This is a genomic window from Citrobacter sp. T1.2D-1 (assembly GCF_950098555.1).
GTDB lineage: Bacteria > Pseudomonadota > Gammaproteobacteria > Enterobacterales > Enterobacteriaceae > Citrobacter_A > Citrobacter_A telavivensis.
Window position 1 is genome coordinate 112040 of record NZ_CATNHH010000077.1, and the last position, 115343, is coordinate 227382.

At 55.3% G+C, this 115343-nt stretch carries 98 protein-coding genes and 2 pseudogenes (2 of these 100 running past the window's edge); 36 read left to right on the forward strand and 64 right to left on the reverse strand.

The genetic code is table 11. From position 1 onward, the window contains the following. From QQZ17_RS24490 to maeB, 9 genes are all read right to left on the reverse strand, one after another. A protein-coding gene (locus QQZ17_RS24490) for an aldehyde dehydrogenase family protein (protein WP_152403038.1) crosses the window boundary here: on the reverse strand, positions 1–281 show its 5' portion. It extends 1123 nt beyond the left edge of the window; the window shows 281 of its 1404 coding nt (coding positions 1–281); the start codon lies at positions 279–281; the stop codon falls past the left edge of the window. 11 nt (positions 282–292) lie between these two features. Continuing rightward, positions 293–580 carry an ethanolamine utilization microcompartment protein EutN gene (gene eutN / locus QQZ17_RS24495; RefSeq protein WP_042317652.1) on the reverse strand — a complete coding sequence of 96 codons (288 nt, stop codon included), beginning with the start codon at positions 578–580 and terminating at the stop codon, positions 293–295. 76 nt (positions 581–656) lie between these two features. Next, complete coding sequence (eutM, locus tag QQZ17_RS24500; RefSeq protein ID WP_000387720.1) at positions 657–947, reverse strand: ethanolamine utilization microcompartment protein EutM; 291 nt, start codon at positions 945–947, stop codon at positions 657–659. A 36-nt stretch (positions 948–983) separates the two neighbouring features. Beyond that, positions 984–2000, reverse strand: coding sequence for a phosphate acetyltransferase (gene pta / locus QQZ17_RS24505; RefSeq protein WP_152403036.1), 1017 nt, complete (start codon positions 1998–2000; stop codon positions 984–986). Then, positions 1997–2800 (reverse strand): ethanolamine utilization cob(I)yrinic acid a,c-diamide adenosyltransferase EutT, encoded by an 804-nt coding sequence (eutT, locus tag QQZ17_RS24510; RefSeq protein ID WP_152403034.1) that lies wholly within the window; start codon positions 2798–2800, stop codon positions 1997–1999. The genes pta and eutT overlap by 4 nt, the downstream gene beginning before the upstream one ends. Beyond that, a complete protein-coding gene (gene eutQ / locus QQZ17_RS24515) occupies positions 2797–3489 on the reverse strand; it encodes an ethanolamine utilization acetate kinase EutQ (protein WP_152403032.1) in 693 nt (230 codons plus the stop codon). Before eutQ ends, eutT begins: the two co-directional genes overlap by 4 nt. After that, the gene (gene eutP / locus QQZ17_RS24520; protein WP_152403029.1) at positions 3467–3946 is read right to left on the reverse strand and encodes an ethanolamine utilization acetate kinase EutP; all 480 of its coding nucleotides are present in this window, start codon (positions 3944–3946) and stop codon (positions 3467–3469) included. The genes eutQ and eutP overlap by 23 nt, the downstream gene beginning before the upstream one ends. Positions 3947–3959: 13 nt before the next feature. Beyond that, a complete protein-coding gene (gene eutS / locus QQZ17_RS24525; RefSeq protein WP_042317647.1) occupies positions 3960–4295 on the reverse strand; it encodes an ethanolamine utilization microcompartment protein EutS in 336 nt (111 codons plus the stop codon). A gap of 159 nt (positions 4296–4454) precedes the next feature. After that, positions 4455–6734, reverse strand: coding sequence for an NADP-dependent oxaloacetate-decarboxylating malate dehydrogenase (maeB, locus tag QQZ17_RS24530; protein WP_152403027.1), 2280 nt, complete (start codon positions 6732–6734; stop codon positions 4455–4457). A gap of 274 nt (positions 6735–7008) precedes the next feature. Here maeB and tal point away from each other — a divergent pair, with 274 nt between their 5' ends. Then, positions 7009–7959 (forward strand): transaldolase, encoded by a 951-nt coding sequence (tal, locus tag QQZ17_RS24535; RefSeq protein ID WP_152403025.1) that lies wholly within the window; start codon positions 7009–7011, stop codon positions 7957–7959. Positions 7960–7979: 20 nt separating this feature from the next. After that, positions 7980–9974: a transketolase gene (gene tkt / locus QQZ17_RS24540; protein ID WP_152403023.1), complete on the forward strand. Its 1995-nt coding sequence runs from the start codon at positions 7980–7982 to the stop codon at positions 9972–9974. A gap of 113 nt (positions 9975–10087) precedes the next feature. Here the strand turns inward: tkt and QQZ17_RS24545 are convergent, their stop codons facing one another. The 3 genes from QQZ17_RS24545 to aegA form a co-directional block, all read right to left on the reverse strand. Next, the gene (locus tag QQZ17_RS24545; RefSeq protein WP_152403021.1) at positions 10088–11128 is read right to left on the reverse strand and encodes a DUF1176 domain-containing protein; all 1041 of its coding nucleotides are present in this window, start codon (positions 11126–11128) and stop codon (positions 10088–10090) included. A gap of 125 nt (positions 11129–11253) precedes the next feature. After that, complete coding sequence (gene nudK / locus QQZ17_RS24550) at positions 11254–11829, reverse strand: GDP-mannose pyrophosphatase NudK (RefSeq protein ID WP_152403019.1); 576 nt, start codon at positions 11827–11829, stop codon at positions 11254–11256. A 55-nt stretch (positions 11830–11884) separates the two neighbouring features. Then, on the reverse strand, positions 11885–13864 hold the full coding sequence (gene aegA, locus QQZ17_RS24555) for a formate-dependent uric acid utilization protein AegA (RefSeq protein ID WP_152403016.1): 1980 nt from the start codon (positions 13862–13864) through the stop codon (positions 11885–11887). Positions 13865–14077: 213 nt separating this feature from the next. Between aegA and narQ the strand changes: the two genes are divergently transcribed. Next, entirely contained in the window at positions 14078–15784 is a 1707-nt protein-coding gene (gene narQ, locus QQZ17_RS24560; protein ID WP_152403014.1) for a nitrate/nitrite two-component system sensor histidine kinase NarQ, read from the forward strand. Between the two features lie 168 nt (positions 15785–15952). Next, entirely contained in the window at positions 15953–19066 is a 3114-nt protein-coding gene (acrD, locus tag QQZ17_RS24565; protein WP_284554207.1) for a multidrug efflux RND transporter permease AcrD, read from the forward strand. Between the two features lie 93 nt (positions 19067–19159). On the opposite strand, the gene ypfM is transcribed toward acrD, so the two are convergent. Continuing rightward, positions 19160–19219 (reverse strand): protein YpfM, encoded by a 60-nt coding sequence (gene ypfM / locus QQZ17_RS24570; protein WP_001386977.1) that lies wholly within the window; start codon positions 19217–19219, stop codon positions 19160–19162. A gap of 389 nt (positions 19220–19608) precedes the next feature. Here ypfM and QQZ17_RS24575 point away from each other — a divergent pair, with 389 nt between their 5' ends. From QQZ17_RS24575 to QQZ17_RS24585, 3 genes are read left to right on the forward strand one after another with little or no spacing between them, the layout of a single operon-like run. After that, entirely contained in the window at positions 19609–19965 is a 357-nt protein-coding gene (locus tag QQZ17_RS24575; RefSeq protein ID WP_061074938.1) for an ArsC family reductase, read from the forward strand. A 3-nt stretch (positions 19966–19968) separates the two neighbouring features. Further along, positions 19969–21096 carry a succinyl-diaminopimelate desuccinylase gene (gene dapE / locus QQZ17_RS24580; RefSeq protein ID WP_152403009.1) on the forward strand — a complete coding sequence of 376 codons (1128 nt, stop codon included), beginning with the start codon at positions 19969–19971 and terminating at the stop codon, positions 21094–21096. 26 nt (positions 21097–21122) lie between these two features. Then, positions 21123–21323 (forward strand): YpfN family protein, encoded by a 201-nt coding sequence (locus QQZ17_RS24585; RefSeq protein ID WP_012906607.1) that lies wholly within the window; start codon positions 21123–21125, stop codon positions 21321–21323. Between the two features lie 36 nt (positions 21324–21359). Here the strand turns inward: QQZ17_RS24585 and ypfH are convergent, their stop codons facing one another. From ypfH to dapA, 6 genes are all read right to left on the reverse strand, one after another. Then, on the reverse strand, positions 21360–22058 hold the full coding sequence (gene ypfH / locus QQZ17_RS24590) for an esterase (protein ID WP_152403007.1): 699 nt from the start codon (positions 22056–22058) through the stop codon (positions 21360–21362). 73 nt (positions 22059–22131) lie between these two features. After that, the gene (locus QQZ17_RS24595) at positions 22132–24141 is read right to left on the reverse strand and encodes a tRNA(Met) cytidine acetyltransferase TmcA (RefSeq protein WP_152403005.1); all 2010 of its coding nucleotides are present in this window, start codon (positions 24139–24141) and stop codon (positions 22132–22134) included. 14 nt (positions 24142–24155) lie between these two features. Beyond that, a complete protein-coding gene (gene ypfJ / locus QQZ17_RS24600; RefSeq protein ID WP_152403003.1) occupies positions 24156–25022 on the reverse strand; it encodes a KPN_02809 family neutral zinc metallopeptidase in 867 nt (288 codons plus the stop codon). A 125-nt stretch (positions 25023–25147) separates the two neighbouring features. Beyond that, a complete protein-coding gene (gene purC / locus QQZ17_RS24605; protein WP_152403001.1) occupies positions 25148–25861 on the reverse strand; it encodes a phosphoribosylaminoimidazolesuccinocarboxamide synthase in 714 nt (237 codons plus the stop codon). A gap of 112 nt (positions 25862–25973) precedes the next feature. Next, positions 25974–27008: an outer membrane protein assembly factor BamC gene (gene bamC, locus QQZ17_RS24610; protein ID WP_042317632.1), complete on the reverse strand. Its 1035-nt coding sequence runs from the start codon at positions 27006–27008 to the stop codon at positions 25974–25976. 16 nt (positions 27009–27024) lie between these two features. Then, positions 27025–27903, reverse strand: coding sequence for a 4-hydroxy-tetrahydrodipicolinate synthase (gene dapA / locus QQZ17_RS24615; protein ID WP_042317631.1), 879 nt, complete (start codon positions 27901–27903; stop codon positions 27025–27027). A 145-nt stretch (positions 27904–28048) separates the two neighbouring features. Here dapA and QQZ17_RS24620 point away from each other — a divergent pair, with 145 nt between their 5' ends. Both QQZ17_RS24620 and bcp read left to right on the forward strand, forming a co-directional pair. After that, the gene (locus QQZ17_RS24620) at positions 28049–28621 is read left to right on the forward strand and encodes a glycine cleavage system transcriptional repressor (RefSeq protein ID WP_199800599.1); all 573 of its coding nucleotides are present in this window, start codon (positions 28049–28051) and stop codon (positions 28619–28621) included. Further along, positions 28621–29091, forward strand: a complete 471-nt coding sequence (bcp, locus tag QQZ17_RS24625) for a thioredoxin-dependent thiol peroxidase (protein WP_046484951.1) — start codon at positions 28621–28623, stop codon at positions 29089–29091. Before QQZ17_RS24620 ends, bcp begins: the two co-directional genes overlap by 1 nt. Before the next feature lie 139 nt (positions 29092–29230). On the opposite strand, the gene QQZ17_RS24630 is transcribed toward bcp, so the two are convergent. After that, positions 29231–30295 (reverse strand): AI-2E family transporter, encoded by a 1065-nt coding sequence (locus QQZ17_RS24630; protein WP_152402997.1) that lies wholly within the window; start codon positions 30293–30295, stop codon positions 29231–29233. Between the two features lie 222 nt (positions 30296–30517). Between QQZ17_RS24630 and bepA the strand changes: the two genes are divergently transcribed. After that, a complete protein-coding gene (bepA, locus tag QQZ17_RS24635) occupies positions 30518–31981 on the forward strand; it encodes a beta-barrel assembly-enhancing protease (RefSeq protein ID WP_152402995.1) in 1464 nt (487 codons plus the stop codon). 12 nt (positions 31982–31993) lie between these two features. Beyond that, entirely contained in the window at positions 31994–32353 is a 360-nt protein-coding gene (gene arsC / locus QQZ17_RS24640; RefSeq protein ID WP_094465615.1) for an arsenate reductase (glutaredoxin), read from the forward strand. On the opposite strand, the gene QQZ17_RS24645 is transcribed toward arsC, so the two are convergent. Then, a complete protein-coding gene (locus tag QQZ17_RS24645; protein WP_152402993.1) occupies positions 32350–33195 on the reverse strand; it encodes a helix-turn-helix domain-containing protein in 846 nt (281 codons plus the stop codon). The two genes, arsC and QQZ17_RS24645, sit on opposite strands and share 4 nt — an antisense overlap. Before the next feature lie 156 nt (positions 33196–33351). Here QQZ17_RS24645 and celB point away from each other — a divergent pair, with 156 nt between their 5' ends. The 3 genes from celB to QQZ17_RS24660 are packed head-to-tail and all read left to right on the forward strand — an operon-like array spanning position 33352 to position 37064. Further along, positions 33352–34671, forward strand: a complete 1320-nt coding sequence (gene celB / locus QQZ17_RS24650) for a PTS cellobiose transporter subunit IIC (protein WP_152402991.1) — start codon at positions 33352–33354, stop codon at positions 34669–34671. Positions 34672–34674: 3 nt separating this feature from the next. Next, positions 34675–35631, forward strand: a complete 957-nt coding sequence (locus QQZ17_RS24655) for a N(4)-(beta-N-acetylglucosaminyl)-L-asparaginase (protein WP_152402988.1) — start codon at positions 34675–34677, stop codon at positions 35629–35631. Then, entirely contained in the window at positions 35631–37064 is a 1434-nt protein-coding gene (locus QQZ17_RS24660) for a leucyl aminopeptidase family protein (RefSeq protein WP_152402986.1), read from the forward strand. Before QQZ17_RS24655 ends, QQZ17_RS24660 begins: the two co-directional genes overlap by 1 nt. Before the next feature lie 89 nt (positions 37065–37153). Here the strand turns inward: QQZ17_RS24660 and QQZ17_RS24665 are convergent, their stop codons facing one another. The 4 genes from QQZ17_RS24665 to QQZ17_RS24680 form a co-directional block, all read right to left on the reverse strand. Then, positions 37154–37855, reverse strand: coding sequence for a DnaA inactivator Hda (locus tag QQZ17_RS24665; protein ID WP_216631413.1), 702 nt, complete (start codon positions 37853–37855; stop codon positions 37154–37156). A gap of 94 nt (positions 37856–37949) precedes the next feature. Then, on the reverse strand, positions 37950–39239 hold the full coding sequence (gene uraA, locus QQZ17_RS24670) for a uracil permease (RefSeq protein WP_046484976.1): 1290 nt from the start codon (positions 39237–39239) through the stop codon (positions 37950–37952). Positions 39240–39334: 95 nt separating this feature from the next. Continuing rightward, the gene (gene upp, locus QQZ17_RS24675; protein ID WP_103775515.1) at positions 39335–39961 is read right to left on the reverse strand and encodes a uracil phosphoribosyltransferase; all 627 of its coding nucleotides are present in this window, start codon (positions 39959–39961) and stop codon (positions 39335–39337) included. Between the two features lie 181 nt (positions 39962–40142). Continuing rightward, on the reverse strand, positions 40143–41573 hold the full coding sequence (locus tag QQZ17_RS24680) for a 6-phospho-beta-glucosidase (protein ID WP_152402981.1): 1431 nt from the start codon (positions 41571–41573) through the stop codon (positions 40143–40145). Positions 41574–41835: 262 nt separating this feature from the next. On the opposite strand from QQZ17_RS24680, the gene purM reads away from it, so the two are divergent. The 4 genes from purM to ppx all read left to right on the forward strand — a co-directional run bounded on the left by purM (position 41836) and on the right by ppx (position 47311). Beyond that, positions 41836–42873: a phosphoribosylformylglycinamidine cyclo-ligase gene (purM, locus tag QQZ17_RS24685; protein WP_152402977.1), complete on the forward strand. Its 1038-nt coding sequence runs from the start codon at positions 41836–41838 to the stop codon at positions 42871–42873. After that, the gene (purN, locus tag QQZ17_RS24690; protein WP_152402975.1) at positions 42873–43511 is read left to right on the forward strand and encodes a phosphoribosylglycinamide formyltransferase; all 639 of its coding nucleotides are present in this window, start codon (positions 42873–42875) and stop codon (positions 43509–43511) included. The genes purM and purN overlap by 1 nt, the downstream gene beginning before the upstream one ends. Positions 43512–43698: 187 nt before the next feature. After that, the gene (ppk1, locus tag QQZ17_RS24695) at positions 43699–45765 is read left to right on the forward strand and encodes a polyphosphate kinase 1 (RefSeq protein ID WP_152402973.1); all 2067 of its coding nucleotides are present in this window, start codon (positions 43699–43701) and stop codon (positions 45763–45765) included. 4 nt (positions 45766–45769) lie between these two features. Beyond that, positions 45770–47311: an exopolyphosphatase gene (gene ppx / locus QQZ17_RS24700; protein ID WP_152402971.1), complete on the forward strand. Its 1542-nt coding sequence runs from the start codon at positions 45770–45772 to the stop codon at positions 47309–47311. A gap of 7 nt (positions 47312–47318) precedes the next feature. On the opposite strand, the gene QQZ17_RS24705 is transcribed toward ppx, so the two are convergent. Both QQZ17_RS24705 and QQZ17_RS24710 read right to left on the reverse strand, forming a co-directional pair. Beyond that, positions 47319–49559: a bifunctional diguanylate cyclase/phosphodiesterase gene (locus tag QQZ17_RS24705; protein WP_152402969.1), complete on the reverse strand. Its 2241-nt coding sequence runs from the start codon at positions 49557–49559 to the stop codon at positions 47319–47321. A 162-nt stretch (positions 49560–49721) separates the two neighbouring features. Continuing rightward, positions 49722–49868: pseudogene (locus QQZ17_RS24710) on the reverse strand (hypothetical protein). Positions 49869–49908: 40 nt separating this feature from the next. On the opposite strand from QQZ17_RS24710, the gene QQZ17_RS24715 reads away from it, so the two are divergent. Continuing rightward, entirely contained in the window at positions 49909–50100 is a 192-nt protein-coding gene (locus tag QQZ17_RS24715) for a YfgG family protein (RefSeq protein ID WP_012906630.1), read from the forward strand. 114 nt (positions 50101–50214) lie between these two features. Here the strand turns inward: QQZ17_RS24715 and guaA are convergent, their stop codons facing one another. Then, positions 50215–51792: a glutamine-hydrolyzing GMP synthase gene (gene guaA, locus QQZ17_RS24720; RefSeq protein WP_061074957.1), complete on the reverse strand. Its 1578-nt coding sequence runs from the start codon at positions 51790–51792 to the stop codon at positions 50215–50217. 68 nt (positions 51793–51860) lie between these two features. Continuing rightward, positions 51861–53327 carry an IMP dehydrogenase gene (guaB, locus tag QQZ17_RS24725; RefSeq protein WP_046485000.1) on the reverse strand — a complete coding sequence of 489 codons (1467 nt, stop codon included), beginning with the start codon at positions 53325–53327 and terminating at the stop codon, positions 51861–51863. A 161-nt stretch (positions 53328–53488) separates the two neighbouring features. Between guaB and xseA the strand changes: the two genes are divergently transcribed. Continuing rightward, positions 53489–54853 carry an exodeoxyribonuclease VII large subunit gene (gene xseA / locus QQZ17_RS24730; protein WP_152402967.1) on the forward strand — a complete coding sequence of 455 codons (1365 nt, stop codon included), beginning with the start codon at positions 53489–53491 and terminating at the stop codon, positions 54851–54853. 35 nt (positions 54854–54888) lie between these two features. On the opposite strand, the gene QQZ17_RS24735 is transcribed toward xseA, so the two are convergent. From QQZ17_RS24735 to QQZ17_RS24790, 12 genes are all read right to left on the reverse strand, one after another. Next, positions 54889–55110, reverse strand: a complete 222-nt coding sequence (locus QQZ17_RS24735) for a zinc ribbon domain-containing protein (protein ID WP_152402965.1) — start codon at positions 55108–55110, stop codon at positions 54889–54891. Positions 55111–55148: 38 nt separating this feature from the next. Continuing rightward, on the reverse strand, positions 55149–55301 hold the full coding sequence (locus tag QQZ17_RS24740; protein ID WP_187696657.1) for a hypothetical protein: 153 nt from the start codon (positions 55299–55301) through the stop codon (positions 55149–55151). A gap of 132 nt (positions 55302–55433) precedes the next feature. Further along, positions 55434–56906 carry a ribosome biogenesis GTPase Der gene (gene der / locus QQZ17_RS24745; protein ID WP_152402963.1) on the reverse strand — a complete coding sequence of 491 codons (1473 nt, stop codon included), beginning with the start codon at positions 56904–56906 and terminating at the stop codon, positions 55434–55436. Positions 56907–57024: 118 nt separating this feature from the next. After that, entirely contained in the window at positions 57025–58203 is a 1179-nt protein-coding gene (gene bamB / locus QQZ17_RS24750; protein WP_152402961.1) for an outer membrane protein assembly factor BamB, read from the reverse strand. A 10-nt stretch (positions 58204–58213) separates the two neighbouring features. Then, complete coding sequence (locus QQZ17_RS24755) at positions 58214–58834, reverse strand: YfgM family protein (protein WP_152402959.1); 621 nt, start codon at positions 58832–58834, stop codon at positions 58214–58216. Between the two features lie 13 nt (positions 58835–58847). After that, on the reverse strand, positions 58848–60122 hold the full coding sequence (gene hisS / locus QQZ17_RS24760; RefSeq protein ID WP_152402956.1) for a histidine--tRNA ligase: 1275 nt from the start codon (positions 60120–60122) through the stop codon (positions 58848–58850). A 110-nt stretch (positions 60123–60232) separates the two neighbouring features. Beyond that, positions 60233–61351: a flavodoxin-dependent (E)-4-hydroxy-3-methylbut-2-enyl-diphosphate synthase gene (gene ispG, locus QQZ17_RS24765; protein ID WP_042999832.1), complete on the reverse strand. Its 1119-nt coding sequence runs from the start codon at positions 61349–61351 to the stop codon at positions 60233–60235. Positions 61352–61377: 26 nt separating this feature from the next. Continuing rightward, the gene (rodZ, locus tag QQZ17_RS24770) at positions 61378–62370 is read right to left on the reverse strand and encodes a cytoskeleton protein RodZ (RefSeq protein WP_152402954.1); all 993 of its coding nucleotides are present in this window, start codon (positions 62368–62370) and stop codon (positions 61378–61380) included. Positions 62371–62657: 287 nt separating this feature from the next. After that, entirely contained in the window at positions 62658–63824 is a 1167-nt protein-coding gene (locus QQZ17_RS24775; protein ID WP_152402952.1) for a bifunctional tRNA (adenosine(37)-C2)-methyltransferase TrmG/ribosomal RNA large subunit methyltransferase RlmN, read from the reverse strand. A 209-nt stretch (positions 63825–64033) separates the two neighbouring features. Continuing rightward, positions 64034–64465 (reverse strand): nucleoside-diphosphate kinase, encoded by a 432-nt coding sequence (gene ndk, locus QQZ17_RS24780; protein WP_046485030.1) that lies wholly within the window; start codon positions 64463–64465, stop codon positions 64034–64036. Between the two features lie 135 nt (positions 64466–64600). Beyond that, a complete protein-coding gene (gene pbpC, locus QQZ17_RS24785; RefSeq protein ID WP_152402949.1) occupies positions 64601–66913 on the reverse strand; it encodes a peptidoglycan glycosyltransferase PbpC in 2313 nt (770 codons plus the stop codon). Then, on the reverse strand, positions 66914–71857 hold the full coding sequence (locus tag QQZ17_RS24790) for an alpha-2-macroglobulin family protein (protein ID WP_152402948.1): 4944 nt from the start codon (positions 71855–71857) through the stop codon (positions 66914–66916). Between the two features lie 207 nt (positions 71858–72064). Between QQZ17_RS24790 and sseA the strand changes: the two genes are divergently transcribed. Further along, a complete protein-coding gene (gene sseA / locus QQZ17_RS24795) occupies positions 72065–72913 on the forward strand; it encodes a 3-mercaptopyruvate sulfurtransferase (RefSeq protein WP_152402946.1) in 849 nt (282 codons plus the stop codon). A gap of 360 nt (positions 72914–73273) precedes the next feature. Further along, positions 73274–73390 carry a small toxic inner membrane protein TimP gene (gene timP, locus QQZ17_RS26535; protein ID WP_354655407.1) on the forward strand — a complete coding sequence of 39 codons (117 nt, stop codon included), beginning with the start codon at positions 73274–73276 and terminating at the stop codon, positions 73388–73390. Positions 73391–73426: 36 nt separating this feature from the next. Here the strand turns inward: timP and sseB are convergent, their stop codons facing one another. The 11 genes from sseB to trmJ form a co-directional block, all read right to left on the reverse strand. Beyond that, complete coding sequence (sseB, locus tag QQZ17_RS24800) at positions 73427–74203, reverse strand: enhanced serine sensitivity protein SseB (protein ID WP_152402943.1); 777 nt, start codon at positions 74201–74203, stop codon at positions 73427–73429. A gap of 109 nt (positions 74204–74312) precedes the next feature. Next, positions 74313–75596 (reverse strand): aminopeptidase PepB, encoded by a 1284-nt coding sequence (gene pepB / locus QQZ17_RS24805; RefSeq protein WP_152402941.1) that lies wholly within the window; start codon positions 75594–75596, stop codon positions 74313–74315. 177 nt (positions 75597–75773) lie between these two features. Next, positions 75774–75974, reverse strand: coding sequence for a Fe-S cluster assembly protein IscX (gene iscX / locus QQZ17_RS24810; protein WP_152402939.1), 201 nt, complete (start codon positions 75972–75974; stop codon positions 75774–75776). Between the two features lie 11 nt (positions 75975–75985). After that, a complete protein-coding gene (gene fdx / locus QQZ17_RS24815) occupies positions 75986–76321 on the reverse strand; it encodes an ISC system 2Fe-2S type ferredoxin (protein ID WP_042317595.1) in 336 nt (111 codons plus the stop codon). Between the two features lies 1 nt (position 76322). Next, the gene (gene hscA / locus QQZ17_RS24820; protein WP_152402938.1) at positions 76323–78173 is read right to left on the reverse strand and encodes a Fe-S protein assembly chaperone HscA; all 1851 of its coding nucleotides are present in this window, start codon (positions 78171–78173) and stop codon (positions 76323–76325) included. Positions 78174–78188: 15 nt separating this feature from the next. Continuing rightward, positions 78189–78704, reverse strand: coding sequence for a co-chaperone HscB (hscB, locus tag QQZ17_RS24825; RefSeq protein ID WP_042317593.1), 516 nt, complete (start codon positions 78702–78704; stop codon positions 78189–78191). 76 nt (positions 78705–78780) lie between these two features. Beyond that, positions 78781–79104, reverse strand: a complete 324-nt coding sequence (gene iscA, locus QQZ17_RS24830) for an iron-sulfur cluster assembly protein IscA (protein WP_003037681.1) — start codon at positions 79102–79104, stop codon at positions 78781–78783. Between the two features lie 19 nt (positions 79105–79123). Continuing rightward, the gene (iscU, locus tag QQZ17_RS24835; protein ID WP_002913991.1) at positions 79124–79510 is read right to left on the reverse strand and encodes a Fe-S cluster assembly scaffold IscU; all 387 of its coding nucleotides are present in this window, start codon (positions 79508–79510) and stop codon (positions 79124–79126) included. Positions 79511–79535: 25 nt separating this feature from the next. Beyond that, positions 79536–80750 (reverse strand): cysteine desulfurase, encoded by a 1215-nt coding sequence (iscS, locus tag QQZ17_RS24840; RefSeq protein ID WP_152402936.1) that lies wholly within the window; start codon positions 80748–80750, stop codon positions 79536–79538. Between the two features lie 241 nt (positions 80751–80991). Next, positions 80992–81483: a Fe-S cluster assembly transcriptional regulator IscR gene (gene iscR / locus QQZ17_RS24845; RefSeq protein WP_042317591.1), complete on the reverse strand. Its 492-nt coding sequence runs from the start codon at positions 81481–81483 to the stop codon at positions 80992–80994. 241 nt (positions 81484–81724) lie between these two features. Continuing rightward, positions 81725–82456 (reverse strand): tRNA (cytosine(32)/uridine(32)-2'-O)-methyltransferase TrmJ, encoded by a 732-nt coding sequence (gene trmJ, locus QQZ17_RS24850; protein ID WP_152402934.1) that lies wholly within the window; start codon positions 82454–82456, stop codon positions 81725–81727. 118 nt (positions 82457–82574) lie between these two features. Here trmJ and suhB point away from each other — a divergent pair, with 118 nt between their 5' ends. After that, a complete protein-coding gene (gene suhB, locus QQZ17_RS24855) occupies positions 82575–83378 on the forward strand; it encodes an inositol-1-monophosphatase (RefSeq protein ID WP_152402932.1) in 804 nt (267 codons plus the stop codon). A 106-nt stretch (positions 83379–83484) separates the two neighbouring features. Here the strand turns inward: suhB and QQZ17_RS24860 are convergent, their stop codons facing one another. Next, entirely contained in the window at positions 83485–84465 is a 981-nt protein-coding gene (locus tag QQZ17_RS24860) for a nickel/cobalt transporter (RefSeq protein ID WP_152402930.1), read from the reverse strand. Further along, positions 84456–85085, reverse strand: coding sequence for a DUF1007 family protein (locus QQZ17_RS24865; RefSeq protein WP_152402924.1), 630 nt, complete (start codon positions 85083–85085; stop codon positions 84456–84458). Before QQZ17_RS24865 ends, QQZ17_RS24860 begins: the two co-directional genes overlap by 10 nt. Before the next feature lie 427 nt (positions 85086–85512). Between QQZ17_RS24865 and QQZ17_RS24870 the strand changes: the two genes are divergently transcribed. The 8 genes from QQZ17_RS24870 to csiE all read left to right on the forward strand — a co-directional run bounded on the left by QQZ17_RS24870 (position 85513) and on the right by csiE (position 94522). Further along, on the forward strand, positions 85513–86496 hold the full coding sequence (locus tag QQZ17_RS24870; RefSeq protein WP_152402922.1) for an autoinducer 2 ABC transporter substrate-binding protein: 984 nt from the start codon (positions 85513–85515) through the stop codon (positions 86494–86496). A gap of 103 nt (positions 86497–86599) precedes the next feature. Continuing rightward, positions 86600–88108, forward strand: coding sequence for a sugar ABC transporter ATP-binding protein (locus tag QQZ17_RS24875; protein ID WP_284554208.1), 1509 nt, complete (start codon positions 86600–86602; stop codon positions 88106–88108). Continuing rightward, positions 88101–89090, forward strand: coding sequence for an ABC transporter permease (locus QQZ17_RS24880; protein ID WP_152402917.1), 990 nt, complete (start codon positions 88101–88103; stop codon positions 89088–89090). The genes QQZ17_RS24875 and QQZ17_RS24880 overlap by 8 nt, the downstream gene beginning before the upstream one ends. A 1-nt stretch (position 89091) precedes the next feature. Beyond that, positions 89092–90045, forward strand: coding sequence for an ABC transporter permease (locus QQZ17_RS24885; RefSeq protein ID WP_046485096.1), 954 nt, complete (start codon positions 89092–89094; stop codon positions 90043–90045). Between the two features lie 16 nt (positions 90046–90061). Then, positions 90062–91699, forward strand: a complete 1638-nt coding sequence (locus tag QQZ17_RS24890) for an FGGY-family carbohydrate kinase (protein ID WP_152402915.1) — start codon at positions 90062–90064, stop codon at positions 91697–91699. Beyond that, a complete protein-coding gene (locus QQZ17_RS24895) occupies positions 91696–92295 on the forward strand; it encodes a KpsF/GutQ family sugar-phosphate isomerase (RefSeq protein ID WP_152402913.1) in 600 nt (199 codons plus the stop codon). The genes QQZ17_RS24890 and QQZ17_RS24895 overlap by 4 nt, the downstream gene beginning before the upstream one ends. Positions 92296–92483: 188 nt before the next feature. Then, positions 92484–92942: an IS200/IS605 family transposase gene (tnpA, locus tag QQZ17_RS24900; RefSeq protein WP_152402911.1), complete on the forward strand. Its 459-nt coding sequence runs from the start codon at positions 92484–92486 to the stop codon at positions 92940–92942. A 299-nt stretch (positions 92943–93241) separates the two neighbouring features. After that, complete coding sequence (csiE, locus tag QQZ17_RS24905; RefSeq protein WP_152402909.1) at positions 93242–94522, forward strand: stationary phase inducible protein CsiE; 1281 nt, start codon at positions 93242–93244, stop codon at positions 94520–94522. Here the strand turns inward: csiE and QQZ17_RS24910 are convergent. The 4 genes from QQZ17_RS24910 to QQZ17_RS24925 all read right to left on the reverse strand — a co-directional run bounded on the left by QQZ17_RS24910 (position 94514) and on the right by QQZ17_RS24925 (position 101364). Further along, entirely contained in the window at positions 94514–95653 is a 1140-nt protein-coding gene (locus QQZ17_RS24910; RefSeq protein ID WP_152402907.1) for a 3-phenylpropionate MFS transporter, read from the reverse strand. The two genes, csiE and QQZ17_RS24910, sit on opposite strands and share 9 nt — an antisense overlap. Before the next feature lie 88 nt (positions 95654–95741). After that, positions 95742–96584, reverse strand: coding sequence for an aldose 1-epimerase (locus QQZ17_RS24915; RefSeq protein ID WP_152402905.1), 843 nt, complete (start codon positions 96582–96584; stop codon positions 95742–95744). After that, positions 96584–98026, reverse strand: coding sequence for a sugar porter family MFS transporter (locus tag QQZ17_RS24920; protein WP_152402902.1), 1443 nt, complete (start codon positions 98024–98026; stop codon positions 96584–96586). Before QQZ17_RS24920 ends, QQZ17_RS24915 begins: the two co-directional genes overlap by 1 nt. A gap of 71 nt (positions 98027–98097) precedes the next feature. Continuing rightward, the gene (locus QQZ17_RS24925) at positions 98098–101364 is read right to left on the reverse strand and encodes a DUF5107 domain-containing protein (RefSeq protein WP_152402900.1); all 3267 of its coding nucleotides are present in this window, start codon (positions 101362–101364) and stop codon (positions 98098–98100) included. 113 nt (positions 101365–101477) lie between these two features. On the opposite strand from QQZ17_RS24925, the gene QQZ17_RS24930 reads away from it, so the two are divergent. Together QQZ17_RS24930 and QQZ17_RS24935 are read left to right on the forward strand one after the other, a co-directional pair. Continuing rightward, positions 101478–102671: an ROK family transcriptional regulator gene (locus tag QQZ17_RS24930; protein WP_152402898.1), complete on the forward strand. Its 1194-nt coding sequence runs from the start codon at positions 101478–101480 to the stop codon at positions 102669–102671. A gap of 65 nt (positions 102672–102736) precedes the next feature. Then, complete coding sequence (locus QQZ17_RS24935) at positions 102737–103159, forward strand: DoxX family protein (RefSeq protein WP_152402896.1); 423 nt, start codon at positions 102737–102739, stop codon at positions 103157–103159. Between the two features lie 186 nt (positions 103160–103345). Here QQZ17_RS24935 and glyA read toward each other — a convergent pair whose 3' ends face one another. Beyond that, on the reverse strand, positions 103346–104599 hold the full coding sequence (gene glyA, locus QQZ17_RS24940; protein ID WP_042999800.1) for a serine hydroxymethyltransferase: 1254 nt from the start codon (positions 104597–104599) through the stop codon (positions 103346–103348). A 327-nt stretch (positions 104600–104926) separates the two neighbouring features. Between glyA and hmpA the strand changes: the two genes are divergently transcribed. After that, complete coding sequence (gene hmpA / locus QQZ17_RS24945; protein WP_152402894.1) at positions 104927–106117, forward strand: NO-inducible flavohemoprotein; 1191 nt, start codon at positions 104927–104929, stop codon at positions 106115–106117. A gap of 74 nt (positions 106118–106191) precedes the next feature. Next, positions 106192–106287 (forward strand): annotated as a pseudogene (locus QQZ17_RS26540) (hypothetical protein); the annotation flags it as partial. Here the strand turns inward: QQZ17_RS26540 and glnB are convergent. From glnB to purL, 5 genes are all read right to left on the reverse strand, one after another. Then, positions 106284–106622: a nitrogen regulatory protein P-II gene (gene glnB / locus QQZ17_RS24950; protein ID WP_012906673.1), complete on the reverse strand. Its 339-nt coding sequence runs from the start codon at positions 106620–106622 to the stop codon at positions 106284–106286. The pseudogene QQZ17_RS26540 and the gene glnB sit on opposite strands and share 4 nt — an antisense overlap. Before the next feature lie 60 nt (positions 106623–106682). Continuing rightward, a complete protein-coding gene (gene glrR, locus QQZ17_RS24955) occupies positions 106683–108017 on the reverse strand; it encodes a two-component system response regulator GlrR (RefSeq protein WP_152402892.1) in 1335 nt (444 codons plus the stop codon). Beyond that, positions 108017–108748, reverse strand: coding sequence for a two-component system QseEF-associated lipoprotein QseG (qseG, locus tag QQZ17_RS24960; RefSeq protein ID WP_152402890.1), 732 nt, complete (start codon positions 108746–108748; stop codon positions 108017–108019). Before qseG ends, glrR begins: the two co-directional genes overlap by 1 nt. Before the next feature lie 21 nt (positions 108749–108769). Further along, positions 108770–110200 (reverse strand): two component system sensor histidine kinase QseE/GlrK, encoded by a 1431-nt coding sequence (gene qseE, locus QQZ17_RS24965; RefSeq protein ID WP_152402889.1) that lies wholly within the window; start codon positions 110198–110200, stop codon positions 108770–108772. Between the two features lie 676 nt (positions 110201–110876). Continuing rightward, positions 110877–114764: a phosphoribosylformylglycinamidine synthase gene (purL, locus tag QQZ17_RS24970; protein ID WP_152402886.1), complete on the reverse strand. Its 3888-nt coding sequence runs from the start codon at positions 114762–114764 to the stop codon at positions 110877–110879. Positions 114765–115020: 256 nt separating this feature from the next. Between purL and mltF the strand changes: the two genes are divergently transcribed. Beyond that, on the forward strand, positions 115021–115343 hold the 5' portion of the coding sequence (gene mltF, locus QQZ17_RS24975) for a membrane-bound lytic murein transglycosylase MltF (protein ID WP_152402884.1). The gene runs 1228 nt beyond the window's last position; 323 of the gene's 1551 nt are visible here — the first part of the coding sequence; the start codon lies at positions 115021–115023; its stop codon lies off the right edge, out of view.

Genomic DNA, 115343 nt, shown 5'->3' on the forward strand with positions numbered 1-115343 from the left:
TTTTTGGCAAATTTATCGTCAACGCGTCCCATGCCGGTTTCTGCGACGGCAAGTTCCGCTAATTCTTTGGCGTGCTTTTCGCCTGCTTCACGTAGAGCCGCAATGGCAAGCTGACGCATCGCCACGCTCTTCAGCCCCTGCTGAGCGACTTTTGCTGCCGCCACCGCATCATCCAGGGAGGCAAAGACGCCCATTTCATGAACGGCGGTCGCCGGCTGGCTGCTGTCTTTCATTTTCAGCAGTACCGCTTTCACCACCTGTTCAATATCCTGTTGATTCATGATGTTCAGTCCTATTTGTGGAATATCACCTGACCGCCAGCCACCACTTCGTCGACGATACCAATCACGCACAGATCGACAGGGGACGCTTCGCTGCGATGCGCCTGGCGAGCAGAACTACCGCTAACCAGCAGCACCCACTCCCCGGTTCCCGCCCCGATGCTGTCAATGGCGACGGCGCACTGCCCGTCGGGATTTCCCTGGGCATCGATCATCTCCACCATCAACAATTTGTCGTGTGCCAGTCCCTGATGGCGTACGGTACAAACGATTTGTCCTGTGACGACTGCCAGTTTCATACCCGCCTCCGTGGGTTAAGTTTTGCTGCTGTCCTGTAGGCCGGATAAGCGCAGCGCCATCCGGCCCCAGTCATGCTTAGATGTTGCTGTCGCCTTTGAAGCTGATCGGGAACACTTCTTCCAGATCGCCATGCGGACGCGGGATCACGTGAACGGAGACCAGTTCGCCGATACGCTGCGCGGCGGCAGCACCAGCATCCGTTGCCGCTTTGCAGGCCGCAACATCGCCACGAACCATCGCAGTCACCAGACCGCCACCAATCTGTTTCACACCAACCAGCTTCACGCGTGCGGCTTTTACCATCGCATCAGAGGCCTCAATCAGTGCAACCAGGCCCCGGGTTTCAATCATTCCTAAAGCTTCCATTATGTTTTCCTCTCATGGGGTCCAGAACGGGACCATTTATACAACCAGGGTTTGTGAGTCACGTTCGCGACTCACGTCAGTCTGGCGCGGCACGGCTGCCACCAACGCCAGTTCGATAATTTCCTGTACGCTACAGCCTCGCGAGAGGTCATGAAGCGGTGCGGCAAGCCCTTGAATCAGCGGCCCGACAGCACGATATCCGCCCAGACGCTGGGCGATTTTGTAGCCAATATTGCCCGCCTCCAGTGATGGGAAAACCATCACGTTGGCGTTACCCCGTAGCGGACTGGCAGGTGCTTTTTGCGCGGCGACCTCCGGTACAAAAGCGGCGTCAAACTGCAGTTCGCCATCCACCAGTAGTTCAGGCGCGCGTTCACGAACGATCTCCGTTGCCTGCTGTACGTTAGCCACACACGGGTGACGCGCGCTGCCCTGACTGGAGAACGACAACATCGCCACGCGCGGCTCCTCGCCAGTGATGCCGCGCCAGGTGTCAGCGCTGGCGATCGCGATATCCGCCAGTTGCGCTGCCGTCGGCTGCGGCACCACGCTGCAATCAGCAAATCCTAACGCCGGTCCGACGTACTGCGGCAGCATCAGGAAGAGAGACGACAGCGTTTTACACCCCGGCTGTAGGCCGATAATGCGTAAGCCCGCGCGCAGCACATTGGCCGTGGAAGAGAGGTTGCCAGCGATACAGACATCCGCCTGGCCCGCGCTGACCATCGCCGCGGCAAACATCAGCGGGTCATTGAGCTTTTCAAGGGCATCCGGCGGCGTTTTCTCCCCGGACCGGGCGAGCCAGCGCTGAGCGAACGCTTCACGCATCGCCAGGTTGCTGTGTGGGTCAATAACCTGAATACCGTCCAGCGCGACCCGATGTGTGAGCGCGAACTGGCGCAGCGCAAACGGACTGGCCACCAGAATGGGGTGCGCCAGACCGTGCTGTTGCAGGTAGTGCGCGGCTTTCAGCACCCGTTCGTCTAACGCATCCGGGAAGACCACCCGAGCCGGGGATTGCTGAGCCCGTTCACGGGCGCGTTCAATGATCATTGTTCACCTCCCAGTCGCTGTTGAATCTGGCTGACGGTGAGTGGACGTTTGGTGACACACAGAATCATCATCACGTAGACCGCGCTGGAGAGCCGGTTCAGCGCCTGCAAAATATCCGGACGCAGGACATCAAAACCGCGGGTGATGAAGACCTGGGCGGCGATCGTTTCCGTCTCGCGGACTTTGGTTCGCAGCAGGTTCAGCAACGCGGACTCGCGACCATGACTGGCTTCGGGTACCAGATGATCGTGATCCAGATAGCGCAACGGTTGATGGGAAAGGCGGTGCAGCTCATCTTCGTTCAACCCAACGATAGACTGTGCCGCCAGCGGTTCATCCATGGCATCGGCGCGCATAATGTTGCCCAACCGTGAACGGATGTCCGCCAGCCACGGCTGCCACGGTTCCGCCAGTTCAATTTGCAGCCACACCGCCAGCGCGATGGTGCTGTCCAGCGCGGCGCGAAAGCCCAGACGCGGGTCGCTTTTGGCGACCATTTTGTCCGCTGTCAGGTGGGTCAGCGTATCGGGCTTTTTCGCCACCGGCTGGCGACACAGTTCACAGCAGGCCTGTGGATGCGTATCGCTGCTGGTTAACCCGTGCACCGGTTGCGGCTGCTGTTGCTCGTCGTCGACAAACAGACTGCCCTGCTCATCCAGAAACTTGATGCGCAAATGACGGCCTTCCAACAGTTCGCGAGCAGAGGGCGTCAGGCGAGCGTCAGCAGGGAGATGGATTTCCGCCCCTTCGCTGAGCGTATGGTTCGCTCTGAGCCATGCTTCGGTGATGAAATCTTTCATACCGATTGCCAGTTCGCAGGCCACGCAACGTACAGAAAGCGCACGGTCGTCGGCGTGCCAAATTCAATGCTTGAGCCTTTCGGGATAAACATGACGTCCCCGGCTTTGGCGATCATCGTTTCGCCTTCATGGCGCACATGCAGTTCACCGTCGAGCACCATGTCGATTTCGTCGTAGTTCAGCGTCCACGGGAAAAAGGCGTTATCCCACTGCATGAACCCGGCGGCCATGCTGCTGCCATCCTGCTCGGTGACGAGATCGGTCAGGCCGACGCAGTGCGGCTGCGCACCGTCGAAGCGGCCAAACTTAACGCTGCTGCCGTCGATCACTTTGATACCGCCTTTGCCGGTCACCGAATGAAAACCCGGTTGCATCCCGCCCTGCTCCAGCGACTGTTTTTCCTTCAGCACTTTATCCATCAACTGCGAGACCAGACTCTCGGTAAACTGCCCTTCCGGCAGTTGCGCGATGATGGTTTCGCGAATGCGCTGCGTTTCAGATTTAGCCTCGTCCGCGCAACGCGTTGCCGTCGGGGCGGCACCCTCGCACTCCACAATCGTGATGCCCAGTAGCTCCGCGACTTCACGGGCTTCCGGGGTGATGATGCTGGCGCGCAGCACCACCGACATTTCCTGTTCGCCCCGTGCGTGCGCCGCACGTATATCGTTAGCTGTGATAAGTTTTTTCACCTGCCCCTTCCTCCTTTTGGCTGAGCTCAGTCAGATAATCCACCAGGTGCTGCACGCTTTGCGGGTCATGGCTATTGAGTTCGAAAATCGGCTCCTGAAACCCAATTCCGCGCAGTAATTCCCGCGTTGCGATCACGTCAGCATCTGGCATATCCGTTTTGCTGATCACGGCGATTTGTCGTTTACTGGCGCCGATATCTAACAGCCCGGCAGGTAAGCGACTTTCTTTGTCATTGGCTGCATGGACATAAATCAACGTATCAACGTCCTGCAGCGTGGTAATTAAGGCGTGATACCAACGGGGGTGACTGAAATATTCCCCAGGAGTATCGATATCGCCATTTTCATTAAATTCCACGGCCTGCGTTTTTCTGGCGAGGGTATAATTCCCCTGTAACGCATTAAAAAGCGTTGTTTTTCCCGCACCGACAGTGCCAACAAACGCAATACGTTTCATAAGCACCTCAGAATTAGCTTTTTGTCAGGTCGCAGAGTGTGAAATTTAATAAACGCCCCAGCCCACTGACCGTTTGCAATAAGGCCTCTTCTACTGCGCCAACCGAGCCGTAGATAACCAATGCGCCGCTGAATCTGTCGAGAAAACCGATGTGTACGTCGGCAGCCTTCATCGCCAGATCGCCGGCAATCATTGCGGTTTCTCCCGGCGTCAGGGTCATAATGCCGATGGCACCTGCTTCGGGAACGCCGATCTTTTTCGCCAGTTCTTCACCAGGATGCGCAATGAGATGCGCCAGCGTGACCTGTTTGCCCGGCACAAATTCCTGAATAATGCGTTCTTTATCCATTGCTCACCGCCTGTGTTAAGACAGGGCTTATCGTGGCAATTTTTTGTCAGGGTAAATAACAAAATTCGGCAAAGAGATTTAAAAGGTGAGATGGATCACTAAGAATGGGAAAATAAAAAGGCGCGGGAGAAACCCGCGCCGGAATTAATTAAAGTGAAATTACAGCGGTTGTGTTTGTGCCTCAACGACCGCCAGTGCCACCATATTCACGATTCGACGAACAGAGGCAATCGGCGTTAATACATGAACCGGTTTTGCCACGCCCATCAGGACTGGGCCAACCGTAACACCTTCTGAACTGGAGACGCGCAGCAAATTATAACTAATGCGTGCGGCTTCCATATTTGGCATCACCAGAATATTGGCCGACCCTTTCAGCGGACTGTCCGGCATCCGATCGTTACGGATGCTTTCCACCAGCGCGGCATCGCCATGCATTTCACCGTCAATCATCAGGTCAGGCGCACGTGCTTTGATAATCTCCAGCGCGGCACGCATTTTGCCGGCAGACGGGCAGTTAGATGAACCAAAGTTAGAGTGCGACAGCAACGCCACTTTCGGTTCGATACCAAACCGACGCACGGTTTCCGCCGCCATCACGGCGATTTCTGCCAGTTCTTCCGGCTCAGGATCGTCATTGACGTAGGTATCGGCAATAAAGGTGTTACCACTTGGCAGCAGCAGGGCGTTCATCGCCCCGGCGGTATGGACGCCTTCACGGTAGCCAAACACCTCTTTCACCACGCTGAAGTGTTCATGGTAGTCGCCAATGGTGCCGCAGATCATCGCATCCGCTTCGCCGCGCTGTACCATGATCGCGCCAATCACCGTGGTGTTGGCGATCACCGCACGCTGCGCCTGCTCCTGGGTAATGCCACGACGCTTCATGATCTGGTAGTACTCGCTCCAGTACTCTTTAAAGCGCGGATCGGATTCATTATTGACGATCTCAAAATCGACGCCCGCTTTGATCTGCAGACCCAGTTTCTGAATGCGCATTTCGATCACGCTTGGGCGACCAATCAGGATCGGCTTCGCCAGACCCAGCGTGATCAGCTCCTGCGTGGCGTGCAGGACGCGCGCCTCTTCCCCTTCCGGCAGCACGACGCGTTTCGGTGCTTTACGCGCCTGCGAGAAGATAGGTTTCATGAACAGATTGGTTTTGTAGACAAACTCCGTCAGCTTGTCGATGTAAGCGTCAAAGTCAGCAATCGGGCGCATCGCCACGCCGGAATCCATCGCCGCTTTGGCAACTGCGGGCGCGATTTTGACAATCAGGCGCGGGTCGAACGGTTTTGGAATGATGTATTCCGGGCCGAAGCTCAGATCCTGGTCACCATAGGCCGAGGCCACCACTTCGCTCTGCTCGGCATGCGCCAGTTCGGCAATCGCATGGACCGCAGCCAGCTTCATTTCTTCGTTGATCGCCGTCGCGCCGACGTCCAGCGCGCCACGGAAGATGAACGGGAAGCACAGGACGTTGTTGACCTGGTTCGGGTAGTCGGAACGACCCGTACAGATGATGGCGTCCGGACGCACCTCTTTTGCCAACGGCGGCAGGATTTCCGGTTCCGGGTTAGCCAGCGCCAGAATCATCGGCGCGCGGGCCATCTTTTTGACCATCTCCTGGGTCAGCACTTTCGGACCTGAACAACCGAGGAAAATGTCCGCACCGTCGATAACGTCATCCAGCGTCCGTTTGCCGTCATCTTCTACCGCGTAGGCCGCTTTGGTTTCGGCCATATTCGGCTCGCGACCTTTGTAGATGACGCCTTTGGAGTCACAGACCACGATGTTGTGCTTCTGCATCCCCAACGCCACCAGCAGGTTCATGCAGGCGATCGCCGCCGCCCCCGCGCCGGATACCACCATCCGCACGTCGGAGATATTTTTTTCAACTACCCGCAGGCCGTTAAGAATGGCGGCGGTACTGATGATCGCAGTGCCGTGCTGATCGTCATGGAACACCGGAATATTCATCCGTTCGCGCAGTTTCTGCTCGATGTAGAAACACTCTGGCGCTTTGATGTCTTCCAGATTGATCCCGCCGAACGTCGGTTCCAGCGCGGCAACGACGTTAATAAATTTGTCCGGGTCGAGTTCATCGACTTCGATATCGAACACATCAATACCGGCGAATTTCTTAAACAGAACGCCTTTGCCTTCCATGACCGGTTTACCGGCCAGCGCGCCAATATTGCCTAAGCCCAGCACCGCCGTCCCGTTAGAGATAACGGCAACAAGGTTGCCACGCGCGGTGTATTTATACGCAGCCAGCGGGTCTTTTTCGATTTCAAGACACGGCGCTGCGACGCCCGGCGAGTAGGCCAGCGCCAGATCGCGCTGCGTGGCAAGGGGCTTCGTCGGGGAAACCTGGATTTTACCAGGTACCGGGAATTCATGGAAATCAAGGGCGCTTTGCTTTAACTGGTCATCCATCTTGTTGTTCCTTTCACGTATCGTTCAAAAAAGTCACGCGCAGCCAGGTGCGTCGCACATTATCACCGCACTGCGGGACGCAAACTTTGAAGGTCCCCAAACTATCACGACTTAAATAAAGATTTCGTAATCAACTCATAACAACCATGTTACCTCTCTGAGCCAGCATTACCATGCCTGTCTGCTATGCTTTTTTGTGGTGCACCTCATGAATCTCTCAGAAGTGTGATGTTAAGCACTCACCTAACACGTTACTTTTCAAGGAGTATTTCCTATGAACCAGTTAGACGGCATCAAACAATTCACCACTGTCGTGGCCGATAGCGGTGATATTGAGTCTATTCGTCATTACCAACCCCAGGATGCCACCACCAATCCCTCCCTGCTGCTGAAGGCTGCCGGACTGGCGCATTACGCACATCTGATTGACGATGCTATCCAGTGGGGGAAGAAACAGGGGAAAACCCAGGAACAGCAGGTTGTCGAAGCCTGTGACAAACTGGCGGTGAATTTTGGTGCGGAAATTCTTAAAAGTATTCCGGGCCGGGTGTCGACCGAAGTGGATGCCCGCCTCTCCTTCGATCAACAAAAGAGCATCGAAAAGGCCCGCCATCTGGTGGATTTGTACCAGCAGCAGGGAATCGATAAATCCCGCATTCTGATTAAGCTGGCTTCCACCTGGGAAGGCATTCGCGCCGCGCAAACACTGGAGAAAGAGGGAATTAACTGCAACCTGACGCTGCTGTTTTCCTTTGCCCAGGCCCGCGCCTGCGCCGAAGCGGGCGTCTTTTTGATCTCCCCGTTTGTTGGGCGTATTTATGACTGGTATCAGGCGCGCAGCCCCATGGATCCGTACGTTGTAGAGGAAGATCCGGGCGTGAAATCAGTGCGCAACATCTACGATTACTTCAAACAGCATCGCTATGAGACGATTGTCATGGGTGCCAGTTTCCGCCGCACTGAACAGATCCTCGCGCTGGCCGGCTGCGATCGCCTGACGATCGCCCCCAATCTCCTGAAAGAACTGCAGGAAAAAGAAGAACCGGTCGAGCGCAAGCTGGTGCCGTCTTCACAAACCTTCCATCGCCCCGCCCCCATGAGTGAAGCCGAATTCCGCTGGGAGCATAACCAGGATGCGATGGCGGTCGAGAAACTCTCTGACGGTATCCGTCTGTTCGCCGTTGACCAACGCAAACTGGAAGACCTGCTTGCAGCCAAACTCTAAATCTTGCCACGGAGTGTTCTATGTCCCGTAAAGACCTTGCTAATGCCATTCGTGCGCTCAGTATGGACGCTGTTCAGAAAGCCAATTCCGGCCACCCCGGTGCGCCGATGGGAATGGCGGATATCGCCGAAGTCCTGTGGAACGACTTCCTCCGCCACAACCCGACCGATCCGAGCTGGTACGATCGCGACCGTTTTATTCTCTCTAACGGTCATGCCTCAATGCTGCTCTACAGCCTGCTGCACCTGACAGGTTACGATCTGCCGATTGAAGAGCTGAAAAACTTCCGCCAGTTACATTCCAGAACGCCGGGGCACCCGGAAATCGGCTATACGCCGGGGGTGGAAACCACGACCGGGCCACTGGGTCAGGGGCTGGCGAACGCCGTCGGTTTAGCCATTGCCGAACGCACGCTGGCGGCGCAGTTCAACCAGCCGGGTCACGAGATTGTCGATCATTTCACGTATGTGTTTATGGGCGACGGCTGCCTGATGGAAGGCATTTCGCATGAGGTCTGCTCGCTGGCGGGAACGCTGGGACTGGGCAAGCTGATCGGCTTTTACGATAGCAACGGTATCTCCATTGATGGTGAAACCGACGGCTGGTTTACCGATGACACAGGCAAACGCTTTGAGGCCTACCACTGGCACGTCGTCCACGACATCGACGGTCATGACCCGCAAGCGGTGAAGAAAGCGATTCAGGAAGCGCAGAGCGTGAAGGACAAACCCTCGCTGATTATCTGCCGGACGGTGATTGGCTTTGGCTCGCCGAACAAAGCGGGCAAAGAGGAATCCCACGGCGCGGCGCTGGGCGAAGAGGAAGTGGCGCTGACGCGACAGAAACTGGGCTGGCACCACCCGGCGTTTGAGATCCCAAAAGAGATTTATCGCGCCTGGGACGCCCGTGAAAAAGGCGAGAAAGCGCAGCAGCACTGGAATGAAAAATTCGCCGCTTATCAGAAAGCGCATCCGGAGCTGGCCGCCGAGTTCACGCGCCGCATGACCGGCGGTCTGCCAGCGGCGTGGGAAAAGACCACGCAGAAATACATCAACGAACTTCAGGCGAATCCTGCCAAAATCGCCACCCGCAAGGCATCGCAAAATGCCCTCAACGTCTACGGTCCGCTCCTGCCAGAACTGTTAGGCGGTTCGGCGGACCTTGCGCCGAGTAACCTGACAATCTGGAAAGGTTCGACCTCACTGAAAGAAGATCTTGCAGGCAATTACATTCACTATGGCGTGCGTGAATTTGGCATGACTGCCATCGCTAATGGCATCGCCCATCACGGTGGATTCGTGCCCTATACCGCCACCTTCCTGATGTTCGTCGAATATGCGCGCAATGCGGCGCGCATGGCGGCGCTGATGAAGGCGCGGCAGATTATGGTGTATACCCATGACTCTATCGGCCTGGGGGAAGATGGCCCGACGCACCAGGCGGTGGAACAACTGGCCAGCCTGCGTCTGACACCCAATTTCAGCACCTGGCGACCGTGCGATCAGGTTGAAGCGGCGGTGGGCTGGAAGCTGGCCGTCGAGCGTCATGATGGCCCAACGGCGCTGATCCTGTCACGACAGAACCTGGCACAGGTTGAACGCACGCCGGAGCAGGTGAACGCGATCGCCCGCGGCGGTTATGTGCTCAAAGATGGCGGCGGTAAGCCGGATATCATCCTGATAGCCACCGGTTCGGAAATGGAGATAACCCTGCTGGCCGCAGAGAAACTCACCGGTGAAGGGCGCAATGTTCGCGTGGTTTCCCTGCCCTCAACGGATATTTTCGATGCCCAGGACGAGGCATACCGCGAGTCGGTTCTGCCGTCCAACGTCAGCGCGCGCGTCGCGGTTGAAGCCGGTATCGCCGATTACTGGTACAAATATGTGGGCTTAAAAGGGGCGATTGTCGGAATGACCGGTTACGGTGAATCTGCGCCGGCAGAGAAGCTGTTCCCTTACTTCGGCTTTACGGTTGAGAACATTGTCGAGAAAGCACACAAGGTTTTGAACGCCTGATGTATGCAACGCCGGATGTATGCAACGCCGGATGACGACGCTAACGCGTCTTATCCGGCCTACGAAAAGCTATCTGTAGGTCGGATAAGACGCAGTCGCCATCCGACAGAAAATCAACGCGTGATCCATAGCGTGGGCCAGGCATCTGGCCCATGCCAGCCATCACAGCTCGGCTCTTCGGCATAACGCACCAGACGAAAACGCTGGCCGTCAAAACGCCAGCGCGTCTGGATGCCACAATCCGTTAATCCCCGCCCCTTTGCCAGAGTGACCAGTTCGCGCGACTTCTCATCAAACATGGCGTTCATCAACTCCATGTCATTGCTTTCCGCACCGCTGTTGAACGGTAAACGCAGCCGCACGGCGTGTGAGGCCAGCGGTTTTTTACGCGACACGATCCACGCCAGATCGATAGTGTTATACGCCCCGGCTTCACAGGCAATCATCAGCAAGGCTTTGTCATCAGTAAGGGCGGTCACCCGTACCTCGCGGCGTGAAGGATCGAGTGAACACTTGATGCCGTTCATTCGCCAGTTGCCGTAATCAAGAAGGTCGTTGCGTTCGTCGAGGGAGAGCGGTGTTGGCGTCGGGTTAACGACGGCCACGCCTTTCAGCGCCGGGGCGGGCGGAACGCTGAGCGGTGGATCGTTACCTTTCTCAATCCACGCCGTTTCACTGCCTACCCGCTTTTGCTGCGCGTCGATGAACAACAGCGCGGCTTTCAGCCCAGCCAGCGAAATTATCTGATTGCCCTTTTGCAGGGTGATTGCCTTCCCGTCCTGAATCGTCGCCAGAAATTCTGCAATGGTTGTCGTGTCGTCCGTCATCAGGTGCCACGACGTTATTCGCCAGTGTTCCGGGCTCAGCGCCAGCGGTTTGCCGTCCAGCAACAGACGGGGCGCAATGTCCGCTTCATTGGACGGCGCGGTCAATCCGCCAAGATCGAGGCGCAGGACAGCATCGGTATGCGCCCCGGCGCTGCGACTCAGGGTCATCACCAGCCCGCCGTGTTCCCCGGTGTTACGCGCGACGCAAAAATTCTGGTTATTACAGGTTACCTGCCAGTCAGAAAAGGCCTGTTGCGCGGGCGCGGCCCACAGCAAGCGGGCCGGAATCAGACCGAGCAGGAAAAGGAAAATAACGCGATAGCGCATGGACGGTAATAACCCCAGAAGTCAAACGAACAACACAGGTCGTATCTTCGTTGTGCTGTTCACCATGCTCAATCGGATTTGTCGGATAGATTCAATAATTCGTAAAGAAATATAAACCTTATTTATCAATCCATTAAATGAGAGGATTGCAAATAGTTGAGCAATAACACGGTCTTACCGTCTCGTATCTCACCGGTTTTAATCATCTCCAGTGCCTGGGTAAACGGCAGTTCCAGCACGGCAATATCTTCATCTTCAACGCCGCCACCTGCACTGGCGCGCTGACTTTCGCTGTATTCGGCAATAAAGAAGTGAATCAGCTCCGTCACGCCGCCGGGGGACATGTACAGCTCAAAGAGCTTACGCACCTCGCCCACTTCATAGCCCGTCTCTTCAATGGCCTCTTTGCGAATGCAGGCTTCGGGTTCATCGTTGTCCAGTAATCCGGCGCAGGTTTCAATCAACTGCCCGCTTTCGTTACCGTTCACCCATGTCGCTACGCGGAATTGACGAATCAGCACGACGGTCTTTTTCTCTGCGTTATACAGCAGAATCGTTGCCCCATTGCCGCGATCGTACACTTCGCGTTTGTGGCGAATGACCTCGCCGTTCGAGCGGGTGAGATCGTAAGTGATATTGCGCAGGATGAAATAATTATCAGAAAGGACTTTGTCTTTAACGAGGGTGATTTTTTGCGACATACCGGCTCCACAGCGTAAGAAGAGAAATCATACTACGCCGTGAAGCCGGTTTTGGTTAGTGAGATTTCACCGAATTAATGCCCAGCCAGTCGATGATGCCCTGCGCGGCATGACGTCCTTCCGCCATTGCCGTAACCACCAGGTCGGCGCCGCGAACCGCATCGCCACCGGCAAAGATCTTCGGGTTACTGGTCTGATACCGGTACGCGCTCTCGACGTTTGCCGCGATGCGTCCCCAGCTATCCACCTGGACACCGTGGGTCTCCAGCCACGGCATCCCGTGCGGATGGAAACCAAACGCCATGATTACGGCGTCTGCCGGCATCACAAACTCGCTGCCTGCGATCGGCACCGGACGGCGGCGTCCCTGGGAATCCGGCTCACCTAATTGCGTACGCAGGAAACGAATGCCGCAAACGCGTCCGTCCGCGCTCAGTTCCAGATCGACCGGTTGCACGTTGAACTCGAAGTTGGCCCCTTCTTCGCGCGCGTTTTTCACCTCTTTTTTCGAACCCGGCATGTTGGCTTCATCGCGGCGATAGGCGCAGGTTACCTGACTTGCGCCATGACGCAGCGCGGTACGCACGCAGTCCATCGCCGTATCACCGCCGCCCAGCACCACCACGTTGAGTCCGGCGGTGTCGATGTACGGTTCTTCTGGATGTTCGTCCAGCCCCATCACCTGTTTGGTATTGGCAATCAGGAACGGCAGCGCGTCGTAGACGCCCGGTGCATCCTCATTGGGCAGGTCAGCCTTCATCGAACGGTAGGTTCCTACGCCGACAAACACGGCGTCGTAATCTTCCAGCAACGCCTCCATTTTCACGTCTCTGCCCACTTCGCAGTTCAGCTCAAAATGGATCCCCATTGCGCTGAAGATTTCCCGACGGCGCGCCAGCAGTGATTTATCCAGTTTGAAGGCCGGGATGCCAAAGGTCAGCAGCCCGCCGATTTCCGGGTGGCGGTCAAAAACGGTGGCGCTGACGCCGTGACGGGCCAGCACGTCCGCGCAGGCAAGCCCTGCCGGGCCAGCACCAATAATCGCCACGCGCTTATCAACCTTCTGGACATGGCTCAGATCCGGGCGCCAGCCTTTACCCAACGCGCGGTCAGAGATGTAGCGTTCAATGTTACCGATCGTCACCGCGCCATGCTCGTCGCGCACCGTACAGGCCCCTTCGCACAGTCGATCCTGCGGACAGACGCGCCCGGTAATTTCCGGCAAGCAGTTCGTCTGGTGAGACAGCTCTACCGCCGCATCAATATTCCCGGCTTTCACCAGTTCAATCCACTGGGGGATGTGGTTATGCAGCGGGCAGGTCCATTCGCAAATGCTGTGCTCACCGCACTTCAGGCAGCGAGAGGCCTCCTGTTCCGCCTGAGCCGTACGAAAGGGCAGATAGATTTCGTCAAAGCTGACTTTTCGCGCGTCGATAGCCAGTTTATCCGGCTCACCGCGCGCAGGCGTCGCGTGCATTTGCTCAATTTTGCTCATCCCGGGGGAGGCCGTCGCCGTCGCATCCGCATGCCAGGGCTGATTCTCCTGCCGGGCTGTACGTAAACGTCGCGCTTTTGCCAGTCGGGTTAACGTCCCTTCCGTCACCAGTTGCAGCGCGTCAGCAGGACAGTTCTCCACACAGGCCGGTCCATTTTCCCGCCCCAGACAGAGGTCGCATTTATGCGCCGTCGCTTTGACCTGATCTTTAGCGACGGGCGTCAGGACTATCTGCATCGTGCCAAACGGACAGGCCACTACGCAGGATTTACAGCCGATACACTTTTGCTGATTAACCTGCACGCTGTCGTTGACGTGGCTTATCGCCCCATTCGGACAACTGCGGGCGCAAGGAGCATCTTCGCAATGGTGGCAGGTCACCGCACTCCGCTGATGCTGATGCTTGATGACAGTGATCCGGGGCTGGTAGTGACGTTGGCTAAGGACATGTTGCTCTTCATTGTGGGCCAAGACACAAGCCACTTCACAGGCATGGCATCCCAGGCACTGTTGGCTGTTGGCCATAATAAAACGGTTCATGGCGACCTTCTTTTTTGGTTGTAAAAACCTTATTCTTTATATAAGTGTTGTTATTAACCGACTGACCACACGTCGGCAATGTTCATTTGCCCAGGAAGCGCAACTATTTCTACAGAACCTGTGGCAGATCAATTTATTTCAGCCCAGGTGAAATTACGTTTCAGATCTGCGAGAGATTTTTCGCCGTAAGCACTTTTAAAGGAAATTACGCGTGTGATCGTCAAACGCCCTGTCTCGGCCAGTCTGGCCCGGGCCTTTTTTTACATTGTCCTGCTCTCGATTCTCTCGACCGGCGTTGCGCTACTGACGCTGGCAAGCAGCTTGCGGGATGCCGAGGCCATTAACGTGGCGGGGTCTTTGCGCATGCAGAGCTATCGTCTGGGGTACGATCTGCAAAGCCAAAGCCCACAGTTAAACGCCCATCGTCAACTCTTTCAGCAGGCATTAAACTCACCGGCATTAAACAATTTGAATGCCTGGTATGTGCCTCAGGCGGTGAAAGGACGCTACGCGCAGCTGCATGCCAACTGGCTGGAAATGAACAACCGCCTGATCGATGGCGACCTGCAGTGGTATCAGGACAACATTAACGCCTACGTCGATAAGATCGATCTCTTCGTGCTGGCATTGCAACACTATGCCGAACGCAAAGTGATGCTGGTGGTGGGGATCTCGCTGGCGGGCGGTTTCGGGATCTTTACCCTCGTCTTCTTCACCCTGCGACGTATTCGTCATCAGGTTGTGCGCCCGCTTACTCAGTTGGTAATGGCCAGTCAGCGCATTGAACACGGTCAGTTTGACTCACCGCCGCTGGACACGCACCTCCCCAATGAACTGGGGCTGCTGGCGAAAACCTTTAATCAGATGTCGAGCGAACTGCACAAGCTGTATCGCTCGCTGGAAGCAACGGTCGAAGAAAAGACCCACGATCTCCATGAAGCCAAACGTCGTCTGGAAGTGCTGTACCAGTGCTCTCAGGCGCTGAATACCAGTCAGATTGATGTGCACTGCTTCCGTCATATTTTGCAGATTGTCCGTGATAACGAAGCGGCGCAATTCCTCGAACTTACCGTCGGTGAAAACTGGCGCATCAGCGAGGGCGAAAAACAGACCAACCTGCCCATGCAAATCCTGCCGGTAACCATGCAGGAGACGGTCTACGGCGAGCTGCACTGGCAAAGTCAGCATGTCGCCAGCGCGATCCCGCTGTTAAATAGCGTATCGACAATGCTGGGCCGCGGCCTGTACTTCAACCACGCGCAGAAACACTTCCAGCAACTGTTGCTGATGGAGGAACGCGCCACCATTGCCCGCGAGCTGCATGATTCGCTGGCGCAGGTGCTCTCGTATCTGCGCATTCAGTTGACGCTGCTCAAACGCGCCATTCCGGAAGATAACGCCCCGGCGCAGGCCATTATGGATGATTTCTCGCGGGCGCTGAACGATGCCTATCGTCAGTTGCGAGAACTGCTGACCACCTTCCGCCTGACGTTACAGCAGGCTGATTTACCTTCTGCCCTGCATGAGATGCTCGAAGCGCTGCAGGGACAGACCGCTGCTAAACTCTCTCTGGACTGCCGCCTGCCGACGCTGGCTCTCGACGCGCAGATGCAGGTCCATTTATTGCAGATTATCCGTGAAGCGGTGCTCAACGCGATGAAGCACGCCAATGCCAGTGAGATTGCCGTCAGCTGTGTGACGGCACCTGATGGTAATCACACGGTGTATATCCGTGATAACGGAGTGGGCATCGGCGAGCCTAACGAACCAGCGGGGCATTATGGCCTGAACATTATGCGCGAGCGTGCGGAACGTCTTGGCGGTACATTAAGTTTCTCGCAGCCTTCCGGCGGCGGGACGTTAGTGAGCATTAGCTTTCGCTCGACGGAATCAGAAGAGGACGCGAGTCATCTGACATAAATTCGCACAAAACCGGACGTGAGCGTGCGGGAAGCTGACAAACGCTGTAATCAGGCATGATAATTTACATTATCTCCTTTTTTTCTCCACGTTTGGCTCGTACCTTCCCGCTACAGTGAAGCAAGTCATACCTATAAAGATATGTAGAATAATGAGGTCCTCTTTCTGATGGCGAATTTCTTTATCGATCGCCCCATATTTGCCTGGGTGCTGGCTATCCTGTTGTGTCTGACAGGTACCCTGGCTATTTTCTCGTTGCCGGTGGAACAATATCCGGATCTGGCGCCGCCAAACGTGCGCATCACCGCGAACTATCCCGGCGCCTCCGCGCAAACGCTGGAAAACACCGTCACCCAGGTCATTGAACAGAACATGACCGGCCTCGATAATCTGATGTACATGTCATCGCAAAGCAGCGGTACCGGACAAGCGTCGGTGACGCTGAGCTTCGTTGCCGGCACCGATCCGGATGAAGCCGTACAGCAGGTCCAGAATCAGCTGCAGTCAGCGATGCGTAAACTGCCGCAGGCGGTACAGAACCAGGGCGTGACGGTACGTAAGACCGGGGATACCAACATCCTGACGATTGCCTTTGTCTCCACTGACGGTTCGATGGATAAGCAGGATATTGCGGACTACGTTGCCAGTAATATTCAGGATCCACTCAGCCGGGTGAACGGCGTCGGCGATATCGATGCCTACGGCTCGCAATATTCCATGCGCATCTGGCTGGATCCGGCCAGGCTCAACAGTTTCCAGATGACCGCGAAAGATGTCACTGACGCCATTGAGTCGCAAAACGCGCAGATCGCCGTCGGACAGTTAGGTGGAACCCCTTCCATTGATACCCAGGCGCTGAACGCCACCATTAACGCCCAGTCGCTGCTGCAAACGCCGGAACAGTTTCGCGCCATTACGCTGCGCGTCAATCAGGATGGTTCAGAAGTGACCCTGGGCGATGTCGCCACCGTCGAAATGGGGGCTGAGAAGTATGACTATCTCAGCCGCTTCAATGGCAATGCGGCGTCCGGGCTTGGGGTTAAACTGGCGTCGGGAGCCAACGAAATGTCCACCGCGACGCAGGTGATTAAGCGCCTTGATGAGCTGGCGCAATACTTCCCGCACGGTCTGGAGTACAAGGTGGCCTATGAAACCACCTCTTTCGTTAAAGCCTCCATTGAAGACGTGGTGAAAACGTTGCTGGAAGCCATCGCGCTGGTATTCCTCGTGATGTACCTGTTCCTGCAAAATTTCCGCGCCACATTGATCCCGACGATTGCCGTACCGGTGGTGCTGATGGGCACCTTCTCGGTGCTCTATGCCTTCGGTTACAGCATCAACACCCTGACCATGTTTGCGATGGTACTGGCGATCGGTCTGCTGGTGGATGACGCCATCGTGGTAGTGGAAAACGTCGAGCGTATTATGAGTGAGGAAGGTCTCACGCCGCGCGAGGCAACGCGAAAATCGATGGGACAAATTCAGGGCGCGCTGGTCGGTATCGCGATGGTGCTGTCAGCCGTCTTTGTGCCGATGGCCTTCTTTGGCGGGACCACCGGGGCAATCTATCGTCAGTTCTCCATTACCATTGTGGCGGCAATGGTGCTTTCCGTTCTGGTGGCGATGATCCTCACCCCTGCCCTGTGCGCCACCTTGCTTAAACCGCTGCACAAAGGCGAGCATCACGGGCAAACCGGTTTCTTCGGCTGGTTTAACCGCACCTTCAACCGTAACGCCGAGCGTTACGAGAAAGGCGTAGCCAAAATTCTGCATCGCAGCCTGCGCTGGATCCTGATCTATGTGTTGCTGCTTGGCGCGATGGTGGTTCTGTTCCTGCGTCTGCCAACCTCGTTCCTGCCGCTGGAAGACCGCGGCATGTTTACCACGTCGATTCAGTTGCCGAGTGGCTCTACGCAGCAGCAAACCTTAAAAGTGGTGCAGGAAGTCGAGAAATATTACTCCACCCACGAAAAAGATAATGTCCAGTCCGTGTTTGCGACAGTCGGTTCCGGGCCGGGTGGCAACGGTCAGAACGTGGCGCGTATGTTCGTACGCCTGAAAGACTGGGGCGAACGCGACTCCACCACCGGCACCTCGTTTGCCATTATCGAACGTGCGACGAAGGCTTTTAACAAAATCAAAGAGGCGCGCGTATTCGCCAGCAGCCCGCCAGCCATCAGCGGTCTCGGCAGTTCCGCAGGCTTTGACATGGAACTGCAGGATCACGCCGGTGCCGGTCATGACGCCTTAATGGCCGCACGCGACCAGTTGATTCGTCTGGCGTCGCAGGATAGCGCCCTGACCCGTGTGCGCCACAACGGTCTGGACGACAGCCCACAGTTGCAAATTGATGTCGACCAGCGCAAAGCCCAGGCGCTGGGCGTATCCATTGACGATATCAACGATACGTTGCAGACCGCCTGGGGGTCGAGCTACGTCAACGACTTTATGGATCGCGGCCGCGTGAAGAAGGTTTACGTCCAGGCTGCTGCGAAATACCGCATGCTGCCAGACGATATCAACCTGTGGTACGTGCGCAATAACAGCGGCGGCATGGTGCCTTTCTCTGCCTTCGCCACCTCACGCTGGGAGACCGGTTCTCCGCGCCTGGAGCGCTACAACGGCTATTCTGCCATCGAGATTGTCGGTGAAGCTGCGCCCGGTGTGAGCACCGGGACGGCGATGGATGTGATGGAGTCGCTGGTGCGTCAGTTGCCAACCGGATTTGGTCTGGAATGGACTGCCATGTCATACCAGGAGCGGCTCTCCGGGGCGCAGGCACCGGCCCTGTATGCCATTTCTCTGCTGGTGGTATTCCTGTGCCTGGCCGCGCTGTATGAAAGCTGGTCGGTACCGTTCTCGGTTATGCTGGTGGTGCCGCTGGGGGTCATTGGTGCGCTGCTCGCTACCTGGATCCGCGGTCTGGAAAACGATGTCTATTTCCAGGTCGGGCTACTGACGGTCATTGGTCTCTCCGCCAAAAACGCCATTCTGATTGTTGAATTTGCCAATGAGATGAACGAGAAAGGACACGATCTTCTGGATGCGACGCTGCACGCCTGTCGGCAGCGCTTACGTCCGATCCTGATGACCTCGCTGGCGTTTATCTTCGGCGTGCTGCCGATGGCTATCAGCAACGGGGCAGGTTCCGGCGGTCAACACGCCGTCGGGACGGGCGTCATGGGCGGGATGATCTCGGCAACGGTGCTGGCTATCTATTTTGTGCCACTGTTCTTCGTCCTGGTCCGTCGCCGTTTCCCATTGAAACCGCGCCAGGAATAAGCGATAAAAAAAGGCGACCTGCCAACGGGTCGCCCTTTCTGTGTGATGAATCTCACACGGTATGTTCTGTTATTTGGTCATCCTTCCAGAAATTTATTTGCGAAGCATCACTTCAATAAAATCTTTCCAGTTCCCCAGTTCGCGTTCAATCATAACAACCTCTGCTTTTTATTATGGGCATTCTACAAAAATATTATCTCCTGGTGAAGACAAATTAACCAATTGCTGTGATTACATCCTCCGGGGTGTGGGGTAATGTCATCACTATGGCGCGCTACCCATAAATTTTATGTGACATACAGCAATAATTCGACACAATCATACGTTATCTGGTACTCCTTCAATTTTGATTAAAAAACAGGTGGCTGCAAGTGGGAAATTCCGAATTTTGATTAAGCCGTAAATCTCCCCGGATTCAGGAATTATTATTCACATTACTTCAACAATGTTATATTTACCGATCACGATTAAATGACAAAATGTATTATCGGACGTAACGATATTGATGACTATATAGTCAATTTACGTTAATAAGGATGCAAATGATTACCCTCTACGGTATTAAAAATTGCGACACCATTAAAAAGGCCCGCCGTTGGCTGGAAGCGCGTGGCATTGACTACCGTTTTCACGATTATCGTGTCGATGGTCTGGACAACACACTTCTCACTTCATTTATCAATGAATTAGGTTGGGAGTCGCTTCTCAACACCCGTGGAACAACGTGGCGCAAGCTGGACGAAACCACGCGCAGTCACATCACAGATGCAGCGTCTGCCGCCGCATTAATGACTGAAATGCCGGCAATCATCAAACGCCCATTGCTCTGCGCGCCCGGGAAGCCTATGCTGCTGGGTTTTAGTGAATCCAGTTATCAGCAGTTTTTTGACGAGGTGTAGTCTATGTCGTGCCCGGTTATTGAGCTGACACAGCAGCTTATTCGCCGCCCTTCCCTGAGCCCAGATGATGCGGGATGTCAGGCGTTGATGATTGAACGCCTGCGCGCGATCGGTTTTACCGTTGAGCGTATGGATTTTGCCGATACTCAGAATTTTTGGGCATGGCGCGGACAGGGTGAGACGCTGGCGTTTGCCGGTCACACCGACGTTGTGCCTGCGGGCGATGCCGATCGCTGGATCAACCCGCCTTTTGAGCCAACTATTCGCGACGGGATGTTGTTCGGTCGCGGCGCGGCGGATATGAAAGGTTCGCTGGCGGCCATGGTGGTGGCGGCAGAGCGCTTTGTCGCTCAGCACCCAAACCACAAAGGACGTCTGGCGTTTCTGATCACCTCAGATGAAGAGGCCAGCGCAAAAAACGGCACCGTCAAGGTTGTCGACGCGCTGATGGCGCGTAATGAGCGCCTGGATTACTGTCTGGTCGGCGAACCCTCAAGCACCGAAGTGGTTGGTGACGTGGTGAAGAACGGTCGTCGCGGCTCACTGACCTGCAACCTGACCATTCATGGCGTGCAGGGGCATGTCGCCTATCCGCATCTGGCGGATAACCCGGTACACCGCGCCGCGCCGATGCTTAATGAACTGGTAAGCATTGAGTGGGATCAGGGCAATGAATTTTTCCCGGCCACCAGCATGCAGATTGCCAACGTCCAGGCTGGCACCGGTAGCAATAACGTCATCCCCGGGGAACTGTTCGTGCAGTTCAACTTCCGTTTCAGTACCGAACTGACCGATGAGATGATCAAAGCGCGGGTGCACGCGCTGCTCGAAAAACATCAGTTGCGCTATACGGTAGACTGGTGGCTCTCCGGTCAGCCGTTCCTGACCGATCGCGGGAAGCTGGTGGATGCCGTCGTGAACGCCATCGAGCACTATAATGAAATTAAACCGCAGTTGCTGACCACGGGCGGTACGTCTGATGGACGGTTTATCGCTCGCATGGGAGCACAGGTCGTGGAGCTGGGTCCGGTGAATGCCACGATTCATAAAATCAATGAATGCGTGAACGCCGCCGACCTGCAGCTACTTGCCCGTATGTATCAACGTATTATGGAACAACTCGTCGCCTGACGAGGTTCCTGCAAGAGGTAACGCGCATGGACTGGTTGGCAAAATATTGGTGGATTCTGGTGCTGGTGTTTTTGGTAGGTGTGCTGCTGAACGTGATCAAGGATCTCAAACGCGTCGACCACAAAAAATTCCTCGCCAATAAGCCGGAACTTCCTCCGCATCGTGACTTTAACGATAAGTGGGATGACGACGACGATTGGCCGAAGAAAGACCAACCGAAGAAATAACCAAAGGCCGGAAGGGATCCCTTCCGGCCTTGTCTTTTAGATCATCTCAATCACGTCATCATCATTTGGCGTACCGCCGCTGAGCGCTTCATCAAAGTAGTGCTTCGGCACGGTATAGCGCAAATGATCGAGGGCAAACTGCATGCTACGGTCGTCTATCGCGTGACCGAGGTCTTCCACGATATCCAGCGTGACATCTCCACCTACACTTAACAGCGCGTCCTGAGCGGCCACCGCATGCGAAAGTTCAATCACCCGATCTTCACCACCGTGGATCAGATGGAAAGTGGTGGCGGTCGACGCGGTTTCCGGCAGGCTGGCATAGCGTCCGTTAAACGCAATCACCCGCGAGGCAAGGCCCGGCTCGGCTTTGATGCTCTCCAGCGCCATAATTGCCCCCTGAGAGAAACCAATCAGCGCCGTGGCATTAGCCCCTACGCCACTCTGTTTTTGCCAGTAGCGCACCGTTTCGATAAATACCGGCATGATCGCGTCAATCCGCGCCTGGCGATTCTCTTCCGTCACCCCTTGCACTGAAAACCACTGACGCCCGGATGCCGGACCGCTCGGCTCAACGCCACCGATGCTGACCACCAGCGCGTCCGGGAAGAGAGGGGCAAACCACGAACCGATCTCACCCATTGCGACGGGGTTATCGCCCACGCCATGAAACAGCAGCAACAGCTGTTGAGCAGGTTGGGTCGGACTTTGAACAACAAAATGGTCATGTTTCATGGCGGTCTCCTTAACTGATGCCGTTAATTCTACGCTGCTCAATCGCAATGACCATGCCAGAAAATTGAAGGAGTTAGTGAAAAAATTGCCATTGCAGAATGCGATTACGGTCATGATCGGTCCGCTCGGGGTCCAGCGCGGTTAACGCCTGCGTCGCCTCTTCTCGCTGACGCTTCAGCAGTGCTTTACGCCCTGAAAGGCGCAACGTCAGACAGAGATCTGCATCGCTAAGCCGCGCTTGCAGGCTGCCCCGCAGCGCCGGTAACGGCAGCGTGCTGGTCGCCAGCAGGCGGCTCAAACCGCCAAGCGAGGTCAACAACGGACGATGTGCGAAGGCAAACCCCGCCAGCGTCAGCCAGTCATCTTCATTAAGCGTAGTCGTTTTCAACGGCTCAACCGGAATCGCCTCCCCATTCCACCGCGCAAGAATGTCGGCATCGCGACGTAAGCGGTGATGCTCATATTCAGCCAGACGTCTTCCCGCCGCGTTTAGCGGCAGGAGTGCCATTGAGGTATAGCAGCCGCTGCTGGCCTCCTTGTGATTCCCTACGCGCACCAGGATGAAACCGCAGCGCTGCCAGAAGCGCCACAGCTCAGGCGTATAGCCAAAACTAACGGAAAGGTAGTCACAGTTTGCCGCATGAGCCTGCGCGATCAGCTGTTGTCCAATACCCTCGCGCTGACGTCCCGGATGGACGGCGATGCGGCTGATCCGACGACCAGTCAAGGTCGCCGCCAGCGGATCGCCGCCGTGCGCCGCCAGCGACTGCGCGACGAGATTCCCCCGAGGTCGCCGAAATCCCGCCCAGACGGCCTGGCTGAGTTCGGGAGCAAGGCCGCCTTCCTCAACCAGCCAAAGCGCCCCGACGATTTGCCCATCACAGGCGGCGTTGAAAAAATGCTGGCCCGGCGCATCCATCATTCGGCGTAGATCCAGTGGAGAGGTGCGGTAATGCGCCCCGGAAAGCAGTCGATAGACCGCCAGAGGCATTTCCGGCCTTGTACGCCAGGCGTCCTGTTCGAAAGGGGCAATCGTAATGCTGCCCTGCGGCGTGGCCGCAAAACGGTCATCATCAAAAACCAGCGCGTCGCTGACCCATTTCTCCAGCGGGCAGCCCTGCGCCCAGCGAACGGGTTGCCGGAGTTCATAACGCTGTAGTTTTGGAAAGCGGGCGCAGAACTTCAACAAAAAGCCGCGTCCGGTACCTTCGTAGCCCTGTACCGTTGTGGTCAACAGGGTGCGCGGGAAACGGGAAACAAGGCGCAGAAGGAGCGGCGCGGGGATCGCCGCGGCTTCGTCTACCACCAACCAGTCGGCGCGCACCTCCGTACTCAGCAGCGCATCCGGTGCCATAAAGCAGAAGTTGTCGCCGGCAAACTGAGCCAGCACGTCCGTTGCCGCTTTTGCCGGCGCGGTCACGATAGCGCTGCCCTTGATGCGCGAAATCAACTGCCCCGCCAGCGCCGATTTACCGCGCCCACGCGCGGCGGTGACCGTGGCGATCCCTTCGGGCATCTGTAACAACTGCGCCAGAATAGCCGCCTGTTCAGGCAGCGGCGCACCGGTTGCGGACTGCCAGTGGGGACGTTCAGGAAAATGTGGTACACAAAACGGCTGAGACTGCTGCCAGCACAGCGTCTGCTCATCCGCCGCAATGAGTCGACGGATGTGATCGATAAAATGGGGGGTCGCAATAGGTTGCGCGCAGTCGCTCCAGCGCAGCGAATCCGTATCAGGGCAGTGATGCCAGCGCGCCAGTGGCGGCGCAAGTAGCACCAGCCAACTGCCCGCTCGCAGCGTTCCGCTTAACGCGGCAAAGGCCGCCGCATCAAACCCTGCCAGCGCATCGAAGATGGCATGGCGGAATTCGCGCCCCAGGAGCGTTTGCAGCGCCAGCGGCGTGCAGCAGGGTTCAGCGGACGCACCAGGGGAAACCCATAGCCAGTCGCCGGGTAATGTGTTACGCAGGCGCTGCGCCTGTTCATGACACCAGGACGCCTCGCCGCTCAGCACCAGCAGACGACGAATCCCCTCCCGGGTCATTTGTGCGGTTAACGCATTCAGCGCGGTATAACCAGACATCCCTGCCTCAGAAGTTAAAAACCTTTGCCAAAGGTATTACATTGCGCCGGGTTGCCGCTATCAAAACCGCGCTTAAACCAGCTATAGCGCTGCTCTGACGTTCCATGGGTGAAACTGTCCGGAACGACGCGGCCCTGACTTTGCTGCTGGAGACGATCGTCACCAATCGCTTCGGCGGCATTCAGCGCCTCTTCCAGATCGCCAGACTCCAGAACGCCCTGCTGCTGCATACTGTTACCCCAGACGCCAGCAAAGCAGTCCGCCTGCAGTTCCATACGCACAGAGAGTTGGTTGACTTCCGCCTGCGAGGCGTTCTGCTGCATCTGACGTACTTTCGGTTCGATGCCCAGCAGTTTCTGGACGTGATGTCCCACTTCGTGAGCAATCACATAGCCCTGAGCGAAATCCCCCTCCGCGCCCAGTTTTTCTTTCATGTCATCGTAGAAGGAGAGATCGATATAGACCGTGCCATCCGCCGGGCAGTAAAACGGCCCCATAATGGATTGTCCGGTACCGCAACCGGTACGCGTCGCCCCACGGTACATCACGAGTTTTGGCGGTTGGTAGGTGCGGCCCATTTTTTCAAACTGTTGACCCCAGGAGTCTTCCGTTGTCGCCAGAATCACCGAGGTAAATTTTGCCGCTTCGTCTTCATTCGGGCTAATGGAACGCGAAGACTGCTGCGGTGAGACCGGTTGTCCCGTCATCAGTCCCGTTAAATCGACACCGTAATACCCGGCAACCAGCACGACGATGAGCAGAATAATCCCGCCTTTGCCGCTCGGCAGACGAAACCCTGGCCCGCCCAGAGAAGGACCGCCACCCGAGTTGCTGCGCCTGTCTTCCACATTGTCACTTTCACGACGCCCTTGCCAGCGCATACTCACCTCAACAATATATTCGTTATGATGATGATCGTAGGCGGTTCAGCGCAAGATTACCACAGGAAAGCGCGATTGAAGTGCGCAGAGCAGGCCGGAGAATGTTCCCCGGCCCGAAAGGCGAGTTAGTCGAGATTCACACCCAGACGACGTGCGACGGTTTCATAGGCTTCAATCAGGCCACCCAGGCTCTGACGGAAACGGTCTTTGTCCATTTTTTCGAGGGTCTCTTTATCCCACAGACGGCTGCCGTCCGGAGAGAATTCATCACCGAGAACCACTTCACCTTTGTACAGACCGAACTCCAGTTTGAAGTCGACGAGGATCAGCCCCGCATCATCGAACAGTTTTTTCAGCACGTCATTCGCTTTATAGGTCAGCTCTTTCATTCGTGCCAGATTCTCTTTGCTCACCCAACCAAAGGTTTCGCAGTAGGAATCGTTGACCATCGGGTCATGCATTGCATCGTTTTTCAGGAACAGGTCGAATAACGGCGGATTCAGTTCGATGCCCTCTTCAATACCCAGACGTTTAACCAGAGAGCCTGCCGCACGGTTACGCACCACGCACTCGACCGGCACCATATCCAGCTTTTTCACCAGACATTCGGTATCGGAAAGCAGTCGCTCCATCTGCGTCGGGATACCCGCTTCGGCCAGTTTGGTCATGATGAAATAATTAAACTTATTATTTACCATGCCTTTACGATCAAACTGCTCAATGCGTGCGCCATCCCCTGCTGACGTATCATTGCGGAATTCGAGCACCAACAGGTCCGGGTTTTCCGTGCTGTATACGGTCTTCGCTTTACCACGATACAACTCAGCTTGCTTTTGCATCTTCATTACTCCTGGGTGTGATCATTTGTATTCAAAACGGGGAATATTATGCCACGCACACGTTTGCGTAGCACGGAAATAAAAAGGGCCGGATTTCTCCAGCCCTGTTTTTTTACTTGCTAAACGCTGCCTGGAAGATAGCAACCAGCGCGTCGTTCTGGCTCTGCGTCAGGGTATGCCCCTTCGGATCGATAAACTGCAAGCTGCTGCGGTTATCTAAATCACCGACCTGCAGTTTGTAGTCACCGGAAGAGAGCCCAGGATCGCGAGCGCCCAGTTCCTGCCAGCCGCTGTCGGACAGCGGTTTGTAGGTTACTGCCAGGCTCCCCTGCGAACGCGTGCTGTCGGTCACTTTCATACCGACTTTCTCCAGTACTGCCGGGAGGCGCTGCCAAACGGCGTTGAACGGACCACGCACCACCAGCATCGGTAAACCGGTGTCATCGGCGGCGCTCTGCACGTCCATCGTAGCGGTAGAACGGTTCTGCGCGGCATTCGCGGCATCTGTCGCGGTCTTATCGAGCCCCGCAGAAATCACGTTCATCATCTCAGTGCTGTAACGCTGCAGTGAAGCGGCGTCCGCAACAGGTTTACCAGCCTGCTCAAGGTTCACCAGTTTCACCATCACCGCCTGCTGATAGCCCTGCGGTTTAACCGAGATTTGATAACGACCACGATACTGCTCGTCTTCGTCCAGACGGTTCCAGTCAATCCAACCTGTCGTCAGCGTCTGGCTGGCATCATCACGTTTTTCAATCGTGTAGTTTTTAGACTGAATCACGCTGACCACCTGCGGCCACAGCGTATTTCCACGCCCATTCTCCACCAGCAGCGTTGCAGTATCGCCCGCAAACTGGGTCCGGGCCCCGGAGACCAGCGCCAGCGGCTGTGCCGGCGGACGGATATCCAGCGCTTTTCCTACCGCACCACTGCCGTTGGTGACCGGAATGTTGTAGTCGCTCGTGGTCACCGGCAAAATCATACCGGCAGGCGCATGAAGTTCAGCAAGCGGTGCGGCTTCCAGATAGGATTCATCACCACTCACCTGGCGCTTATAGCGCGAGTCAGAACTACAGGCCGCGAGCAGCAAAACAAGCGAAACACCCGCAACCCTGGCCAGGCGCGACTTTTGTACTGAGTAAGCCATCAAATCTCCCTAAACTTTACAGCAAACCGGCATGCTTGAGCGCCGCTTTGACAATTTCACGACCATTGTCCGTGATCGGTGTCATCGGCAAGCGCAGCGTATCGGTCGCCACAAGGCCCAACGCCTTACATGCCCATTTCACTGGGATAGGGTTGGGTTCGACAAACAGTTTGTTATGTAACGGCATCAGACGCTGGTTAATGGCACGCGCCTCGGCAAAGTGCCCTTCTGCTGCCAGTTTGCACATTTCCGCCATGTCACGCGCCGCAACGTTAGACGTCACGGAGATCACGCCATGACCGCCTAACTGCATAAAATCCATCGCGGTCGCGTCATCGCCGCTGAGCAGCAGAAAATCATCTGAAACCAGCTCTTTGATCTGGTGAACCCGACTTAAGTTCCCTGTCGCCTCTTTAATTGCGACAATATTTTTTAATTCCGCCAGACGGCCAACGGTTTCCGGCAGCATATCGCAACCGGTACGGGATGGCACATTATACAGAATTTGTGGCAGGTCAGTATGTTCAGCGATGGCTTTGAAATGCTGGAACAGACCTTCCTGAGTCGGACGGTTGTAGTAAGGCGTCACCGTCAGACAGCCGACAATCCCGCTGTCATTGAAACGCTGCGTCAGACTAATGGCTTCTGCGGTCGCGTTTGCGCCCGTTCCGGCAATCACCGGGATACGTCCATCAGCCAGCTCCAGCGTCATCATCACCACGTCGCCATGTTCGTCATGACTAAGCGTGGCAGACTCACCGGTGGTGCCAACAGAAACGATCGCCGAGGTGCCGCTGGCGACATGATAATCAATCAGTTTTTTCAGGCTTGACCGGCAGACATTACCTTTTTCATCCATCGGTGTAACAAGCGCGACAATACTTCCCGTGAACATGGGCCATCCTCTGTGCAAACAAGTGTCTCAATGTTACGTTTGGTACGACAATAAAAGCAAGCGACGAGAGCCCTTCTGATTGTTGTATGCAGGTTTTTTTTATGCTTTCCTTATGATTACCCCACCTCTCAAAGGAAGAACAGGTTTGACACCTTCATCGCAACATTACCTGGTTATTACTGCGCTGGGTGCCGATCGCCCGGGAATTGTGAACACGATCACCCGCCATGTCAGCAGTTGCGGCTGTAATATCGAAGACAGTCGCCTGGCCATGTTGGGCGATGAGTTTACGTTTATCATGCTGCTGTCGGGTACCTGGAATGCCATCACCCTGATCGAATCGACCCTGCCGTTGAAAGGTGCAGAGCTGGATTTACTGATTGTGATGAAACGTACGACGGCGCATCCCCGCCCGCCAATGCCGGCAACGGTATGGGTACAGGTCGATGTGCCGGATTCGCCACATTTAATTGAACGATTTACGGCCCTGTTCGATAACCATCGTATGAACATCGCGGAACTGGTTTCGCGCACGCAACCTGCTGAAAATGATAAGGTGGCGCAGTTATACATCCAGATTACCGCCCACAGTCCGGCGTCAGATGATGCTGCAAATATTGAGCAGGCCTTCAAAGCACTATGTACAGAACTCAATGCACAAGGCAGTATTAACGTTGTTAATTATTCACAACATGATGAACAGGATGGAGTTAAGTAATGAATCCACTGAAAGCCGGTGACATCGCACCGAAATTTAGCTTGCCGGATCAAGACGGGGAACAAGTAAATTTGACCGACTTCCAGGGACAGCGTGTGCTGGTCTATTTCTATCCGAAAGCCATGACGCCAGGCTGTACCGTTCAGGCCTGTGGCCTGCGAGATAACATGGATGAGCTGAAAAAAGCGGGTGTGGACGTGCTGGGTATCAGCACGGATAAACCTGAAAAGCTTTCCCGTTTTGCCGAAAAAGAGCTGCTTAACTTTACCCTGCTGTCCGACGAGGATCATCAGGTCTGCGAGCAGTTTGGCGTCTGGGGCGAGAAATCCTTTATGGGGAAAACCTATGACGGGATCCATCGCATCAGCTTCCTGATTGACGCGAACGGCAAGGTTGAACACGTTTTCGATGATTTTAAAACCAGCAATCACCACGATGTGGTGCTGAACTGGCTGAAAGAAAACGCCTGATTTTCGCGCTGCCGGATGACGGCTAACGTTCTGTCCGGCCTACAGTGTGTAGGCCGGGTAATTTGCTGCCTGTTCAAACGTCCTTTTTACGCACGCCTTTTTATCTCGCACCATCCGCTTATCTTTCGCCCGGAGCGCATTACGACTCGTCAACAACCTGCGCATCCGGCCAGGCATGGACAACGGCCTTGATGAGAGTCGCCAACGGAATAGCGAAGAAAACCCCCCAAAATCCCCACAGTCCGCCAAAGATCACTACCGACAGGATAATCACCAGCGGATGCAGATTCACCGCTTCAGAAAACAGCACCGGCACCAGCAGGTTGCCGTCCAGCGCCTGGATAATCAAATAGACGGCGAAACAACTCCAGAATTCGGTCCCCAGACCAAACTGGAACAGCGCCACGCCAACCACTGGGATGGTCACCACAAAAGCGCCGATATAGGGAATGAGCACAGAAAACCCTACCAACACAGCCAGCAGCAGCGAGTAGTTCAGGCCAAACAGCAGGAAACCAAGCCAGGTCGCTACGCCCACCACCATCATCTCCAGCACTTTACCGCGAATATAGTTGGTAATTTGCTGGTTCATCTCCTTCCAGACCTGTCCTGCCAGACCGCGATTGCGCGGCAGCACGCGACGCACGGCGTTTAGCATCTGATCTTTGTCTTTAACGAGGAAGAACACCATTAGCGGCACCAGCACCAGATAAACTGCCAGGGTCAGCAAGCCGACCAGAGAGGCCAGCGAATACTTCACCACCGAATCGCCCATTGTCAGCATGCGAGTGCGCATGTTTTCCGCCATGGCATCGATGATGCCCGCATCCATTAAGGCCGGATAACGACGCGGCAGGGTGGCGGCAAAATCCGACAGTTTATTCAACATGCCAGGCATGTCGCGAATCAGTAAGATCCCCTGTTGCCATGCCACTGGCATCACCACAAAGGCCATGAGCAATAGAATGCCGACAAATACAATCAGCACAAGAGAGGTCGCCCAGCGGCGCGAGCAGCCGATGGCTTCGAGACGCACCGTTGGCCATTCCAGCAGATAAGCCAGCACAATGGCGACCAGCAGCGGCGCCAGTAATCCGCTAAAAAAGAAAAGAATGCCAAACCCGGCGACCAGAATAACCAGCAAGGCAATCGCCTCGGGGTCGCTAAAGCGACGGCGATACCATTGCATCAACATTTCGAGCATAAAACCTTCCCTGAACCTCAATAGCGGGATTGCGATCCCGAATTGTATCGAAATGTCACAAAAAAGACTTCGCTTTTTATTGCTGATTCTGGAAACTGAAAAGTCATTTGTGCAGGGTATTCATCGACAAATTTCGCCGTTACACTGCCTGTGTCGGCTAAACGGAACGATACAGCCCGGCATCGGTCAAATGACTATCTCAAAGAAAACAGGACAGAGGTTATGTTCAGGCAGTTCAAGAAAAACCTGGTGGCGACCCTCATTGCCGCGCTGACCCTGGGTCAGGTGGCTCCCGCGTTCGCAGACTCTGCGGACAACCTGCCGGACATGGGAACCTCGGCGGCCAGCACGCTCTCCATCGGGCAGGAAATGCAGATGGGAGATTATTATGTACGCCAGTTGCGCGGCAGCGCGCCGCTGATTAACGATCCGCTACTGGTTCAGTACATTAATAGCTTAGGTATGCGTCTGGTTTCACACGCCGATTCGGTTAAGACGCCCTTCCATTTCTTTTTGATCAATAACGATGAAATCAACGCCTTTGCTTTTTTTGGCGGTAACGTCGTGCTGCACTCCGCGCTGTTTCGCTATTCCGACAACGAAAGTCAGCTCGCCTCCGTCATGGCGCACGAAATCTCACACGTCACCCAGCGCCACCTGGCGCGCGCTATGGAAGATCAGAAACGCAACGCACCGCTGACCTGGGTTGGCGCACTAGGCTCCATTCTGTTAGCGATGGCTAACCCACAGGCCGGGATGGCCGCACTCACCGGTACGCTGGCGGGAAGTCGTCAGGGGATGATCAGTTTTACCCAGCAGAACGAACAGGAAGCCGACCGTATCGGCATTCAAGTCTTACAACGTTCCGGATTCGATCCTCAGGCAATGCCAACCTTCCTGGAAAAACTGCTCGACCAGGCGCGTTACTCCTCTCGTCCGCCTGAAATTTTGCTGACCCACCCCCTGCCAGAAAGCCGTCTCTCGGATACCCGCAACCGCGCAAACCAGATGCGTCCGGTGGTCGTGCAATCCTCTGAAGATTTCTACCTGGCGAAAGCGCGAACGCTGGGAATGTATAATTCCGGGCGCAACCAACTGACCAGCGACATGCTGGACGAGTGGGCAAAAGGGAATGTCCGACAACAGCGCGCGGCGCAGTATGGTCGTGCGTTACAGGCGATGGAAGCCAGTAAATACGACGACGCTCGCAAAGCGCTGCAACCGCTGCTGTCTGCAGAACCGAATAACGCCTGGTATCTGGATCTGGCAACCGATATCGACCTCGGACAGAAGAAAACCAACGACGCCATTGCCCGACTGAAAAAGGCGCGTGATTTGCGCGTCAACCCGGTCCTGCAACTCAACCTTGCAAACGCCCTGCTGCAGGGCGGTCAGCCACAAGAAGCGGCGACCATCCTCAACCGCTATACGTTTACTAACAAAGACGACGCCAACGGCTGGGATCTGCTGGCGCAGGCGGAAGCGGCGCTGTTTAACCGCGATCAGGAACTGGCCGCCCGTGCGGAAGGGTATGCGCTGGCGGGCCGTCTCGATCAGGCCATTTCGTTACTGAGCAGTGCCAGTTCGCAGGTGAAACTGGGTAGCCAACAGCAGGCACGTTACGATGCACGCATCGACCAGTTACGCCAGTTGCAGGAACGCTTTAAGCCGTACACGAAAATGTAATAAGGACTCACCATGTCAAAGGCCGTAAAAATCTACCATAACCCGCGTTGCTCAAAGAGCCGCGAAACGCTGAATCTGCTGCAATCGCACGGGGTGGAACCGGAAGTGGTGCTTTACCTGGAAACGCCCGCAGATGCCGCAACGCTGCGTCAGCTGTTGAAGATGTTGGGTATGTCCAGCGCCCGGGAACTGATGCGCCGGAAAGAAGATCTCTACGCATCACTCAACCTGGCAGACAGCAGCCTGAGCGAAGAGGAACTGATTCAGGCAATGGTGGAAAACCCGAAACTGATGGAGCGCCCCATTGTCGTTGCGAACGGCCAGGCGCGCATCGGCCGTCCGCCGGAGCAGGTACTGGACATTATCGGCTAATCACTACGCCGTAGCGCTTCAAGAAAAGCCTGCGGCGTCATCTCCCCCAGTTTTTTTTGCGCCTTGCCAGTATTGTAACTTTCGCTAATCTCTATCAGCAGCCGGCTGGCCGATACATCCTTTACCCGTGGAACGATCGCCGCCAGCGGAAGATTGACCTGGACAGCATTCTGCACGTTCCGGTTTATTTTGTGCGTTATCCCCCGCGCTATCAGCCTCTGTTCCAGCCCAACGCAATTCGCGTCAGTAATGAAAGTCTCAATAGATTGTATATCAACAGGACAGGCCGCCAGTAGCGCATCCAGCCATTTCATGACCAGATGCGGCGAAATCCCCGCATACAAACGCGCATAACACCAGCCGCTCACCGGTTCGCGAGCCCAGAGCAGATGATGCTCCCCGCCATCCTCCATATGCAATGACAGCGGGAGATGGCGTACCTCAAGCAAATGAGGGAACTGCCCGGCCTTCAGTGCTTTTTTTCCCTGCAAACACGCCCCCTGACGCTGCACCATCGCCGGTTTAAGATAACGATTTAGCGTCGCACGAGAGACGCGAATTCCCAGTCCCTCATTGACCAGCAACAGAAGTTCATCTAACGGCGCGCCGGTGGCATCCCGCAGTCCGTTAACCAGCGCAATTTGTTCCTGTCTCATCGCTTTATGTATCACTTTCGGGGTGGTTTGCCGATCGGCAGTCTGCTCACGTTGACGCCAGCGTCTGACCGTAGTGACCGAAATCCCCAGCTCAGCGGCCAGCGCCCTGTCGCTTTTATCCGACTGCTGCAGATAACGTCGGATACGCGGTGTGGTGGTGGCATTGGCATGTAGTTTTATTTCCATCGCCAAATCCTTTTTCGCAAAGATAACTAATCATATGAGATTTACATTTATGTAGCGAACACATTGTGACCAGACTCACCTTTCGACCAGCATCCTTCACTGATAATCCATTGGCATAACACAACTACCCTCAGCCGATCTTGTACGGAGTTCACAATGAACAATGTTCTGGGATTTCTTGAAGCAAAACTGATGCCGCTTGCGGCCAAAACGGCGCAGCAGCGTCACCTGGGTGCGATCCGCGGTGCCTATGTTTCCTTTATGCCGTTTATTATCGTCGGCTCCATTCTGTTGGTTATCTCCTCTTTTCCGAACCAGACCTATCAGCAATTTATGTCTGGCGCGTTTGGCGAAAGCTGGAGCAGCATTATTGAGATCCCGTTCAACGCGGTGTTCTCAACAATGTCACTGTTTATCAGTTTCCTGGTTGCCTACCGTCTGGCGGAACACTACGCTGAAGACCGTATCTCCTGCGGCATTCTGGCGCTGGTCAGCTTTTTGATCCTCACCCCGTTTATCAAAGTTGCGGATAACGGCGGTATCACCGTGATACCTGTGGAGTGGATCGGCACTAAAGGGCTGTTCGTTGCGATGATTGGCTCATTGCTGTGGACGGAATTGTTCTGCTGGCTGAAACGCAAAAAGCTGGTCATCAAGATGCCCGAAGGGGTTCCGCCTGCCGTACAGGAATCGTTCGCCGCGCTGATCCCGGCCCTGTTAGTGATGATCCTGGTGCTGGTCATTCGCATCCTGTTTGAAAATACTCACTACCAGACCATTCACCGGTTTATCTACGACGTGGTTGCAACGCCGGTTCGCCACTATGGCACCTCTTATTTTGGCGCGTTGATGACCGTATTCAGCATCACCATTTTATGGTCGGTGGGCATCAACTCCGGGTCGATGATCAATGGCATTATTCGTCCATTGTGGATGGAGAACCAAACGGATAACATCGCCGCAATTCAGGCGGGCGTTACGCCGCCGCATATTATCACCGAGCAGTTTTTTGACATGATCTGGATGGGCGGGGCTGGCGCAACCTTATCGCTGGTCATCGCGATGCTGATTTTTGCTCGCAGTAAAAATATGCGGGAAGTAGCCCGACTGGGGGCCGGCGCATCGATTTTCAATATTAATGAACCCATTCTGTTCGGTCTGCCGGTTATCATGAACCCTATCATGCTTATCCCGTTCAACCTGGTGCCTCTGGTATTAGTCACCATCCAGTACGTCGCAATGAAAATCGGGGCTGTCGCCGTCACTACCGGGGTGTTCATCCCGTGGACACTGCCGCCGGTTATCAGTGGTTTTATCGTCACAGGCCATCTCAGCGGCAGCGTCATGCAAATCATTAATTTACTGATTGGCGCAATGCTCTATCTGCCCTTCATGCGCATTGTCGATAAACAATACCGCGCGGCGGAAATCGCCACACTGACACAAAACGAGAGCACACCCGTTAAACAGGAGTAAAACATGTGGGGAATTATCGCCACCTGGCGAATGGCGCTTGAAGGCGTTACGGAGGCCGCTTCTGCGCTGTCTGCAGGACAACCGACTGCCCGCGCGGTGGTGGATGCCGTTGCCGCTGTTGAGGACTTCCCATTGTACAAGTCCGTTGGCTACGGCGGGCTGCCAACAGAAAATGGTGAGGTGGAACTGGATGCCGCATTTATGGATGGCGACACGCTGGCGTTCGGCGCCGTGGGAAATCTCGTGGACATCGCGAATCCGGTACGCGTAGCGCACGCCCTGAGCCGCCAGCGCTATAACAGCCTGCTTGTTGGCGAGGGTGCTCGCGAATGGGCGCTTAGCCAGGGGTTTGCTGAAAAAACCATGCTTACCGATCGCGCCATCCAGCACTATCGCAAACGCTGTCGCGAAACGCTGGATAAGGGGCTGAGTCCTTATGACGGCCACGATACCGTCGGAATCATCGGGCTGGACGCACACGGTTCGATGAGCGTGGCGACCTCCACCAGCGGTCTGTTTATGAAAAAACGCGGTCGTCTGGGGGACTCACCGATTATTGGCTCCGGTTTCTACTGTGATAGTCAAATCGGCGCTGCAACCGCCACGGGCGTCGGCGAAGACCTGATGAAGGGCTGCACCAGTTACGAGATCGTTCGCCGTATGGCGCAAGGCATGACGCCGCAGCAGGCAGCGGACTCGGTGGTTTTTGAACTTGAGGACAACCTGATGTCCCGCTTTGGTCGGGTGGGCGATTTGTCTGTCGTTTGTATGAACAACCGGGGAGAGTTTGGCGCGGCGACCAATATCAAAACCTTCACGTTTACCGTTGCCACAGCCAGCCAGCCGCTCACCGTTTATCTCGCTGAACGTCGACACGAAAAGACCCACTACCAGCCTGTCGATGAGGCCTGGATGCAGGCCTATGCGGCACGGATCCGTGCGCCAATAGAGGAAGAATAATGATTACCTATCAGTTGATTCATTCCCTTTCAGAGGCGCAACCCAACGCGCACCTGATTGCTCCGTCCACAAGCCAACCGTTACCGGACAGCACGCTGATAAACGAAATGCGTGCAACGGGTAACATAGCGGACGCCTGTTTCGGCTGCGCCCCCTTCAAACGTATTACCCTTATTCCGCCAGCGCTGTGGCAGGACAACCTGACTGACGGTTTACTGAAGGCCCTGCGTCCACTGTTCGCCACGCCGGCCAGTGCCCGCGTGATTATTGATATCCGCGACATTCACGAAGCCGTGCTGCTTCAGGTTCTGCGTTTTCTGTTCAATCAGGTTTATCGCCTGAATGATCTACAGCTGAAAACAGCAGACAACGCGACGGTGCGACTCTCCCACATCGACGCGCTTTGTTTACCCGGGCAGCAGGAAGCATTAGAGATAATTTTTCGTCAACAGCAGGCCATTGCCAACGGAATGGTCGCCGCCCGCCGTCTTGCCGACATCCCATCCGACTGCTGTACGCCACAGTTTGTCGCCGACCAGGCGCAAGCGCTTTGCGCCGCCTTCCCCACTCTGCGTTGCGAAGTGCTGAATGAGCAGCAGATTGTTGAGCAGGGCCTCGGATTGTTACATGCGGTTGGCAAAGGCGCGGCATGCCCCCCGCGTCTGGTTGCCATTCATTACGATGGCGCAGCCGACGGCCCTGTCCGCTGCTATGTCGGAAAAGGCATCACCTTCGATACAGGAGGACTTTGGCTGAAAGAAGGCGCAGGCATGTACACCATGAAATACGATATGTGCGGCGCGGCAAATGTGTTGGGTCTGCTGCTTAGCGCAGCAGAGTTAAATTTGCCGGTGCGCATGATGGGCGTACTGGCGCTGGCTGAAAATGCCATCGGGCCGAATGCGATGCAACCGGGCAATGTGGCGCGCGCCTGCAACGGTATGACGGTGGAGATTAATAATACCGATGCCGAAGGGCGACTGGTGCTCGCTGACGCCATCGCCTGGACCAGCCAACGCCATCCGCAGGCGCGTTATATCATCGATATGGCGACCTTAACCGGCGCGGTAGTGAAAGCACTGGGATACGAACTGAGCGGGCTGATGACACAGGATGAGTCGCTACGGGATAATCTCACCCGGGCAGGGAAAAAATGTGGCGATGAAGTCTGGTCTTTGCCACTGGACGCGCGCTTGCAGAAACAAACCGAAAGCGCGATTGCCGATCTCTGTAATACGCCCACGAACAATGCCGCGATCAGCGCGTCAGCGGCCTGGCTGTTGCATCATTTTTGTCCGGCAACTATCCCGTGGGCGCATCTCGACGTCAGCGGTACGGCGTTGTGGCGCGAAGGAGGGAAAAGCGTGGCGTCGGGCAGGCCCATTCCACTGCTGATGCAGCATTTGTTTAACGAGCTGGCAGTTGAGAAGTAAACCCCGGCGTTACGGCGTTTGTTCGGCAGCGGATGCCTGATGGCGCTACGCTTATCAGGCCTACTGTGATACGTAACCTTGTATTCCGGCTACAGCTTCAGGATCTCTTTCACGAACGGGATGGTTAATTTGCGCTGCGCGGTGATGGACGCATGATCAAGCTGATCGAGCGTTATAAACAGCGTGCGCATTTCCCTGTCGAGTCGCTTGAGCAAGAAGCGTCCCACGTCTTCCGGGAGTTCAAATCCACGCAGCCGCGCGCGCAACTGCAGCGCCTGCAGTTTGTCTTCATCCGACAGAGGTTGTAGCTTGTAGATTTGTCCCCAGTCCAGACGCGAGGCCAGATCGGGCAGACCGAGGTTTAACTGACGCGGCGGACGATCGCCGGTGATCAGCAACCGCGTTTTTCCAGATTCCAGAATGCGATTGTAGAGATCAAAAATGGCCATCTCCCACAGTTCGTCCCCGGCGACGCATTCGATATTGTCGATGCAGACTAATGAAAGATGTTCCATCCCGTCGAGCACTTCCGGGACAAACCAGGTGCGTTTGTCCAGCGGCACATAGCCCACCGCATCACCACGCTGAGACAGTTCAGCGCACGCGGCGTGCAGTAAATGACTACGGCCCGCGCCTTCACGCGACCAGAGATAGATGTATCCGCTATGATCCTGGCGCAGCACGTTTTGCAGTGCAGCCAGTAAAGAGGCGTTATCCCCCGGCCAGAAACTTGAGAAAGTTTCGTCGTCAGGAAGATAAAGTGGCAAAGAGAGCTGTGCCGGTGTGTTCAGAGAGACCTCAATCCAGATTTCATTCAATCGCGATGAGTTTATCACAGAATTCTGTCGTGTTAGAACCGGGCAGCATCACTGCCCGGATCCCATGTTACTGTTGCGGCGTATCCGCATCTTCCGCGTCCAGCACCACTTCTTCCGGGCGCAGGACAGAGATCAGCTTGAAGATCAGGCTCAGCGCGATCCCAACGATTGTCGCCAGCGCCATCCCTTTCAGCTCCGCCGCACCAATGTGTACCTTCGCCCCGCTGACGCCGATTATCAGGATAACGGAGGTCAGGATCAGGTTCTGCGCTTTGTTGTAATCCACTTTCGATTCAATCAGCACGCGAATACCGGACGCGCCGATCACTCCGTACAACAGCAATGACACCCCGCCCATAACCGGCAGTGGGATTATCTGGATAGCCGCCGCCAGTTTGCCGACGCAGGAGAGCAGAATGGCAAAAATCGCCGCACCGCCGATCACCCAGGTGCTGTAAACACGCGTGATCGCCATTACGCCAATGTTCTCACCGTAAGTGGTGTTCGGCGTGGAGCCAAAGAAGCCGGAAATCACCGTCGACAGACCGTTAGCAAACATCGAGCGATGCAGGCCCGGATCGCGAACCAGATCCTTTTTGACGATATTCGCTGTCACCACCAGGTGACCAACGTGTTCGGCAATCACCACCAGCGCCGCAGGCAGAATGGTCAGAATAGCGAACCACTCAAAGCGAGGAGTGTAGAAGGTCGGCAGTGCAAACCAGTGCGCCTCGGCAATCGGTGTGGTATCGACCACGCCCATCGCAAATGACAACGCATAACCTGCCAGTACCCCAATCAGGATAGGGATGATCGCGAGGAAACCGCGGAACAGCACCGAGCCGAACACGGTAACCGCCAACGTCACCATCGAGATAATGATGGTCTTTGAGTCCGCAGTTTGTCCTTCCGCAGGCAGCAGTCCGGCCATTCCGGCGGCAACGCCTGCCAGTTCCAGACCGATGACGGCAACGATTGCGCCCATTGCCGCAGGAGGAAACATAACGTCCAGCCAGCCGGTACCGGCTTTCTTCACAATGAAAGACACCAGGCAGAACAGCACGCCACACATGATGAAGCCGCCCAGCGCCACTTCATATCCCAACGGCAGCAACAGCAAAACCGGTGAGATAAAGGCGAAGCTTGAGCCTAAATAGGCCGGGATTTTTCCTTTACAGATAAAGAGATACAGCAATGTCCCGATCCCGTTGAATAACAGAACGGTGGCCGGGTTAATATGAAACAGAACTGGCACCAGCACGGTTGCGCCAAACATGGCGAACAGGTGTTGCAAACTAAGCGGGATTGTCTGTAAAAGCGGCGGTCTTTCACTCACCCCGATAGCACGGCGCGTCATAGTGTTTTCCTCTGAGTGTGATGGTCATTAGCTGTTGAGTTGTTTTATTCAAAAAAAAGCCGACTCTTAAAGTCGGCTATTTAGTCATTATTCACTTACTTGGTACCAAAAATCTTATCGCCGGCATCACCAAGCCCCGGAATAATGTATCCGTGCTCGTTTAAGCCCTGGTCGATCGATGCGGTGTACAGTTCCACATCCGGATGCGCTTTTTCCAGCGCGGCGATGCCTTCCGGTGCCGCCACCAGCACCAGCACTTTAATGCTGCTGCAGCCCGCTTTTTTCAGCAGATCGATGGTTGCGATAACGGACCCCCCGGTCGCCAGCATCGGGTCGACGATCAGCGCCATGCGCTCGTCAATGTTAGAAACCAGCTTCTGGAAATACGGGACCGGCTCCAGCGTCTCTTCGTTACGGTACATGCCGACCACGCTGATACGCGCGCTTGGCACGTTTTCCAGCACGCCGTCCATCATCCCCAGGCCTGCGCGCAGGATAGGCACGACGGTAATTTTTTTGCCTTTGATTTGATCCACTTCGACCGGACCATTCCAGCCTTCAATGGTCACTTTTTCAGTTTCCAGGCCCGCAGTCGCTTCGTAGGTCAGCAGACTGCCTACTTCCGAGGCGAGTTCACGAAAGCGTTTGGTGCTGATATCGTTCTCACGCATCAGACCCAGCTTGTGTTTGACGAGTGGGTGTTTGACTTCCACGATCTTCATACTCTTCTCCTTTCCTCAGACGAGTGGCAACCACAAAAAAATCGCCGGATTATACCGCTTTTCCTCTCTGGCGCAACATAACGTATGCATGACCTGGATCAAGCAAAGTGGTATACGTTTGGGTGATGAGTATAAAACACGCCCCGCATTCTGTGCGGGGCTGGGTGTCAAGTGGCTGAAATCAGAGGGATTCACCGTTGCTTTTTATCACCTGCTGATACCAGGCGAAAGATTTTTTAGGCCGCCGTGCCAGCGTCCCGCTACCGTCATTATTTTTATCGACGTAGATAAACCCGTAGCGTTTTTTCATTTCACCCGTTCCCGCAGAGACCAGATCGATACATCCCCATGGGGTATAACCCATCAGGTCCACGCCATCCTCTTCGACCGCTTTTTTCATCTCGCGAATGTGCGCGGCCATGTATTCAATACGATAACTGTCGTCCACGGTGCCGTCCGGTTGCTGAACATCAATCGCGCCAAACCCGTTCTCAACGATAAACAACGGTAGCTGGTAGTGATCCCAGAACCAGTTCAGCGAATAGCGCAGCCCCACCGGATCAATCTGCCAGCCCCAGTCCGATTTCTGTACGTAGGGGTTGGAAACGAGGCTTTTACTCTCGTCATAATCGAGCTGTGGATTATCGTCCGTCGCTTTGGTAGCAAACGACATGTAGTAGCTGAAGCCGATGTAATCCACACAGCCTTCAGACAGGGCAACGCGGTCTTCCTCAGTAATATCAAGGTCAAACTCGCGGCGCGCAAAATAGTTGAGGATATGCTGCGGATATTTCCCCCGCACATGCACGTCGGTAAACCAGTAGCGACGGTGCATGGCATTCATCGCCATCATCATGTCATTCGGCGCACAGGTCAGTGGGTAGATTGGGCACATGGCAATCATGCAGCCTATCTGTAACGACGGGTTAATGTCTCGTGCGACCTTCACCGCCAGCGCACTGGCCACTAGCTCGTAATGCGCGGCCTGGTACATCACGGGTTCACGATCTTCGCCAGGCTGATACTTCAGACCAGAGTTCGTAAACGGCGCAAAATCCTCATGGAAATTGGCCTGGTTGTTGATCTCATTGAAGGTCATCCAGTACTTCACTTTATGCTGATAGCGGGTAAAGACCACTTTTGCGAAGCGGACAAAAAAGTCGATCAGCTTCCGGTTGCGCCAGCCGCCATACTCCGTCACCAGATGGTAGGGCATTTCGAAATGCGACAGGGTAATCACCGGTTCAATGCCGAACTTCAGGCATTCATCAAACAAGTCATCGTAAAATTGCAGTCCGGCCTCGTTTGGCTGCGTTTCATCCCCGCGCGGGAAAATACGCGTCCAGGCAATGGAGGTGCGAAAACATTTAAAGCCCATTTCCGCGAACAGCCTGATGTCCTCTTTGTAGCGGTGATAGAAATCGATCGCCTCGTGGTTAGGATAGTTTTTCCCCGGCAGCACACCATCGGTGATTTCACGCGCCACGCAGTGAGCCCCCGCCGTCATAACGTCGGCAACGCTGACGCCTTTTCCCCCTTCCTGCCAACCGCCCTCGAGTTGGTGAGCCGCAACCGCCCCACCCCACATGAAATTCGCATTAAATCCAGACATAGTTTCCCTCGTTGATTCGCAATGGCAAAACAGAAACCGGTTTCAGTAAGATACTGAGCAATCCCTTCAATGCTTTCAAGGAGGAAACTGAACCCGGTTTCATTTTCGTGGGTCAAGTCATAAAAACGAGCCATCGCGGAGAAAATGCAGCAAAAATCGACAGATAAAAACGGATGTAACGCAGGCTCGCAAACGTTTGCTTTCCCTGTTAGAATTGCGCCGAATTTTACTTTTACCGTAAGAAAACGTGGGGAACCAGGCAGTGACCGATAAAACCTCTCTTAGCTACAAAGATGCCGGTGTTGATATTGACGCGGGTAATGCTCTGGTGGATCGAATCAAAGGCGTAGTGAAGAAAACTCGCCGCCCGGAAGTAATGGGTGGTCTGGGTGGCTTCGGTGCGCTGTGCGCATTGCCGCAAAAATATCGTGAACCGGTACTGGTTTCCGGCACTGATGGCGTAGGGACAAAACTGCGTCTGGCGATGGATCTGAAACGTCACGATACCATCGGCATCGATCTCGTGGCGATGTGCGTCAACGACCTGGTGGTTCAGGGTGCTGAACCGCTGTTTTTCCTCGACTACTATGCCACTGGTAAACTGGATGTGGATACCGCAGCCAGCGTGATTCAGGGTATCGCAGAAGGTTGTCTGCAGTCCGGCTGCGCGCTGGTTGGCGGGGAAACGGCGGAAATGCCCGGGATGTATCACGGTGAAGATTATGACGTCGCCGGTTTCTGCGTCGGCGTAGTAGAAAAATCAGAAATCATCGACGGTTCCAAAGTGACCGATGGCGATGTGCTGATTGCGTTGGGTTCCAGCGGCCCACACTCCAACGGTTACTCACTGGTACGTAAAATTGTGGACGTCAGCGGTTGCGATCCAGAAACAACGGATCTGGAAGGCAAACCGTTGGCCGATCACCTGCTGGCGCCGACCCGTATCTACGTGAAATCGATTCTGGAACTGATCGAGAAGGTTGATGTGCACGCTATCGCGCACCTGACCGGCGGCGGCTTCTGGGAAAACATTCCGCGCGTCCTGCCGGACAACACACAGGCGGTGATCGATGAGTCCTCCTGGCAGTGGCCAGCGGTCTTTAACTGGCTGCAGCAGGCCGGTAACGTCAGCCAGCATGAAATGTATCGTACCTTTAACTGCGGCGTCGGCATGGTCATTGCCCTGCCAGCGGCGGAAGTGGACAACGCCCTTGCCCTGCTTAAAGCAAAAGGTGAAGACGCGTGGAAAATCGGCGTCATCAAAGCGTCTGACTCCGCGCAGCGTGTGGTTATTGAATAATGAATATTGTGGTGCTTATTTCCGGTAACGGAAGCAATTTGCAGGCGATTATTGATGCCTGCAAAGCGAAGAAAATCAACGGCACCCTGCGGGCAGTATTCAGCAACAAGGCCGACGCGTTCGGCCTTGAGCGAGCCAGAAAAGCGGCAATCCCTGCCCATACGCTGACGGCTGACCAGTTTTCCAGCCGTGAAGCGTTTGACCGCGAACTGATCCTTGAGATCGACGCTTATGAGCCTGACGTGGTGGTGCTGGCCGGTTTCATGCGCATTCTGAGCCCGGCGTTCGTCGCACACTACAACGGACGGTTGCTGAATATTCACCCTTCCCTGCTGCCCAAATACCCCGGTTTACACACCCACCGTCAGGCACTGGAAAATGGCGATGAGGAACACGGCACGTCGGTCCACTTTGTGACTGACGAACTCGACGGCGGACCGGTCATTTTGCAGTCCAAAGTCCCGGTCTTTGAAGGCGATGACGAGGATGAAATCACCGCTCGCGTTCAGGTACAGGAACACGCCATTTATCCACTGGTGGTCAGTTGGTTTGTGGATGGGCGACTGAAAATGCACGATAACGCCGCCTGGCTGGACGGTGTTCGCCTGCCGCCACAGGGTTACGCTGCCGACGAATAAAACCGAGCCGGATATCGGACGTCATCCTTTATCCGGCCTGCTGTTCTCTTCAACCCCCCAGTCCCCCTTCCTCTTTGCGATCGGACGGTTTATTGTCATACTTTTCTGGCACAGTTGGACATCTGAGCGCAATGCTCGCCATAATAATCAGGCAGTGTCCCGTGAATAAAACGGAGTATAAGTATTAATGGGTCAGGAAAAGCTATACATCGAGAAAGAGCTGAGCTGGTTAGCGTTCAACGAACGTGTGCTTCAGGAAGCTGCGGATAAATCAAACCCGCTGATAGAACGGATGCGTTTCTTAGGCATCTATTCCAATAACCTGGATGAATTCTACAAAGTTCGCTTCGCAGAACTCAAACGCCGCATCATCATCAGTGAAGAACAGGGTTCAAATTCGCATTCTCGCCACCTGTTAGGCAAAATCCAGTCCCGCGTGCTGAAAGCCGACCAGGAATTCGATGGCTTGTATAACGAACTGCTGCTGGAGATGGCGCGTAATCAGATCTTCCTGATTAACGAGCGTCAGCTGTCGGTCAATCAACAAAGCTGGTTGCGCCACTACTTCAAACAGTATCTGCGCCAGCACATCACCCCGATTTTAATTAACCGCGAAACGGATCTGGTGCAGTTCCTGAAGGATGATTACACCTATCTGGCAGTCGAAATTATTCGTGGCGACACAATTCGCTATGCGCTGCTGGAAATTCCGTCTGACAAGGTTCCTCGCTTTGTGAATCTGCCGCCGGAAGCCCCGCGTCGCCGCAAGCCGATGATCTTGCTGGACAACATTCTGCGCTACTGCCTGGACGATATCTTTAAGGGCTTCTTTGATTATGACGCGCTGAACGCCTATTCCATGAAAATGACCCGTGATGCCGAGTACGATCTGGTCCACGAGATGGAATCCAGCCTGATGGAGCTAATGTCCTCCAGTCTGAAACAGCGTCTGACCGCCGAGCCCGTGCGTTTTGTCTATCAGCGCGACATGCCTAATGCGCTGGTTGAAGTGCTGCGCGAGAAGCTGACGATTTCACGCTACGACTCTATCGTTCCCGGCGGGCGCTATCACAACTTTAAAGATTTCATTAATTTTCCCAATGTGGGCAAAGCGAATCTGGTGAATAAGCCGCTCCCGCGTCTGCGTCACATCTGGTTCGATAAAGAAAAATTCCGTAACGGATTTGACGCCATTCGCGAGCGCGATGTGCTGCTCTACTATCCGTATCATACCTTTGAGCACGTACTGGAACTGTTGCGTCAGGCATCGTTTGACCCCAGCGTGCTGGCGATCAAAATCAATATCTACCGCGTCGCGAAAGACTCGCGCATTATCGACGCCATGATCCACGCCGCCCATAACGGTAAAAAAGTCACTGTGGTGGTGGAACTGCAGGCACGTTTTGACGAAGAGGCTAACATCCACTGGGCGAAGCGTCTGACGGAAGCGGGCGTTCACGTGATCTTCTCTGCGCCAGGCTTAAAAATTCACGCCAAGCTGTTCCTGATTTCGCGTAAAGAAGGCGAAGAGGTCGTGCGTTACGCCCATATCGGCACCGGTAACTTCAACGAAAAAACCGCCCGCCTGTATACCGACTATTCGCTGCTGACCGCCGATGCGCGGATCACTAACGAAGTCCGCCGGGTGTTCAATTTCATCGAGAACCCGTATCGCCCGGTGACGTTCGATTATCTGCTGGTCTCGCCGCAGAACTCGCGCCGCCTGCTGTATGAAATGATCGATCGTGAAATAGCCAACGCCCAGCAGGGACTGCCCTCCGGCATCACATTGAAGCTGAATAACCTGGTGGATAAAGGGCTGGTCGATCGACTGTATGCCGCATCCAGCTCCGGTGTGGCGGTGAATCTGTTGATTCGCGGCATGTGCTCACTCATTCCGAATCTGGAAGGTATCAGCGATAATATCCGTGTCATCAGCATTGTGGACCGTTATCTTGAGCATGACCGGGTGTACATCTTCGAGAACGGCGGCGATAAGCAGGTCTATCTCTCCTCCGCGGACTGGATGACGCGTAATATCGACTACCGCATTGAGGTAGCGACGCCGCTGCTCGACCCACGTCTGAAGCAGCAGGTGCTGGATATTGTTGACATCCTGTTCAGCGATACGGTAAAAGCCCGCTACATCGATAAAGAACTGAGCAATCGCTACGTGCCGCGTGGAAACCGCCGCAAAGTGCAGTCGCAGTTGGCTATTTACGACTATATCAAATCACTCGAACAATCTGACTAACGCTATGCCAATACATGATAAGACCCCACGACCGCAGGAGTTTGCGGCGGTCGACCTCGGTTCAAACAGTTTTCACATGGTGATTGCCCGTGTGGTGGATGGCGCCATGCAGATTATTGGCCGTCTGAAGCAGCGCGTGCATCTGGCGGATGGTCTCGGCGAAGACAACATGCTGAGCGAAGAGGCGATGGAGCGTGGCTTAAGCTGCCTGTCGCTGTTCGCTGAACGCCTTCAGGGGTTCGCCCCCTCCAGCGTATGTATCGTCGGGACGCATACGCTTCGTCAGGCACAAAACGCCACCGATTTTCTCAAACGCGCGGAAAAGGTGATCCCTTATCCGATCGAAATCATTTCCGGCAATGAAGAGGCGCGCCTGATCTTTATGGGCGTTGAGCATACGCAACCGGAGAAAGGCCGCAAGCTGGTTATCGACATTGGCGGCGGCTCGACGGAACTGGTCATTGGCGAAAACTTTGAACCGAAGCTGGTTGAAAGCCGTCGTATGGGCTGCGTCAGCTTTGCGCAGATCTATTTCCCCGGCGGGGTTATTAGCCAGGAAAACTTCCAGCGCGCCAGAATGGCGGCGGCGCAGAAGCTTGAAACCTTGACCTGGCAATTCCGTATTCAGGGCTGGAACGTTGCATTAGGGGCCTCCGGCACCATCAAAGCCGCGCATGAAGTGCTCCTGGCAATGGGCGAGAAAGACGGCTTCATCACGCCTGAGCGTCTGGACAGGCTGGTTGCCGAACTGCTGCAACACCGTAGTTTCGAGGCGCTAAGCCTGCCGGGTTTATCTGAGGAACGAAAAGCGGTCTTTGTTCCGGGGCTGGCAATTTTGTGCGGTGTCTTTGATGCGCTAGCGATCCGCGAGTTACGCCTTTCCGATGGTGCATTACGCGAAGGCGTGTTGTACGAAATGGAAGGTCGCTTCCGTCATCAGGATGTTCGCAGCCGCACCGCCAGCAGCCTGGCGAATCAGTACAACATCGACAGCGAGCAGGCTCGACGCGTGCTGGAAACTACCATGCAAATGTATGAGCAATGGCAGGAACAGCAGCCTAAGCTGGCGCATCCGCAGCTCGAGGCGCTGCTGAAATGGGCGGCAATGCTGCATGAGGTTGGGCTGAACATCAATCACAGCGGCCTGCATCGCCACTCGGCGTATATTCTGCAAAACAGCGATCTGCCCGGCTTTAATCAGGAGCAGCAAACCATGATGGCGACGCTGGTTCGCTACCATCGTAAAGCGGTTAAGCTGGACGATCTCCCACGCTTTACGCTGTTTAAGAAGAAGCAGTTCCTGCCGCTCATTCAACTGCTACGTCTTGGCGTGCTGCTGAACAACCAGCGTCAGGCCACAACCACGCCTCCCACGCTGACGCTCATCACCGACGACAACCACTGGACCCTGCGTTTCCCTCATGACTGGTTCAGCCAGAACGCGCTGGTTCTGCTCGATCTGGAAAAAGAACAGCAGTACTGGGAAGCCGTGACCGGCTGGCGTTTGAAAATCGAAGAAGAACGCTCACCGGAAATCGCTGCGTGAAGCACACTCAGGTGCCAGTGACTGGCACCTGCTCTTTCAACGTCTCGCTTAACGGCTGCGGCACGCCGATTAAATATCCTTGCATGTAGTCAATCCCCAGCGAAATTGCCGCGCGGCGAATCTCTTCGCTTTCGACAAACTCAGCGACCACCTGCATTTTCTTCATTCGTGCCAGATGACAGATCGAAGCTACTATCTGATAGTCGAGGCTATTCGAAACAATATTACGGATGAAGCTACCGTCAATCTTCAGAATATTGGCGTCAACGTTTTTTAGCCTTGCATAGCTGGCGTAACCCGTGCCGAAGTCATCGATGGCAATCTGGCAGCCCAACTGCTGCAGGTTTTGCAGCGTAGTTTCCGCCTGTCCGGCATTCATCAACGCCTGACTTTCCGTCACTTCAAAAATCAATTGCCATGCTTCGATCTGGTATTTGCTCAGTAGTTTACTGATGTCCTGCGCAAACCTGGCCCGACAGACAGAGGACGCCGACAAATTAAGTGCAAAGCGACGAGCGGGCATCTGCGCACGATTCTCCGCCATAAAGCGTAACGTGTGTTCGATAACCCAGAGATCGATTCTGGAGGAGAGACCAAATTCGTGCGCGACGGGCAGGAAGGTGTCAGGGTTAATCATGCCACCGTCATCGTCCAGCAATCGCAGTAAAATCTCGTGATAAACATCGCCGCGAAGCCCTTCGATTGGCTGCGCCATCAGACAAAAACGGTCATGCTCCAGCGCATGCTGCAGCCGGTTCATCATCGCGACTTTGTCTCTCAGATTGCGCTGCATATTCATGGCACCACTACGCTCTAAATTCTCCGGCGTATTGGTCATGATGGACAACTCAGCAATGGTGCTCAACTCACCCAGCAACAAGTAGATGTGATTGACCGGAGAACGCACGTAACAATAGCTCATTCCCACCTGTGGCAGGAACGTCATACCATCCCAGACAAACCGGAACTTCTTGATATGCTCATCCAACGCTTCAATACGTTGCTGATGCGACTCCGTATTCAAGCGCAGCAACAGGTCAGGCCCGGACATTTGATAAACATGTTCATCTGGCCCCAACTTTTCAGCTATCCAGTGGGATAATTGTTGCTTGTACTGAATACGCAGCATAATTCCGTAATTTTTTACAAGAAATTCCAGTTCAGGAACGCGCAGAAAGCACAGTGCTGACCAGGGTGTACTTCTCAGCGCGCGATTGAGTGCGCGAAGATTGGGAAGATGGACCACTGGGTCAAGAAACGCAAGGCGGCGGGCACGTCCGCTCACAATCCGCTGGCGCGTCGCCAGTACCGCCATGTAATTCACAATAAAAGAAAAAACCAGAAAACTGGAAGAGGTAATCGCCAGTTGCACATCGTAACCCGAATAAAAGGGCGTATAACTTTTGTAATTATGAATCGCAATAATTAAAACCGGTGCCCACAGCAGCGATATGAAACGATAACCATAACGCATTGCTCCCCATAACATGACCGGGAGTAATAACGACATCGTATAGTTTGTACTGAATATTGAACTATTTTCATTCAATGGCATACAAAGCAAAGACATTAATGCGAACAATACCAGCAGCCAAATAATGACCTCTTTTTGTGAGGCTTTGGCATCAAACTGTAATTTTAACTGTGAATAATAGCTGCGCAAATGTAACGGATTACGAATGACGCGAATAATAAAATAGAAGAGCGGCACACCAATCAAATTCCCCACCAGAATGCCCTGGTAGTTTATTAATGCGTTGATGTTAAACGGTGTTGCTCCCATTAAGCTCAGTTTACTTTCATACATCCCCACAAAGGCGGCAAACTGGAAAAGCACCAGAAATAACGTCGCAGGACAAAAAACTTGCCAAAAAATGCGGGGAAAAACCAGCTGCGCCTCGCCATGAGAAATGTTATTACGCCGGGGCGTAAAGACGCGGTAACCGCCCCAACTGAGCACAATAGCAATAAGAAAATGCACAATAATGGGCAGCGTTTCCGCCAACCCGACCTGGGAATATTTGCGAATAAAAATAGCCAGAATAATTCCGGGTAATGCAGCCCAACCGAAAAAAATCATCAGGCTCATCATGAGTGATAACGGTAAGAAGAAAAGGATAACGTCCCCGGTGGCCACATGCGCATAGGTATTCGTATGGCTCACAAGCGGTAAAAACAGGGAAGGTAAAACCAGAGGGAGTCCCCACCACTTATCTCTGATTGCAATATAATTTTTATTCAGTCGCATAGATGCTCAGCGGAACCCCCAGAATCCTGAAGGGGGTGTATCAGACAGGCATCCCACCTGACGTCAAATTAAGATGAAAAACTCACCATACATGTCGCACCGATTTTAGTTATCAACGGAAAGTAAATTTTGACGTATATCAAATATTTTAGTCCCCATTAATCAATTATTACTTTTATTTCGCTGCGTTATCATTTTCACATTATTAATGTAAATAATGTAATTAATTTCCATAACACCTGGATATGAATCAACTGACGCAATTTTACATAATCAGTAATTGACCCGTCCGACACAGTGTGCCTTAATGTACTTATCGCCCGAATGGGCATCTCTTAAGGAACCTTTTGTGAGTCAGGCAACCAGTATGCGAAAACGACATCGATTTAACAGTCGCATGACCCGTATCGTATTGCTTATCAGCTTTATCTTCTTTTTTGGACGCTTTGTCTACTCTTCTATCGGTGCCTGGCATCATCATCAGGACAAAAAAGACGCGCAACAGTCCAGTCTCTCTGTCGAAACGCCTGCTCAACGTTAATCCTTTATTTCCAGACAGACGCCATCTGGTATTTTTTACGCCTGGATAAAACAAAAAACCCCCTGTATAAACAGAGGGTTTTGTCGACTACGCGTCAGCGACGCGAAGGGATATTTACTCCCACTCGATCGTGGCTGGCGGCTTACCGCTGATATCGTACACAACGCGTGAAATACCATTCACTTCGTTGATGATGCGGTTAGATACACGCCCCAGGAAGTCATACGGCAGGTGCGCCCAGTGCGCAGTCATAAAGTCGATAGTTTCGACCGCACGCAGAGAAACCACCCAGTCGTATTTACGACCATCGCCCATCACGCCAACAGAGCGAACCGGCAGGAACACGGTGAACGCCTGGCTCACTTTATTGTACAGGTCGGCTTTGTGCAGCTCTTCAATGAAGATAGCGTCTGCACGACGCAGCAGGTCGCAGTACTCTTTCTTCACTTCACCCAGCACGCGTACGCCCAGACCTGGCCCCGGGAACGGGTGACGGTAAAGCATGTCGTACGGCAGGCCCAGTTCCAGACCAATTTTACGCACTTCGTCTTTAAACAGCTCTTTCAGCGGTTCAACCAGACCCATCTTCATCTCTTTCGGCAGACCGCCTACGTTATGGTGAGATTTGATGACGTGCGCTTTACCGGTCGCAGAGGCCGCAGATTCGATAACATCCGGATAAATGGTGCCCTGCGCCAGCCATTTCACATCTTCCAGCTTGAGCGCTTCTTCGTCGAAGACTTCAACAAAGACGCGACCAATGATCTTACGTTTCGCTTCAGGATCGTTTTCGCCTTTCAGCGCCGTCAGGAAACGTTCTTCCGCCGGAACGTGAACAATGTTCAGACCAAAGTGGTCACCGAACATGTCCATCACCTGCTCGGCTTCATTCAGACGCAGCAGGCCGTTATCAACGAAGACACAGGTCAGGTTTTTACCGATCGCACGGTGCAACAGCATAGCGGTGACTGAAGAATCCACACCGCCGGAAAGGCCGAGGATCACTTTGTCATCGCCAACCTGCTGGCGGATACGCTCAACGGCGTCATCGATAATTTTTGCTGGCGTCCACAGCGCTTCACACTGGCAGATGTCGCGGACAAAACGCTCCAGCATGCGCATTCCCTGACGGGTGTGGGTGACTTCCGGGTGGAACTGTACGCCATAGAAGCGTTTTTCTTCGTTCGCCATGATGGCAAACGGACAGCTTTCGGTGCTGGCAACGGTGACGAAATCAGACGGAATCGCCGTCACTTTATCGCCGTGGCTCATCCACACGTCCAGCAGCGGTTTGCCATCAGCGGTCAGGGAATCTTCGATGCCACGAACCAGTGCGCTGTCGGTCACAACTTCAACCTGCGCGTAGCCAAATTCACGCTCAGTCGAACCTTCAACATGACCGCCCAACTGCATTGCCATCGTCTGCATGCCGTAACACACGCCGAAGACCGGAACACCGGCTTCGAAAACGTATTGCGGTGCACGCGGGCTGTTTTCTTCGGTGGTGCTTTCCGGGCCACCGGAAAGAATGATACCGCTAGGATTAAACTCGCGAATCTGTGCTTCAGTCACATCCCATGCCCACAGTTCGCAGTAAACGCCCAGTTCACGCACGCGACGTGCAACCAGTTGTGTGTACTGAGATCCGAAATCAAGGATGAGAATGCGATGCTTGTGAATATTGTCTGTCATTGACGCTAATTCCGAGGCAAGTGAAACAGGTTAAATAAATCGCCCGACACAAGGTCGGGCGAAGAAAATCAGGAGCCCATACGGTAGTTCGGGGACTCTTTGGTGATGGTCACGTCGTGAACGTGGCTTTCCTGAATACCCGCACCACTGATACGTACGAATTCCGCTTTAGTACGCAATTCGTCGATAGTACCACAGCCGGTCAGCCCCATACAGGAGCGCAGGCCGCCCATCTGCTGGTGAATGATCTCTTTCAGGCGGCCTTTATAGGCAACACGGCCTTCGATACCTTCCGGCACCAGTTTGTCAGCAGCGTTATCGCTCTGGAAGTAACGGTCAGAAGAGCCTTTGGACATTGCGCCCAGAGAGCCCATGCCGCGGTAGGATTTGTAAGAACGGCCCTGGTAGAGTTCGATTTCACCTGGGGATTCTTCGGTACCTGCCAGCATGGAGCCAACCATTACCGCGCTTGCGCCCGCGGCGATGGCTTTGGCGATATCACCAGAGAAACGGATACCGCCGTCAGCGATCACCGGAATACCCATGCCTTCCAGCGCTTCAACGGCATCAGACACCGCGGTGATCTGCGGAACGCCCACGCCGGTCACGATACGGGTCGTACAGATGGAGCCAGGGCCGATACCCACTTTCACCGCGCTCACGCCGGCTTCCGCCAGGGCACGTGCGCCCGCGCCGGTCGCCACGTTGCCGCCAATAATTTGCAGATCCGGGTATTTAGCACGCGTTTCACGAATGCGCTGTAACACGCCTTCTGAGTGCCCATGAGAAGAGTCGATCAGCAGCACGTCAACACCGGCAGCTACCAGCGCATCAACACGCTCTTCGTTACCTGCGCCAGCGCCAACCGCAGCGCCAACGCGCAGACGACCATGCTCATCTTTACAGGAGTTCGGTTTACGTTCGGCTTTCTGGAAGTCTTTCACGGTGATCATGCCGAGCAGGTGGAAGCTGTCATCGACAACCAGCGCTTTCTCAACGCGTTTCTCGTGCATTTTAGACAACACGACATCGCGCGCTTCGCCTTCGCGAACGGTGACCAGACGCTCTTTCGGCGTCATGTAAACGCTGACCGGTTGGCTCAGATCGGTCACAAAACGCACGTCACGACCGGTGATGATCCCGACCAGTTCATTGTCTTGTGTCACCACCGGGTAACCCGCAAAACCATTGCGTTCGGTCAGTTCTTTCACTTCACGCAGGGTCGTGGTTGGCAGAACGGTTTGCGGGTCGGTTACCACGCCAGATTCATGTTTTTTCACGCGGCGAACTTCTTCCGCCTGACGCTCAATCGACATGTTTTTATGGATAAAACCGATGCCGCCTTCCTGTGCCAGCGCAATTGCGAGGCGCGCTTCAGTCACGGTGTCCATTGCTGCGGAAAGCATAGGAATGTTCAGACGAATGGTTTTCGTCAACTGCGTGCTGAGGTCGGCAGTATTCGGCAGAACGGTGGAGTGAGCGGGAACGAGGAGGACGTCGTCAAACGTCAAAGCTTCTTTAGCAATACGTAGCATGGGCAATATCTCTAACCTGGGGGTGGATAAATATTGCCGTGGCATTATACAGAGCGTAATCGGTTGCATCCACACTTTTTTGCAAATAATGCTTGCGCTCCTGCTCAGGCGGGTTACTATCGATTGAATAACCTGCTGATTTAGAATTTGATCCCGCTCACATGTTATCCTCTCAGACCTCCGCAATCTTTACTGTTAGCCGCCTGAATCAGACGGTTCGTCTGCTGCTTGAACAAGAGATGGGGCAGGTCTGGATCAGCGGTGAGATTTCCAATTTCTCGCAGCCGTCATCGGGGCACTGGTACTTCACGCTCAAAGATGACACTGCGCAGGTGCGCTGTGCAATGTTCCGCAACAGCAATCGTCGGGTAACCTTTCGCCCCCAGCATGGCCAGCAGGTGCTGGTTCGCGCCAATATCACCCTGTACGAGCCGCGCGGCGACTATCAGATTATCGTCGAAAGTATGCAGCCTGCCGGCGAAGGCCTGCTCCAGCAAAAGTATGAACAGTTAAAGGCCAAGCTGCAGGCTGAAGGGCTTTTTGATCAACAGCACAAGCAGCCTCTCCCCTCTCCCGCCCACTGTGTGGGTGTGATCACCTCGAAGACCGGGGCCGCACTGCACGATATTCTCCATGTACTGAAACGCCGCGATCCCTCTTTGCCGGTCATTATCTATCCGACCGCCGTCCAGGGCGACGACGCGCCGGGGCAGATTGTCCGTGCTATTGAACTGGCGAATACGCGCCAGGAGTGTGATGTTCTGATTGTCGGGCGTGGTGGCGGTTCGCTGGAAGATCTCTGGAGCTTTAACGACGAGCGCGTCGCCCGGGCTATTTTTGCCAGCGAGATCCCCGTCGTCAGCGCGGTCGGCCACGAAACCGACGTGACGATTGCCGATTTTATTGCCGACCTGCGAGCGCCAACGCCTTCGGCCGCGGCTGAAATGGTCAGCCGGAATCAGCAGGAGTTGCTGCGCCAAATCCAGTCCGCCCAACAGCGTCTTGGCATGGCAATGGACTACTTTCTGGCGAACCGCAGTCGCCGATTCACCCAGATTTATCACCGCCTGCAACAGCAGCATCCACAGTTGCGTCTAGCCCGTCAGCAGACAGCGCTGGAAAGATTGCATCAGCGTATGAACGTGGCCATCGACAGCCAGGTGAAGCGCACCAGCCAGCGCCAGTCTCGCCTGGTACAACGCCTGAACCAGCAAAGTCCTCAGCCGCGTATTCATCGGGCGCAAACCCGTATTCAGCAACTGGAATATCGTCTGGCGGAGAATGTGCGCTCACGTCTGAGCGCCACGCGTGAACGCTTTGGCAACGCGGTAACGCATCTGGAAGCCGTCAGCCCACTCTCGACCCTGGCGCGTGGTTATAGCGTCTCTACCGCCACCGATGGCAAGGTGCTGAAAAAAGTGAAACAGGTGAAGGCGGGTGATGTGATGACCACCCGACTGGAAGACGGCTGGGTGGAAAGCCAGGTCACCGATATCAAACCGGTGAAGAAGCGCGCCCGCAAGTAAGTGGTCAGCCCCTGTCAGGGACTGCCCCCATCCGTTCACGCGTTATGCAACGTAAACTCAACGCGTTTTTTTGAAATCAATCCGTGGCCGTTCTGGCAAAAATAATCCACCGCACCGCAGGCTTTCAACACCTGGAGCGGCTTGTGGCAGTCCGGACAACATGCTTCAACGGTAAAGTCTGTATGACAGGTCGCGCAATGGGCCGTTTCACCATTGCGCTCCAACGGGTTATGACAAACAGGACACATCAGTTCCATACTATCTCCTCACTCTCCTCTTCTGAGGATGCCATCAATTACTGGGGGCTCTGTTCTGAAGATACTGACCCAATGCCTTTTCTGACGTGAAACAGGTAAAGGTCATCTTCGGGCTCACCGTCATTAGAGGACTGTGCGGCAAGCGCCAGTAGCTTACGGGTTTTCTCGATTTGTTTTGCTTTATCGGTCATCAGGCGATCTTCTAAAGACGGACTTCCGTGCGCCTGAGTAACGTTACCAGAATATAAACGGTAGACGGAAAGATACCAAAAAGCCCGACGGGTGCGGGCTTTTTGGGGGTTACCTGCCTGGCAGGTAAGTTATTACTTACTTTTCTTGATGTGCTTAATCAGACGCTTACGCTTACGCATCTGGGTTGGAGTCAGCGTATTGCGCTTATTGGCGTACGGGTTCTCACCCTCTTTAAACTGAATGCGAATCGGCGTCCCCATCACTTCCAGCGATTTACGGAAGTAGTTCATCAGGTAGCGCTTATAGGAATCCGGCAGGTCTTTGACCTGGTTACCGTGAATCACCACGATCGGTGGATTATATCCCCCCGCATGGGCATATTTCAGCTTCACGCGACGGCCACGGACCAGCGGTGGCTGGTGATCTTCAGCCGCCATCGTCATGATACGGGTCAGCATCGCCGTACTGACGCGGCGGGTGGAGCTGTCATACGCTTCACGGACGGATTCAAACAGGTTACCGACACCGCTGCCGTGCAGCGCAGAGATAAAGTGCACGCGCGCGAAGTCGATAAAGCCCAGACGGTAGTCCAGCGTCTCTTTCACCTGCTCTTTCACTTCCTGAGTCAGTCCGTCCCACTTATTCACCACGATAACAAGTGAGCGCCCACTATTGAGGATGAAGCCCAGCAGAGACAGATCCTGGTCAGAAATACCCTCACGAGCATCAATCACCAGCATCACCACGTTAGCGTCTTCAATTGCCTGTAATGTTTTGATAACCGAGAACTTTTCCACCGCATCGGTGATCTTGCCACGCTTACGCACCCCGGCGGTATCGATCAGCACATACTCGCGCTCATCACGTTCCATCGGGATATAAATACTGTCACGGGTAGTCCCTGGCATGTCGTAAACCACCACGCGGTCTTCACCCAGAATACGGTTAGTCAGTGTGGACTTACCGACGTTCGGGCGACCGACAATCGCCAGTTTGATCGGCAGGTCCTGCGGATTGAAGTCATCTTCCGGCTCTTCTTCACCGTTCTCGTCGGCTTCGAACTGCGCCCAGTATTCGGCGTCTTCATCCACCTCTTCCTGCGGCGCGGCATCATCCATCCACGGCAGCAGAACGTGTTCCAGCAAACTGAGCACGCCACGACCATGAGACGCGGCGATCGGGTGAATTTCACCCAGACCCAGCGAGTAGAAATCAACGATGGCCTGATCCGGATCGAGTCCGTCCGTTTTGTTGGCGACCAGGAACGTCGGTTTTTCACGGGAGCGTAAATGCTGGGCGATAGCTTCATCGGCTGGCATCAGGCCAGCACGCGCATCAACCATGAACAGCACTACATCCGCCTCTTCAATCGCCAGCAGCGACTGCTCCGCCATACGCGTTTCTACGCCATCTTCAGTGCCATCAATACCACCGGTATCGATACAGATAAACTCACGACCTTCAATCTCCGCACGACCGTACTTACGGTCACGAGTCAGACCCGGGAAATCCGCAACCAGCGCATCTCGGGTGCGAGTTAGACGGTTAAATAACGTGGATTTTCCGACGTTAGGGCGCCCGACAAGCGCGACCACAGGTACCATGTTTAAAGCCTCATTTTAAAAATCATCAGACAACAGCCGCCATTTTTGCGCTGTTGTTAAAAACAGGAAAACGGCCCCTGCACCAGGAGCCGTTTTTTAAAGCGTACGACCAGGACGATTAACGTGTAATAGAGTACACGGTACCGTCTTTGGCCTGGATCAGCAGTTTGCCATCGGCAGAGACCGGTTCGGTCAGGAAGCCAGAGCTGTCTACTTTCTGCTGAGCCACAAAACGGCCGTCTTCGACATTAAGCCAGTGCAGGTAACCTTCGCTATCCCCTACCACCAGGTTGCCATTATACAACGCCGGGGAAGTCAGCAGACGGTGCAGCAGATCGCTCTGCGTCCACAGCGTTACGCCGCCATCGGTAGTCAGCGCCAGTACGCGGTCATTCTGATCCACCAGGTAGATACGGTTGCCGTCGACGATAAAGTCATTCACCGAGCCCAGTTCACGTTTCCACATGATCTGGCCACTGCGCAGATCCAGCGCGGTCAGGTTACCATTATAAGCCAGGGCGTAAACGACGCCATTGACGATAACCGGCGTGGTATCCACATCGCTCAGACGGTCGATCTCGGTAGAGCCGGTAGCCTGAGAAATACGCTGCTGCCAAATCATCTGGCCTTGCTGCATCAGCACGGCACTTACGCGACCATTATCACCACCGACGATGGCTGCACCAAAGGCGGTTGCCGGCGCAGATTCGCCACGCAGCGACAGAGACGGCATATCCAGGTTCACGGTCCACTTAATGGCGCCGTCGGCTTCATTCAGGGCCTGCAACTGACCGTTGCTGGTATGAATCAGCACCATTCCGTCGCTGACTACCGGACGAGAGAGCGCTTCGCCCGCCACTTTGGTTTGCCACGCAACCGTACCGTCCGCCGCGTTCAGCGCGTAAACCTGCGCTTTTTCGCTGCCAAGATAAACGTGACCGCCAGCAATCGTTACGCCGCCAGACAACTGCGCCGACGAGCGTGAGAACCAGCCATCTTTCTCGCCCAGGTTAACCGACCAAACTTCTTTACCGTCATCAGCATTCAACGCTTTCACCACGCCAGCCCGATCGGCAGCGTAGACCACGTTATCGGCATACGCCGGGTGGAGGTTGGAATAGAAATCACCGATACCGTTGCCTACAGAAGTGCTCCAGACCGTAGACGGGGTAAACTGATTTTCAACCACCGGTAATGGGGACATTTTTACAACGTCTTCTTCGCCACTAAACAGTGAACAGCCGCTCAACAGGGTAACGGAAAGCAGCCCTGGCAGAAGTAATTTACGCAATTGCATCGGGTCCCTCTCAGATGGACAAATTATTGATTTTCATCTGCATCATTTCGCTCAGTGCCGGGGAGGCATTACTTTTCACGCCCGCTTCCCATGCACTACGCGCACCTTGTTTATCACCTTTGCTCAGCAGCGCTTCGCCGCGCAGATCGGCAACAATTGCTGCCCATCCTTCACCCTTCACGCTATCAAGGGTTTTTAGCGCCGTGTCCGCCTGCTTGAGTTGAACCTGAACGCGAGCAAGACGCAGCGTGATCACCGCGTTAAGATTCTCATCACTCGTGGCGGCCAGTCCCTGCTGAAGCTGGGCTGCGGCTTTCTCAAGTTGATTCTGATCGACAAACTGCTGCGCCAGTTCCATCGACGCTAACGCGCCGTAGGCGTTCTTGTTGTCTGCGGCAAATTTCTCCGCTGCAGACAGGTCTTCTGCTTTACCCGCACTGAGCGAACTCACTACAGTTTGATATGACAGAGAAGTAGAGCGTGCGGACTCAGTCTGATGACTGTTCCAGTAGCGCCAGCCAACCAGCGCTCCAACACCTAAAATAACCCCAACAGCCAGGGCTTTGCCGTTTTCGGCAAAGAAGCGTTTAATCGCATCGACCTGGTCGTTTTCGTTCTCGTAAATTTCCACGCAGTCCTTCTCCTTAAGCCATTAACGTGCGCAAATGGGCGGCAACGCTGTCCTGTGCCACCTCAGTTTGCTCACCGGAGCGCAAATCCTTCACTACAACGGTGCCGGCAGCCATTTCGGACTCGCCAAGCACCAGAGCAACGCGGGCGCCCCATTTGTCAGCTCGGGCAAACTGTTTCTTAAAGTTGCCGCCGCCGTGGTTTGTCATCAGCTTCACGCCCGGGATTTCATCACGCACGCGCTCAGCCAGTGTCATTGCCGCAGACTGCGTATCCGCGCCTGAAGCGACCAGGTATATATCGACAACAGAATCGGCTTTAAATTCCGGATTAACTGCCTGAACCAGTAAAACAAGTCGCTCCAGACCCATTGCAAAGCCTACCCCCGGGGTCGCGCGACCACCGAGTTGCTCTACCAGTCCGTCATAACGACCGCCCGCACAGACCGTACCTTGAGACCCCAGACTGTTGGTGACCCACTCGAATACGGTGCGGTTGTAGTAGTCGAGGCCGCGCACCAGACGCTGGTTGACGGTGTAGGCAATGCCTGCGGCTTCCAGTAGTTTGCACAGACCCGCAAAGTGCTCGCGGGAATCGTCATCCAGATAGTCGCCAAGCTGAGGAGCATCGTTGAGCAGCGCCTGAACGTCCGGATTTTTTGAATCCAGGACGCGCAGTGGATTGGAGTACATGCGACGTTTGCAATCTTCGTCCAGTTTCTCAATGTGCTGTTCCAGGAACGCCACCAGCGCATCGCGATAGTTTGCACGTGCGTCCTGAGAACCAATGGAGTTCAGTTCCAGATTGACATGCTCAGCGATACCCAGTTCACGCCACCAGCGCGCGGTTAACATGATCAGTTCGGCATCAATGTCCGGTCCTTGCAGACCAAAAACTTCGGCGCCCAACTGATGGAACTGACGATAGCGCCCTTTCTGCGGACGCTCGTGGCGGAACATCGGCCCGATGTACCACAGACGCTGTTCCTGATTGTACAGGAGACCATGTTCGATGCCGGCGCGTACACAGCCCGCCGTCCCTTCCGGACGCAGCGTCAGGCTATCGCCATTGCGGTCCTCAAAGGTGTACATCTCTTTTTCAACCACGTCGGTCACTTCGCCGATCGCGCGTTTGAATAACGGGGTCTGCTCTACAATCGGCAAGCGGATTTCACTGTAACCGTAGCTGCCGAGCACGTTTTTGAGTGTGCCTTCAATGCGCTGCCAGATGGCGGTTTCGCCAGGCAGATAATCGTTCATGCCGCGAATGGCTTGAATGTTTTTTGCCACGTTTATTCTCTTTCTGAATATAAAAATGAACCCTCAGCGCTTCCCCGAGCGATACGGGAGCCATGCGGGTTCAATCATACACGGGAAGCACGCCGCTTCCCATCACGTTATTATTTTTCAACCTGCTGCACGTTAATACGCTGTGCTTCGTCGAGCATCGTCGCTTTGGCACGAATGCGGGCTTCAAGCTGGTCAATCATATCGCTATTATCCAGACGATCTTTGCGAACGCCATCTTCATAGAGACCACTTTTCTTGTTGCCGCCGGTCACACCCAGCGTGGACACCAGCGCTTCACCCGGCCCGTTAACCACGCAGCCGATGATGGAGACATCCATTGGCGTAATGATGTCTTCCAGACGCTGCTCCAGCGCGTTAACCGTACCGATCACGTCAAACTCCTGGCGCGAACAGGTCGGACAGGCGATGAAGTTGATCCCGCGAGCGCGGATGCGCAGAGACTTCAGGATATCGAAGCCAACTTTGATCTCTTCCACCGGATCGGCTGCCAGCGAAACTCGCAATGTATCGCCAATCCCTTCAGACAACAGCAGGCCAAGACCGATCGCCGATTTCACCGCACCGCTACGCGCACCACCGGCTTCGGTGATCCCTAAATGCAGCGGTTGATCGATTTGCTTTGCCAGCAGGCGATAGGATTCAACGGCGAGGAAAACATCAGATGCTTTTACACTGACCTTGAACTGATCAAAATTCAGACGATCGAGATGATCCACATGGCGCATTGCCGATTCCAGCAAAGCCTGCGGCGTCGGTTCGCCGTACTTTTCCTGTAGATCTTTTTCCAGCGATCCGGCGTTAACACCAATGCGAATCGGGATGTTTTTGTCACGGGCGCAATCCACTACCATGCGGATACGCTCTTCGTTACCGATATTGCCAGGGTTAATACGCAGGCAATCAACGCCGTACTCCGCCACTTTAAGCGCAATACGGTAGTCGAAGTGAATGTCGGCGACCAGCGGAACCGAAACCTGTTGCTTGATCAGTTTGAAGGCTTCTGCGGCATCCATCGTGGGGACGGAGACACGAACAATATCAGCGCCCACACGTTCCAGCGCTTTGATCTGATTAACCGTTGCTTCCACATCCGTGGTCCGCGTGTTGGTCATCGACTGTACGGCGATGGGAGCACCATCGCCAATCGGCACATTCCCAACGTAAATACGCGTTGATTTTCTACGTTGAATTGGAGCCTGGTTATGCATGAAAAATCTCCCGCGTTACCCGTCTATTACTGCGCCGGTGATTGTTCGGCATTTAGGGTCAGACGCGCAACCTGGTTAGTTCTGATAAAACGGCTCAGATCGACAGGTTTTCCTTGATACTGGATCTGCACCGCAGCCGGCGCGCCAATTTTAAGCTTATAAGGCGCCTGACCGGTCAGGTTTAAATTACCATCTTTGCGCTGCATTCCGCTGAACAGCTTTTTGCCCGTTGCATCGCTCACTTCCAGCCAGCAGTCGGCGGTAAAATTCATTACCAGTGCGTTCGGATCGGCAGCCGCTTCCACGCCCGCCTGATTGGTTGGCAACGGGGCCGCGCCGTCCGGCGTTGCCGGTGTAGCAGGGGTGGCTGTTGCGGTGTCAACGTTGGCCTGAGATGGGGCGACCACGGCGTTCTGCTGCGGGTCAATCGCAGGCGCCGCCGTCGGCGCAGGCGTTTGTGCCGTCTCCGCCGGACCGGTGGACGCCGGCGTGTTGTCCTGGCTTGCCGTTGCGCTGGTATCCAGCGGCACGCTTTGCGTGTTTTCGCTGTTGGCGTTCAGCTCAGCAGAGGATTGATCGGCCATTGTGGAGATCTCTTCCTGCTGCGCTTTGTGGTTTTGCCACCACCATGCGCCCGTCAGACCGACCACCACAAACAGCACCAGCCAGGTAAACGTCATCAACCAGCCATCGCGCTTTTTACGGCGTTTGCCTAGTGAGAAGCTCTGCATCGGTGCAACTTTCGCTGTTCGAACCGGTGCCTGCTTCTCCAGAGCCGGTAGCAGTTCTTCTTCAGGAATATGGACCAGACGCGCATAAGAGCGGATGTACCCACGCAGGAACGTTGAAGCCAAATCGGCAGGTGCCTTATCGTCTTCAATGTCGCGTACGGTGGATACCTTCAGGCAAAGTCGCTCAGCGACAGCCTGCTGGCTGAGTCCGAGTTGTTCACGGGCATTGCGTAGACGAACGCCGGTGGATTGTGCTTCATGTTGGTCGTGAGTGGCTTCAGTATTCATTCGCTACAGCTGCTGGTGAAAATTAAGGTTCAGGCGCCGGCGAGTCATAATGCCCACCCACGCCGCGAGAATCTGGTCAGTCAACCTGAGTCAAACAGTATAAACCCGTCTGCTGACTCTTAACAAAAACAGCTTAAGCCTGAGGGCTAAACTATTGTCGCGCCGTACATACTGCCCTAAAGTCGACAAAAACGCACCGTTATTATTGACCGGACAAGTACGACTCTGACCCTCATGCAAATTACACTGTGCCACAGCACAAAAATCAGGCTGTAGCACGTTCTGCATCAGACAGTTTTAACGTCGATAGCCTCACCCTGCATACGCTTACGCAGCGTACGTTTTGTACGGTCGATCACATCCCCCGCCAGTTGCCCACAGGCGGCGTCGATGTCATCACCCCGCGTTTTACGCACAATAGTGGTAAAACCATAGCTCATCAACACTTTAGAGAAACGGTCAATGCGGCTATTAGAGCTACGTCCATATGGCGCTCCCGGGAACGGGTTCCATGGGATGAGGTTTATCTTACAAGGCGTATCCTTCAATAACTCCGCCAACTGATGCGCATGTTCTGTGCCGTCGTTAACGTGATCAAGCATGACGTATTCAATCGTGACACGTCCCTGGTTGGCATTGGATTTCTCCAGATAGCGGCGAACCGCGCCCAGGAAGGTTTCGATATTGTACTTTTTGTTGATGGGCACAATTTCGTCACGAATTTCGTCATTTGGCGCATGCAGCGAGATAGCCAGCGCGACGTCAATCATGTCACCTAATTTGTCGAGCGCAGGCACCACGCCGGAGGTCGACAGCGTAACGCGACGCTTGGACAGACCGAAGCCGAAATCATCAAGCATGATTTCCATGGCCGGCACGACGTTAGTCAGGTTAAGCAGCGGTTCACCCATCCCCATCATCACCACGTTGGTGATCGGACGCTGACCGGTGATTTTCGCCGCGCCGACAATTTTCGCCGCACGCCAGACCTGACCGATAATTTCAGAAACGCGCAGGTTACGGTTAAACCCCTGCTGTGCGGTTGAACAGAATTTACACTCCAGCGCACACCCTACCTGCGAAGAGACGCACAGCGTGGCACGGTCATCTTCCGGGATATACACCGTTTCAACGCGCTGATCGCCCACGGCAATCGCCCATTTGATGGTGCCATCCGAGGAGCGCTGTTCTTCAACCACTTCCGGTGCGCGGATTTCCGCCACCTCTTTGAGCTTGTTACGCAGCACTTTGTTGATGTCGGTCATATCATCAAAGTTGTCGCTGCAATAGTGGTACATCCATTTCATCACCTGGTCGGCGCGAAACGGCTTCTCGCCCATCTCTTTAAAGAATTCGCGCATCTGCTGACGGTTCAGATCCAACAGGTTGATTTTGCCATTTTTTGCAGGAACCGCAGGCGTGATAATTTCAGAAGTGTTAACTAATTCAGACATAATTTTTTCCGGCCTCGTTGTTACACGTTATGGCCCATGGGAGGTTGAAAAGAAACGCCCCGGTAAGCAGTGGCTCATCCGGGGCGTTGCATTGTACAAAGTCTGGCGCAAGGATGCCACGTTTGCACGCGGCATTTATCGAAAAATTATTCCCGAATATTTCGCGTCGCGGGAAGGTGGCACACTGACGAATTCCCGGATGAAGGGAATTAGCGCGTGCGAGCGCACACTTCGCCTTCGCCAAAGAAGTAGGCGATTTCACGCTGGGCGGATTCCACGGAATCAGAACCGTGAGTACCGTTTTCGGTGAAGCTGTCAGCGTAGTCAGCACGCAGCGTACCCGCCAGGGCGTTAGCCGGGTTGGTTGCGCCCAGCAGATCGCGGTGACGCTGTACCGCGTTTTCGCTTTCCAGCACGGACACCACGATAGGACCCGAGGTCATGAACTCAACCAGGCCGTCGAAGAACGGCTTGCCGTCATGCTCAGCATAGAAGCCGCGCGCCTGCTCAACGCTCAGGTGCAGCATTTTGGTGCCGACAATTTTAAACCCTGCAGCTTCAAAGCGCGCAAAGATATTACCAATAACGTTTTTTGCCACCGCGTTTGGCTTGATGATGGAAAAAGTACGTTCAATAGCCATGATTACCTCTGAAAGATGTTCTGTTGTGTTTTACCTGGCGCGGATTATAAAGAGCATCCCGGCTATTGCATATGGACGAAGGTAACATTTTTTTAAAATAAGATGAGCATTAGCAACAAAAAGTGTCAATCTGGTCTACTGCAGGGTAAATCTCACCGTCGCAACCTGTCCGCTCGCCTCCATCGCCAGTAGCTGATAGTCCCCTTTTTCGCTCAGACGCAACGTGATACTGCGCCCACGTTCTTGCAGCGGTTCACCATTGAGGAACCACCAGCGCTCGCCTGCCCCGCCGCTGCTCTGAATCGTTAAGCTTGCCTCAGCGGCCCCCGGTAAACGTTTGACGATAGCGCCATCACGTACGCCTGACAGCAACAGCGGCAACGCAGGATCCTGCCCGTGTGGCGGACATTCCGTTGAGGCCAACGGCAAGCGCGCACTGCGACGTTCTGCGGCGGGCAGCCACGGTTCCAGCGGCAACGGCCAGACAATCAGCATCTGCTCTCGCGCCTGCGGGCAATCGGCAGCAACGCGTCGACCAGCCTTATCCAGCCAGACAGGGAAACGAATACCGCTCACCCCCTCCTGTTCCGGCAGCAGTAGCGTGGGCGGTTGTGCGTCCTCCAGCAGCCAGGTGGCCAGACGACGCCGGCAATTGCTGTCACCCGGAGGAAGAGACTGTCCGCCTGGCCAGCACACGACGCCACGCGTAACCGACTGCGGTCGCGAGTCTTCCGGCAGCGAGGTATTGCGGGCTAAGAGCAGGTTGTTCACCTGATTGAGCAGCGGGATCGCACTGGCATAACCGAACTGTCCGGCAACGGGCGTGCCGTCCGGTCTGCCCGTCCAGATACCGATGATATAACGGGCATTGAGGCCAATCGCCCACGCATCACGATAGCCGTAGCTGGTACCGGTTTTCCATGCCAGCGGCACTACCCGGGGAAGCGCGCTGTCCGGCAGCGGTTGCGCTTCATCGGCTAAAATTCGTCGGATGATCCACGCCGCGCCCGGCGACATTAGCGTGCGTTCGACAAGCGGATCGCCCGGTTGCAGACGCAGGATTCCCGCTTTGCCGTGGCGGGCAAAAGCGCTGTACCCCGCGACCATATCCTCCAACCGTGCGCCTGCCCCTCCCAGAATAAGCGACAGATTGGGAGCCGCGCCTGCGGGCAGGAACAGCGGCAACCCGATATTACGTAATTGTGCGGCAAAGCGCTTTGGACCGTAGGCTTCCAGCACCTGTACCGCTGGCAAATTCAGCGAGCGCACCAGCGCTTCGCTCATACTGACGGGGCCATGAAAACCGCTGTCAAAATTACCTGGGCGATAGTCCCCGCTACGACGCGGCACATCCTGCAATAAGGACGCCGGATGGATTAATCCGTCATCCAGCGCCAGTCCATAAACAAAAGGCTTCAGCACTGAGCCAGGCGATCGAATCGCCTTAACCATATCCACATGACCGAAGCGCGTGTCATCGTTCAGATCGACCGAGCCGACCCAGCCACGCACGCTCATGTCGGTGTGATCGACGACGATCATCGCCAGCGAACTGCGCGCAGGCAGCCTGCCCTTCCAGTTTTGCGCCAACTCTTCCAGTTGTCGCTGCAGCCCGGCATCCAGGGTAGTGACAATTTTGTCGCCTTGATTTTTGCCCAGCATCATCCGCGAGAACAGCGGCGCCAGTTGCGGCATCTGGCGGGGCGTCAGCCATACAGGCTCTTCACGTGACTCCTTAACCTGGCGCTGCGACCAGATCCCCTGTGCCGCCATGCGCGCGAGCACTTTGTTGCGCGCCGCTTCTGCCCGATCCGGCCAGCGATCGGGACGCAGTCGGCTCGGCGCCTGCGGTAATACCGCCAGTAAAGCGGCTTCAGAGTAACTGAGTTGCGCCGGAGGTTTACCGAGATAAGCCCAACTGGCCGCGCCAATCCCCTGCAACGTGCCGCCAAACGGCGCGCGGTTGAGGTACAACGTCAGGATGTCGCGTTTTGAGAGGTGCCATTCAAGCTGCAGGGCGCGCCAGAGCTGGCGAAACTTACCGCCGAACGTGCGGGGATGCGGATCCAGCAGACGCGCCACCTGCATGGTCAGCGTGCTGCCACCGGAAATCACCCGCCCGGAGGAGAGATCCTGCCAGGCGGCGCGAAGGATAGAGAGAGGGTTTACTCCCGGATGTTGCCAGAACCAACGGTCTTCATAGTTGATCAGTGCCTCAAGATAGCGCGGAGAGACCTCTTCGACCGTCACCGGATAGCGCCAGATACCGTCCGCGTCTGCAAACCGCCACAGCGGCGTCCCGTCATGCGCCACCACCACCCGCGCCGGATTGACCTCACGCAAAGGCAGCGGCCAGATTTTATCGGCCGCCCAGACGGCGCAAACAAGTAAAACAGATGCGGCAACCAGACCAAGCCAGCCGCCGCGTTTACCGGTTAATTGCCCCATTTACGGCTTAACAATCAGTATTTCCTCAGCCGCGCCGGTTGCCCGCCATTGCGGAACATACATTGATTCCACCATGGGCATCGGTACCTGATAGGTTCCCGGCGTCACTGCTCGCGCCAGATAGACCAGCGTTACTGGCTGCCCCTGATTCACCGCCACGGCAGCGACAAAGCGGTCATCCCGAAACTCCACGTGCTGAATATCTGCCTGCTGCATCTGATTTAGCAGATTCTGTACCTCACTGCCGCTGTCCTGCAAACTGGCGCTGCCGTTGGCCAGATTCTGGTTTTCCAGTTCCAGTCCGGCAGGCAGCAGATCTACCACCAGCGCATCCGGCACGTCCTGGCTGGCTTTCACTTCCAGCCAGACCAACACCAGCTCACCGCTGCGCAGTGATTCCAGCGATTTGCTCTGCCCATCGCTTCCCAGAATATGGCGCTCAATCTGCAACACATTGCTGGCAGGTGCCGGAATCGTTTGTGGATAACCGCTCACGTCCAGACGCAACCACATTGGCAGAGAACCGTTATTCGTCACCTGCAGCGCCGCGAGTTGATCGGCATCCAGATTACGGGTTTGCGCTTTATCGCCCGTCAGCGGTTGTTCCGCGAGTGAGGTCTGCGCCTGCCAGGTACCGGGTAAATCCTGTAGCGAGCGGGCGGCCAGGAACAGTGCGTTATTCTCCTGTGTTGACAGCCAGCGCTGACCAAACGCCTGTTCAGAGAGCGTGTTCAGCAACGTGTTCTGGACATCCGGCTTCAGGTTATTCTCTTCCAGCAGCGCCAGCATCAGCGCGTTATCACGAAGCGGACTGCCGTAATCGGCCAGCCACTGACGTTCATCGTGACGTGGGGTAGACAGTGCCAGCATCACCGCGTCGTCACTCCGCTTCGCGTCACCCATGGTTTTCAACGCCATGCCAAGTTGCAGCAGCGGTAAGCCGGAAGCAGCCTGACTGCGACGCTCCCAGATCTCGCGCAGTGCGCCAAGCGGGGCTTTCTGCTGACGCGCCAGTACCAGTGCAGCATAGGACTGCACGGCAAATTTGCTCGCCTGCGTGTCGCTGGTGTAGCGAATCGACATCATCCCCGGATCCTGCAGATAACGCAGTAGACGCGCGTTACCCTGATTGATCCCCTCTGTCGGAACGCTATAACCCTGCTCACCCGCCCGAACCAGGAAATCCATCGCATAGGCTGTCAGCCAGTACTCTTCCGGACCATTTTTGTCCCACAGCGCGAATCCGCCGTTGTCACGCTGCATTTGCAGCAGACGGGAAATCCCGGTTTCGATTGCCGCACGACGCTTCTCGTCGGTATCACCCGTAATGCCCAGCGCTTTTAGCTGCGCAGCATTGGTATAAAGCGACGGGAACAGACCGCTGGTGGTTTGTTCCAGACAGCCGTAAGGATATGCCTTCAGCTCACGGATGTAGCGCGCCAGATTCAACGGCGGTTTACCGCTGAACAACAACTGACCCTGTACGGTAACCGGAGAGAAATTCGCTAACGCCTCCGCGGGAGGTGTCCAGCTTTCACCCGGTTGCAGCATCACGCCGTTATTGACCGTTTGCGCCGGGAATGCCGGACGTACGCCAATCTTCCACTGCTTCTGTTGCAGTCCGATGCTTTCTCCCGGCACGTTCAGTCCGCTTATCGTCGCCTGCAACTCGCCATCGCCAAATCCCTCTTTCGCACGAACAGGAACGAACAACGTTGTACGCACGCCCGGCGCCAGACTAACCTGCGCAGGCTGGTCGCTGACCAGTTCGATCAGTCCGCTGGCGGTCAGCGCCACGTTCAGTGATTGTGATTGATCGGTCAGGTTGGTCACGTCCAGTACCAGTCGCGAAGTATCACCGCCGGCCATAAAGCGCGGCATATTCAGCTCAGCAATGATCGGGGCGGCGACGATGGTCTTGCTTTCATTGCTGCCAAAGTCATCCGCCGTCCACGCCTGCGCCATCACGCGCAGCTCGCCGTTGAAATCGCCAATCGGTAGCGTCACGCTGCCTTCACCCTGTTCATTCAGCATGACCGGTTGCGCCTGCTGCGCCACAATAGTCACATGATTGACCGGCGGTTTGCCGCCGCGCTTCAGTTCATCGCCATCACCACCAAAGCGCAGTGCTGCCTGCCGCCCCTGGCCCTCAATAACCTGACCATAGATGTCATAAATATCCGCGCCGTAGCGTTTTTGCCCGAAGAACGCCTGCCACGGATCCGGCGTGACGTAATCAGTAATGTTCAACACGCCGCTGTCCACCGCCGACACCAGCACATTTACCTGTTTTGGCGTCTCGCCATTTTTACTGCTGGCCTTGATCTTCACGGTCAACGGCTGGTTCGGACGCATTTTAACCGGGGCTTCGAGCGCCAGATCCAGACGACGGTTTTCGTCCCCCAGCGGGAGATGCAGCAGCCCCACGGCACGTTTCGGCGTTGCAGAGCGGGATTTATCGCCCGGACGCACCACCAGCGTGCTCAGATACAGATCGTGGCGATTCCAGGATTTATCGACTGGAATGGAGAGATCCAGCCCCTGGGCCGGAACATCAATTTCCTGCCACCACAGCGGACCTTCGCTGGATTCCACCATCGCATAGCCTTTCCCTGCCGCCGGTGCCGCGATATGCAATTTCATCGTGTCGCCCGGACGATAGGCCGGTTTGTCCAGTTTCAGCGTGACGCGATCCGGCCGCGCCGCGCCGCTGCCATCGCTGTTATCCTGCCAGCTATAGCCCGCCCAGAAACGGACGCTACTGACCGCATTGTTTGGCGCTTTAACTTCCAGTCGGTAAGCACCCCATTCCACCGGGAATGTCACTTTGCCGGTTTCATCCGCTTTCAGATCCAGCGTCTGTTCACCTTCCACCAGATCTTTTTGATCAAAGCGCGACTGCCAGCCTTCGCTTTCCAGCCAGTCCCAGTAGTAGTCGCGACGCTCACGAATCAAACGCACCTGTAATCCGGAGACCGCTTTCTTCTCGCCCTGGGCATCGACATAGACAATGTCAAAGGCGGCGTTGCTATCTTCATCGACAATCGGCTGATTCACCGTGGTATCGGTGCGGTAGTCATACACTGCTTTCACCGCAAATTGCGGACGGATACCCGGTAACGTATCTGCCGGCCAGATAGCCTGTTCAGCGCGACGCGTAACGGGACGACCACCGGACTCCAGCAGACTGGCCTGCAAAATCACCTTCAACGGCGAGTGGGTTTCACGCCATTCGCTGTTGGTGCTGATGTCGCCACGCCCGGTTTCGTCCAGCGTCAGTTGTACTTCATCGAGACTGCGTGACAGGTTTTCCTCGGCGATATTGCCAAACTGGAAGCCAGGCAATGACGGTACCGCATCACGCAGCGGGCGTAGGTACCATTGTCCCTGCAACGCATTGCCGTTCGCCGGGGCACCGTAAAGGTAGTAGCCGACCACCGAGAACGTCACCTTGTCAGACGGCGACAAAGGCATTTTTTGACCGGTGAGATTCAGTGCCATCCGCTCCGGCATGAAATCTTCAACGTGGAAATCCCACATCCGGGTCTGGTTATCCCCCGTGTTGGCGCGAATGTGCCACATTCCAGTCGGCGCGCCGCTGTCCAGCGGATACGTAAAGCGATACAACCCGTTCTCCGGCTGACTGACCACAGTACGGATTACCTGACCGTCCGGCTTAACCACTTCCAGCTTCACCGGCTGATCGGGCAGCGTCTTGCCGTCACTGTCGCGCAGCAGACCATTGAGGATCACCGTCTCGCCGGGACGATACAGATCGCGCGGGCCAAACATAAAAAACTGCTTGCTATAACCGGGATCCCCGGCGATATCGAATTCCGCTAAATCCAGCGCCGGGAGTTTCAGATCCAGCAGCGTGGTTTGCCCCTCTTTACGCGCCAGCAGCAGCGCGGCGTTTGGGTTATTTTCGAGCTGGACATGGCCTTTCGCATCGCTGGTTGCCTTCGCCAGGGTCTGCCCTTTCTCATCCAGCAAGGCAACCTCCACGCCCTGCTGCGCGGTACCATTCTCCAGGCTTTGCGTAAACACATCGAGCCGACTCTGGTAGCGATGCGCCGACACGCCGATATCGCTGAGCGTGAATAACGTTGCAGCGTTGCTGTACTCGTACTGCCCGGCTTTGGTCATCACCGCAACGTAGACACCGGCCTGCTGCAGCGGTTTAATCTCGCTCAGTGGTAGAAGGAGTTTTTCGCGGGTGTTACGCGCGGGATTGAGATCGAAACGACCGGTATAGACCAGATCCGCCATTTTCAGCAGATTGTCAGATTCCCAGTTGGACAGAGAATTTCGGTACTCCCACTGGCTGACAAAGGCCGCCAGCGATTCCTGCTTCACGCGGAAAAAGTTAACGTCTACGTTGTTCACGTTAAGCGCCATCACCGGTAAACCTTCCACCACTTTACCCGGCAGCAGCGAACCGCGGCTGGCAAAGCCCACGCTGGGCTGGATATCACGCGTGGTCAGGCTTTTCTCATAGTTGATTTCGAAAATCGCTTTGTTCAGCGCTCTGAGATCGCGCTCAATGGTCACAATCAGTTCGCGATTGGGTTCCAGGTGACGTAAGCGCAACTCTTTCAGATTCGGCGACAGCTCCCACGCGCCATCGACTTTGCCGCTTTTTTTATCCACCACGTGGATAACACGGGCAAAATCCTGTTCAGGATCTAACGGGATGGAGAAGGTCAGCACCAGGGTGGATGCACCGTCCAGTTGCACCTCAGAGGCATCCAGCAGCGTCAGCGCTTTGCCTTCACTCTGTTGGGCCAGTTTCTGCAACTGCGCGGTATCTTTGTCCGCTTTCTTTTCCGCAGCGGGTTGCGCGGCGGGGGCGTCGTTTTTCGCCACCGTCGGTGCTTTATCGTTGTTGTCGCACCCTGCCAGCGCCAGCATTAACATGCAGGCGACTACGCGTATGTGTTTCATTTTTAATCCCTGGCCAGCATGGCCCGTTAGCAACGTAGAACCGTTATTATGCGTGAGATTTCACTTTGTGTAAGTCTCTATCCCACCCATCGAGTCCGAATTTAATTAAGAAGTGTGGGATCACCAGACAAATCGGCCTCTTTTACTTGTCCCCTGTTGGCAAAGGCCCGACAATTTGCCGGACACCTGATAAACATGGAGATACCCATGACTACTGCCTTTTTTGTCGCCGCCGACTGGCTTGCCGAGCATATTGACGATCCGCAGATTCAAATTATCGACGCCCGTATGGCGCCGCCAGGACAGGAAGACCGCGACGTTGCGCAAGAGTATCGCGCGGGACACATCCCGGGCGCGGTGTTTTTTGATATCGAAGCGCTCTCCGACCACACCTCACCGCTGCCGCATATGATGCCGCGCCCGGAAAGCTTCGCCGTTGCGATGCGTGAACTGGGGGTAGATCAGGATAAACATCTGATTGTTTATGATGAGGGAAATCTGTTCTCCGCCCCGCGCGCGTGGTGGATGCTGCGAACCTTTGGCGTGGAGAATGTATCCATTCTGGGAGGGGGCCTGGCTGGCTGGCAACGTGATGAATTGCCGCTACAGGAAGGCAACGTCGAACTACCGGAAGGCGACTTTGATGCGGCGTTTACTCCTGAAGCCGTAGTACGCGTCACCGACGTGTTGCTCGCCAGCCACGAAAAAAGCGCACAGATTGTCGATGCCCGCCCGGCAGCACGGTTTAATGCCGAAGCCGACGAGCCGCGTCCGGGTCTCAGACGCGGTCATGTGCCTGGTGCCTTAAACGTGCCGTGGACAGAACTGGTTCAGGACGGTGAACTGAAAACAACCGACGAACTGGATGCCATCTTCTTTCGCCACGGGGTCAGTTTTGACAGACCGATCATTGCCAGCTGTGGTTCCGGCGTGACAGCTGCGGTTGTTGTACTGGCGCTGACGACGCTGGACGTGCCAGACGTCGCGCTGTATGACGGCGCATGGAGCGAATGGGGAGCCCGTGCGGATTTACCGGTTGAACCCGGCGGAAACTAAATAAATTCTGATTTATTAGTCTGTCTCGCCCACAAAAAAACCGCTCTAACGTTTGAGCGGTTTTTTTGTGCTGGTCCGGTTCGCGGCCTTTCCAGCTGGCTGTGTTGCCATAGCAACGCAGGCACACCTCAGTGTTGCAGATAGTCCCTTTTCAAGAAAAGAAAGTCAAGTCAATTAGCTGAGAAACTATTTCACAATTGAAGTATTATCCTTACCGGCCCTTTCCGCCGCCTCGCAAGCGGGCACTGGTTACGGGAAAGGTCGTTCCATGGCCGTCTGCGCAGGCACACCTCAGTGCTTGCTGTCACGGCATTATCGCCAGTGGTGCTGTCGTGAAGCGGTCTTCGCATGGACCGCACAATGAAGATACGGTACGTCTGTATCGTGCTTCTTGTTTCTGGCGTGTTGTGCCTTCACGCAGACCAGAGTTACTTCGGTAATTCTGTTTTCGTAAAGACCAACGGCCAGGGCAGGTAAGCGAGGATGCCGCCTTTCGGGGCGGCTTTCCTTCACTTAAATTATCCGATTCTGTTTAAAATCGCGCAGGAACCCACCCCAACGGCGTTCGTAGAACGGTGCGATATGTTCGGTGATAAAGTGGCTGATCCCCTTCTCCCCTTTTACCACCTGGCAGATATCAATCGGTTCATCGCCCGGTAATGTATCTGTCGCCACACTGCCTGCAGCATGAATAATTTCTTCAATATCGCCATCGGCTTCGATACCAATCAGCAGGTTGGCCTCAGCGTCCGCACGCTCTTTAATCGAACAGAGAAAGGCGCGCTTCACCGGTTTGATGGTTTTGAACAACGTAGTGAGTGAGTCAATCATCTGCGCGGGCGGTTCGGCCACTTCGGAGAGGATCAGGGATTCCCCGCCTTCCAGCACTTCCTGCGTACTCAGCGGATTACCCTCTTCCCCCATCAGCAGGCTGATTTCGCGCGGCATGAACTCTTTGCCCGTCGGCAATTTAGCGTTAAGGAACAGCGTTTCGCCGAGTGTCATTTCAAACAGCGTGCGTACCGGCATCACCACAAACGCCTGCTCATCTTCTACTGCCTGCTGCAACGCTTCCAGAGAGGTGAAAAAGGGAATAACGGTGGTGCCATCTTCTTTTTCCCAGTGCTGAAGATCGAGCGCGCTGTCTTCGACAATCGCCTCGCCTTCTGCCGCAGTGCCTGGCACCCAAACGGTGGATTCCAGCAGGGTGCGGAAAAATGCCGGACGATGCGCAGGTTCAGTCGCGGCTTGTTCCAGTAAGGTTTCTAATTCGTTTTTGGTTTCAGACATAGGGGTCACAAATTATCTATATGAATTGTAGGCCTGATAAGACGCACAGCGTCGCCATCAGGCAAAATGCCGGGTGGCGCTTCGCTTACCCGGCCTACAAAAACACCTTTCAGGCAGTCAACAAGTTGGCGATGGTACGCACGCCCAGACCTGTCGCCCCGGCAGACCACTGCTCAACCGGCGCTTTGCGATAGGTTGCAGAGCAGTCGATATGCAGCCAGCCCTGCTGGTAGTTTTCCACAAAGTGCGACAGGAATCCTGCGGCCGTACTCGCCCCCGCCGGATACGCTGCGCTGCCGGTATTGTTCAGCTCGGCAAAATTAGACGGCAACTGGTTGCGATGGAATTCCGCCAGCGGCAGACGCCAGAACGCCTCGTTCTCTTCGGCAGCGCTTGCCAGCAGACGATTCGCCAGTGGGTCATCAAAGCTGAACAGCGCATGATAGTCGTTACCCAGCGCGGTTTTCGCGGCACCGGTCAGGGTTGCGGCATCGATGATCAGTTCCGGTTTCTGCGCACTGGCGTCGATCAAACCGTCCGCCAGCACCAGACGCCCTTCAGCATCGGTATTCATCACTTCCACGCTTTTACCGTTGCGATAGTGGATGATATCGCCCAACTTGAAGGCATTACCGCTGATCAGGTTGTCCGCACAGCACAGGTACAGCTTCACGCGTTTGTTCAGACCGCGCGTGATAGCAAACGCCAGCGCGCCGGTTACCGTTGCGGCACCACCCATATCAGACTTCATGGAGTCCATAAAGGCGCTCTGCTTGATACTGTAGCCGCCGGAATCGAAGGTGATCCCTTTCCCGACCAGGCAGGCATAAACCGGGGCTTCTTTATCCCCTGTCGGGTTGTAATCAAGCGCCAGCAGAACCGGTTGACGTTCAGAACCACGACCAACGGTATGCAGTCCCATGTAGTTCTGCTCGCGCAGATCTTCACCTTTGGTAATGCGGTAAGAGACGTGATCGCACGCCACGCTGCACAGGAGATCAACGGCGCGCTGCGCCAGTTGCTCTGGCCCCAACTCTTCCGCCGGTGCGTTAATGGTGTCACGCACCCAGTCAATGATGGTCAGACGGTTATCCAGTTCCTGGCGCTGTGCATCGTCCAGGTTTGGCCATTCCACTTTGCGGCTGCCTTTTGGCCCTTTGTAGCCCTGCCAGAATGACCAGCAGCGGTCAGCATCCCAGCCCTCACCTGCCAGCTGTACATGCTTGATACCGAGGCCGTCGATCTTCCGCGCTGCGCGCTGGATCAAACCGAGGTCGTCTTTACCGTTAAGATGCAAAGCAATACCATCGTTATTAATGCTGTATGTGGCTTTTTCGCCCCAACGCGCATCGGCAGGCTGCGTAGTGAGCGTGATTTTCATGGCTTCTGTCATTGTAATTTTTCCTTATTAGCAAACGGGCCGCCCGAAGGCAGCCCGTAATATTCTTCATCCTTTGAGTTGCCTCTGCGTTGGCTTCATCCACTCACACCAGTCACATAGTTATCTATGTTCCTGGCGATTCGTGGCCTTGCCGCCTTGACGCAACTCAAATGATTTTGAATACGCGACTTACTCTGCTTCATCTAACCAGACTAGCAGAATCGCCTCCAGAATTTTTTCACTGGATGCGTCAGGGTCGTCATCAAATTCCTCAAGATCGCAGATCCACTGATGGAGATCGGTGAAACGAACGGTCTTGGGATCGAGATCGGGGAAGGCGTCGTACAGCGCTTCGCCGATTTCGCGGCTATCGGTCCACTTCAGTCCCATACTACCCTCTGTTAATGCTCACGAGCATGATTGATTGTGTAACGTGGGATTTCGACCACTAAATCATCCCCGGTCACGCGAGCCTGGCAGCTTAAACGGCTTTCCGGCTCCAGTCCCCAGGCTTTATCCAGCATGTCGTCTTCTTCTTCCGTGCTTTCCGGCAGGGAATCAAAACCTTCACGCACGATGCAGTGGCAGGTCGTACAGGCGCAGGATTTTTCGCAGGCGTGTTCAATCTCGATACCGTTGCGCAGCGCAACGTCAAGAATGGTTTCACCGGTCTCCGCTTCCAGAACTGCGCCATCCGGACAGAGATCCTGATGAGGCAGAATAACAATCTTTGGCATATTAAACCTCGTCCACGGAATGGCCTTTCAGCGCGCGACGGACCGACTGGTCCATGCGCCGGGCGGCGAATTCCTGGGTTTGTTTGTCTACGTTTTTAATGGCTTGTTCGATAGCGTCAACATCATCGCCCAGCGCCACCTCGCTCAGGTGCGCGGCGGCATCGTCGATCTGTTGACGTTCTGCGGCGCTTAACAGCGCGGCATCAGCGGTCAGCGCGCCGGTTAAACTCTCCAGCACGCGCGCCGCTTCGACTTTCTGCTCTGCCAGCATACGGGCTTTTACGTCCTGTTCGGCAAAGCTCATCGAATCCTGAATCATCGAGGCAATTTCGCTATCGGTCAAACCGTAGGACGGTTTCACCTGGATAGAGGCCTCAACGCCGGTGGATTTTTCCATCGCGGTGACGCTCAGCAGACCGTCAGCGTCCACCTGGAAGGTGACGCGAATGTGCGCGCCGCCAGCCGGCAGCGCCGGAATACCGCGCAGTGCAAAGCGCGCCAACGAACGGCAGTCCTGCACCAGTTCACGTTCGCCCTGCATCACGTGGATAGACATCGCGGTCTGACCGTCTTTGAAGGTAGTAAAGTCCTGCGCGCGGGCCACCGGAATGGTGGTGTTACGTGGGATCACTTTCTCCACCAGACCGCCCATCGTTTCCAGTCCCAGCGACAGCGGGATCACGTCGAGCAGCAGCATTTCACTGTCCGGCTTGTTGCCGACCAGGATATCGGCCTGGATAGCCGCGCCAATCGCCACCACTTTATCCGGGTCGATGGACGTCAGCGGCGGACGACCAAAAAATTCGCCCACACGTTCGCGCACCAGCGGTACGCGCGTGGAACCGCCAACCATCACCACTTCCAGGACTTCCTGCGCCTCAACGCCGGCATCTTTCAGTGCACGACGACAGGCCAGTAGCGTGCGCTTAACCAGCGCGGAAATGAGCTCATTAAACTGTTCGCGGGTAATCTCACCCTGCCAGCCCGCCACGTTAACCGTTACGGACTCGGCATCGCTGAGCGCAATTTTCGCCGCGATGGCGGCATCCAGCAATTCGCGCTGAACACGGTTATCACTGCGATCGGTAATCCCCGCCTGTTCGCGGATGTAATCTGCCAGCAGGTGATCGAAGTCATCGCCGCCAAGCGCAGAATCCCCGCCGGTCGCCAGCACTTCGAACACGCCGCGGCTCAGGCGCAGAATAGAAATATCAAACGTTCCGCCGCCGAGGTCATACACCGCAATGACGCCCTCTTTGCCGGAATCCAGGCCGTAGGCAATCGCCGCTGCGGTCGGTTCATTGAGCAGGCGCAGGACATGCAGACCCGCCAGACGCGCGGCATCTTTGGTCCCCTGACGCTGTGCATCGTCAAAGTACGCCGGTACGGTAATGACCACGCCATCCAGATCGCCGGAAAGCGACTCAGTGGCACGCGCCGCCAACGCTTTCAGGATATCAGCAGAAACACGAATCGGATTCAGCAAACCCGCCGCCGTTTCAATCATCGGCAGGCCATTAACGCTTTCCTGAAAACGGTACGGCAGATGGGGGTAACGAGTCTGAATATCTGCCAGCGAACGCCCCATCATGCGTTTTACCGAGCTGATGGTATTGGCGGTATCCAGCGCGGCATTGGCGCGCGCATCATAGCCGACCGTGTGGCCCTGCTGCTGATAGTGAACGACGGACGGCAGCAGATGACGACCGTCGCGATCGGCCAGCGTTTCCGCCTGCCCGCTACGTACGGTTGCGACCAGAGAGTTGGTGGTCCCGAGATCGATACCCACAGCCAGACGACGCTGGTGTGGCGCTGCGCTCAGACCAGGCTCACTAATTTGTAATAAGGCCATAATTGCTTCCGAATATTAAAAATCGAGCAGTTTTTCTTCGAGTTGTTCTGCACTGCTTCGCAGTTTATCGAGAAAACGCAGTTTACGCACGGTATCGGCCGCAACGTCCCACGTCTCGCTATCCAGTTGTTCCACCATCAGCTGATGGCGGCTATCAAACATCTTTTTCACGCGCTGAATAAAACGTTCCAGCCGCGCCTCGTCTTTCGCCTGTTCGATCTCATCGAGTTCTTCACGCAATTCCAGTTGTTCCATCAGGAATGCGGTGTCGCGCACCGTGTGCTGCTCGTTGCTGAGATCAAAACCGTGTAACGAAAGCAGATATTCTGCGCGCATCAGAGGATGGCGCAGCGTTTGCCAGGCCTGGTTGATGGTGGCGGATTGCGAAACGGCAGCAAGCTGTTCCGCCTGGGTACCGCTGGCAAATTTATCAGGGTGATACTGACGTTGCAGATCCTGAAAACGAAGGCTCAGCGCCTGAATATCGAGCGGATAACGGGCCGGTAAGCCAAAGAGGGTGAAGTAGTCCATAACATTCTCAGGGGTAGCCTGTTAGAACAAACCCCACACGTAGCTTGGCCACGGCGGGGTTTTCGGATGACGCGCGTTACACGTGGAAGCTTTCGCCGCAACCACACTCGTCTTTCACATTCGGGTTAGTGAATTTAAACCCTTCGTTCAGACCTTCTTTTACGAAGTCTAACTGCGTTCCGTCCAGAAATTGCAGGCTTTTTCCGTCAACCACGACCTTAACGCCTTTGTCTTCAAACACGGTATCTTCTGCCGCCGGTTCATCAACAAATTCCAGTACATACGCCATACCTGAGCAGCCGGAGGTTCTCACGCCCAGACGCAGGCCAAACCCTTTACCGCGGTTCGCCAGGAAGGTATTTACTCGCGCTGCTGCACTGTCGCTAAGTGTAATCGACATAATAAAACCTCAACTCTTCTTATTTTGCTTCACGTTTGCTTTTATAGTCCGCAATAGCGGCTTTGATCGCGTCTTCTGCCAGAATAGAACAGTGAATTTTCACGGGCGGCAGTTCAAGCTCATCGGCGATATCGGTGTTTTTGATCGCCTGTGCTTCGTCCAGCGATTTCCCTTTCACCCATTCGGTGACCAGGGAGCTGGACGCGATAGCGGAACCGCAGCCGTAAGTCTTGAAACGCGCGTCTTCAATGATACCTTCATTGTTGACTTTGATCTGCAACTTCATCACGTCGCCACAGGCTGGTGCACCCACCATGCCGCTTCCCACGTTCTCGTCGCTGTTGTCAAAAGAGCCCACGTTACGTGGATTCTCGTAATGATCGATTACTTTTTCGCTGTAAGCCATGATGAATTCCCCTTATCGGTACCGATTAATGATGTGACCATTCGATGCTGTTCAGATCCACGCCCTGCTTGTGCATTTCCCACAGTGGAGAAAGGTCACGCAGACGGCCGATAGATTTACGAACCAGTTCGATGGTGTAATCAATCTCTTCTTCGGTAGTAAAACGACCTAAAGAGAAACGAATAGAGCTATGCGCCAGCTCGTCGGTCATTCCCAGCGCGCGCAGCACATAGGAAGGCTCGAGGCTCGCAGAGGTACAGGCGGAACCTGAAGAGACCGCAAGGTCTTTCAGCGCCATGATCAGCGACTCGCCTTCAACATAGTTAAAGCTCACGTTGAGGATGTTTGGCGCGCCCTGTTCGAGGTCACCGTTCAGGTAGACTTCTTCCATATCTTTCACGCCGTTCCACAGACGGTTACGCAGACCGCGCAGACGCGCCATCTCGGTTTCCATCTCTTCTTTCGCGATGCGATAGGCTTCGCCCATGCCGACTATCTGGTGGACGGGCAGCGTACCGGAACGCATACCGCGTTCGTGGCCGCCACCGTGCATCTGTGCTTCGATGCGAATACGCGGTTTACGGCGAACGTACAGCGCGCCGATCCCTTTCGGGCCATAAATTTTGTGACCGGAGAAAGACATCAGGTCAACTTTCAGTTGGCTCAGATCGATAGGCAGTTTGCCCACGCTCTGGGTGGCGTCAACGTGATAGATGATGCCGCGCGCACGGCACATTTCGCCGATAGTCGCGATATCCTGCACCACACCGATTTCGTTATTCACGTGCATGATGGAAACCAGAATGGTGTCGTCACGCATCGCCGCTTCCAGCGCGTTGAGATCGATAATTCCGTTGCTCTGCGGCGCCAGGTAGGTTACTTCAAACCCTTCGCGCTCCAGTTGACGGCAGGTATCCAGCACGGCTTTGTGTTCGGTTTTGCTGGTGATGATGTGCTTGCCTTTTTTCTGATAAAAGTTGGCTGCACCTTTGATCGCCAGGTTGTCGGATTCAGTCGCACCGGAGGTAAAGACGATTTCACGCGGATCGGCACCCACCAGATCGGCAATCTGATTACGGGCGATATCCACCGCCTCTTCAGCCTGCCAGCCGAAACGGTGTGAACGGGAGGCCGGGTTACCAAAGGTTCCGTCCAGCGTCAGGAACTGCATCATTTTCTCGGCAACACGCGGGTCCACCGGCGTGGTTGCGGAGTAATCGAGATAAATCGGTAATTTCATTGCTCTATAAACTCCGTACATCGCTTCAATGCAAGGAGTCAGGCAACCGGCTGGATGTACGACCGTGTTAACGGAGCGCAAGCGCCCCGGCCTGACTCTGAAATACTTTTACGCTTCATCCTTCAGACTGCCTCTGCGTTGGCGGTCTTCACTCACCTCAGTCACTTACTGATGTAAGCGCCTGAGGATTCGCTCAGTTGCCGCCCTGATGCAGCCAGAATGATATTGCGTACTTTTCTAATTAAGCGCGTAACTTAACGTCAATTGCGTCTTGTGCACGATTTGTGCGTGGAGCGTCGTGGCTGTGCTGGCGACCAGACACATCCAGGACTTCCTGATTATTCACCAGTTCGCCTAACGTGATGTTGTTGAGGAAACCGGTCAGACGGTCGCTCAAGTCACGCCACAGCGCGTGGGTCAGGCATTTATCGCCGCCCTGACAACCGCCTTTGCCCTGACAACGGGTCGCATCAACCGACTCGTCAACAGCGCTAATCACTTCACCAACTGCAATACTGCCGGCATCTTTGCCCAGCAGATAACCGCCGCCTGGTCCACGTACGCTGGAAACCAGACCATTTTTACGCAAACGGGAGAACAGCTGTTCCAGATAAGAAAGGGAAATTCCCTGACGTTCAGAAATATCAGCCAACGGTACCGGGCCCGCTTCGGAGTTGAGCGCAACGTCCAACATTGCGGTCACGGCATAACGCCCTTTAGATGTCAGTCTCATGTCTTACTTAGCCTCAAACTCGCCCCTGCCCGGGGTTTTTTATTGTAAAATGGGGGTATTGCATAGCAGGGCCAAGTCTGACATTCCCGACTAAATCAGTCAACTATTTACTTGACTGTTTTAGTCAGGTATTTAACCTTCAGTGCCATTTTGCGTTGCCGGATGGCGCTTCGCTTATCCGGCCTACAGACCGCACGATTCGTAAGCCGGATAAGCGAAGCGCCATCCGGCATTAGCACCGTTACTTGCTTTTATTCTGCTGCTCAATAGAGGCAAGCATTCCACGCAGAATATTCAGCTCCTGGCTCTCCGGACGCGCGCGCGTAAACAGACGGCGCAGTTTGTTCATCACCTGCCCGGGGTGGTTTTCACGGATAAACCCCGTCGACAGTAACGTCTGCTCAAGGTGACCGTAAAAACGCTCCAGATCGTCCACCAGCGGGTACGGTGCTTCTTCATGCACCACCGCGTCAGGGTTTTCCTGTGTTGCCAGCCAGGCCATGCGCACTTCATACGCGATGACCTGTACCGCCATCGCCAGGTTCAGCGAACTGTACTCCGGGTTTGCCGCAATCGCGACGTGGTAATGGCATTTTTGCAGTTCGTCGTTGGTCAGTCCAACGCGTTCACGACCAAACACCAGCGCTACGGGGGTATTTGCCGCTTCCGCGACGCTTTTTAAACCGCATTCGCGCGGATCGAGCATCGGCCACGGCAGCGTACGCGAACGCGCGCTGGTTCCGACGACCAGACTGCATCCGGCCAGCGCTTCATCGAGGGTGTCGACGATCTGCGCGTTGCCGATCACATCACTGGCCCCTGCTGCCAGGGCGATAGCCTGGGAGTCAGGTTTTACGAGCGGGTTAACCAGCCACAGATTGGTTAACCCCATTGTTTTCATTGCGCGGGCAACAGAGCCCATGTTGCCGGTGTGTGACGTTTCCACCAGCACGATTCGAATATTTTGCAGCATTGTCTTTCTTCAGCTAAAGATTATTCGCCCATATTATCATAAATCGAAGACATATTCCGATCTCGCTGCTATACTCTGCGCCGTTTTCCCGTTCTTTAACATCCAGTGAGAGAGACCGATGCATCCGATGCTGACCATCGCCGTGCGCGCAGCGCGCAAGGCGGGTAATGTAATTGCCAAACACTACGAAACGCCTGACTCAGTAGAAACCAGCCAGAAAGGCAGCAATGATTTTGTGACCAACGTCGATAAAGCCGCCGAAGCGATTATTATCGAAACGATCCGCAAATCTTACCCACAGCACACCATCATCACCGAAGAAAGCGGTGAACATGAAGGTACCGATCAGGATGTTCAATGGGTTATCGATCCACTGGATGGCACCACCAACTTCATAAAACGTCTGCCACACTTCGCCGTTTCTATTGCGGTACGCATTAAAGGCCGTACTGAAGTCGCTGTGGTTTACGATCCCATGCGTAATGAACTGTTCACCGCCACCCGCGGCCAGGGCGCTCAGCTGAATGGCTATCGTCTGCGCGGCAGCAATGCGCGCGATCTGGACGGCACCATTATCGCTACCGGCTTCCCGTTCAAAGCCAAACAGCACGCCACCTCTTACATGAATATCCTCGGCAAAATGTTTACCGAGTGCGCTGACTTCCGCCGCACTGGTTCTGCCGCACTGGATCTGGCGTATGTTGCCGCCGCGCGCGTTGACGGTTATTTCGAAATCGGCCTCAAGCCGTGGGATTTCGCCGCAGGTGAACTGATCGCCCGCGAAGCAGGCGCACTGGTTTGCGACTTTACCGGCGGTCATAACTACATGATGACCGGCAACATCGTGGCAGGTAACCCGCGCGTGGTAAAAGCAATGCTGGCGAGCATGCGTGATGAACTGAGCGACGCGCTGAAGCGTTAATCGTTTGCTGCCGGATGGCGGCTAACGCCTTATCCGGCCTACAGATCATTTTACTCTGTAGGCCGGATAAGCGAAGCGCCATCAGGCATTCTCCCTCAGGGCACGTTTAAAACGGTCGTAATCCCCTTCCCATTGGCACCGCACTCATCCACATCACGCCTGCTGCCACCACCAGTATCACGCCACCGGCTAACGCCAGCGTCGACCAGCCAACCTGTCGCCACAATACCGGCGCGCGGTTACCGCTCAGCCTGACCGCCAGCGTGCGAAAACTGTGCACCAGCAGCGCCAGAGAGGTAATGGTCAACGACGTGCCCGCCGCCATCGCCAGCGCCGACGCTATTCCCCAGTAAAATACGCCGATGACTTTGCTAAACAGCAGCACCATGATAGCCCCGGAACAGGGACGCATCCCCATCGACAGGATAATCATCAACCGTGCGCGCCAGTCATCGCCATGGTGCAGTTGTTCCGGATGCGGCAAGTGCTGATGCCCGCACCCACAGTTTTCATGGTGCACATGGTGTGGCGTAAAGGCGGTAAACCTGGGTTTGCGCAGCAGCGCATGTAGTTTCTTCAGCGCCCGCCAGCAGAGCAACAGGCCCAGAACCCCCACCAGCGCATAGCTCCCCTTCTCCAGCCAGAAACCGCTCAGATGGAGCTGTCTCGCCGGCAGTTGCAGGATGCTGAGCACCACCACAACCAGCCCGATCGCCACCAGCCCCTGCAATAACGAGGAGGTCAGCGTCAGGCCAATGCTCGACTTCAGTTTTGAAGGATGGGTCGCCAGCCAGGTGGTAATCACTACCTTTCCGTGCCCCGGCCCCAGCGCGTGCAGTACGCCATATAAAAAGCTAAACAGCAGCAACGAACCGCCCGCCTGGGCTGAGCTGGCGGCAACGGCCTTCAGCAGCACACTCATCTGCTGATTCACCTCCCGCTGCCAGACGATACTTTTGACCATCACCTGCGGCCAGGTTTGCCACAGCCAGACGCCACCGATCGCCGCCATCAGCAAAAAAAGCGCCAGCGGCCACAGCGATATCCAGCGTTGTGCGCGAATGCGGTTTAGCGACATTACTGGCATGTGACTGTCACCGTCTGCGCGAATTGTTTACCCAGTTCCATATCCTCTGGCGGCGCATCGTCCTTATCCAGAGACTGGGCAAAACTGAGCGACGCCTCGTTCGGCTCGGGGGTATGTAGCGCGATTTTGCAGCGCTCACGCATCGTCGGCGATAGCGTCGCATCGCGGTCTTCTTCGTAGCTCATATCGACATAATAAGAGGGATCAAAGGTCGAGAAGGTATAACGTTGCCCGCTCAACGGCTGCGGTTCGGCAAGCGGCAGCACGAAGGTGAGCACCGCCTGATGCTCATCGCGCACCATACCGTATTCCGTGGGGCGGTTTTTAAATTTGACGCGCTGTCCGTTGTGCCACATTTCGGTAAAATAGTGCTGTCCCAGGACATTCGCCATCACTTCCGCCGCCAGTTTTTTCCAGATGTCGGAACCCGGTTTTGCATCGCCCGCATCATAGAGCAGGTCGGCAGAGGTCAGCTCATCCATCGTCCAGCGCATTTTTAGCGCCACAATAGACCCGTTATCGCTAACCACTTCCGTTTTCAGACGGATAAAACTGTGAGGATGTGCGCTCACCGTAAACGTCAAAAAAGCGAGTAACACCAACAAAACGCCGCGTATCATGAATGACTTTGACTCCCCATAAAAACAGGATGGCCACGAGAGTCACGATCGCCGTGACAGGATTGCCCGTGAGGATAACATTGAAATGATGAATGTTGAGCGCGGATTTATGGGCTCGATTCAGTTCTCAGATTTGAGATTTTGTCGTTAAGTACAACGTTCCCATTCCGGTAATTTTCTGTGCGTCACGCCTGAATTGATAACAAATTGTAAAATAAAATAAGCAAATTACGACATTTTTTAACATACCAATTAACCCGCACTGCACAAAAACCATTAAAATTAACCAATATTTAACTAAATAATATCCATAAATTAACATTAATGGGCATTTGTCACATTTTATAAACTTGAGATTCATTACCTCTTCCCTTCGTTGATAACCTCCTGTTCGTGACATGCCCCGGTCCCTACAAAAGGTACAACTATGAAATTCAAACTCGCATTACTCAGTGCAGCCCTGGTTTCTGCATGCATGTTGTCCGGCCCGTCCTTTGCGGCAGAAAAATACGAAATCGCTGTGGTTGCTAAAGTCACCGGCATTCCGTGGTTCAACCGCATGGAAACCGGCGTGAATGAAGCAGCGAAAAAACTGGATGTGAATGCTTATCAGACCGGCCCTTCCACGCCGGATCCGGCTCAGCAGGTGAAGGTCATTGAAGATCTCATTGCCAAGAACGTTAACGCGATCATTGTGGTACCTAATGACGCGAAGGTGCTTGAGCCCGTGCTGAAAAAAGCGCGCGATAAGGGCATTGTCGTTCTGACCCATGAATCGCCGGATCAGCAAATCGGCCAGTGGGATATCGAAACGATCGACAGCGAGAAGTACGCGCAGGCCAACGTCGACGAGCTGGCGAAGGATATGGGCGGCAAAGGCGGCTATGCGATTTACGTCGGCTCGCTGACCGTGCCGTTACACAACGCCTGGGCCGATTACGCCATCAAGTACCAGAAAGAGAAATACCCGGAGATGTTTGAAGTGACCACCCGTCTACCGGTGGCTGAGAGCATCGACAAATCCTACTCCACCACGCTGGATCTGATGAAAACCTATCCGCAGATGAAGGGCATCATTGGCTTCGGTTCGCTGGGTCCGATTGGTGCGGGTCAGGCAGTACAGAAAAAACGCGCGAAAGATAAAATTGCCGTGGTGGGGATTGCCATGCCAGCACAGGCTGCGCCTTATCTGATGCGTGGCGACATCAAAAAAGCGATGCTGTGGGATCCGAAAGATGCCGGCTACGCGCTGGTGACCGTGGCGGATCAGTTGCTGCAAGGCAAAGAGGTGACGCCAGATCTGACCATTGACGGATTAGGGAAAGCCGATGTCGACATGGAGAAGAAAGTGATCCGCTTTAACAAGATCCTCGAAGTCACCAAAGACAACGCACAATCACTCGGTTTCTAAGGCTCCAGCCACCACCAGGGAAACCCAACGCCGGCCGTCTGGTCGGCGCTATCAACAGGCTTAACACTCTGCGCCCGTCAGGGCGCTCGCAGGGGTATTGTCCATGACAGACACCACCGCATTTATCACTCTTGAGAATATCAGCAAGCAATTCCCGGGCGTGCTGGCGCTGGATAATGTGAATCTGACGCTGAAAAAAGGCGAAGTTCACTGTCTGGCAGGGCAGAACGGTTGCGGCAAAAGCACCATTATTAAAGTGATCTCCGGAGTCTACCAGCCGGAAAAAGGGGCGCAGATCCTGCTGGACGGCAAACTGTTCCACCATCTGTCGCCACAGCTCTCTTCGCATTACGGCATCCAGGTTATCTACCAGGATTTATCCCTCTTCCCGAACTTCAGCGTGGCAGAGAATATTGCCGTCAACCGCTATCTGCCCGGCGGTGATATCTGGGTACGGCGCGGTTCGATGAAGCAACAGGCGCTGGCGGCGATGAAGCGAATTGGCGTCAGCATCGATCCCGATAAAAAAGTGGAAAAACTCTCCATTGCCGATCGCCAGTTGGTGGCGATTTGCCGCGCCATTGCTGCCGACGCGCGCCTGGTCATCATGGACGAACCCACCGCGTCCCTGACGCGCCAGGAGGTCAACGGCCTGCTGCGCGTGGTCAACGAATTGAAAGCCGACGGGATTTGCGTGGTATTCGTCAGCCACCGTCTCGATGAGGTGATGGAAGTGGCGGACCGCATCAGCGTCATGCGCGACGGCAAACTGGTAGGGACGTATCCCGCCAGCGAACTCGACAGCCATGAGCTGGCCTTCCTGATGACCGGTCAACGCTTCCACTACAGTCCGCTGCCGGAAAAACCACCGGTTGAGCAGGAGCCGATGCTGGAACTGCGCAACCTGAGCCGCAAAGGAAAATATCAGGATATCAACCTGTCACTGCGCAGCGGTGAGATCGTGTCGATCGTCGGTCTGCTCGGCGCGGGCCGCACCGAGCTTTGTCTGAGCCTGTTTGGCATGACGCACCCGGAAAGCGGGGAAATCCGCATTAACGGCAAACCGGTTCAGCTTCGTAACAACCATGACGCCATCAAACATGGGCTCGGCTATGTCTCGGAAGATCGCCTGACCCAGGGGCTCATCATGGAACAGTCGATCTACGACAACACCATTGTCACGGTCTTCGACAAACTGCATACCCGCAGCGGCCTGCTCGATCACGGTAAAGCAAAAACGCTGGTCGCCGATCTGATCCGTGAACTGAATATCAAGGTGGCCGATCCGCAGTTGCCGGTCAAAACGCTCTCCGGCGGCAACGCCCAGCGCATCGCCATCGCCAAATGGGTGGCGACCCAGCCGCGTATCCTGATCCTGGACTCCCCGACGGTGGGCGTCGATATCGCCAACAAAGAAGGGATTTATCAGATTGCCCGCAACCTGGCGGAGCAAGGAATGGCAGTGCTGATGATTTGCGATGAAATCCCGGAAGCCTATTACAACAGCCATCGCGTGTTGGTTATGCGGCGCGGGAAGTTGGTCGCCGAGTTTAATCCGCATCGTTGTCGTGAAGAGGACATTGCAGAGGTGGTCGAGGTCATCCATGAATAACTTTCGTCTCTCCCGTTTAGTCGGGCACCATGAATTCTGGCTGGGGCTGCTGGTGATTGCGCTTGCCGTTGGACTGAGCGTCAGCACCGACGAGTTTCTGTCACTCGGCAATCTGACAGACGTCGCCACCAGCTATGCCATTCTCGGTATTCTCGCCTGCGGGCTGTTCGTCGTGCTGATCTCCGGGGGGATCGATATTTCGTTCCCGGCGATGACGGCAATAGCGCAATACGCGATGGCAAGCTGGGTGATCGCGCATGGCGGTAACTTTCTGCTGGCGCTGGCCATCGCGGTCGTCGTCGGACTCCTGCTCGGGCTGATTAACGGCTTTCTGGTCTACTGGCTGCGCGTGCCTGCAATCATCATCACCATCGCGACGCTGAACGTCTATTACGGTCTGCTGGTGTACGCCACTAAAGGCACCTGGCTGTACGGCTTCCCGGACTGGTTTATGAACGGCATCAACTGGTTTTCCTTCACGGCGGCAGATGGCTATGACTATGGCCTCACGCTCCCGCTACTGTGCCTGGCAGCCGCGATCGTTTTCACCGCCATCCTGATGAATTACACCCGTCTCGGGCGTCAGATTTACGCGATGGGCGGCAACCGCGACGCCGCATCCCGCCTCGGGCTGAACCTGTTGAAGCTGCATTTCTATGTCTATGGTTTTATGGGCGTTCTCGCAGGTGTAGCCGCTGTCGTGCAGGCGCAGATCACACAGTCCGTGGCGCCAAACTCGCTGCTCGGTTTTGAGCTGACGGTACTGGCGGCGGTCGTGCTGGGCGGCACCAGCATGAGCGGCGGGCGCGGTACATTGACCGGTACGCTGTTGGGGGTGATTCTGCTGGCCTTTTTGCAAAACGGTCTGACGCTGCTCAGCGTCTCCTCGTACTGGCACACCGTTTTCAGCGGCGTCATTATCCTGGTCAGCATCAGCGCCACGGCGTGGAATGAAAAACGCAAACTGGCAAGGGAGCTTTGAGATGAAAGCGTTCGCAAAAGTATTACCCGGTGATGCCATCATCCGCCTGCAGTGCGTGATTATTATCGTCGTCGCCGTCGTCTTCTCGGCGCTGTTGGGCACCCGCTTTTTCAGCGTCGCAAACTTCCAGTCCATCGGTTCGCAGTTGCCGATCCTCGGCATGCTGGCGCTGGGAATGGGCATGACCATGCTGACGGGCGGCATTAACCTGTCAATTATCGCGGGCGCCAACGCCTGCTCGCTGGTCATGGCCGCCGTCATCGTCAGCCATCCGGACAATCCGCTGTTTCTCGCGCTGGCGCTGCTGGCCGGTGCCGCGGTCGCCGTCGCGATAGGTACGCTGAACGGTGCGCTGATCGCCTGGGTTGGCGTGTCGCCGATCCTTGCCACGCTCGGCACCATGACGCTTATCTCCGGGCTGAACATCTTGCTCTCCAACGGCACGGTGATTTCCGGCTTCCCGGCGGCGATCCAGTATCTCGGTAATGCCACCCTTGCGGGTATTCCCGTCGCCCTGCTGCTCTTCTTACTGGTCGCCGTGCTGCTGTGGGTTCTACTGGAACACACCACGCTTGGGCGCAGTCTCTATCTGATGGGTTCCAACGAACAGGCGACCCGCTACAGCGGCGTGAACACCGTTCGGGTGCAGATTTCCGTCTACGTCATTTCCGCCCTGCTCGGCTGGGTGGCCGCAATCTTAATGATGGCGAAATTCAACTCGGCGAAGGCCGGATACGGAGAGTCTTATCTGCTGGTCACTATTCTCGCGTCGGTGCTGGGCGGCATTAATCCGGACGGCGGATTTGGCCGTATCATCGGTCTGGTGCTGGCGCTGATTGTGCTGCAAATGCTGGAAAGCGGCTTTAACTTGCTGGGGATCAGTAGCTATCTGACGATGGCGCTTTGGGGCGCGGTCCTCATCCTCTTTATCGCATTACAGAATCGTAGAGCCTGATTTCAGGAGAAAAATTATGGCGAGTTACTTTATTGGTGTGGATGTAGGAACCGGCAGCGCTCGCGCAGGCGTATTTGATCTTAACGGCAGAATGGTCGGTCAGGCCACTCGCGCGATTGAGATTTACCGCCCGCAGGCCGATTTCGTTGAGCAGTCGTCCGATAACATCTGGCAGGCCGTCTGCAACGCGGTTCGTGATGCCATTAATCAGTCCGATATCAACCCAATCCAGGTGAAAGGGCTGGGATTTGACGCCACCTGTTCGCTGGTGGTGCTGGATAAAGAGGGCAAACCGCTGACCATCAGCCCTTCCGGGCGCAGCGAACAAAACATTATCGTGTGGATGGATCACCGCGCCATCACCCAGGCCGAGCGCATCAACGCGATGCACCACCGGGTTCTGGACTACGTGGGCGGGATTATCTCCCCGGAAATGCAGACGCCGAAACTGCTGTGGCTGAAACAGCATATGCCTAACACCTGGGCGAACGCGGGCTACTATTTTGATTTACCCGACTTTCTGACCTGGCGCGCCACCGGCGACGACACGCGCTCCCTTTGCTCCACGGTGTGCAAATGGACCTACATGGGTCATGAAGATAAGTGGGATGCCAGCTACTTCCGCGAAATCGGGCTGGAAGACCTGCTGGAACACGATGCGGAAAAAATTGGCCGCTACGTGAAAACGATGGGCGAACCGCTCGGCCACGGGCTGACCCAGCGCGCCGCCAGTGAAATGGGGCTGATTCCTGGCACCGCCGTCAGCGTGTCGATCATCGACGCCCACGCCGGCACGCTCGGCACGCTCGGCGCCTGCGGCGTCTCCGGCGAAGTCGCTGACTTTGACCGCCGCGTCGCGCTGATTGGCGGAACCTCTACCGGTCACATGGCCATCTCTAAACAGCCACGCTTTATCGGCGGCGTCTGGGGTCCCTACTATTCCGCCGTACTGCCGGAATACTGGCTCAATGAAGGTGGACAGTCCGCTACCGGCGCGCTGATCGACCATATTATTCAGTCGCATCCTTGTTACGAAACGCTGCTGGCGCAGGCAAAAGCGCAGGGACACACCATTTATGAAGTGCTGAACGCGCTGCTGCGTAAAATGGCGGGTGAGCCGGAAAATATCGCCTTCCTGACCCGCGATATTCATATCCTGCCCTACTTTCACGGCAACCGTTCACCGCGCGCCAACCCAACGTTGACCGGGGCGATCAGCGGTCTGAAGCTTTCCCGCACGCCGGAAGATATGGCGCTGCACTATCTGGCGACCATTCAGGCCATCGCGCTGGGTACGCGCCATATCATTGAGACGATGAACCAGAGCGGTTACAGCATTGACACCATCATGGCCAGCGGCGGCGGCACCAAGAATCCTATCTTTGTGCAGGAACATGCCAATGCCACCGGTTGCGCCATGTTGCTGCCGGAAGAGAGCGAAGCGATGCTGCTGGGCGGCGCGATGATGGGCACCATCGCCGCCGGCGTTTTCGAGACCTTCCCGGAAGCGATGTCGGCGATGAGTCGGATTGGTAAAACGGTCACCCCACAGACCAACCGCATTAAGCAGTATTACGACCGCAAATATCAGGTGTTCCATGAGATGTATCAGGATCATATGAAGTACCGTCAACTGATGCAGGGGGACGCATGAGTAGTTCATGGCAGCAGGCCAGCGACACCTGGAGCCTCTACAGCGAGGCGCTGGCCGGTCTGGGTCAGCATCTTAACGAACCGGTCTGGAACGCGTTAATGACGGAACTGCGCGAATGCCGTGGGAAAATTGTGGTCACCGGCGTCGGCACCTCCGGCATTGCGGCGCGAAAAATCGCCCACATGCTGGCCTGCGTTGAGCGCCCGGCAATCTATCTCAACGCCACCGATGCCGCGCACGGCGATCTCGGTTTTTTACGCGCGGACGATCGGGTCATTCTGCTTTCCCGTGGCGGTAACTCTGACGAGCTCACGCGACTGTTGCCGGGGCTGGCCGCACGCAACGTGCCGATTATCAGCGTCACGGAAAACCCGGATTCCGCCATTGCCCGCGCCGCCCGACTGGTGATTTCTACCGGCGTCCAGCGCGAGGCGGATCCGCTGAACATGCTGGCGACCACCTCCATCATGCTGGTGATTGCGATCTTTGATGCCGCCTGCGCGTGTCTGATGAGCGAGAGCGGCTACACCAAAGAAACGCTGCTGGCCGTGCATCCGGGGGGGGATGTCGGTTTAACCCTGCGACAGGAGCGCTAATCCATTAGCAACCTTTCAGCCTCGCCTTCTCCGGCGGGGCTTTTTTGTGCACAGAAAACCCCCAGCTAGGCTGGGGTTCCGGGAAGCTTTCAGCTTTGAGCCAGTTATTAAAACCCCTTTTGATTTGTTAAAACACCTTGCGGTCTGGCAACTGCAAAAGTTAAACAAGAAATCAAAAGGGGGTCCCAATGGGGGACGAAAAGAGCTTAGCGCACACCCGATGGAACTGTAAATATCATATAGTTTTTGCGCCAAAATACCGAAGGCAAGCGTTCTACGGAGAGAAGCGCAGAGCGATAGGCGGCATCTTAAGAAAGCTGTGTGAGTGGAAAAACGTACGAATCCTGGAAGCGGAATGCTGTGCAGATCATATCCATATGCTTGTGGAAATCCCGCCCAAAATGAGCGTATCGGGTTTTATGGGGTATCTGAAAGGGAAAAGCAGTCTGATGTTGTATGAGCAATTTGGTGATATGAAGTTTAAATACAGGAACAGGGAGTTCTGGTGTCGTGGATACTACGTAGATACGGTGGGTAAGAACACGGCGAAGATACAGGACTACATAAAGCAGCAGCTTGCAGAGGATAAAATGGGTGAGCAGTTATCGATCCCTTATCCGGGCAGCCCGTTTACGGGCCGTAAGTAACGAAGTCTGATGCAAATGTCAGATCGTATGCGCCTGTTAGGGCGCGGCTGGTAACAGAGCCTTATAGGCGCATCAGAAAAACCTCCGGCTATGCCGGAGGATATTTATTTTTGCGCCATCTGAAGATAAAAAACGCGAAAAATCCTGGTAAAGCGCTGCGTTAAACTTTCTGATGTGGCTGCACGCGTGAAAAATTCTGTGACCTCTCCCTGCAATCCTGACGCAAAACATTTCATTCGTAATGGCTATGGAAAAACTTTAGCTATTCTTATCTAACATACCTACGGGAGATCCGACAGATGATGCCAACGCTTGCTCCGCCATCTGTACTTTCTGCTCCCCAGCGCCGTTGCCAGGTTTTGCTGACGCTTTTCCAGCCGGGGCAAAGTGCCACCGCGGAAATGTTCAGTGCGCTAAATGGTGTCGATGATGCTGTTGCCCGTGAGGATATTGTCGAAACGGGACGGGAGATCCAGCGTTATCATCGACTCAGCATTAGCACTGGTCCGAACGGGTGCTACCGGATCGAAGGTACCGCGTTAAACCAACGCCTCTGCCTCTTACACTGGCTCAGACGCGGCCTGCGTTTGTGTCCGGCGTTCATTACCCAACACTTTGCCCCCGCCCTCAAAACCGAACTGAAACAGCGGGGGATCCTGCGCACGCTGTATGACGACACCAATCTGCATGCGCTGATTAACCTCTGCGCGCGTCGCCTGCAAAAACCGTTTGAGTGCCGGGATATTCAGTTCCTGCACCTCTATCTGCAATATTGCCTGTTGCAGCATCACGCGGGGATCTCCCCGGAATTTAATCCTGTCCAGCAGCGCTGGGCGCAATCCTGCGCCGAATACCCGCTGGCGCAGGAGATCGGTCGCCACTGGCAGCGGCGCGTCATGCAAAATGCGCCGCTCACGGAATCACTGTTTATGGCGCTGCTGTTTTCGATGATCCGCATCCCGGATCCGATTCGCGATAACCATCAGCAGAACCGGCGGTTGCGTCTGGCGATCGCCCGGCTGATCCTGCGCTTTCGCGAAATGGGCGCGGTGCGTTTCAATGACGAGCACGGACTGAATGCCCAACTCTACATCCACCTCGCTCAGGCACTGAACCGCAGTCTGTTTTCTATCGGTATCGATAACACGTTGCCGGAAGAGTTCGCCCGCCTCTATCCGCGTCTGATGCGTACCACTCGTGATGCGTTACGCGGGCTTGAAGAAGAGTATGACGTTGAATTTTCCGAGGAAGAGACGGGACTGGTGGCGGTGATTTTTGGCGCATGGCTGATGCAGGATAATGATTTGCATGAGAAGCAGGTCGTCTTACTGACCGGGGATAATCCGCAACTGGAGCAGCAGATAGAGCAACAGCTGCGTGAGCTGACCCTGCTGCCGCTGAACATCAAGCCGTTGCCAATGCGGAATTTCCAGCGGGAGGGCTCGCCGCGCGGCGTGGCGCTGATTGTCACCCCTTACGCCACGCTGCTGCCGCTCTTTTCACCACCGTTGATTCACGCGGATCAAGCGCTGACGCCACATCAGCAACAGCAGATCCGCAAGATGCTGGAATCAGGCTGAGGCGGTCACCTTTGGCCGCAGCACCATGGCCGGTAGCGCCACCAGCGCCATTACCCAGAAGACGCCGTTGCCCAGGTTCTGATACAGGAAGCCGGCGAACACGGTCATGATGGCAATACTGCCGCCCATCGCCACCGCAGAATAGACCGCCTGCAGACGGATCACTTCGCTTCCCTGACGCGCCGCGATATAGCGCATCGCCGCCAGGTGGCACACGGTAAAAGTGCCGCAATGGAGGATCTGCACGACAATCAGCCACGGCAGCGCCGTCGTCCAGCCCATCAGTCCCCAGCGAATCACCCCACAGACGGCGGAGAGCAGTAACAGATCGCGGGCGCTGAAGCGGCGGAACAGTTTGTTGCTTAGAGCAAAGATAATCACTTCCGCAACCACGCCGAGCGACCAGAGATAGCCTACCGCCGAAGCGGAATAGCCGGCTCCCTGCCAGTAAATGGCGCTAAAGCCGTAGTAAGCGGCATGCGCCCCCTGCAACAGACATACGCAGGCCAGAAAGCGCCAGCTCTGCGTGACCAGCGCACGCCAGGCGGGCCAACCGGCGCTCTCCTGGTGCCGGTTTTCCCCCTGTGGCAGCACGCTGGGGCGAATCAGCATTCCCAGCAGCATTGAGGCGACGCCCAGCGTCAGCAGCGCCAGAACCGCCCGATAATCAAACACGCTGACCAGCTTTCCGGTCAACGCCGAACCAATAACAAACGCCACCGATCCCCACAGTCGTACCCGACCGTAGTCCATCGTAATCTGTTTTTGCCAGGTATTCGCCAGCGCGTCCGTGAGCGGCACCAGCGGTGAGAAGAAGAGGTTAAAGCCAACCATCACCACCATCAGCCACGCGACATGGGTTCCGGCCCAGAAGGCCAGTGCAAAGACCAGCGTCAGCAGCGCCAGGAGGCGTAACGCACGGATCAGTCGCGACGGGTCGCTGACCCGCGGGGCAATGATCAGACTCCCGAGAAAACGCGCCACCAGTCCAGCGCCTAGCAGCAGGCCGATCGTTTCTGGCGTGAGGCCAAGCCCTTTAAGCCAGACGCTCCAGAAGGGAAGAAAAATCCCGTAGCTAAAAAAGTAGGTGAAGTAACCGAGCGCCAGCCAGCGCGTGGAGTGCAAAGACATGATCCCCTCCCGTGTGGAGGCGATAGTCTGGCGATAAACGCAGGCTGGCGCAAGTGAACATTAACAGCGACATAACAACGTTTTGTCGCTAATCAACGCGAATCTCCATCGTAAAACAACACTGTTCTCCGGAGCCTAACATCCGTAATCCCGGCAGCCCCGGCATGTGGTGGGCATTTACCGGATGCGTCTGCGGTTCCAGACAAAGGAATGACTGACCTGGCATTCTGAAGAGCATCAGCCAGGGAGTTTGCGCAGAAATCGTGACATTCATCACATCTCTACGGATAACCGCCTGTCCGCTCCATCCGGAATATCCCACGTTCAGCCAGCGATCCGCGCCATATTGCGACCTGGTGAAATCGACTTCCGCCGGGAGTTCGCTCTGCCAGGCCAGTGGCAAATGATGTTCGCCTTCTGGCCAGTAACCGCTTGCCGAGAACTGCACGGTGCTTTGAGCATCAAACACAAAGAACGGGTGAAAACCGCAGCCGTAAAGCATCGGGCGTTTGCCCAGATGAACGATCGTCAGCGACGCTCTGAGTACCGACGCCTCCAGCACATACTGGAGTTCCGCCAGATAGTCATACCCGCACGCCAGTTGACTGCGCAAACACAATCGACAACTGTCGTCGGTTACGTCTGCTATCTCCCAGCGCTTAAGCCAGCCGTCACCGTGCAGAAAGAAACGTTCATCCGCATTATGCAGCGGCAACTGCACCTCTGTTCCGCGCTGGCTGAAGCGGTTATCGGCCACACGATTGGCGACCGGAAGCATCGGAAACAGCCCACCCTCACCAACGGATTTCCCCTCGCCTGCACGTAAAACCGGCTGTTGATGTTGTAACGAAAACAATGCCAGCAGCCTACCGCCCTGCGGGTCCACGCGCATCCGCAGATGCGCGTTATTCAGCGTCAGCGGCGTCGTCATCAGCGAGCACTTCTCTGCTGTGCCGACGACGGGCTGGCCTTCAGGTGTCTCGCCGCCAGTTGTTCCTCAAGGGCTTCCAGGGTGACGCCTTTGGTTTCAGGTACATTACGCAGCACGTACACATAACCCATCGCACAAATCACGCCGTAGAGCAGGAAACTCCCGGCTGCGCCCAGCCCGGCATTGAGCAGCGGGAAGGTATAGGTCAGCAGGAAGCAGGCAATCCACAGTGCCAGCGTGCCCAACGACATCGCCAGCCCGCGCACGCGGTTAGGGAAAATTTCGGACAGCAGCACCCAGGTGACAGGTGCCAGCGTCAGGGCATAGATCGCAATGGCTGCCAGCACCAGAACCAGCACCGGCCAGCCCATAATCCCCATCCCGTATGCACCAGCAATCAACACATAAATCACGGTCAGGCCGGATGCGCCAAACAGCATCAGTTTGCGGCGACCGAGTTTATCCACCAGCGGCAGCGCGGCAAGAGTAAAGACCAGATTGATAATGCCGGTGGCGACAATGGATTTCAGGGTGCCGTTGATGTCGAAACCGGCGGAGGCGAAAATCTCCTGCGCGTAATTAAAGATCACGTTGATCCCACACCACTGCTGGAAGACCGCCAGCACCATGCCGATAATAACTATCGGTTTGATCTGTGGTTGCAACAGCGTTGACCATGCCACCTTATGGTTATCTTTGAGTAGCGTGTGCTCAATCTCCTTCAGCGTCTGCCCGGCATACTCCGTAGAGCCAATGCGTTGCAGCATGGCGCGCGCGCGTTCCGGTTTACCCGCCTTCACCAGCCAGCGCGGGGATTCGGGAACGAAAAACATCAGTACCAGAAACACCAGCGCAGGGACTAACTCTGCGCCAAACATCCAGCGCCAGCCCATCTGCCCGTTCCAGCTCTCGACGATCGCCTGCTGCGTGGCCCCTGTCGCAACGGGTTCGGCGATCATCAGGTTGATCAGCTGCGCCGCCAGCACGCCAATCACAATGGTCAACTGGTTCACCGCCACAAAGCGTCCGCGTTTTTCCGCCGGACTGACTTCAGCGATGTACAGCGGACTGAGCGCGGAGGCAAGGCCAATCCCGACGCCGCCGACGATGCGGTAAATCACGAACATGTCGAAGTTACTGGCAACGGCGGTTCCCCATGCGGAGGCGCTGAACAGAATAGCCGAGAGGATCAGCGGCATTTTTCGGCCAAATTTATCCGCACACCAGCCGGAAATCAGCGCCCCAAAAATACAGCCTACCAGCGCCGAACTCATCGCCCAGCCCGACTGCGCCGGATCGGTTATTGAGAAGTACGCTTCATAAAAGGGTTTTGCCCCGCCAATCACCACCCAGTCGTAGCCAAACAGCAAACCACCACAGGCCGCGACCAGACAGATGGTCCAGACGTAGCCGATTTTCAAATGTGTCTGCGCGTTATTCATTATGATTCCTCTTTCAGGGAAACGCAGGGAACAGTAGGTTTCCGGTGGCGTCACCACCACCGGTTCAGGGTTTATTGCAATAACTCCAGTCTGATGACATGGCGCAGGAGCAGAGCTTTGTCATGCGCCGGATTCTGTTGCAGAAGAGCGTCAAGCGCCTGCTGGCAGGCGGATAAATCCTCCAGCCCCAGATGCCCCAACGCGGTGATAAACAGGCAGTGCTGCTGATGCTTTGCCTCCGCCGGGGTATCGAGTACCACCAGATCCGGTAATGAGACGGCGAAGAAATCCACCTCTGGCACATGGTCTCGCTGTGACGCTACCCATTGCAGGAAGCTTTTGAAGAGTTGTTCAGCATCGTCACTCTTACCCAGTTTTTTCAGCGCCATGCCCTGCCAGAAGAGATAGTCCACGGGCTGATCGTTGTAGTAACGACCAGCATCCAACGTACTTCCACCGCAGGTGGCGCGCGCAAAGTAACGCTGTGCCTCGTCATGATGCCCCTGACGTTGGGCGCAATAGCCCAACAGATACCAGATATCGTTATCGGTTTGTCCGGGCAGACGTCCTTCCCCCAGGTTATGCGGATAGCTCAGCGCCTGTTGTAGCAGGCTGACCGCGGCAGATAATTCCTCCCTGCCGATCGCCGCCAGCGCCCGATGAACCTGGTTCAGCAAGTACTGCCCGGTCGCTTTCCCTTCGCCCCCTTCCCAGGGATGGAACACGCGCTCGCCAAGAACCTTCGCCGCTTCATCGTAGTAGCCCAGTCCGTTCCACAGGCTAAGTAACTCCACCGTCAGATCGTCACGCTGGAATACCACCGTTTTGCGTGATTCAAGCTGTTGCAAACGCTGCCCGACAGGCGTAGCCAATAGCTTATTGAGATAATCCAGTTCAAACAGGAAGCGGGCGTTATCGGGCTCCAGCGCCACTGCCTGCGACAAATACTGGTGTGCTTTTACGGCATCCTGCTGTTTGTTCCACGCATAAATCCCCAGCAGACGATGCACTGGCGCAAATTCAGGTTCTTGTTGCAGGGTGAATTGCCAGCAGGAAAGCGCCTCTTCGTAGCGGCGTTTGCTGTACCAGAAGCAGCCCAGCAGATAGCGGGCATAGGCGCTGTGCGACAGCGTTTCCAGCATCTGCACTTCATCAAGAGTGTTTGGGAAACGCACCCGGTTGTGCAGGCAGGCCCGCGCCTGGTCGATGAACGGCTGCGGATTGTCGCTTAGCGACGCCCGCCACAGCAGCGGCAGCGTTTCCTGGCTGTCCAGTAGCTCCAGCAGTTCGCGAGACGCGGCTTTCTGACCGAAAGAGAGCAGCCACCCCGCCAGTTCACAAGCGTTGGTACCGCGTCGACCCGTAATAGCGATCAGCGCCGTCTTCGACAGTTCATCCCGGCGTATTGCCCAGCGCGCATAGTGCAACGCATAGCTGAGCGGATAGTCATGGAGCTGCTGTTCGATGTACTTCAACGCCTCTGATGTGCGCCCCAACGCTGCCAGCACCAGCGCTTTCAGCCCCATCGCCAGGTTGTTGCTGCCGTTAAAACGCAGACTCTGCGTCACTTTTTCCAATGCATCCGCCTGGTCGCCGCGCGCCATCGCGATCCTCGCCAGAGCCCAGAAGGCCGCATCGCGACAGTTTCCACTCCAGCTCGCCTTGTAGTAATGCTCCCAGGCCTGTTCGCAATCGCCCTGGCGCTCCAGCGCAGTGGCCAACAACATACTGGCTTCGCCATCGCGCGGGTTTTTGTTCAGGTGATGCGCTCGCTGTAACGCTGCTCTCGCACAGCGTTCAGCCTGCCTCCAGTCAGCCTGGTTCAGCGCCAGCGTCCCCAATGCGACGTTGTTGCGGTAATCCAGCGGATCAATCGCTAACGCCCGGCGATAGTAATCCCCGGCGTAACGACTGGCATGGTTGTACTGCTCCAGATGCTGACCGATAAAGTAGAGTTCATCAGTGTTAGACAACGCCTCCGGTTGTGCGGGGGCCGTTGCCGCCGAAGGTAGCGGCAGGTCGTCAGCAATATGCTCTTCGTATCGCAGCAGCGTCTGACCGTCGTGACGCGTGACCGTCATGGCGATCCGCGTAGAGCCCGAATCGGCAAGCGTCGTCAGCCAGTGTTCCCCCGGTGCCAGCGTCAGCATGGTTTCGAAGAAAGGCCCGCGGTCTGCGCTGAGCGTCACCCGCACGTCATGTAATGGCGCAACGGCATAGACGCCGACGGACAGATGGTTTTCATCACGCACCAGTCGCAGCGCCAGGTCAGTGCTGGCGTTTTGCACCGTCCCTAATTCGCTATACGGCAGGAAGTTCTGAACGAACACCTTCTCTTCGTAAGGCGCAAGCCAGGTGAAATCAGGCTGGTTGTCGGTAAACACCCCGGTCATTAATTCGATGTACGGACCATTTTCATCGGTCAGGTTGCGATCCCAGGCGACACCGAAATCCCCGTAGCCCCAGCTCCACTGTTTTTTTCCCGGCGAGATATGATGATCGGCAACGTGCAACAGTCCGCCGCGCTCGCCGTGATGCCAGGCCCCGACAAAGTCGTAGTCCGATTTTTCCGCCATGTACGAAGTCGGCACCGGCACATTCTTGTAGCGGGAGATATCCACCCCCGCCGAGTAATCGACTTTGTAATAGGTGCCCGTGGCGATCGGAAAAGCGGAAACATCGCGCTTGCCGTGATCGAATACCGCCGTAACATCAGGTGGGAACACGCTTTGATGATCGTCGCCGCCCTTCACCGCCGGGTTCGCCCACCATAAAAAGTGGCGCGGCGTGGCGTTGCCGTTGAAGACTTTACCGGTAATTTCTATCAGCGCGCGATCCGGGTAGAGGGTGAATCCGGTCATCACCTGTAGGCCGCGCATCGGCTCCACTTCGCCCATCCAGACGGTTTGCTCACCGTGCTCCCCTGCCCGCTGCGTAAAATCCACCGGCATAAAAGTGGTGGGACGATGGTGCTGCGGCCAGTTAAATTCGATCCCACCCGAGATCCACGGCCCCAACAGACCAACCAGCGCGGGTTTCACCACCTCGTTGTAATAGACAAAATCGCGCTGCTGTACTTTGTCATACGCGCGGTGAATACGCCCACCCAGTTCTGGTAACAGCATGACGCGGATAAAATCGTTTTCCATCCACACGGCCTGGTAATCGCGCATCTCGCGTTTGCCGGTCAGGGTGTCGATCACGCCGTAAGGGTAAACCGCCCCTGAAGAACCCTGATAAACCCGTTTTTCCAGGAACATTGGGTTGGTGTCTTCCTCACCCACCGTCCAGGTCGGTAATGAGAGGGTTTCCTGCCAGACCTTAACTGAACCGTACATGCTGCCTCCACTCAATAAACAAAAGTAAAATGTCATCTTGTGGCTATTGTGTGGCAGTTAACTGGCGGTAAAATGCGCAATGCTCACGCAATATAGTTAAGGGAGTTAAGTGTATGCAGCGTTCGGGATTCAATAACGCCCGGGTCAGACAGGCGAATAAACAGATCTTTCTGTCGCATTTGTGGCGCGAAAAGCAGCTCAGTAAATCGCAACTGGCGCAGCTCACCGGCCTGTCGATTCCGGCAGTGAGTAACATTCTTGAAGAGTTGCTGGATGAAGGCCGAATTTACCACTCCCGGGAAACGCTAAGCCAGCGCGGGCTCAGCAGCGGGAGTTTTCATCTGCCGGAACGGGGCGCGTGGACGCTGTGTATGAACGTCACCCCCACCAGCCTGACCAGCCAACTTGCCGATGCCCGACTGATGGCGGTTGGCAACTGGCAGCACGAGGTGATCAACGCCGCAACGCCTGAAGCGCTGCTCGCGGCGATTGCCAGCCACTGGCGGCGCTGGCGTCAGCGCTATCCCGACATCACAATCAACCTGGCGCTGGGCGTCCACGGTCAGGTGGATCCGATCACCGGCGCGTCGAAAACCATGCCGCAGGCACCGTGGAAAACGCCAGTGGAAATAAAGTATCTGCTGGAGGAGCGGCTCGGCATACAGGTCCGTCTGGACAACGACTGTGTGATGTTGGCGCTAGCGGAAAAATGGCAAAACCCGGCAGCCAATGAAGATTTCTGCGTCATCAACGTCGACTACGGTATTGGGTCCTCTTTCGTTATCAACGAACAGATTTATCGCGGCAGTCTGTACGGCAGCGGTCAGATTGGTCATACCATCATTAACCCCGACGGCATCGCCTGCGACTGTGGCCGTTATGGCTGTCTGGAAACCGTCGCCTCACTGAGCGCATTGAAAAAGCAGGCCAGAGTCTGGATGAAAGCGCAGCCGGTGCCGGGAAGGGATCCGGAAACGCTGACCACGGATATGCTAATCGATGCCTGGCGCAGGGGTGATGTGCGCATTCAGGCGTGGGTGGAACATGCCGCCAGCGCGATTGGTCTAAGCCTGTATAACTTTCTCAATATCCTGAATATTAATCAGATCTGGCTGTACGGGCGCAGTTGCGCCTTCGGTGAACCCTGGCTCAACACGCTAAGACAACAGACGGGATTTAATCCTTTCGATCACGGAGATAACCCGCGAGCAAAAGCGACACAGATTGGCTTTGGTACGCTGACTCGCGCCCAGCAGTTGATGGGAATTGGCTATCTGTACGTTGAGTCGCAGCTGAACGACATTTAGCCAATGGCGAGGCGGGCCGTTGTGTATTAATTTTAAAGTACGTTACTCATGTCAATGAGCCTGCTATGAACACGTTACGTTATTTTGAGTTCGGTGAATCACGCCATCTGTTTTTATTGATTGCCCGCATTGCGCTGGCGGTTCTGTTTATTATTTTTGGCTTTCCTAAGCTGACGGGTTTCGACGGGACCGTACAGTACATGACCTCTCTCGGTACGCCTGCGCCAATGCTGGCGGCCATTATTGCCGTCGTCATGGAGGTTCCCGCAGCGATACTGATTGTTCTGGGCTTTTTTACTCGCCCGCTGGCAATCCTCTTCGTTTTCTATACGCTGGGTACGGCAGTAATCGGCCATCATTTCTGGAATATGACCGGTGATGCGGTCGGTCCGAATATGATTAATTTCTATAAGAATGTCAGCATTGCGGGAGGTTTCCTGCTGCTGGCGCTGACGGGACCGGGAGCGATATCGGTAGACAGGCGTTAGACCGTCGCCCGATGACGCTTCGCTTATCGGGCCTACAAAACCATTGATATCGTAGGTTTTTGTAGGTCGGGTAAGCGTAGCGCCACCCGACAATTCATGTGTCGAAGATGTACCAATTTCGTCTGCAGGATGTTTGTCATCAGTCAAAAAGGCCGCTCGCGCGGCCTTTTTGACTTCTGCGATAACTTATGCGTAAACCGGGAAGCGTGCGCAGATATCCAGAACTTTACCTTTGATGCGCTCAATCACCGCTTCATCATTGATGTTGTCCAGCACGTCACACATCCAGCCTGCCAGCTCTTTCGCTTCCGCTTCTTTAAAGCCGCGACGCGTGATAGCCGGAGAACCGATACGGATACCGGAAGTGACGAACGGGCTTTTCGGATCGTTCGGCACGCTGTTTTTGTTTACCGTGATGTTGGCACGACCCAGCGCGGCGTCAGCTTCTTTACCGGTCAGATTTTTGTCCACCAGATCCAGCAGGAACAGGTGGTTCTCAGTACCGCCGGACACGACTTTGTAGCCACGATTCAGGAATACTTCCACCATCGCTTTGGCGTTTTTCGCAACCTGCTGCTGGTAGACTTTGAACTCTGGCTCCATGGCTTCTTTCAGCGCCACGGCTTTACCCGCGATCACGTGCATCAGCGGTCCGCCCTGCGCGCTTGGGAAAACGGCAGAGTTCAGTTTTTTGTACAGCTCTTCGTCACCGCCTTTCGCCAGGATCAGGCCACCGCGCGGGCCAGCCAGCGTTTTGTGGGTGGTGGTGGTCACAACGTGAGCATGCGGAACCGGGTTCGGGTAAACGCCTGCGGCGATAAGACCCGCGACGTGCGCCATATCGACGAACAGGTATGCGCCAATGCTGTCAGCGATTTCACGCATTTTTGCCCAATCAACCACGCCGGAATAGGCAGAGAAGCCGCCGATGATCATCTTCGGTTTGTGGGTCTGAGCCAGCTGCGCCATCTCTTCGTAGTCAATTTTACCGGACTCATCAATACCGTAAGGCACGATGTTGTACAGTTTGCCAGAGAAGTTAACCGGGGAGCCGTGAGTCAGGTGACCGCCTTGCGCCAGGTTCATACCCAGAACGGTATCACCCGGTTGCAGCAGCGCGGTATAGACGGCGAAGTTAGCCTGGGAGCCAGAGTGCGGTTGCACGTTAGCGTAGTCTGCGCCAAACAGTTCTTTCGCGCGGTCAATCGCCAGTTGCTCAACGATATCCACGTATTCGCAGCCGCCGTAGTAGCGCTTGCCCGGATATCCTTCAGCGTATTTGTTAGTCAGCTGAGAGCCCTGCGCCTGCATGACGCGCGGACTGGTGTAGTTTTCGGAGGCGATCAGTTCGATGTGCTCTTCCTGACGTACTTTTTCCTGCTCCATAGCCTGCCACAGTTCGGCATCATAATCGGCAATGTTCATTTCACGCTTTAACATCCGCATCTCCTGACTCAGCTAACGATAGAATTTTTGGCCTTAAAAGGCGGTCCTGTTGGACAACGGGCAACAGTATAACTGAATCATTCTGCGATAACAGGTCTTGACAAAGGAATTTACGCAAACGATTACCTTCACACGACACAAGGCTTTGCCGAATGAAGACCTTACAAATTTCAACGGATTTCTTTTCAGGTTTGTGATGCAGATTTTTCACGTTGTCGCTTTTAAAACGCAAAGCGTCAAAGAACCATTTACAGTGCGGGGGTATTTTTTATAAGATGTATTTGACATACATCATTAAAAGTTCACATAAAGGAAGACCGTATGCTTGACGCTCAAACCATCGCCACTGTAAAAGCTACCATTCCCCTGCTGGTTGAAACGGGCCCCAAACTGACCGCCCATTTTTACGATCGCATGTTTGCTCATAACCCTGAACTCAAAGAAATTTTTAACATGAGTAACCAGCGTAATGACTCCCAGCGTGAAGCCCTGTTCAATGCCATTGCCGCCTATGCCAGCAACATTGAGAATCTGCCTGCCCTGCTGCCTGCGGTCGAAAAAATCGCCCAGAAGCACACCAGCTTCCAGATCAAGCCAGAACAGTACAACATTGTCGGAACCCATCTGCTGGCGACCCTGGACGAAATGTTCAACCCGGGCCAGGAAGTGCTGGAGGCGTGGGGCAAAGCCTACGGCGTGCTGGCTAACGTCTTTATCAATCGCGAAGCGCAAATCTACCGTGAAAACGCCAGTAAAACCGGCGGCTGGGAAGGCACACGTCCGTTTCGGATCGTGGCGAAAACCCCGCGCAGCGCACTGATTACCAGCTTTGAATTTGAACCGGTGGACGGTGGCGCCGTGGCTGACTACCAGCCAGGCCAGTATCTGGGCGTCTGGCTGAAATCGGAAGGTTTTCCGCATCAGGAAATTCGTCAGTATTCTCTGACCCGTAAAGCGGAGGGTAAAGGTTACCGCATTGCCGTTAAGCGTGAAGAGGGTGGTCAGGTCTCCAGTTGGCTGCACAATCAGGCGCGCGTTGGCGACGTGGTGCATTTAGCGGCGCCGGCTGGCGATTTCTTTATGGCAGTTGACCACGACACGCCGGTTTCGCTGATTTCTGCCGGTGTCGGTCAAACGCCGATGCTGGCAATGCTGGATACGCTGGCCAACGCGCAGCACAGCGCCCAGGTCAACTGGTTCCACGCCGCAGAAAACGGCGATGTGCATGCGTTTGCCGATGAGGTAAACGAACTGGGTAAAACGTTGCCGAACTTTACCGCGCACACCTGGTACCGCGAACCGAGCGAAACGGATCGCGCTAACGATGCCTTTGACAGCGAAGGTCTGATGGATCTGAAGGCGATGAAAGCGGCTATCGATATTCCGGGAATGCAGTTCTATTTGTGCGGTCCGGTGGGCTTTATGCAGTTTGCCGCGAAGCAGCTTGTTGAACTGGGTGTGAATAACGAAAACATTCATTACGAATGCTTCGGCCCGCATAAGGTCTTGTAATTACGTCATGCCTGATGGCGCTGCGCTTATCAGGCCTACGGGATGTTGTAGGCCGGATAAGGTCTTGTAATTACGTCATACCTGATGGCGCTGCGTTTATCAGGCCTACGGGATGTTGTAGGCCGGATAAGGCGTTCACGCCGCCATCCGGCAAGCACGGCGCGGCTTAAATTGCCGCGTCGTCTTCTTCACCGGTGCGGATACGTACCACGCGTGCCACATCAAAGACGAAAATCTTACCGTCGCCAATTTTGCCCGTCTGCGCCGTACGGATAATGGTATCGACGCAGGTTTCAACGATATCGTCCGGCACGACGATTTCAATTTTGACCTTCGGCAGAAAATCCACCATATATTCCGCGCCACGGTACAGCTCGGTATGCCCTTTCTGACGCCCAAAGCCTTTCACTTCGGTGACGGTCATACCGGTGATCCCTACCTCAGCCAGCGCTTCACGCACATCATCGAGCTTGAAGGGTTTAATAATCGCATCAATCTTTTTCATGCTAGTCCTTGAAAAGGTCGCCTGTCTTTTAATCGGATAAACGTAACATATTACGCTGACTTATTCTTTGAAATCGTTTGCATCCAGCTCATGGCGCGACAGTAGCTTATAAAACTCCGTCCGGTTACGGCCCGCCATTCTTGCCGCATGCGTGACATTGCCTCGGGTGATTTGCAGCAATTTGCGCAGATAGTTCAGCTCAAATTGATTACGCGCTTCGACAAAGGTCGGCAGTGCAGTATTTTCCCCTTCCAGCGCCTGCTCCACCAGAGCATCGCTGATCACCGGCGAGGAGGTCAGTGCCACACACTGTTCGATCACGTTCACCAACTGACGCACGTTGCCAGGCCAACTGGCGGTCATCAGCCGCTTCATTGCATCCGTCGAAAACGCGCGCACAAACGGCTTATGCCGCTCCGCCGACTGGCGCAGCAGATGATTCGCCAACAGCGGAATATCTTCTGTTCGCTCCGCCAGCGCCGGAATTTTCAGACTTACCACATTGAGACGGTAGTATAAATCTTCGCGAAACTCACCGCGTGCCATCGCTTTCGGCAGATCGCGATGGGTTGCCGAGATGATGCGCACATCAATATCGATATCGCGGTTGCTGCCCAGCGGTCTGACTTTACGTTCCTGCAAGACGCGCAGCAGTTTGACCTGTAACGGCGCAGGCATATCGCCAATCTCGTCAAGGAACAGCGTCCCGCCTTCCGCCGCCTGAAACAGCCCTTCACGGTTGCTCACCGCGCCGGTAAACGCACCGCGGGAGTGTCCGAACAACTCCGACTCCAGCAGTTGTTCCGGTAGTGCACCGCAGTTGATGGCGATAAACGGTTTGCTGCTGCGCGGGCTGGCATTGTGAATAGCCTGAGCGAAGATCTCTTTCCCGGTGCCGCTCTGACCATTGATCAACACGCTGACGTCGGACTGCGCCACCATCCTCGCCTGCTCCAGCAGACGCAGCATCAGCGGGCTACGGGTGACAATCGATTCGCGCCAGCTATCGTCCGTGGCGGGCGCCGACTGTTCAAGCGCCTCGTCAATCGCCTGATACAACGCATCTTTGTCCACGGGTTTGGTCAGGAAGCTGAACACGCCTTTTTGCGTTGCCGCAACCGCATCCGGAATAGAACCGTGGGCGGTAAGAATGATGACTGGCATCCCCGGCTGAACCTTCTGGATCTCGCTGAACAGCTGCATGCCGTCCATCTCATCCATGCGCAGGTCGCTAATCACCAGATCCACTTTTTCACGGTTCAGAACGCGCAGACCTTCGGCCCCGCTCTCTGCGGTCACCACGCTATAGCCTTCACTGGTCAGGCGCATTCCCAGCAGTTTCAACAGACCAGGGTCATCGTCCACGAGCAGTAAATGCGCCGGTTTACGACTCATTATGGGGTCACCTCATCTTGTGAAGATACTGGCGCTTGTCCCTCAGACTTGTCGCCGCCATGTGTCGTATCCGGATTGTAATTTCCTGCCGGTTTACGGGTAGAAAGCTGTCGCTCAATATCGGTCAGGTTTTCCAGCTTGCGCGTCGTAAGATCGAGCTGCGCCTGAAGGTACTGATGCTGTTGACGCAGCGTATCCAGATCGCCATCGGTCGTTTGCTGCAGTTTGCTGTAGCGCTGGCGTTCTTCGGCGAGCTGGAGCTGAAGCGACTGGCCGTCGCGCCAGATCTGATAAAGCGGACGCACCTGCGCCGGGATTTGCGGGCTTAGCGCATCCAGTCGCGAGACGTTCTCACGACGTTCCAGCGGCGTGATTTTGGCGTTCGCCAGCAAGATGCCGCGCTTAAAGGCGTTTTGCCAGCTGTCGTCACTCAGCATGCGGGCTTCGCTACGCGACTGTACCGGCAACAGGCGATCCGCGCAGTCAATGGCGCGCAGCCAGTAAAGGGGATTGGTGTCGGTCGATTGCCCCTGCAATGCCCAGATATCGGTGCACTCAACCGACAGGTAGTCCGCCAGTTGATACGTCGGGAGAACGTCCTGTGGCGCATCTCCCGTGATGTGTTTCACCGCATGCGGCGTACAGCCCATCAGCGCAAGGCATGGCATCCCCGCCAGGATAACCTGACGGGAGAATAAACGTTGGAAAATGTGAACAAAAACGTGTGGCATATTCACCAGGCTTAGCGTTATTTAATCGTTTTTCGTTGCAGATAGCGGCAGTTCTATGCGAAAGCAAACCTCTTGCGCCTGTTCATCGACAAGATACAGCTCCCCCTGCATACGGCGGATACAATCTCTGGCGATGCTCAACCCCAGTCCACTCCCCTTCACTGCCCCTTTCCGTTGATGACTTCCCTGGAAAAAAGGCTCGAAAATCATGGTTCTTTCTGCTTCGGGGATAGGCGTTCCGGTATTGATAACATCGATATACACCGTAGTCCCCTGTAAGCGGCTGCGAATACGAATGTTACCGGATTCAGCCCCGTAGTGCACCGCATTGGAATAAAGATTGTCCAGTACACTCATCAGTAACATTGGCTCGGCAAGACAGCGTTCCGCCGCCAGTTCAATGTCGGTATGCATCATTTTAGCGCGAGCCGGTAGACTATGAGCGGAAACCACCATATCCACCAGCGGTTCAATCTCCACGCTTTCCATTTCAATGGCGCTGTCAGCCAGTTTGCGGTTGTAATCAAGCAGTTGCTCAATCAATTTTTGCAGATTGCGGCTGCTGTCATCAAGAATGCCAACCACTTCTTTTTGTTCCGGCGTCAGCGGCCCCACCACCTGATCCGCCAGCAGTTCGGTACCTTCACGCATACTGGCCAGGGGGGTTTTCAGCTCATGGGAGAGATGACGCAAAAATTGATGGCGCTGGGATTCCAGCCAGGAAAGGCGCTCGCTCAGCCAGATGATCCGTTGCCCAACGGAACGCAACTCGCGCGGCCCGGCAAAAGTGACGGTATTGCCCAGCGATCGCCCTTCCCCCAGCCGATTGATCATCCGCTCGATCCCCTTTACCGGCCCGATAATCATTCGCGTGAACAGCAGCACCATCGCCAGGCTCACCAGAAACAGCACCAGAGCCTGCCAGCCGAAGAACTGCCCGCGTTCGGCAATCTCCTGCTGCAACTGCTGCCCGCGCGAAAAAACCACGGTACGCGTCGCTTGCACCATTTCAGTATTGGCGTTGGCAAACGCTTCCAGACGTGCGGCGGCGGCGGTATCGGGTCCACTGTTACGACATTGCAGTTGTGCCAGACCGTTGAGATCCTGCCGCAACGCCTGATACAGCTTATCATCCGGCAGAACGCCCGCATGAGCATCCAGCATTTCACTGTAGCGTTTGCGCTGGCTCTGATACACCTTCGCCAACGTCGGATCGTCAAGGACGCAATACTGGCGGTAGCTGCGCTCCATCTCCAGCGCGGCATTGGTCATCGCCTCGCTGCGGCGCGCGTCAATAAGCGTGGTACGGTTCGTCAGCGCCGCCTGGGCGCTGAGTGCGTTCAGACTTTGCCACGCCTGCCAGGCGAGGACCAGCAGTGGTAACAGGATCAGCAGGAATGCCAGCGTCACCAGTTGGCGTAATGACCGGGGGAAAACAGACCAGCGCTTCAATGCGTTACTCTCACAACAGATGAATAGGACGATGCTAACTGAGGGGAACGCCAGATACAACAAAGCCGGGATGAACCCGGCTTTGTTGTGGAATAAGGCGGTGCCTAACTCGACGTTTCGCCCGATGGTTGATAAAGCAAAGCTATTATCAGAAGTTGGACGGCAGGCACCTTGTTGTGCGTCATTCGAAGTTTATGTAGCACGTCCCGAAGGGGCTGACATAAGAAGGTGAATGAGCCACTGGTTAGTATTATGCAGTAACTGTGCCAATATTCAAAACAATTATTTAACACAATGAATTTATTGAACTTTAAATGACATTCACATCATTAATAAAGTGAGCATTTTTCAACCAAACCGTCGCCAATTAGCAACACCTTAAACGCAATATACTTAGCTATATACAAATCAATAAGTTAAATGTCTCTTTTTGGAGACACTCCTGACGCATGTTTGTCGTGAATTCCCGACAGGCTTAATTAACGACAGTGATTATAAAGATACGCGAGACACACGACATAACGGCTGAGCACCTTCGGCCCTCATCCTGACTGACCGTGACGGGCTTACGCGGGGGAATTATTGTACGTACAGGAAGTCAAAAAATAACCTGCACCTGCGCCTGCCATAAAAAAAGCCCGGTAACGTCCACCGGGCTTTGATCATGACGAGTACCTTACCCCAACTGCTTGCGCGCATTGCGGAAGATACGCATCCACGGACCGTCTTCACCCCAGTTTTCCGGGTGCCATGAGTTACTGACGGTACGGAACACGCGTTCCGGGTGCGGCATCATGATGGTCACGCGACCATTTTCGGTGGTCACCGCGGTAATGCCGTTTGGCGAACCGTTCGGGTTAGCCGGGTAAGTTTCCGTGACGTTGCCGAAGTTATCGACGAAGCGCAGCGCGACCAGGCCTTTGCTTTCCAGTGCCGCCAGATGAGCAGCGTCGCGAACTTCAACACGCCCTTCCCCGTGCGAGACGGCGATAGGCATCATTGACCCGACCATTCCCTGCAACAGCAGAGACGGGCTTTGAGTCACTTCGACCAGGCTGAAACGGGCTTCAAAGCGATCCGAATGGTTACGCACAAAACGCGGCCACAGGTCGCTGCCAGGGATCAGCTCGCGCAAGTTCGACATCATCTGGCAGCCGTTGCACACCCCCAGCGCCAGCGTTTGTGGACGATGGAAGAAGGTTTCAAACTCATCGCGCACGCGGTTGTTGAACAGAATAGATTTCGCCCAGCCCTCACCCGCGCCCAGCACGTCACCATAAGAGAAACCGCCGCAGGCCACCAGCGCCTGGAAGTTACCCAGACCGGTACGGCCACCGAGCAGATCGCTCATGTGTACGTCAATCGCGTCAAAACCGGCACGCTGGAACGCCGCGGCCATTTCTACGTGGGAGTTCACCCCCTGCTCACGCAGCACCGCCACTTTCGGACGAGCACCGGTCGCAATGTAAGGCGCGGCGATATCTTCATTGATATCAAACGTCAGCTCCACGCTGAGGCCCGGATCGGCATCGTTGGTTTTGGCGTCGTGCTCCTGATCGGCACACTCCGGGTTATCACGCAGACGCTGCATCTGCCAGGTGGTTTCTGCCCACCAGATTCGCAGTGTGGTGCGGCTTTCGCTGAAGACGACCTGACCGTTGGCTTCGATAACAAAACGGTCGCCCTCGACGGCCTGCCCCAGGTAATGGACGCAATCGCCCAGACCGTGTTGTGCCAGCAGCGCTTCCACCGCCTCGCGATCCGCTGTGCGAACCTGAATAACCGCGCCCAGTTCTTCGTTAAACAGCGCCGCCAGACGATCGTCACCCAGGGTCGCGATATCCGCCTGAATACCACAGTGACCGGTAAAGGCCATTTCTGCAAGCAGAACCAGCAGGCCGCCGTCGGAGCGGTCGTGATAGGCCAGCAGTTTACGTTGCGCCACCAGCGCCTGCATTGCGTCGTAGAAGCCTTTCAGTTGCGCGACATCGCGCACGTCTGCCGGTGTATCGCCAAGCTGACGGTAGACCTGCGCCAGCGCTGTGGCACCCAGCGCATTATGGCCACGACCCAGGTCGATCAGCAGCAGCGCGTTGTCTTCGGTCGAAAGCTGCGGGGTGATGGTATGGCGTACATCTTCCACGCGGGCAAAAGCGGAAATCACCAGCGACAGCGGCGAGGTCATTTCGCGCTGTTCGTTGCCTTCCTGCCAGCGGGTTTTCATTGACATGGAGTCTTTGCCCACCGGAATGGTCAGACCCAGCGCCGGGCAGAGTTCTTCACCGACCGCTTTCACCGCTTCATACAGACCCGCATCTTCCCCCGGGTGACCGGCTGCGGCCATCCAGTTGGCGGAAAGCTTAATACGTTTGATATCGCCAATCTGCGTTGCCGCAATGTTGGTCAGCGCCTCGCCGACCGCCAGACGGGCAGAGGCGGAGAAGTCGAGCAGTGCTACCGGCGCACGTTCACCGATCGACATCGCTTCGCCGTAGTAGCTGTCGAGGCTGGCGGTGGTCACCGCGCAGTTAGCCACCGGCACCTGCCACGGACCGACCATCTGATCGCGGGATACCATCCCGGTCACGGTACGGTCGCCAATGGTCACCAGGAAGGTTTTTTCCGCCACCGTCGGCAGATGCAGAACGCGTTTTACGGCATCCGCGATGGTGATGTCCGCGCGGTTCAGCGCCTCACCTTTCGCCTTCAGCGTCTGGACGTCGCGGGTCATCTTCGGCGTTTTGCCAAGCAGTACGTCAAGCGGCAGGTCGATAGGCTGATTGTCGAAGTGACGGTCGTTTAACGACAGATGCAGCTCTTCGGTCGCCTCGCCAATCACCGCATACGGCGCGCGCTCGCGCTTGCACAGCTCGTCAAATAACGGCAGTTGATCCGCAGCAACGGCCAGCACATAACGTTCCTGGGACTCGTTGCACCAGATCTCCAGCGGGCTCATTCCTGGTTCATCGCTGAGGATGTCACGCAGTTCAAATTTACCGCCGCGTCCGCCGTCGCTGACCAGTTCAGGCATGGCGTTCGACAGACCGCCCGCGCCGACGTCGTGGATAAACAGGATCGGGTTGGCGTCGCCCAACTGCCAGCAGCGGTCGATAACCTCCTGACAGCGGCGTTCCATCTCCGGGTTATCACGCTGGACGGAGGCAAAATCGAGATCCGCGTCAGACTGGCCGGACGCCATGGAGGACGCCGCGCCGCCGCCCAGGCCGATGTTCATCGCCGGGCCGCCGAGGACAATCAGCTTCGCCCCAACGACTATTTCGCCTTTCTGCACGTGATCGGCGCGGATATTACCGATCCCACCCGCCAGCATGATCGGCTTATGATAACCGCGCAGCTCTTCGCCATTGTGGCTGTTCACTTTTTCTTCGTAAGTCCGGAAATAGCCGTTGAGCGCCGGACGACCAAATTCGTTGTTAAACGCCGCGCCGCCCAGCGGGCCTTCGGTCATGATATCCAGCGCGGTCACAATGCGCTCCGGCTTGCCGAAGTCTTCTTCCCACGGCTGCTCAAAACCCGGAATACGCAGGTTAGAGACCGAGAAACCGACCAGACCCGCTTTTGGCTTCGCGCCGCGTCCGGTAGCCCCTTCATCACGAATTTCGCCGCCGGAACCGGTCGCCGCCCCCGGCCACGGGGAGATCGCCGTCGGGTGGTTATGGGTTTCCACCTTCATCAGGATATGCGCCGGCTCCTGGTGAAAGTCGTAGCGTCCGGTCGCGTGGTCGGCAAAGTAACGACCCACTTCAGACCCTTCCATCACCGCCGCGTTGTCTTTATAAGCGGAAAGCACGTGATCCGGGGTGGTCTCAAAGGTGTTTTTGATCATCTTGAACAGCGACTTCGGCTGTTGCTTGCCATCAATAACCCAGTCAGCGTTGAAAATCTTGTGACGGCAGTGCTCAGAGTTCGCCTGCGCAAACATGTAGAGTTCAATATCGTTCGGGTTGCGCCGCAGTCGGGTAAACGCGTCTTGCAGATAATCAATTTCGTCATCCGCCAGCGCCAGACCGAGACGCAGGTTAGCGTCAATCAACGCCTGACGGCCTTCACCCAGCAGGTCAACGCTTGCAACCGGCGCAGGCTGATGGTGGGCAAACAGTTTTTCAGCGTCGGTTAATGAAGAGAACACCGTCTCCATCATTCGATCGTGTAGTTCAGCGGCAACCTGCTGCCACTGTTCAGCGGTCAGCGTGGAGGCCTCAACATAATAAGCGACGCCGCGTTCCAGACGGTCAATCTGTTGCAGACCGCAGTTATGGGCGATGTCCGTCGCTTTGGAAGACCAGGGGGAGATGGTGCCAGGACGAGGCGTCACCAGCAGCAGTTTCCCTTCCGGGGTGTGGCTGCTCAGGCTAGGGCCGTATTTCAGCAGACGGGCAAGCTGCGCGTGCTCATCCTCGTTCAACGGGGCGTTCAGGTCAGCGAAATGGACGTACTCGGCGTAAATATTGCTTACCTGGAGGTTGGCAGCCTGAAAACGTGCCAGCAGTTTGTTAATACGGAATGCGGACAGTGCAGGCGAACCACGCAGAATTTCCATCATAAGTCTCTCGTCTTCTAAGCTTTCGGTGTGCCCAAGTGGGGAAACGGGCGTCATTATAAAGAATCTGAGCCGCAGACGAAACCGTTTGCGTCGAAATAAAATCACCCCGCATTGTTGTCATACGATGCTATCGATAGCGCTAATTAGTTGCCAACTGGCGCAAGTTTAAGCAAAATGCCGCTCATTGATGAATAATCCTGGTCTTTCTATTTCTTTTCCCATCCTGAGGCAACGCACGGTTCAGAGAATTAACTAATTGAAAAAATTAAAGATTAATTATCTGTTCATCGGCATACTGACGCTGTTGCTGGCGGCGGCCCTCTGGCCCTCAATCCCCTGGTTCGGTAAAGCTGATAATCGTATCGCCGCGATCCAGTCGCGGGGAGAGTTGCGCGTGAGCACCATTGAGTCGCCGCTCACCTGGTCAAAACTTAACGGTAAGCCGTACGGGCTCGATTATGAGCTGGCGCAGCAGTTCGCCAGCTATCTGGGCGTAAAGCTGAAGATTACCGTACGCCAGAACATCAGCCAGTTGTTTGACGACCTCGATAATGGCAACGCCGACCTGCTGGCGGCCGG

What these genes read in the sequence shown, in the direction of transcription:
- eutN (WP_042317652.1), bottom strand. Translation starts at nt 580, where the DNA reads ATGAAACTGGCAGTCGTCACAGGACAAATCGTTTGTACCGTACGCCAT.
- eutM (WP_000387720.1), bottom strand. Translation starts at nt 947, where the DNA reads ATGGAAGCTTTAGGAATGATTGAAACCCGGGGCCTGGTTGCACTGATT.
- pta (WP_152403036.1), bottom strand. Translation starts at nt 2,000, where the DNA reads ATGATCATTGAACGCGCCCGTGAACGGGCTCAGCAATCCCCGGCTCGG.
- eutT (WP_152403034.1), bottom strand. Translation starts at nt 2,800, where the DNA reads ATGAAAGATTTCATCACCGAAGCATGGCTCAGAGCGAACCATACGCTC.
- eutP (WP_152403029.1), bottom strand. Translation starts at nt 3,946, where the DNA reads ATGAAACGTATTGCGTTTGTTGGCACTGTCGGTGCGGGAAAAACAACG.
- eutS (WP_042317647.1), bottom strand. Translation starts at nt 4,295, where the DNA reads ATGGATAAAGAACGCATTATTCAGGAATTTGTGCCGGGCAAACAGGTC.
- maeB (WP_152403027.1), bottom strand. Translation starts at nt 6,734, where the DNA reads ATGGATGACCAGTTAAAGCAAAGCGCCCTTGATTTCCATGAATTCCCG.
- tal (WP_152403025.1), top strand. Translation starts at nt 7,009, where the DNA reads ATGAACCAGTTAGACGGCATCAAACAATTCACCACTGTCGTGGCCGAT.
- tkt (WP_152403023.1), top strand. Translation starts at nt 7,980, where the DNA reads ATGTCCCGTAAAGACCTTGCTAATGCCATTCGTGCGCTCAGTATGGAC.
- QQZ17_RS24545 (WP_152403021.1), bottom strand. Translation starts at nt 11,128, where the DNA reads ATGCGCTATCGCGTTATTTTCCTTTTCCTGCTCGGTCTGATTCCGGCC.
- nudK (WP_152403019.1), bottom strand. Translation starts at nt 11,829, where the DNA reads ATGTCGCAAAAAATCACCCTCGTTAAAGACAAAGTCCTTTCTGATAAT.
- aegA (WP_152403016.1), bottom strand. Translation starts at nt 13,864, where the DNA reads ATGAACCGTTTTATTATGGCCAACAGCCAACAGTGCCTGGGATGCCAT.
- acrD (WP_284554207.1), top strand. Translation starts at nt 15,953, where the DNA reads ATGGCGAATTTCTTTATCGATCGCCCCATATTTGCCTGGGTGCTGGCT.
- QQZ17_RS24575 (WP_061074938.1), top strand. Translation starts at nt 19,609, where the DNA reads ATGATTACCCTCTACGGTATTAAAAATTGCGACACCATTAAAAAGGCC.
- dapE (WP_152403009.1), top strand. Translation starts at nt 19,969, where the DNA reads ATGTCGTGCCCGGTTATTGAGCTGACACAGCAGCTTATTCGCCGCCCT.
- QQZ17_RS24585 (WP_012906607.1), top strand. Translation starts at nt 21,123, where the DNA reads ATGGACTGGTTGGCAAAATATTGGTGGATTCTGGTGCTGGTGTTTTTG.
- ypfH (WP_152403007.1), bottom strand. Translation starts at nt 22,058, where the DNA reads ATGAAACATGACCATTTTGTTGTTCAAAGTCCGACCCAACCTGCTCAA.
- QQZ17_RS24595 (WP_152403005.1), bottom strand. Translation starts at nt 24,141, where the DNA reads ATGTCTGGTTATACCGCGCTGAATGCGTTAACCGCACAAATGACCCGG.
- ypfJ (WP_152403003.1), bottom strand. Translation starts at nt 25,022, where the DNA reads ATGCGCTGGCAAGGGCGTCGTGAAAGTGACAATGTGGAAGACAGGCGC.
- purC (WP_152403001.1), bottom strand. Translation starts at nt 25,861, where the DNA reads ATGCAAAAGCAAGCTGAGTTGTATCGTGGTAAAGCGAAGACCGTATAC.
- bamC (WP_042317632.1), bottom strand. Translation starts at nt 27,008, where the DNA reads ATGGCTTACTCAGTACAAAAGTCGCGCCTGGCCAGGGTTGCGGGTGTT.
- dapA (WP_042317631.1), bottom strand. Translation starts at nt 27,903, where the DNA reads ATGTTCACGGGAAGTATTGTCGCGCTTGTTACACCGATGGATGAAAAA.
- bcp (WP_046484951.1), top strand. Translation starts at nt 28,621, where the DNA reads ATGAATCCACTGAAAGCCGGTGACATCGCACCGAAATTTAGCTTGCCG.
- QQZ17_RS24630 (WP_152402997.1), bottom strand. Translation starts at nt 30,295, where the DNA reads ATGCTCGAAATGTTGATGCAATGGTATCGCCGTCGCTTTAGCGACCCC.
- bepA (WP_152402995.1), top strand. Translation starts at nt 30,518, where the DNA reads ATGTTCAGGCAGTTCAAGAAAAACCTGGTGGCGACCCTCATTGCCGCG.
- arsC (WP_094465615.1), top strand. Translation starts at nt 31,994, where the DNA reads ATGTCAAAGGCCGTAAAAATCTACCATAACCCGCGTTGCTCAAAGAGC.
- QQZ17_RS24645 (WP_152402993.1), bottom strand. Translation starts at nt 33,195, where the DNA reads ATGGAAATAAAACTACATGCCAATGCCACCACCACACCGCGTATCCGA.
- celB (WP_152402991.1), top strand. Translation starts at nt 33,352, where the DNA reads ATGAACAATGTTCTGGGATTTCTTGAAGCAAAACTGATGCCGCTTGCG.
- QQZ17_RS24655 (WP_152402988.1), top strand. Translation starts at nt 34,675, where the DNA reads ATGTGGGGAATTATCGCCACCTGGCGAATGGCGCTTGAAGGCGTTACG.
- QQZ17_RS24660 (WP_152402986.1), top strand. Translation starts at nt 35,631, where the DNA reads ATGATTACCTATCAGTTGATTCATTCCCTTTCAGAGGCGCAACCCAAC.
- uraA (WP_046484976.1), bottom strand. Translation starts at nt 39,239, where the DNA reads ATGACGCGCCGTGCTATCGGGGTGAGTGAAAGACCGCCGCTTTTACAG.
- upp (WP_103775515.1), bottom strand. Translation starts at nt 39,961, where the DNA reads ATGAAGATCGTGGAAGTCAAACACCCACTCGTCAAACACAAGCTGGGT.
- QQZ17_RS24680 (WP_152402981.1), bottom strand. Translation starts at nt 41,573, where the DNA reads ATGTCTGGATTTAATGCGAATTTCATGTGGGGTGGGGCGGTTGCGGCT.
- purN (WP_152402975.1), top strand. Translation starts at nt 42,873, where the DNA reads ATGAATATTGTGGTGCTTATTTCCGGTAACGGAAGCAATTTGCAGGCG.
- ppk1 (WP_152402973.1), top strand. Translation starts at nt 43,699, where the DNA reads ATGGGTCAGGAAAAGCTATACATCGAGAAAGAGCTGAGCTGGTTAGCG.
- ppx (WP_152402971.1), top strand. Translation starts at nt 45,770, where the DNA reads ATGCCAATACATGATAAGACCCCACGACCGCAGGAGTTTGCGGCGGTC.
- QQZ17_RS24705 (WP_152402969.1), bottom strand. Translation starts at nt 49,559, where the DNA reads ATGCGACTGAATAAAAATTATATTGCAATCAGAGATAAGTGGTGGGGA.
- guaA (WP_061074957.1), bottom strand. Translation starts at nt 51,792, where the DNA reads ATGACAGACAATATTCACAAGCATCGCATTCTCATCCTTGATTTCGGA.
- guaB (WP_046485000.1), bottom strand. Translation starts at nt 53,327, where the DNA reads ATGCTACGTATTGCTAAAGAAGCTTTGACGTTTGACGACGTCCTCCTC.
- xseA (WP_152402967.1), top strand. Translation starts at nt 53,489, where the DNA reads ATGTTATCCTCTCAGACCTCCGCAATCTTTACTGTTAGCCGCCTGAAT.
- QQZ17_RS24735 (WP_152402965.1), bottom strand. Translation starts at nt 55,110, where the DNA reads ATGGAACTGATGTGTCCTGTTTGTCATAACCCGTTGGAGCGCAATGGT.
- QQZ17_RS24740 (WP_187696657.1), bottom strand. Translation starts at nt 55,301, where the DNA reads ATGACCGATAAAGCAAAACAAATCGAGAAAACCCGTAAGCTACTGGCG.
- der (WP_152402963.1), bottom strand. Translation starts at nt 56,906, where the DNA reads ATGGTACCTGTGGTCGCGCTTGTCGGGCGCCCTAACGTCGGAAAATCC.
- bamB (WP_152402961.1), bottom strand. Translation starts at nt 58,203, where the DNA reads ATGCAATTGCGTAAATTACTTCTGCCAGGGCTGCTTTCCGTTACCCTG.
- ispG (WP_042999832.1), bottom strand. Translation starts at nt 61,351, where the DNA reads ATGCATAACCAGGCTCCAATTCAACGTAGAAAATCAACGCGTATTTAC.
- rodZ (WP_152402954.1), bottom strand. Translation starts at nt 62,370, where the DNA reads ATGAATACTGAAGCCACTCACGACCAACATGAAGCACAATCCACCGGC.
- QQZ17_RS24775 (WP_152402952.1), bottom strand. Translation starts at nt 63,824, where the DNA reads ATGTCTGAATTAGTTAACACTTCTGAAATTATCACGCCTGCGGTTCCT.
- ndk (WP_046485030.1), bottom strand. Translation starts at nt 64,465, where the DNA reads ATGGCTATTGAACGTACTTTTTCCATCATCAAGCCAAACGCGGTGGCA.
- pbpC (WP_152402949.1), bottom strand. Translation starts at nt 66,913, where the DNA reads ATGGGGCAATTAACCGGTAAACGCGGCGGCTGGCTTGGTCTGGTTGCC.
- QQZ17_RS24790 (WP_152402948.1), bottom strand. Translation starts at nt 71,857, where the DNA reads ATGAAACACATACGCGTAGTCGCCTGCATGTTAATGCTGGCGCTGGCA.
- sseA (WP_152402946.1), top strand. Translation starts at nt 72,065, where the DNA reads ATGACTACTGCCTTTTTTGTCGCCGCCGACTGGCTTGCCGAGCATATT.
- timP (WP_354655407.1), top strand. Translation starts at nt 73,274, where the DNA reads ATGAAGATACGGTACGTCTGTATCGTGCTTCTTGTTTCTGGCGTGTTG.
- sseB (WP_152402943.1), bottom strand. Translation starts at nt 74,203, where the DNA reads ATGTCTGAAACCAAAAACGAATTAGAAACCTTACTGGAACAAGCCGCG.
- pepB (WP_152402941.1), bottom strand. Translation starts at nt 75,596, where the DNA reads ATGACAGAAGCCATGAAAATCACGCTCACTACGCAGCCTGCCGATGCG.
- iscX (WP_152402939.1), bottom strand. Translation starts at nt 75,974, where the DNA reads ATGGGACTGAAGTGGACCGATAGCCGCGAAATCGGCGAAGCGCTGTAC.
- fdx (WP_042317595.1), bottom strand. Translation starts at nt 76,321, where the DNA reads ATGCCAAAGATTGTTATTCTGCCTCATCAGGATCTCTGTCCGGATGGC.
- hscA (WP_152402938.1), bottom strand. Translation starts at nt 78,173, where the DNA reads ATGGCCTTATTACAAATTAGTGAGCCTGGTCTGAGCGCAGCGCCACAC.
- hscB (WP_042317593.1), bottom strand. Translation starts at nt 78,704, where the DNA reads ATGGACTACTTCACCCTCTTTGGCTTACCGGCCCGTTATCCGCTCGAT.
- iscA (WP_003037681.1), bottom strand. Translation starts at nt 79,104, where the DNA reads ATGTCGATTACACTTAGCGACAGTGCAGCAGCGCGAGTAAATACCTTC.
- iscU (WP_002913991.1), bottom strand. Translation starts at nt 79,510, where the DNA reads ATGGCTTACAGCGAAAAAGTAATCGATCATTACGAGAATCCACGTAAC.
- iscS (WP_152402936.1), bottom strand. Translation starts at nt 80,750, where the DNA reads ATGAAATTACCGATTTATCTCGATTACTCCGCAACCACGCCGGTGGAC.
- iscR (WP_042317591.1), bottom strand. Translation starts at nt 81,483, where the DNA reads ATGAGACTGACATCTAAAGGGCGTTATGCCGTGACCGCAATGTTGGAC.
- trmJ (WP_152402934.1), bottom strand. Translation starts at nt 82,456, where the DNA reads ATGCTGCAAAATATTCGAATCGTGCTGGTGGAAACGTCACACACCGGC.
- suhB (WP_152402932.1), top strand. Translation starts at nt 82,575, where the DNA reads ATGCATCCGATGCTGACCATCGCCGTGCGCGCAGCGCGCAAGGCGGGT.
- QQZ17_RS24860 (WP_152402930.1), bottom strand. Translation starts at nt 84,465, where the DNA reads ATGCCAGTAATGTCGCTAAACCGCATTCGCGCACAACGCTGGATATCG.
- QQZ17_RS24865 (WP_152402924.1), bottom strand. Translation starts at nt 85,085, where the DNA reads ATGATACGCGGCGTTTTGTTGGTGTTACTCGCTTTTTTGACGTTTACG.
- QQZ17_RS24870 (WP_152402922.1), top strand. Translation starts at nt 85,513, where the DNA reads ATGAAATTCAAACTCGCATTACTCAGTGCAGCCCTGGTTTCTGCATGC.
- QQZ17_RS24875 (WP_284554208.1), top strand. Translation starts at nt 86,600, where the DNA reads ATGACAGACACCACCGCATTTATCACTCTTGAGAATATCAGCAAGCAA.
- QQZ17_RS24880 (WP_152402917.1), top strand. Translation starts at nt 88,101, where the DNA reads ATGAATAACTTTCGTCTCTCCCGTTTAGTCGGGCACCATGAATTCTGG.
- QQZ17_RS24885 (WP_046485096.1), top strand. Translation starts at nt 89,092, where the DNA reads ATGAAAGCGTTCGCAAAAGTATTACCCGGTGATGCCATCATCCGCCTG.
- QQZ17_RS24890 (WP_152402915.1), top strand. Translation starts at nt 90,062, where the DNA reads ATGGCGAGTTACTTTATTGGTGTGGATGTAGGAACCGGCAGCGCTCGC.
- QQZ17_RS24895 (WP_152402913.1), top strand. Translation starts at nt 91,696, where the DNA reads ATGAGTAGTTCATGGCAGCAGGCCAGCGACACCTGGAGCCTCTACAGC.
- tnpA (WP_152402911.1), top strand. Translation starts at nt 92,484, where the DNA reads ATGGGGGACGAAAAGAGCTTAGCGCACACCCGATGGAACTGTAAATAT.
- csiE (WP_152402909.1), top strand. Translation starts at nt 93,242, where the DNA reads ATGATGCCAACGCTTGCTCCGCCATCTGTACTTTCTGCTCCCCAGCGC.
- QQZ17_RS24910 (WP_152402907.1), bottom strand. Translation starts at nt 95,653, where the DNA reads ATGTCTTTGCACTCCACGCGCTGGCTGGCGCTCGGTTACTTCACCTAC.
- QQZ17_RS24915 (WP_152402905.1), bottom strand. Translation starts at nt 96,584, where the DNA reads ATGACGACGCCGCTGACGCTGAATAACGCGCATCTGCGGATGCGCGTG.
- QQZ17_RS24920 (WP_152402902.1), bottom strand. Translation starts at nt 98,026, where the DNA reads ATGAATAACGCGCAGACACATTTGAAAATCGGCTACGTCTGGACCATC.
- QQZ17_RS24925 (WP_152402900.1), bottom strand. Translation starts at nt 101,364, where the DNA reads ATGTACGGTTCAGTTAAGGTCTGGCAGGAAACCCTCTCATTACCGACC.
- QQZ17_RS24930 (WP_152402898.1), top strand. Translation starts at nt 101,478, where the DNA reads ATGCAGCGTTCGGGATTCAATAACGCCCGGGTCAGACAGGCGAATAAA.
- QQZ17_RS24935 (WP_152402896.1), top strand. Translation starts at nt 102,737, where the DNA reads ATGAACACGTTACGTTATTTTGAGTTCGGTGAATCACGCCATCTGTTT.
- glyA (WP_042999800.1), bottom strand. Translation starts at nt 104,599, where the DNA reads ATGTTAAAGCGTGAAATGAACATTGCCGATTATGATGCCGAACTGTGG.
- hmpA (WP_152402894.1), top strand. Translation starts at nt 104,927, where the DNA reads ATGCTTGACGCTCAAACCATCGCCACTGTAAAAGCTACCATTCCCCTG.
- glnB (WP_012906673.1), bottom strand. Translation starts at nt 106,622, where the DNA reads ATGAAAAAGATTGATGCGATTATTAAACCCTTCAAGCTCGATGATGTG.
- glrR (WP_152402892.1), bottom strand. Translation starts at nt 108,017, where the DNA reads ATGAGTCGTAAACCGGCGCATTTACTGCTCGTGGACGATGACCCTGGT.
- qseG (WP_152402890.1), bottom strand. Translation starts at nt 108,748, where the DNA reads ATGCCACACGTTTTTGTTCACATTTTCCAACGTTTATTCTCCCGTCAG.
- purL (WP_152402886.1), bottom strand. Translation starts at nt 114,764, where the DNA reads ATGATGGAAATTCTGCGTGGTTCGCCTGCACTGTCCGCATTCCGTATT.